127 protein-coding genes, 1 tRNA gene and 1 other annotated feature (1 of these 129 running past the window's edge) are annotated in these 115,343 nt (G+C 39.0%); of the genes, 45 read left to right on the top strand and 83 right to left on the bottom strand.

Annotated features, from left to right (window positions below):
* Nucleotides 1-86 carry the start of a VanW family protein gene (locus HC179_RS08845; protein ID WP_168863996.1) on the bottom strand. Its footprint begins 742 nt before the window's first position, so the window shows 86 of its 828 coding nt (coding positions 1-86); the start codon lies at nt 84-86; its stop codon lies off the left edge, out of view.
* 201 nt (nt 87-287) lie between these two features.
* Between HC179_RS08845 and HC179_RS08840 the strand changes: the two genes are divergently transcribed.
* Complete coding sequence (locus HC179_RS08840; RefSeq protein WP_168863995.1) at nt 288-545, top strand: transcriptional regulator SplA domain-containing protein; 258 nt, start codon at nt 288-290, stop codon at nt 543-545.
* A 14-nt stretch (nt 546-559) separates the two neighbouring features.
* Nucleotides 560-1,585, top strand: coding sequence for a spore photoproduct lyase (gene splB, locus HC179_RS08835; protein WP_060666275.1), 1,026 nt, complete (start codon nt 560-562; stop codon nt 1,583-1,585).
* 52 nt (nt 1,586-1,637) lie between these two features.
* Here the strand turns inward: splB and HC179_RS21275 are convergent, their stop codons facing one another.
* From HC179_RS21275 to HC179_RS08790, 9 genes are all read right to left on the bottom strand, one after another.
* On the bottom strand, nt 1,638-2,546 hold the full coding sequence (locus tag HC179_RS21275) for a type II secretion system F family protein (RefSeq protein ID WP_168863994.1): 909 nt from the start codon (nt 2,544-2,546) through the stop codon (nt 1,638-1,640).
* A 3-nt stretch (nt 2,547-2,549) separates the two neighbouring features.
* Nucleotides 2,550-3,425: a type II secretion system F family protein gene (locus HC179_RS08825; RefSeq protein ID WP_168863993.1), complete on the bottom strand. Its 876-nt coding sequence runs from the start codon at nt 3,423-3,425 to the stop codon at nt 2,550-2,552.
* Nucleotides 3,426-3,524: 99 nt separating this feature from the next.
* Nucleotides 3,525-4,880 carry a TadA family conjugal transfer-associated ATPase gene (locus HC179_RS08820; protein WP_346775133.1) on the bottom strand — a complete coding sequence of 452 codons (1,356 nt, stop codon included), beginning with the start codon at nt 4,878-4,880 and terminating at the stop codon, nt 3,525-3,527.
* Nucleotides 4,880-6,061, bottom strand: coding sequence for a CpaE/TadZ family protein (locus HC179_RS08815; protein WP_168863992.1), 1,182 nt, complete (start codon nt 6,059-6,061; stop codon nt 4,880-4,882). The genes HC179_RS08820 and HC179_RS08815 overlap by 1 nt, the downstream gene beginning before the upstream one ends.
* 3 nt (nt 6,062-6,064) lie before the next feature.
* Nucleotides 6,065-6,625: a Flp pilus assembly protein CpaB gene (gene cpaB / locus HC179_RS08810; RefSeq protein ID WP_168863991.1), complete on the bottom strand. Its 561-nt coding sequence runs from the start codon at nt 6,623-6,625 to the stop codon at nt 6,065-6,067.
* A 15-nt stretch (nt 6,626-6,640) separates the two neighbouring features.
* The gene (locus HC179_RS08805) at nt 6,641-7,564 is read right to left on the bottom strand and encodes a pilus assembly protein TadG-related protein (RefSeq protein WP_168863990.1); all 924 of its coding nucleotides are present in this window, start codon (nt 7,562-7,564) and stop codon (nt 6,641-6,643) included.
* 1 nt (nt 7,565) lies between these two features.
* Nucleotides 7,566-7,937, bottom strand: a complete 372-nt coding sequence (locus tag HC179_RS08800) for a TadE/TadG family type IV pilus assembly protein (protein ID WP_168863989.1) — start codon at nt 7,935-7,937, stop codon at nt 7,566-7,568.
* Nucleotides 7,934-8,434 (bottom strand): A24 family peptidase, encoded by a 501-nt coding sequence (locus tag HC179_RS08795; RefSeq protein WP_168863988.1) that lies wholly within the window; start codon nt 8,432-8,434, stop codon nt 7,934-7,936. The genes HC179_RS08800 and HC179_RS08795 overlap by 4 nt, the downstream gene beginning before the upstream one ends.
* 63 nt (nt 8,435-8,497) lie before the next feature.
* Nucleotides 8,498-8,683: a Flp family type IVb pilin gene (locus tag HC179_RS08790; protein ID WP_168863987.1), complete on the bottom strand. Its 186-nt coding sequence runs from the start codon at nt 8,681-8,683 to the stop codon at nt 8,498-8,500.
* 222 nt (nt 8,684-8,905) lie between these two features.
* On the opposite strand from HC179_RS08790, the gene HC179_RS08785 reads away from it, so the two are divergent.
* Nucleotides 8,906-9,289, top strand: a complete 384-nt coding sequence (locus HC179_RS08785; RefSeq protein WP_168863986.1) for a DUF192 domain-containing protein — start codon at nt 8,906-8,908, stop codon at nt 9,287-9,289.
* A gap of 31 nt (nt 9,290-9,320) precedes the next feature.
* Here the strand turns inward: HC179_RS08785 and HC179_RS08780 are convergent, their stop codons facing one another.
* Nucleotides 9,321-10,376: a M42 family metallopeptidase gene (locus HC179_RS08780; protein ID WP_168863985.1), complete on the bottom strand. Its 1,056-nt coding sequence runs from the start codon at nt 10,374-10,376 to the stop codon at nt 9,321-9,323.
* A gap of 205 nt (nt 10,377-10,581) precedes the next feature.
* Here HC179_RS08780 and HC179_RS08775 point away from each other — a divergent pair, with 205 nt between their 5' ends.
* Both HC179_RS08775 and HC179_RS08770 read left to right on the top strand, forming a co-directional pair.
* Nucleotides 10,582-11,262, top strand: coding sequence for a cobalamin B12-binding domain-containing protein (locus tag HC179_RS08775; protein WP_168863984.1), 681 nt, complete (start codon nt 10,582-10,584; stop codon nt 11,260-11,262).
* The gene (locus HC179_RS08770) at nt 11,262-11,804 is read left to right on the top strand and encodes a hypothetical protein (RefSeq protein ID WP_168863983.1); all 543 of its coding nucleotides are present in this window, start codon (nt 11,262-11,264) and stop codon (nt 11,802-11,804) included. Before HC179_RS08775 ends, HC179_RS08770 begins: the two co-directional genes overlap by 1 nt.
* 47 nt (nt 11,805-11,851) lie before the next feature.
* Here the strand turns inward: HC179_RS08770 and HC179_RS08765 are convergent, their stop codons facing one another.
* Nucleotides 11,852-12,835: a CheR family methyltransferase gene (locus HC179_RS08765; RefSeq protein ID WP_168863982.1), complete on the bottom strand. Its 984-nt coding sequence runs from the start codon at nt 12,833-12,835 to the stop codon at nt 11,852-11,854.
* A 663-nt stretch (nt 12,836-13,498) separates the two neighbouring features.
* On the opposite strand from HC179_RS08765, the gene HC179_RS08760 reads away from it, so the two are divergent.
* Nucleotides 13,499-14,020 carry a GNAT family protein gene (locus tag HC179_RS08760; RefSeq protein ID WP_205825263.1) on the top strand — a complete coding sequence of 174 codons (522 nt, stop codon included), beginning with the start codon at nt 13,499-13,501 and terminating at the stop codon, nt 14,018-14,020.
* A 15-nt stretch (nt 14,021-14,035) separates the two neighbouring features.
* Nucleotides 14,036-14,368: a CHY zinc finger protein gene (locus tag HC179_RS08755; protein ID WP_168863981.1), complete on the top strand. Its 333-nt coding sequence runs from the start codon at nt 14,036-14,038 to the stop codon at nt 14,366-14,368.
* A 42-nt stretch (nt 14,369-14,410) separates the two neighbouring features.
* Here the strand turns inward: HC179_RS08755 and HC179_RS08750 are convergent, their stop codons facing one another.
* Entirely contained in the window at nt 14,411-14,776 is a 366-nt protein-coding gene (locus tag HC179_RS08750) for a rhodanese-like domain-containing protein (protein ID WP_168863980.1), read from the bottom strand.
* Nucleotides 14,777-14,946: 170 nt separating this feature from the next.
* Nucleotides 14,947-15,336, bottom strand: coding sequence for an S-Ena type endospore appendage (locus HC179_RS08745; protein WP_168863979.1), 390 nt, complete (start codon nt 15,334-15,336; stop codon nt 14,947-14,949).
* Nucleotides 15,337-15,581: 245 nt separating this feature from the next.
* Here HC179_RS08745 and HC179_RS08740 point away from each other — a divergent pair, with 245 nt between their 5' ends.
* Nucleotides 15,582-16,550, top strand: coding sequence for a BMQ_0737 family morphogenetic spore coat protein (locus tag HC179_RS08740; RefSeq protein WP_168863978.1), 969 nt, complete (start codon nt 15,582-15,584; stop codon nt 16,548-16,550).
* An 86-nt stretch (nt 16,551-16,636) separates the two neighbouring features.
* Here the strand turns inward: HC179_RS08740 and HC179_RS08735 are convergent.
* Both HC179_RS08735 and HC179_RS08730 read right to left on the bottom strand, forming a co-directional pair.
* Nucleotides 16,637-16,708, bottom strand: a tRNA-Val gene (locus HC179_RS08735).
* A gap of 278 nt (nt 16,709-16,986) precedes the next feature.
* Nucleotides 16,987-17,298 carry a hypothetical protein gene (locus tag HC179_RS08730; RefSeq protein ID WP_168863977.1) on the bottom strand — a complete coding sequence of 104 codons (312 nt, stop codon included), beginning with the start codon at nt 17,296-17,298 and terminating at the stop codon, nt 16,987-16,989.
* 430 nt (nt 17,299-17,728) lie between these two features.
* Here HC179_RS08730 and HC179_RS08725 point away from each other — a divergent pair, with 430 nt between their 5' ends.
* Entirely contained in the window at nt 17,729-18,280 is a 552-nt protein-coding gene (locus HC179_RS08725; RefSeq protein WP_148989539.1) for an HD domain-containing protein, read from the top strand.
* A gap of 129 nt (nt 18,281-18,409) precedes the next feature.
* Here the strand turns inward: HC179_RS08725 and HC179_RS08720 are convergent, their stop codons facing one another.
* The 4 genes from HC179_RS08720 to HC179_RS08705 all read right to left on the bottom strand — a co-directional run bounded on the left by HC179_RS08720 (nt 18,410) and on the right by HC179_RS08705 (nt 21,604).
* Nucleotides 18,410-18,994: an SCO family protein gene (locus HC179_RS08720; RefSeq protein WP_240948494.1), complete on the bottom strand. Its 585-nt coding sequence runs from the start codon at nt 18,992-18,994 to the stop codon at nt 18,410-18,412.
* A 64-nt stretch (nt 18,995-19,058) separates the two neighbouring features.
* On the bottom strand, nt 19,059-20,054 hold the full coding sequence (locus HC179_RS08715; protein WP_168863975.1) for an aliphatic sulfonate ABC transporter substrate-binding protein: 996 nt from the start codon (nt 20,052-20,054) through the stop codon (nt 19,059-19,061).
* A 24-nt stretch (nt 20,055-20,078) separates the two neighbouring features.
* Nucleotides 20,079-20,834 carry an ABC transporter permease gene (locus HC179_RS08710; protein WP_010192933.1) on the bottom strand — a complete coding sequence of 252 codons (756 nt, stop codon included), beginning with the start codon at nt 20,832-20,834 and terminating at the stop codon, nt 20,079-20,081.
* Entirely contained in the window at nt 20,831-21,604 is a 774-nt protein-coding gene (locus tag HC179_RS08705; protein ID WP_168863974.1) for an ABC transporter ATP-binding protein, read from the bottom strand. Before HC179_RS08705 ends, HC179_RS08710 begins: the two co-directional genes overlap by 4 nt.
* A gap of 656 nt (nt 21,605-22,260) precedes the next feature.
* Here HC179_RS08705 and HC179_RS08700 point away from each other — a divergent pair.
* The 4 genes from HC179_RS08700 (at nt 22,261) to HC179_RS08685 (ending at nt 25,246) form a co-directional block, all read left to right on the top strand.
* Entirely contained in the window at nt 22,261-22,986 is a 726-nt protein-coding gene (locus tag HC179_RS08700) for an alpha/beta hydrolase (RefSeq protein ID WP_168863973.1), read from the top strand.
* 492 nt (nt 22,987-23,478) lie between these two features.
* The gene (locus tag HC179_RS08695; RefSeq protein ID WP_168863972.1) at nt 23,479-24,000 is read left to right on the top strand and encodes a YjcG family protein; all 522 of its coding nucleotides are present in this window, start codon (nt 23,479-23,481) and stop codon (nt 23,998-24,000) included.
* A gap of 3 nt (nt 24,001-24,003) precedes the next feature.
* Nucleotides 24,004-24,429 (top strand): GNAT family N-acetyltransferase, encoded by a 426-nt coding sequence (locus HC179_RS08690; protein WP_168863971.1) that lies wholly within the window; start codon nt 24,004-24,006, stop codon nt 24,427-24,429.
* Nucleotides 24,430-24,544: 115 nt separating this feature from the next.
* Nucleotides 24,545-25,246 (top strand): DUF421 domain-containing protein, encoded by a 702-nt coding sequence (locus tag HC179_RS08685; RefSeq protein WP_168864009.1) that lies wholly within the window; start codon nt 24,545-24,547, stop codon nt 25,244-25,246.
* Here HC179_RS08685 and HC179_RS08680 read toward each other — a convergent pair.
* Complete coding sequence (locus tag HC179_RS08680; RefSeq protein WP_168863970.1) at nt 25,216-26,124, bottom strand: MBL fold metallo-hydrolase; 909 nt, start codon at nt 26,122-26,124, stop codon at nt 25,216-25,218. The two genes, HC179_RS08685 and HC179_RS08680, sit on opposite strands and share 31 nt — an antisense overlap.
* 29 nt (nt 26,125-26,153) lie before the next feature.
* Nucleotides 26,154-26,417: a hypothetical protein gene (locus HC179_RS08675; protein ID WP_168863969.1), complete on the bottom strand. Its 264-nt coding sequence runs from the start codon at nt 26,415-26,417 to the stop codon at nt 26,154-26,156.
* 135 nt (nt 26,418-26,552) lie between these two features.
* On the opposite strand from HC179_RS08675, the gene HC179_RS08670 reads away from it, so the two are divergent.
* The 3 genes from HC179_RS08670 (at nt 26,553) to HC179_RS08660 (ending at nt 29,704) form a co-directional block, all read left to right on the top strand.
* The gene (locus HC179_RS08670) at nt 26,553-28,835 is read left to right on the top strand and encodes a UvrD-helicase domain-containing protein (protein ID WP_168863968.1); all 2,283 of its coding nucleotides are present in this window, start codon (nt 26,553-26,555) and stop codon (nt 28,833-28,835) included.
* Nucleotides 28,836-28,998: 163 nt separating this feature from the next.
* A complete protein-coding gene (gene sda / locus HC179_RS08665) occupies nt 28,999-29,160 on the top strand; it encodes a sporulation histidine kinase inhibitor Sda (RefSeq protein ID WP_168863967.1) in 162 nt (53 codons plus the stop codon).
* A gap of 73 nt (nt 29,161-29,233) precedes the next feature.
* Complete coding sequence (locus HC179_RS08660; protein WP_168863966.1) at nt 29,234-29,704, top strand: hypothetical protein; 471 nt, start codon at nt 29,234-29,236, stop codon at nt 29,702-29,704.
* 225 nt (nt 29,705-29,929) lie between these two features.
* On the opposite strand, the gene spoVIF is transcribed toward HC179_RS08660, so the two are convergent.
* The 12 genes from spoVIF to HC179_RS08600 form a co-directional block, all read right to left on the bottom strand.
* Nucleotides 29,930-30,190, bottom strand: coding sequence for a sporulation-specific transcription regulator SpoVIF (gene spoVIF / locus HC179_RS08655; RefSeq protein WP_010192912.1), 261 nt, complete (start codon nt 30,188-30,190; stop codon nt 29,930-29,932).
* Nucleotides 30,191-30,340: 150 nt separating this feature from the next.
* On the bottom strand, nt 30,341-30,481 hold the full coding sequence (locus HC179_RS08650; RefSeq protein ID WP_010192910.1) for a YjcZ family sporulation protein: 141 nt from the start codon (nt 30,479-30,481) through the stop codon (nt 30,341-30,343).
* Nucleotides 30,482-30,830: 349 nt separating this feature from the next.
* Nucleotides 30,831-31,070, bottom strand: a complete 240-nt coding sequence (locus tag HC179_RS08645; RefSeq protein WP_168863965.1) for a hypothetical protein — start codon at nt 31,068-31,070, stop codon at nt 30,831-30,833.
* 47 nt (nt 31,071-31,117) lie between these two features.
* Nucleotides 31,118-31,978 (bottom strand): DUF421 domain-containing protein, encoded by an 861-nt coding sequence (locus HC179_RS08640; protein ID WP_168863964.1) that lies wholly within the window; start codon nt 31,976-31,978, stop codon nt 31,118-31,120.
* Nucleotides 31,979-32,011: 33 nt separating this feature from the next.
* Entirely contained in the window at nt 32,012-32,188 is a 177-nt protein-coding gene (locus HC179_RS08635; RefSeq protein ID WP_168863963.1) for a hypothetical protein, read from the bottom strand.
* A 16-nt stretch (nt 32,189-32,204) separates the two neighbouring features.
* Nucleotides 32,205-32,561 (bottom strand): stage V sporulation protein AE, encoded by a 357-nt coding sequence (gene spoVAE / locus HC179_RS08630; protein ID WP_168863962.1) that lies wholly within the window; start codon nt 32,559-32,561, stop codon nt 32,205-32,207.
* Complete coding sequence (gene spoVAD, locus HC179_RS08625) at nt 32,561-33,580, bottom strand: stage V sporulation protein AD (RefSeq protein ID WP_168863961.1); 1,020 nt, start codon at nt 33,578-33,580, stop codon at nt 32,561-32,563. Before spoVAD ends, spoVAE begins: the two co-directional genes overlap by 1 nt.
* Nucleotides 33,580-34,056, bottom strand: a complete 477-nt coding sequence (gene spoVAC / locus HC179_RS08620; protein ID WP_168863960.1) for a stage V sporulation protein AC — start codon at nt 34,054-34,056, stop codon at nt 33,580-33,582. Before spoVAC ends, spoVAD begins: the two co-directional genes overlap by 1 nt.
* A 13-nt stretch (nt 34,057-34,069) precedes the next feature.
* Entirely contained in the window at nt 34,070-34,546 is a 477-nt protein-coding gene (locus HC179_RS08615) for a YhcN/YlaJ family sporulation lipoprotein (RefSeq protein WP_168863959.1), read from the bottom strand.
* Between the two features lie 86 nt (nt 34,547-34,632).
* A complete protein-coding gene (locus HC179_RS08610) occupies nt 34,633-34,986 on the bottom strand; it encodes a DUF1360 domain-containing protein (protein WP_205825262.1) in 354 nt (117 codons plus the stop codon).
* Between the two features lie 59 nt (nt 34,987-35,045).
* Nucleotides 35,046-35,198 (bottom strand): hypothetical protein, encoded by a 153-nt coding sequence (locus tag HC179_RS08605; protein ID WP_168863957.1) that lies wholly within the window; start codon nt 35,196-35,198, stop codon nt 35,046-35,048.
* A gap of 92 nt (nt 35,199-35,290) precedes the next feature.
* Nucleotides 35,291-35,992: a hypothetical protein gene (locus tag HC179_RS08600; protein ID WP_168863956.1), complete on the bottom strand. Its 702-nt coding sequence runs from the start codon at nt 35,990-35,992 to the stop codon at nt 35,291-35,293.
* A gap of 176 nt (nt 35,993-36,168) precedes the next feature.
* On the opposite strand from HC179_RS08600, the gene HC179_RS08595 reads away from it, so the two are divergent.
* The 3 genes from HC179_RS08595 to HC179_RS08585 all read left to right on the top strand — a co-directional run bounded on the left by HC179_RS08595 (nt 36,169) and on the right by HC179_RS08585 (nt 38,209).
* Nucleotides 36,169-36,891 carry a BMQ_0737 family morphogenetic spore coat protein gene (locus HC179_RS08595; RefSeq protein WP_168863955.1) on the top strand — a complete coding sequence of 241 codons (723 nt, stop codon included), beginning with the start codon at nt 36,169-36,171 and terminating at the stop codon, nt 36,889-36,891.
* Between the two features lie 129 nt (nt 36,892-37,020).
* Complete coding sequence (locus HC179_RS08590; protein WP_168863954.1) at nt 37,021-37,785, top strand: hypothetical protein; 765 nt, start codon at nt 37,021-37,023, stop codon at nt 37,783-37,785.
* 109 nt (nt 37,786-37,894) lie between these two features.
* Nucleotides 37,895-38,209: a hypothetical protein gene (locus tag HC179_RS08585; RefSeq protein WP_168863953.1), complete on the top strand. Its 315-nt coding sequence runs from the start codon at nt 37,895-37,897 to the stop codon at nt 38,207-38,209.
* Nucleotides 38,210-38,244: 35 nt separating this feature from the next.
* Here HC179_RS08585 and HC179_RS08580 read toward each other — a convergent pair whose 3' ends face one another.
* Complete coding sequence (locus HC179_RS08580) at nt 38,245-38,967, bottom strand: glycosyltransferase family 2 protein (protein ID WP_168863952.1); 723 nt, start codon at nt 38,965-38,967, stop codon at nt 38,245-38,247.
* 71 nt (nt 38,968-39,038) lie between these two features.
* On the opposite strand from HC179_RS08580, the gene HC179_RS08575 reads away from it, so the two are divergent.
* Nucleotides 39,039-40,286 (top strand): glycosyltransferase family 2 protein, encoded by a 1,248-nt coding sequence (locus tag HC179_RS08575; protein WP_168863951.1) that lies wholly within the window; start codon nt 39,039-39,041, stop codon nt 40,284-40,286.
* A 64-nt stretch (nt 40,287-40,350) separates the two neighbouring features.
* Here HC179_RS08575 and HC179_RS08570 read toward each other — a convergent pair whose 3' ends face one another.
* From HC179_RS08570 to rfbC, 4 genes are read right to left on the bottom strand one after another with little or no spacing between them, the layout of a single operon-like run.
* Entirely contained in the window at nt 40,351-41,619 is a 1,269-nt protein-coding gene (locus HC179_RS08570) for a nucleotide sugar dehydrogenase (RefSeq protein ID WP_205825261.1), read from the bottom strand.
* Nucleotides 41,616-42,722, bottom strand: a complete 1,107-nt coding sequence (locus HC179_RS08565) for an NAD-dependent epimerase/dehydratase family protein (protein WP_168863950.1) — start codon at nt 42,720-42,722, stop codon at nt 41,616-41,618. The genes HC179_RS08570 and HC179_RS08565 overlap by 4 nt, the downstream gene beginning before the upstream one ends.
* A gap of 3 nt (nt 42,723-42,725) precedes the next feature.
* On the bottom strand, nt 42,726-43,646 hold the full coding sequence (locus HC179_RS08560) for an NAD-dependent epimerase/dehydratase family protein (protein WP_168863949.1): 921 nt from the start codon (nt 43,644-43,646) through the stop codon (nt 42,726-42,728).
* A gap of 52 nt (nt 43,647-43,698) precedes the next feature.
* Complete coding sequence (gene rfbC, locus HC179_RS08555) at nt 43,699-44,259, bottom strand: dTDP-4-dehydrorhamnose 3,5-epimerase (RefSeq protein WP_168863948.1); 561 nt, start codon at nt 44,257-44,259, stop codon at nt 43,699-43,701.
* Between the two features lie 212 nt (nt 44,260-44,471).
* Between rfbC and HC179_RS08550 the strand changes: the two genes are divergently transcribed.
* From HC179_RS08550 to rfbF, 3 genes are all read left to right on the top strand, one after another.
* Nucleotides 44,472-45,779 (top strand): hypothetical protein, encoded by a 1,308-nt coding sequence (locus HC179_RS08550; protein WP_168863947.1) that lies wholly within the window; start codon nt 44,472-44,474, stop codon nt 45,777-45,779.
* A gap of 17 nt (nt 45,780-45,796) precedes the next feature.
* Nucleotides 45,797-46,672 carry a hypothetical protein gene (locus HC179_RS08545; protein ID WP_168863946.1) on the top strand — a complete coding sequence of 292 codons (876 nt, stop codon included), beginning with the start codon at nt 45,797-45,799 and terminating at the stop codon, nt 46,670-46,672.
* 95 nt (nt 46,673-46,767) lie between these two features.
* Entirely contained in the window at nt 46,768-47,538 is a 771-nt protein-coding gene (rfbF, locus tag HC179_RS08540) for a glucose-1-phosphate cytidylyltransferase (protein ID WP_168863945.1), read from the top strand.
* Between the two features lie 41 nt (nt 47,539-47,579).
* Here the strand turns inward: rfbF and HC179_RS08535 are convergent, their stop codons facing one another.
* The 4 genes from HC179_RS08535 to HC179_RS08520 all read right to left on the bottom strand — a co-directional run bounded on the left by HC179_RS08535 (nt 47,580) and on the right by HC179_RS08520 (nt 54,063).
* Complete coding sequence (locus HC179_RS08535) at nt 47,580-48,848, bottom strand: glycosyltransferase family 2 protein (RefSeq protein ID WP_168863944.1); 1,269 nt, start codon at nt 48,846-48,848, stop codon at nt 47,580-47,582.
* A 372-nt stretch (nt 48,849-49,220) separates the two neighbouring features.
* Nucleotides 49,221-50,645 carry an N-acetylmuramoyl-L-alanine amidase gene (locus HC179_RS08530; protein ID WP_168863943.1) on the bottom strand — a complete coding sequence of 475 codons (1,425 nt, stop codon included), beginning with the start codon at nt 50,643-50,645 and terminating at the stop codon, nt 49,221-49,223.
* A gap of 150 nt (nt 50,646-50,795) precedes the next feature.
* Nucleotides 50,796-51,566 carry an enoyl-ACP reductase FabI gene (gene fabI, locus HC179_RS08525; protein ID WP_168863942.1) on the bottom strand — a complete coding sequence of 257 codons (771 nt, stop codon included), beginning with the start codon at nt 51,564-51,566 and terminating at the stop codon, nt 50,796-50,798.
* Nucleotides 51,567-51,999: 433 nt separating this feature from the next.
* Nucleotides 52,000-54,063 (bottom strand): cation:proton antiporter domain-containing protein, encoded by a 2,064-nt coding sequence (locus HC179_RS08520; RefSeq protein ID WP_168863941.1) that lies wholly within the window; start codon nt 54,061-54,063, stop codon nt 52,000-52,002.
* A 212-nt stretch (nt 54,064-54,275) separates the two neighbouring features.
* On the opposite strand from HC179_RS08520, the gene prpE reads away from it, so the two are divergent.
* Complete coding sequence (gene prpE / locus HC179_RS08515) at nt 54,276-55,016, top strand: bis(5'-nucleosyl)-tetraphosphatase PrpE (RefSeq protein ID WP_168863940.1); 741 nt, start codon at nt 54,276-54,278, stop codon at nt 55,014-55,016.
* Between the two features lie 364 nt (nt 55,017-55,380).
* On the opposite strand, the gene HC179_RS08510 is transcribed toward prpE, so the two are convergent.
* Genes HC179_RS08510 through HC179_RS08495 form a run of 4 tightly spaced genes read right to left on the bottom strand, consistent with a single transcriptional unit; the run spans nt 55,381 to nt 58,135 of the window.
* Nucleotides 55,381-56,289, bottom strand: a complete 909-nt coding sequence (locus tag HC179_RS08510) for an RluA family pseudouridine synthase (protein WP_168863939.1) — start codon at nt 56,287-56,289, stop codon at nt 55,381-55,383.
* Nucleotides 56,290-56,304: 15 nt separating this feature from the next.
* Nucleotides 56,305-57,102, bottom strand: coding sequence for an NAD kinase (locus tag HC179_RS08505; RefSeq protein ID WP_060666649.1), 798 nt, complete (start codon nt 57,100-57,102; stop codon nt 56,305-56,307).
* A gap of 16 nt (nt 57,103-57,118) precedes the next feature.
* Nucleotides 57,119-57,751: a GTP diphosphokinase gene (yjbM, locus tag HC179_RS08500; RefSeq protein ID WP_010192858.1), complete on the bottom strand. Its 633-nt coding sequence runs from the start codon at nt 57,749-57,751 to the stop codon at nt 57,119-57,121.
* 15 nt (nt 57,752-57,766) lie between these two features.
* On the bottom strand, nt 57,767-58,135 hold the full coding sequence (locus HC179_RS08495; RefSeq protein WP_168863938.1) for a UPF0738 family protein: 369 nt from the start codon (nt 58,133-58,135) through the stop codon (nt 57,767-57,769).
* Between the two features lie 186 nt (nt 58,136-58,321).
* On the opposite strand from HC179_RS08495, the gene HC179_RS08490 reads away from it, so the two are divergent.
* The 5 genes from HC179_RS08490 to HC179_RS08470 all read left to right on the top strand — a co-directional run bounded on the left by HC179_RS08490 (nt 58,322) and on the right by HC179_RS08470 (nt 62,151).
* Nucleotides 58,322-58,930 (top strand): CYTH domain-containing protein, encoded by a 609-nt coding sequence (locus tag HC179_RS08490; protein ID WP_168863937.1) that lies wholly within the window; start codon nt 58,322-58,324, stop codon nt 58,928-58,930.
* Nucleotides 58,927-59,595: a lytic transglycosylase domain-containing protein gene (locus tag HC179_RS08485; RefSeq protein ID WP_168863936.1), complete on the top strand. Its 669-nt coding sequence runs from the start codon at nt 58,927-58,929 to the stop codon at nt 59,593-59,595. Before HC179_RS08490 ends, HC179_RS08485 begins: the two co-directional genes overlap by 4 nt.
* Nucleotides 59,596-59,936: 341 nt before the next feature.
* Nucleotides 59,937-60,353, top strand: coding sequence for a globin domain-containing protein (locus tag HC179_RS08480; RefSeq protein ID WP_168863935.1), 417 nt, complete (start codon nt 59,937-59,939; stop codon nt 60,351-60,353).
* Nucleotides 60,343-61,215: a DsbA family protein gene (locus tag HC179_RS08475; RefSeq protein WP_168863934.1), complete on the top strand. Its 873-nt coding sequence runs from the start codon at nt 60,343-60,345 to the stop codon at nt 61,213-61,215. Before HC179_RS08480 ends, HC179_RS08475 begins: the two co-directional genes overlap by 11 nt.
* A 759-nt stretch (nt 61,216-61,974) precedes the next feature.
* A complete protein-coding gene (locus HC179_RS08470; protein WP_168863933.1) occupies nt 61,975-62,151 on the top strand; it encodes a hypothetical protein in 177 nt (58 codons plus the stop codon).
* A 57-nt stretch (nt 62,152-62,208) separates the two neighbouring features.
* Here the strand turns inward: HC179_RS08470 and pepF are convergent, their stop codons facing one another.
* The 4 genes from pepF to mecA form a co-directional block, all read right to left on the bottom strand.
* Nucleotides 62,209-64,023 (bottom strand): oligoendopeptidase F, encoded by a 1,815-nt coding sequence (gene pepF, locus HC179_RS08465; RefSeq protein ID WP_168864007.1) that lies wholly within the window; start codon nt 64,021-64,023, stop codon nt 62,209-62,211.
* A gap of 82 nt (nt 64,024-64,105) precedes the next feature.
* Complete coding sequence (locus HC179_RS08460) at nt 64,106-65,284, bottom strand: competence protein CoiA (RefSeq protein WP_168863932.1); 1,179 nt, start codon at nt 65,282-65,284, stop codon at nt 64,106-64,108.
* Nucleotides 65,285-65,808: 524 nt separating this feature from the next.
* Nucleotides 65,809-67,326 (bottom strand): cardiolipin synthase, encoded by a 1,518-nt coding sequence (gene cls / locus HC179_RS08455; protein WP_168863931.1) that lies wholly within the window; start codon nt 67,324-67,326, stop codon nt 65,809-65,811.
* A 107-nt stretch (nt 67,327-67,433) separates the two neighbouring features.
* Nucleotides 67,434-68,126 carry an adaptor protein MecA gene (gene mecA, locus HC179_RS08450; protein ID WP_168863930.1) on the bottom strand — a complete coding sequence of 231 codons (693 nt, stop codon included), beginning with the start codon at nt 68,124-68,126 and terminating at the stop codon, nt 67,434-67,436.
* 544 nt (nt 68,127-68,670) lie between these two features.
* Between mecA and HC179_RS08445 the strand changes: the two genes are divergently transcribed.
* Nucleotides 68,671-69,330 carry a TerC family protein gene (locus HC179_RS08445; protein ID WP_168863929.1) on the top strand — a complete coding sequence of 220 codons (660 nt, stop codon included), beginning with the start codon at nt 68,671-68,673 and terminating at the stop codon, nt 69,328-69,330.
* Between the two features lie 417 nt (nt 69,331-69,747).
* On the opposite strand, the gene spxA is transcribed toward HC179_RS08445, so the two are convergent.
* Complete coding sequence (gene spxA, locus HC179_RS08440; protein ID WP_168863928.1) at nt 69,748-70,146, bottom strand: transcriptional regulator SpxA; 399 nt, start codon at nt 70,144-70,146, stop codon at nt 69,748-69,750.
* 564 nt (nt 70,147-70,710) lie between these two features.
* Between spxA and HC179_RS08435 the strand changes: the two genes are divergently transcribed.
* From HC179_RS08435 to HC179_RS08425, 3 genes are read left to right on the top strand one after another with little or no spacing between them, the layout of a single operon-like run.
* Nucleotides 70,711-71,931 carry an efflux RND transporter periplasmic adaptor subunit gene (locus HC179_RS08435; RefSeq protein ID WP_168863927.1) on the top strand — a complete coding sequence of 407 codons (1,221 nt, stop codon included), beginning with the start codon at nt 70,711-70,713 and terminating at the stop codon, nt 71,929-71,931.
* 9 nt (nt 71,932-71,940) lie between these two features.
* On the top strand, nt 71,941-75,009 hold the full coding sequence (locus HC179_RS08430) for an efflux RND transporter permease subunit (protein WP_168863926.1): 3,069 nt from the start codon (nt 71,941-71,943) through the stop codon (nt 75,007-75,009).
* A gap of 23 nt (nt 75,010-75,032) precedes the next feature.
* Nucleotides 75,033-75,764, top strand: a complete 732-nt coding sequence (locus HC179_RS08425; RefSeq protein WP_168863925.1) for an SGNH/GDSL hydrolase family protein — start codon at nt 75,033-75,035, stop codon at nt 75,762-75,764.
* 61 nt (nt 75,765-75,825) lie between these two features.
* Here the strand turns inward: HC179_RS08425 and HC179_RS08420 are convergent, their stop codons facing one another.
* Nucleotides 75,826-76,401, bottom strand: coding sequence for a GNAT family N-acetyltransferase (locus tag HC179_RS08420; RefSeq protein WP_168863924.1), 576 nt, complete (start codon nt 76,399-76,401; stop codon nt 75,826-75,828).
* Between the two features lie 171 nt (nt 76,402-76,572).
* On the opposite strand from HC179_RS08420, the gene HC179_RS08415 reads away from it, so the two are divergent.
* Entirely contained in the window at nt 76,573-76,758 is a 186-nt protein-coding gene (locus tag HC179_RS08415) for a hypothetical protein (protein ID WP_168863923.1), read from the top strand.
* Between the two features lie 35 nt (nt 76,759-76,793).
* On the opposite strand, the gene HC179_RS08410 is transcribed toward HC179_RS08415, so the two are convergent.
* The 6 genes from HC179_RS08410 to HC179_RS08385 form a co-directional block, all read right to left on the bottom strand.
* Nucleotides 76,794-78,005, bottom strand: coding sequence for a putative glycoside hydrolase (locus HC179_RS08410; protein WP_481747962.1), 1,212 nt, complete (start codon nt 78,003-78,005; stop codon nt 76,794-76,796).
* An 846-nt stretch (nt 78,006-78,851) separates the two neighbouring features.
* Nucleotides 78,852-79,796, bottom strand: a complete 945-nt coding sequence (locus tag HC179_RS08405; RefSeq protein WP_168863921.1) for an ABC transporter ATP-binding protein — start codon at nt 79,794-79,796, stop codon at nt 78,852-78,854.
* A complete protein-coding gene (locus HC179_RS08400; protein ID WP_168863920.1) occupies nt 79,786-80,865 on the bottom strand; it encodes an ABC transporter ATP-binding protein in 1,080 nt (359 codons plus the stop codon). Before HC179_RS08400 ends, HC179_RS08405 begins: the two co-directional genes overlap by 11 nt.
* 22 nt (nt 80,866-80,887) lie before the next feature.
* Nucleotides 80,888-81,898 carry an oligopeptide ABC transporter permease gene (gene opp3C, locus HC179_RS08395; protein WP_168863919.1) on the bottom strand — a complete coding sequence of 337 codons (1,011 nt, stop codon included), beginning with the start codon at nt 81,896-81,898 and terminating at the stop codon, nt 80,888-80,890.
* Nucleotides 81,898-82,827, bottom strand: coding sequence for an oligopeptide ABC transporter permease (opp3b, locus tag HC179_RS08390; RefSeq protein ID WP_168863918.1), 930 nt, complete (start codon nt 82,825-82,827; stop codon nt 81,898-81,900). Before opp3b ends, opp3C begins: the two co-directional genes overlap by 1 nt.
* 149 nt (nt 82,828-82,976) lie before the next feature.
* Nucleotides 82,977-84,665, bottom strand: a complete 1,689-nt coding sequence (locus tag HC179_RS08385; RefSeq protein ID WP_168863917.1) for a peptide ABC transporter substrate-binding protein — start codon at nt 84,663-84,665, stop codon at nt 82,977-82,979.
* A gap of 342 nt (nt 84,666-85,007) precedes the next feature.
* Between HC179_RS08385 and HC179_RS21340 the strand changes: the two genes are divergently transcribed.
* Together HC179_RS21340 and trpS are read left to right on the top strand one after the other, a co-directional pair.
* Complete coding sequence (locus HC179_RS21340) at nt 85,008-85,385, top strand: DUF3899 domain-containing protein (RefSeq protein WP_168863916.1); 378 nt, start codon at nt 85,008-85,010, stop codon at nt 85,383-85,385.
* 42 nt (nt 85,386-85,427) lie between these two features.
* Nucleotides 85,428-85,644: a binding site (T-box leader), on the top strand.
* Nucleotides 85,645-85,870: 226 nt separating this feature from the next.
* The gene (trpS, locus tag HC179_RS08375; protein WP_168863915.1) at nt 85,871-86,860 is read left to right on the top strand and encodes a tryptophan--tRNA ligase; all 990 of its coding nucleotides are present in this window, start codon (nt 85,871-85,873) and stop codon (nt 86,858-86,860) included.
* Between the two features lie 66 nt (nt 86,861-86,926).
* Here the strand turns inward: trpS and HC179_RS08370 are convergent, their stop codons facing one another.
* From HC179_RS08370 to HC179_RS08320, 11 genes are all read right to left on the bottom strand, one after another.
* Nucleotides 86,927-87,676, bottom strand: coding sequence for a YjbA family protein (locus HC179_RS08370; protein ID WP_168863914.1), 750 nt, complete (start codon nt 87,674-87,676; stop codon nt 86,927-86,929).
* A gap of 99 nt (nt 87,677-87,775) precedes the next feature.
* Nucleotides 87,776-88,003 carry a YuzI family membrane protein gene (locus tag HC179_RS08365; RefSeq protein WP_168863913.1) on the bottom strand — a complete coding sequence of 76 codons (228 nt, stop codon included), beginning with the start codon at nt 88,001-88,003 and terminating at the stop codon, nt 87,776-87,778.
* A 156-nt stretch (nt 88,004-88,159) separates the two neighbouring features.
* The gene (opp4C, locus tag HC179_RS08360; RefSeq protein ID WP_168863912.1) at nt 88,160-89,071 is read right to left on the bottom strand and encodes an oligopeptide ABC transporter permease; all 912 of its coding nucleotides are present in this window, start codon (nt 89,069-89,071) and stop codon (nt 88,160-88,162) included.
* A 14-nt stretch (nt 89,072-89,085) separates the two neighbouring features.
* Nucleotides 89,086-90,036: an ABC transporter permease gene (locus HC179_RS08355; RefSeq protein WP_168863911.1), complete on the bottom strand. Its 951-nt coding sequence runs from the start codon at nt 90,034-90,036 to the stop codon at nt 89,086-89,088.
* A 242-nt stretch (nt 90,037-90,278) separates the two neighbouring features.
* Nucleotides 90,279-91,970: an ABC transporter substrate-binding protein gene (locus HC179_RS08350; protein WP_168863910.1), complete on the bottom strand. Its 1,692-nt coding sequence runs from the start codon at nt 91,968-91,970 to the stop codon at nt 90,279-90,281.
* Nucleotides 91,971-92,079: 109 nt separating this feature from the next.
* Nucleotides 92,080-93,102, bottom strand: coding sequence for an ABC transporter ATP-binding protein (locus tag HC179_RS08345; protein ID WP_168863909.1), 1,023 nt, complete (start codon nt 93,100-93,102; stop codon nt 92,080-92,082).
* Nucleotides 93,102-94,082, bottom strand: a complete 981-nt coding sequence (locus HC179_RS08340; RefSeq protein ID WP_148989473.1) for an ABC transporter ATP-binding protein — start codon at nt 94,080-94,082, stop codon at nt 93,102-93,104. Before HC179_RS08340 ends, HC179_RS08345 begins: the two co-directional genes overlap by 1 nt.
* Nucleotides 94,083-94,512: 430 nt before the next feature.
* Nucleotides 94,513-95,295, bottom strand: a complete 783-nt coding sequence (locus HC179_RS08335) for a DUF2268 domain-containing putative Zn-dependent protease (RefSeq protein ID WP_168863908.1) — start codon at nt 95,293-95,295, stop codon at nt 94,513-94,515.
* 102 nt (nt 95,296-95,397) lie between these two features.
* Nucleotides 95,398-95,571 (bottom strand): hypothetical protein, encoded by a 174-nt coding sequence (locus HC179_RS08330; RefSeq protein WP_168863892.1) that lies wholly within the window; start codon nt 95,569-95,571, stop codon nt 95,398-95,400.
* 647 nt (nt 95,572-96,218) lie between these two features.
* Nucleotides 96,219-97,457: a beta-ketoacyl-ACP synthase II gene (fabF, locus tag HC179_RS08325; protein WP_148989565.1), complete on the bottom strand. Its 1,239-nt coding sequence runs from the start codon at nt 97,455-97,457 to the stop codon at nt 96,219-96,221.
* Nucleotides 97,458-97,505: 48 nt separating this feature from the next.
* Nucleotides 97,506-98,438: a beta-ketoacyl-ACP synthase III gene (locus HC179_RS08320; RefSeq protein WP_168864006.1), complete on the bottom strand. Its 933-nt coding sequence runs from the start codon at nt 98,436-98,438 to the stop codon at nt 97,506-97,508.
* A 373-nt stretch (nt 98,439-98,811) separates the two neighbouring features.
* On the opposite strand from HC179_RS08320, the gene HC179_RS08315 reads away from it, so the two are divergent.
* Entirely contained in the window at nt 98,812-99,054 is a 243-nt protein-coding gene (locus tag HC179_RS08315; RefSeq protein ID WP_168863907.1) for a hypothetical protein, read from the top strand.
* A 47-nt stretch (nt 99,055-99,101) separates the two neighbouring features.
* On the opposite strand, the gene HC179_RS08310 is transcribed toward HC179_RS08315, so the two are convergent.
* The 5 genes from HC179_RS08310 to HC179_RS08290 all read right to left on the bottom strand — a co-directional run bounded on the left by HC179_RS08310 (nt 99,102) and on the right by HC179_RS08290 (nt 102,480).
* On the bottom strand, nt 99,102-99,290 hold the full coding sequence (locus HC179_RS08310; RefSeq protein ID WP_060665200.1) for a ComZ family protein: 189 nt from the start codon (nt 99,288-99,290) through the stop codon (nt 99,102-99,104).
* A gap of 15 nt (nt 99,291-99,305) precedes the next feature.
* On the bottom strand, nt 99,306-100,259 hold the full coding sequence (locus tag HC179_RS08305) for a BMP family ABC transporter substrate-binding protein (RefSeq protein WP_168863906.1): 954 nt from the start codon (nt 100,257-100,259) through the stop codon (nt 99,306-99,308).
* Nucleotides 100,260-100,400: 141 nt separating this feature from the next.
* Entirely contained in the window at nt 100,401-101,171 is a 771-nt protein-coding gene (locus HC179_RS08300; RefSeq protein ID WP_168863905.1) for a Rossmann-fold NAD(P)-binding domain-containing protein, read from the bottom strand.
* Between the two features lie 95 nt (nt 101,172-101,266).
* On the bottom strand, nt 101,267-102,007 hold the full coding sequence (locus tag HC179_RS08295; protein ID WP_168863904.1) for an alpha/beta hydrolase: 741 nt from the start codon (nt 102,005-102,007) through the stop codon (nt 101,267-101,269).
* Between the two features lie 335 nt (nt 102,008-102,342).
* The gene (locus tag HC179_RS08290; protein WP_168863903.1) at nt 102,343-102,480 is read right to left on the bottom strand and encodes a hypothetical protein; all 138 of its coding nucleotides are present in this window, start codon (nt 102,478-102,480) and stop codon (nt 102,343-102,345) included.
* A gap of 114 nt (nt 102,481-102,594) precedes the next feature.
* On the opposite strand from HC179_RS08290, the gene HC179_RS08285 reads away from it, so the two are divergent.
* Nucleotides 102,595-102,777, top strand: coding sequence for a YjzD family protein (locus tag HC179_RS08285; RefSeq protein WP_060665204.1), 183 nt, complete (start codon nt 102,595-102,597; stop codon nt 102,775-102,777).
* A 223-nt stretch (nt 102,778-103,000) separates the two neighbouring features.
* Here HC179_RS08285 and clpB read toward each other — a convergent pair whose 3' ends face one another.
* The 5 genes from clpB to HC179_RS08260 form a co-directional block, all read right to left on the bottom strand.
* The gene (gene clpB, locus HC179_RS08280; RefSeq protein ID WP_168863902.1) at nt 103,001-105,595 is read right to left on the bottom strand and encodes an ATP-dependent chaperone ClpB; all 2,595 of its coding nucleotides are present in this window, start codon (nt 105,593-105,595) and stop codon (nt 103,001-103,003) included.
* 235 nt (nt 105,596-105,830) lie between these two features.
* Complete coding sequence (locus HC179_RS08275; protein ID WP_168863901.1) at nt 105,831-106,010, bottom strand: YjzC family protein; 180 nt, start codon at nt 106,008-106,010, stop codon at nt 105,831-105,833.
* Between the two features lie 134 nt (nt 106,011-106,144).
* The gene (locus HC179_RS08270; protein WP_148989464.1) at nt 106,145-106,483 is read right to left on the bottom strand and encodes a DsrE family protein; all 339 of its coding nucleotides are present in this window, start codon (nt 106,481-106,483) and stop codon (nt 106,145-106,147) included.
* A gap of 33 nt (nt 106,484-106,516) precedes the next feature.
* On the bottom strand, nt 106,517-106,831 hold the full coding sequence (locus HC179_RS08265; protein ID WP_346775134.1) for a metal-sulfur cluster assembly factor: 315 nt from the start codon (nt 106,829-106,831) through the stop codon (nt 106,517-106,519).
* Nucleotides 106,806-107,618 carry an alpha/beta fold hydrolase gene (locus tag HC179_RS08260; RefSeq protein ID WP_168863899.1) on the bottom strand — a complete coding sequence of 271 codons (813 nt, stop codon included), beginning with the start codon at nt 107,616-107,618 and terminating at the stop codon, nt 106,806-106,808. The genes HC179_RS08265 and HC179_RS08260 overlap by 26 nt, the downstream gene beginning before the upstream one ends.
* 141 nt (nt 107,619-107,759) lie before the next feature.
* Here HC179_RS08260 and HC179_RS08255 point away from each other — a divergent pair, with 141 nt between their 5' ends.
* The 3 genes from HC179_RS08255 (at nt 107,760) to HC179_RS08245 (ending at nt 109,049) form a co-directional block, all read left to right on the top strand.
* On the top strand, nt 107,760-108,566 hold the full coding sequence (locus tag HC179_RS08255; protein WP_168863898.1) for a Cof-type HAD-IIB family hydrolase: 807 nt from the start codon (nt 107,760-107,762) through the stop codon (nt 108,564-108,566).
* Nucleotides 108,567-108,657: 91 nt separating this feature from the next.
* Entirely contained in the window at nt 108,658-108,810 is a 153-nt protein-coding gene (locus HC179_RS08250; RefSeq protein WP_010192046.1) for a hypothetical protein, read from the top strand.
* 2 nt (nt 108,811-108,812) lie between these two features.
* On the top strand, nt 108,813-109,049 hold the full coding sequence (locus HC179_RS08245; RefSeq protein ID WP_168863897.1) for a DUF3813 domain-containing protein: 237 nt from the start codon (nt 108,813-108,815) through the stop codon (nt 109,047-109,049).
* Nucleotides 109,050-109,243: 194 nt separating this feature from the next.
* On the opposite strand, the gene HC179_RS08240 is transcribed toward HC179_RS08245, so the two are convergent.
* Complete coding sequence (locus HC179_RS08240) at nt 109,244-110,089, bottom strand: YitT family protein (protein WP_168863896.1); 846 nt, start codon at nt 110,087-110,089, stop codon at nt 109,244-109,246.
* Between the two features lie 215 nt (nt 110,090-110,304).
* On the opposite strand from HC179_RS08240, the gene HC179_RS08235 reads away from it, so the two are divergent.
* Together HC179_RS08235 and HC179_RS08230 are read left to right on the top strand one after the other, a co-directional pair.
* A complete protein-coding gene (locus HC179_RS08235; RefSeq protein ID WP_168863895.1) occupies nt 110,305-111,168 on the top strand; it encodes a DegV family protein in 864 nt (287 codons plus the stop codon).
* A 64-nt stretch (nt 111,169-111,232) separates the two neighbouring features.
* Complete coding sequence (locus HC179_RS08230) at nt 111,233-111,364, top strand: DUF3941 domain-containing protein (RefSeq protein WP_082380839.1); 132 nt, start codon at nt 111,233-111,235, stop codon at nt 111,362-111,364.
* A 659-nt stretch (nt 111,365-112,023) separates the two neighbouring features.
* On the opposite strand, the gene HC179_RS08225 is transcribed toward HC179_RS08230, so the two are convergent.
* The gene (locus HC179_RS08225) at nt 112,024-112,875 is read right to left on the bottom strand and encodes a CvfB family protein (protein ID WP_168864005.1); all 852 of its coding nucleotides are present in this window, start codon (nt 112,873-112,875) and stop codon (nt 112,024-112,026) included.
* 206 nt (nt 112,876-113,081) lie between these two features.
* On the opposite strand from HC179_RS08225, the gene HC179_RS08220 reads away from it, so the two are divergent.
* On the top strand, nt 113,082-113,573 hold the full coding sequence (locus HC179_RS08220) for a YajQ family cyclic di-GMP-binding protein (RefSeq protein ID WP_148989455.1): 492 nt from the start codon (nt 113,082-113,084) through the stop codon (nt 113,571-113,573).
* 62 nt (nt 113,574-113,635) lie between these two features.
* Here the strand turns inward: HC179_RS08220 and HC179_RS08215 are convergent, their stop codons facing one another.
* Nucleotides 113,636-114,136 (bottom strand): GNAT family N-acetyltransferase, encoded by a 501-nt coding sequence (locus tag HC179_RS08215; RefSeq protein WP_168863894.1) that lies wholly within the window; start codon nt 114,134-114,136, stop codon nt 113,636-113,638.
* Nucleotides 114,137-114,217: 81 nt separating this feature from the next.
* On the opposite strand from HC179_RS08215, the gene HC179_RS08210 reads away from it, so the two are divergent.
* Entirely contained in the window at nt 114,218-115,081 is an 864-nt protein-coding gene (locus HC179_RS08210; protein WP_168863893.1) for an SDR family oxidoreductase, read from the top strand.
* Nucleotides 115,082-115,343 lie beyond the last annotated feature (262 nt).

Genomic DNA, 115,343 nt, shown 5'->3' with positions numbered 1-115,343 from the left:
ACCCATCTCTTGGCTATGTAGAACTGGGTTCCAAGCCAAATGCGAAGTTTTGACCTTTTTTTTGGTCGTAAATCTACGTGATTCATCGCGAGACCACCTCCCATTTTCCCCTAATAAGTTAGACGGACAACGCATGTAAAAAGTTTCAAAATATTCATAAAAATTACTTTATATAACTAAATATTTTTACAATATTTCTCAAGGATATTATTCCCGATTCATTTAACACTAAAATTAAATTCCTATTGACTTTGATGAGAAGAAACAATTAAAAGCAGGTGACTAACATGGACATATACCAACAAGCTCCGTCTACCTCTCTTCAAGAAGGAGATGTAGTGTACTTATTTTATCGTAATCCGCACACACAGAATGTCGCATCCATCCAACAGGCAAGTATCATGGCAAATCCGTACGAGGAAGGGCAGCTTTCTATCTTTCTCTATGATACGTATTATCCATTATCGGATGAGTTCGTTTTTTTCACTTCATTAGAAGAAGCAGAGGCATTATATAATGAGTATTTTGGACCAACCTACGAATAAAAGGGGGGCAGTACATGAAACCGTTTGTTCCACAGCTTGTATATATTGAACCTAAAGCGCTTGACTATCCACTAGGAGTAGAATTAAAAGAGAAATTTGAATCGATGGGACTTGAAATCCGTGAAACCACCTCTCATAACCAGATAAGAAATTTACCTGGAGATAATGATTTTCAAAAATACAGGACAGCTAAATCCACATTAGTTGTCGGGGTAAGAAAAACACTGAAGTTTGATTCATCCAAACCATCTGCTGAATATGCCATCCCTTTTGCCACTGGTTGTATGGGCCATTGTCATTATTGTTATTTGCAGACAACTATGGGAAGCAAGCCTTATATCAGGACTTATGTGAACCTGGACGAAATCTTTGACGCAGCCGATAAATATATGCAAGAACGGGCTCCCGAAATCACTAGGTTTGAAGCGTCTTGTACATCGGATATTGTGGGTATTGATCATCTTACGCATTCCTTGAAAAAAGCGATTGAGTACTTTGGGAAATCTGAACATGGACTTCTTCGGTTCGTGACAAAATTTCACCATGTCGATCACTTGCTTGATGCAGACCATCGCGGGAAAACAAGGTTTCGTTTCAGTGTAAATGCCGATTATGTCATAAAAAACTTTGAGCCCGGAACATCTTCTCTTGATTTGAGAATTGAAGCAGCTGCAAAAGTTGCAGGTGCAAACTATCCTCTCGGTTTTATCGTAGCACCAATTTACCTACATGAAGGCTGGGAAGAAGGATATAAAACATTATTCCAAAAGCTATATGATAAGCTTCCTGCACATGCTACCGAGGACCTTACATTTGAATTAATTCAACACCGATTTACCAAACCTGCAAAAAGGGTCATTCAACAAAACTATCCGATGACAAAGCTGGAGCTAGACGAAGCTAAGCGTCAGTATAAATGGGGACGCTATGGGATCGGGAAGTATGTATATACAAAGGACGAAGCGACCGAGATAAAAGAGACATTGTCTGAATATATCCATTCTTATTTTCCTCAGGCGCGGATTGAATATTTCACATAATGCTATAAACCTTCAAAAACAGCATCCCCTCCTTAATGGGAATGCTGTTTTTTCATAATCCACTCTGTATTATATAAATCACCATCGGTCCAAGCAATACAATGAAAATGGCTGGAAACACCAGAAACATTAAGGGAAAAACCATTTTGACAGGAGCTTTCATGGCATGCTCCCTCGCAGTGAAAACTCGTTGTTCCCTAATTCTAGTTGTAAGTAGGTTCACAGTTTTAGATAAGCCCATACCCAATTGATCCGCTTGGATTAGGGATGTGATTGCCTGTTGAAAAGAAGCAATCTTCACTCTTTCCCTCAAAAGCATATAAGCTTCTTTGCGTGATTTACCTAGTTTCATATCATCCATCATCTTCATAAATTCATCTGATAGTGGACCTTTAAGCGTTTTAGACACTTTACGAAAGGAAGCATCCAGTCCCATCCCTGCCTCCATGGATAGATTGAGCAGATCAAAGAAGTCTGGCATCATTCTTTCCATAAGCTTTAACCGTTTTTTGATTTTTACACTTAACATGAAATTAGGAATGTACAGGCCAAATAAGCTTATGACGCCTACTAAGAAAAGGAGCGATGAAATGGACTTTGCGCCCGGTAAAAAAAGGACCACTGAACAAAAGAACAAGATCAAAGTCAACGTCGCTTGAATTAATCTGAAGTCAACAGAGGTCCATCCATTTGGTCTTCCTGCTTCATCAAGTCTTTTTTCAAGGTTGATTCTTGATGATTCTTTCATCATATTTTGTATAATTCCCCTTGCTTTTTCCTTTGCTTTCTCACTTATATCTCCTTTCTCCACTTTCCCACCATTAAAGGATCCGGAACTAGGAAAAAAGTTTTCAATTCTCCGTTCTAGTGCTAAAGAGGAGCGAAAGACTGTCATGGTTATTGCTACACAAATCAGCGTCATGGTTGTAAAGGATAATACAATAAAAAGAAAATGGCCCACCTTCTACACCTCAATGCTTACAATTTTATTAATTATAAACCAGCCAAGTAATATACCGGATATTGCCATGAAAATCATGACCCATCCAAGTATGTGCTGAAACATCAGATGAAAATAATCAGGATTGACCACTTGAAGATAAAGAGCAATTCCCACAGGAACAAACATGATTACCCACATCGATAACCTTCCTTGTGCAGTAAGTGTTCTGACTTCATCTTTTACTCTCATCCTACCAATCATTGTCTCTTGAATACTTTCTAAAAGACGAGAAAGGTCGCCACCACTCTCCCTTTGAATGAGAATAGAGGTTAGCACCATTTCTAAATCGGGATTATTAAAGCTAGATTTCAGCTGTTCAAAGGATTCTTCTAAGGATAGTCCAAGATTAACATTCTGAATGACTTTTCCAAACTCTTTGCCTAATGGCTTTGGTGACTCTTCTGAAATTAATTTGATTACTTGCAAGAAGCTATAGCCTGCCCGTAAACTATTTGCCATTATCCCAAGCGCTTGAATGAGCTGTTGGGTTGCTAACTGATTTCGTATTTTAATTGCACGCTTTAATAAAAATGAACGAAGAACAAACCCAAGAAAAAAAGAAAAAACACTTATTAATAGAGAAGACATGATCAAGTATATTATTCCACCTAATATACCTGCTAAAAGAATGGTTCTTACGAGATATTCTCCTGGGCCAATTTCATATCCAGCATAAATTAATTGCTGTCGCAAATTCTTGAATTGGAAGTTCCCTTCTAGTACATTCCCCATTCCTAGAATGGCTTTACTTTTTTTCTTTAACTTTTCCTTTTTATCTTTTTCATTAGCTAATGCTGACGAGTTGGAAAGAAGTAAGTATTTATTAAGCCTCTTCATTTCCTTTGTTTGTCTATTGGTAAGTCTCATAAGTAATAGAAATGGGAGAAGGAAGAACAGCGTTGATATAATTAATGTAATTATTATATTCAGGTTTCATCACTCCTCACTAAACCAGGATGGCTGAATTTTAATACCTTGTACCTCAAACTTTTCAAAGAAACTAGGGCGTATTCCCGTTGATGAGAATCGTCCTTTCACTCTCCCGTTATCACTTTTCCCAAGCTCTTCAAATTTGAAAAGGTCTTGCAGCACAATGGTCTCATTCATTACCCCTAACACCTCGGTTATATGGGTTATTTTTCTACTACCGTCCTTGAGACGTACTTGATGGACTATCAAATCTAACGCTCCCGCAATCTGCTCTCTGATCGCCCGTACTGGAAGATCAAAACCTGCCATCATCACCATCACTTCTAGTCGTGAAATTAGGTCTCTAGGGGAATTCGCATGTCCAGTTCCAAGGCTACCATCATGCCCAGTATTCATTGCCTGTAACATATCCAGAGCTTCAGCACTTCTTACCTCTCCGACGATAATCCTATCAGGTCTCATACGCAAGGCGTTCTTAACCAGGTCCCGGATGGTAACCTCTCCCTTCCCTTCCACATTTGCAAGTCTTGCTTCAAGAGTGATAACATGCTCTTGTGAAAGCCTGAGTTCTGCGGAATCTTCAATAGTAACAATTCGCTCATCCTCTGTTATGAAGGAAGATAAAACATTCAAACAAGTCGTCTTTCCTGAACCAGTTCCTCCACTAATCATCATATTCAATTTTGCTTCTACGCAAGATTTTAGAAAATCCGCCATTTCATAGGAAAGCCCTTCATTTCGGAGGAGGTCATGGATAGTTAATGGATTATCAGGAAATTTTCGTATGGTTAGAGTTGGACCATTCATAGCCAATGGAGGAATTATGGCATGAACACGTGAACCATCAGGTAAACGTGCATCTACCATAGGGACACTTTCATCTATCCGCCTTCCAATTGGGGCTACAATTCGCTCCATTACTTTTAATACATGGGAATTGTCTCTGAATGTAAAAGGAGTCTTAATTATTTTCCCCTGTTTTTCCACGTAAATTTTAGTTGGACCATTTACCATTACCTCCGTAACTGCCGAGTCATTAAGAAGTGGGGTGATTGGCCCGTACCCTGTTAGCTCATAAATGACATTTTGTATGACTGCTTGCTTCTCCTCATAATTAAGAATGTCATCCCGATTGACGAAAAATTCATCACTCAATTCAGCTACTTTCCCTTCCAATTCCCTATCCTCTAAAGACTGCTGTTTCAATTTATCCACTAAGTAGTTATGAAGTTGCATTTCAATCTCTTTAAACTGAGGTAGATAGACCGTTTTCGTGTTGGTAAGCGTATTGGTGGATACTTTTAACCCTTTTGAACCCTCCACTACATCTGTCTCGACACCGAGCCTTCGCAATAGAGACACTATTTTCTCCCCCCCGCACCAATTAGAACGTCATTACTCATGAATGAGAAATGACGCTCAAGACAAGCGTCTGCCATTTTAGTAAATCGTTTAGATAAGCCTTTCTTTGGAGAATCTGCTACAAACGGAACACCTGTTGCCACTGATTTTTTAACTATCTTTTCTTCGGAAGGAAGGACTGTCAAGACTTTTACACCGAGAATCTTTTTCATATTTTCTAATTTCAACGGATCATCCTTTTTTACAGCATTGACTACTAGCTGAGGTTTTGCCTTGAGCTGCAGTGATTGAAGAGTATCCATAAATAGCTTTGTATTTCTAACTGATGGAAGATTACCATTTGTCAGCAAGTATATCTCATCAGATAACTCCAGTGTCTCCAGCAACAGGTCATCTACATGCGAATGTGTATCTACAATGATGATGTCATACCACTTCTTTAATTCGAAAAATAATTCCCTGATATGCTCAGGCTTTATTATTTCGGAGAATTCAGGACGAAGTGGCGCAGCAAGAATTGAGACATTTTCAAGGGATGTTTTGGTTAGATAGGCCTGCACGTTCCTGTTTTTACGATCAAAGTCTTCCTTCACCCATTCATAAATGGTCTTTTTGGGTTTGACATCACAGAACATCGCAACATCTCCAAATTGAAGGTGCAAATCAACTAATATCACTGATTGATTTTTTTTCTGAAGGGAGTACGCCAGATTTACTGCAAATGTCGTTTTCCCTACCCCTCCCTTAGTACTTGAGGAGGTGATGATTCTTCCTTCTTTCTGTGCGAAACTTGGTGCATGAGCTTCCTGCTTCTTCAAATAATCAATATGCCTTTTTGATTCAATCAGCCCATTTTTTATCAATTCGATATCATCCTGCAAGTTGATGCAATCCATCATCCCGGCTCTCATAGCCAAACGGATGTCGGCTTCTTTAAGGTCGTATCCCACCATGATGACAAAATTATTTGGATCTAGCTTCTTCAATTGCATCGTCAAGGAGTAGAAATTAGGAGAAATAGATTTATCGATAAAAATAATTCGTTTTTCTGGAGTATCCAATTCATTTAACAGCTCATCAATGGTCGTTAACCCCTTGTAATTTTCATGTGTACTTAACCAGTGAATCATCTCACTGATTTTCTGTTCATTATCATTTAAAAAACCGTACCATTTTATCATCTATCATTGCCCTCCTTTCTTGATCAACTGCTTTTCATCCATTAGGATATTTTCTTTTAGCGTTGAGTCATCTCCCTCAGGCCTTAACATGAGATAGATGGAATGCTGGGAAGCAAAACCTAAACTTGCACCTTGCTCTGGCGTGGCTTCCACCGTAATCATTTGGTATCTTGCCCCTGTTTCAGGTTCGTCCATGAAATGCCCCACAGCCAATACTTTCACATTTTGCAAAACAAATGTCCCCACTTGTGAGGGGACAACTTCTTCATTGTCCTCTTTTGTGGTTTCAATATTTACAAAAATGTCCACCATTGCCCCTGGCTCTAAATGTCCGGATACACCTTGCACGTCGTTAACTGCAATGGACATAGCTCTTTTTCCAGCTTCAATTTCAAATTCTGTAACTACCACTTCTTCTTCCATTTCCTCTTCTGCCGCTAAAACAACATTATTAGCAGGTTCTTTTTTCTGGTTGGGGCCTCCTGGTAGATAAAAAAGATAAAAACATATTGTACTGACAACTCCGAACATAATTGACAGTAGCCATACTTTCTTTAGTGTCATGCCTCATCCTCCAATCTAATTTACTAGTTTAATCGTGCTTATTCCAAAATTTTCTACGTCTTTGCTAAATTCACCGGAGGAAACAATATCAATGAAGTACCCGCTTACTGATTTATTTCCACCGTTTGGTTCCACCTTCTCAATCCAGAAGGCAGCAAATCCGATAATCTCGACCTTCCCTCTACCATTAACAGAACCAAGGTCATTTACAATCGGTAAAATAGCAACTCTTTCACAAGCGCTTGTTGCAGTGCTAAATTGATTACAGTAGGCTTTTGTTGCGTCTTTACTTATTCTTTCTTGAAAGCCACTGCGAACCTTCCCCCATTGCAAACCAGGTTCAGTCAATACGTAACTACCAGGTGTTATTTCCACTTCGATTCCGTTCGCAATGTTGTCTTCAAGGTTAGCGGCACCTCTTCCGCCAATAGCCAAAAATCCGAAATTCCCTTGTTGTGGACCATTGCTTCCTTCACCTGGTGTAAAATGCAAAGTATGTGTTTGCCCTTTCACCAAGTTATCTTTTGGAATTCCAACTGGTATGACGTTAGAATGCTTTCTTATTCCTCTTGAAGTGTCTACAACTGCCTTTGAAGTTGCAGAAACATCTATAGAACCAAAGCCCAATACTTTGGCAAAAGTCATTTCTACCGGTACCTCATTATGTATCTCTACTGAGTCTGAACCTACAGTGATATTACTGGAATTTAAACTTGTTCCATTGGCTGCGGCTAATTCTATTGCTGCATTAACAGCCTTAATCTGACCGTTCTTAACCTGTTGTACACCAGCTAATGCTGCGGAATCAATCGCTTTTTGCAGTTCACCCTTTTGCAAGTATAAACGTCCACCGTCGACAACCAGTCCTGTTAGCGCAACAAGCAAGGAAAGAATGAATGCCATCATTACCAATGCGTTACCATTATTACTTTTTAGCATTTCACTCCACCCTCATGACAGATTTTGAAGAAATCGTAAAGGAATGTTGGAATGATCTCAACAAAGGGTTTATCATATTTACAGGATAGCTAAGATATATTTCTATGTTTTCACCGGAGTTCCTTGCTTCAGTTGAAATGGATACAGAGACTAGACTCGTATCAAGGCCAGTTGTTGCATTATTTATAGAAGCAATAACTTCTGCATTGGTTTTTCCAACACTTGCCACTCTCGCACCTTCTCTTGCTGCATGCTCCAATGCCACAGCCGAGAATAGAACTCTTCCAATATCAAACATCCCGAATAATAGTAGTAATATTAAAGGCACAATTAGTGCAAATTCAACTAGCGATTGACCTTTTTGTGACTTCATACCAGGCCTCCGAAACAATAAAGACTTACCACTCCAAGAGCAATTGGTACTCCGTATGGAATTGAATATTTGCTTTTCACTTCTAATTCCATATTTAAGGACTGTTTATAAAATACAGAGAACAATGTATCCTTAATAAAGAACGATAGTCTATTATTTTTAAGAAGTATGACTATTGCAAAAATCCCTCCAAGCAATGCCGTGTAAAGGAAAGATTGTAACACTAGCTCTCCGCCTATCATTGCACCTATTGCAGCTAACAATTTTACATCCCCAGCTCCCATTCCTCCAAGCACAAAAGGTATGAACAATAGAAAAAAACCTATCAATAGCCCAATAGAGCTAAAGTACAGCCCCTCTAGACCTGCTTGATACGTATTGTAAATTAAACCGAACAGAATGGCAGGTAAGGTGATAATATTAAATATTTTTCTTTTTCGAAGATCCGTTACTACGGAAATTCCTAGTACGAAAAACAGAACGACGTTGATGATCATCTGGCGTCCTCCTAGTGTTTATTTAAAAATAGCTCTGCTTATAAAGCAGAGCTTGATTATCTATTATTCTGTCGTGTCCGTGCCAACACCTAATTTGCCTGCAATATCTTTAAACACTTCACCAATTGAATCCCCTAATGTTGTAACTGCAGCTACAACACCCAATGCAATCAACCCAACCAACAAACCATATTCCGTTAACCCTTGACCTTCTTCTTCTTTAAACACGCGAATCATCAAATCTTTCATCGATAAATTCCTCCAGTCGCTTGTTCTTTATTTAGAACTTAATTTAATATTATAACGAACTGGAAATATTGAAAACACTAAAAAAAAGCCATTTTTGACCATTTACTTGAGAATTTATACCTATTTAGCTTGTTTACTCCATTTTCCTCAGTATTTCGTTTTTTAAAAAGAATTTAATATTCTATATAATGAACAAAAACTAACTAAAAGAAGGAGCATATTATGGAAGACTATCACTCGCTTCAAATTAAAAGGGCCGACACCTTTGCAAAGCGGTTTATCGGACTTATGTTTAGACGTTCCATACATAATAGCGGCCTACTGCTTTCCCCTTGTAACAGTGTACACATGTTTTTTATGCGGTTTCCTATCGATGTCGTTTTTGTCGATCAAGTAGGTAGAATTATCTTCTGCATAAAAGAGTTAAAGCCATGGAGAGTATCTCCAATTGTAAAAAATAGCTACTATGTATTAGAAATGCCATGCGGATCTATTGAACGATTCAATCTTCATGAAGGCAAAAGAATCGTAATCCCTAAAGATAAAAAAGATTTTTTTGTCACGTTAAAAAGTGAAAATAATGAAAACCACCTACAGGTCCTTTAAAGGTTTGTAGGTGGTTTTATTTGGATATATTTTAGTACTTCAACATACTAGACAACAAGTAATGGTAAATCAACTTCTCCGTATTTTCAATCGAGCTTGCGTGTGTGCGTTCGAAAGCATGGGAAGATTCTATTCCAGGGCCAATCAATCCGTGGATGATATCGTGACCAGAACGGATGGCAGCAGATGCGTCTGAGCCGTAGTATGGATAGATATCCACTTTGTAATCTACATCGTTTTTCTTTGCGAGATCAACAAGATGCTTTCTTAATCCATAATGGTAAGGTCCACTTGAATCTTTTACACAGATAGATACTGTGTATTCATCTGATGATTGTCCATCTCCAAGTGCACCCATATCCACCGCAAGGTATTCCACGGTCTCCGGGGTGATATTGGAGTTCCCTCCATACCCGATTTCTTCATTATTAGAAATCAAGAAGTGTGTAGTATACGGAAGAGTAATTTTCTCCGACTGAATAAATTTTATAAGTTTTAGTAAAATTGCCACACTCGCTTTATCATCAAGGTGCCTAGATTTGATGTAGCCACTTTCTGTGATTTGTACCCTTGGATCGAAAGAAACAAAGTCTCCTACTTCAATTCCTAGAGCTCTTACTTCATCGGCGTTAGTGACTTTTTCATCGATGCGTACCTCGATATTATCATCGTTTCTAGGTGCATCTCCGGCATTTTTATATACGTGCACAGAAGTTTGATGCATGAGAATGGTACCTGTGTAAGTTTTTCCTGAAGATGTTTCAATCTCGCAATATTCCCCTTCAACGGAATTCCAGCGAAACCCTCCGACTGTCGTGAGTTTTAATCTACCATTTGATTTTACTTCTTTTACCATTGCTCCCAATGTGTCGACGTGGGCTGTTAGCATGCGATGCTCTTTATCGTTGGTGCCTTTAATGGAAGCAATTAAGCCTCCCTTTCGGTTTCGTACTGTTTCTATCCCACATTCGCTTAAGTAGTTTTCAACAAAACCTACTACCTTCTCCGTATTTCCTGAAGGGCTTGGAATAGAAACAAGTTCTTTGATTAATGAAAAAGTTTCTTGTACATTTGGTTGATAAGTCATTGAGACACTTCCTTTGCTACTAATAGTTACCTCTATTAAGCATAAGAGAAAATCCTTTACTTGTATAGCCTGGTGTCAAGGTAATTTTAATCCCATAACTGAGCAGCTGACAGACATAAAAGAGCATTTCAAGGAAGAAGCATTTGATTTTATGGAAATTGTAGTATACTGATTATTATTACTAAGTTGGAATAGGAGGGGTCAAATGAATGAAATCTCCAAGAAACTATCACAATTCCTTCTCGAGAAAAATGTGGCCTCCGGTTGGTCTTGTGTAAAAGATACCTTAGATCAGGGCTACAATAGTTCATTTGTTTATGACTTTATCCTTCGTGACGCCATGTACCGTATTGGCGAAATGTGGGAGGAAAATAAAATTTCTGTTGCACATGAGCACTTAGCTACAGGGACATGTGAGATGATTTTGACAAAATATCATTTAGAAAAATTAAATGATAGACTAATAGATGAAAACTCCCCTTCCCCACGCGCCATGTTTTTTTGTGTAGAAGGGGAAGAACATGATTTGGGATTGAAAATGGCCTCTTCCCTCTTTGAAGAATTTGGTTGGGATGTGTATGACCTTGGTTCCAACCTGCCATTGGACTATGCAGAATATAGTTTAAAAAAATGGAAGCCGGATGTTGTTTGTATATCCGTATCCATTAGACATCACCTTCCCAAACTTAAAGAAACAATTGAACGACTGCAAACTATTAACACTGGCACCACTTTCATAGTTGGAAGCCGCTTGCATGCGGAATCTGCCTTTCGGTCATGCTGTTCTGCGGAAACTCTCATTGCTAAGGATACATCCTTCCTTTTCCAATGGTTGGAAAATTATAGAAAGGAAGCCGGAACTATCCATAAAGGAGTGCTTCTTTAATGTACCGGATTCCCGTCCCATATTTAAAATTGACTGAGGACTTTAAAATCATTGATGTATCCCAGTCAGTCACACCCATTTTCTATCCAGTTACTTCATTTCTAGACTTGGTAGATTGGGATAGTAGAACAAAGGTAAAACAAATAAAAACTAATCCTTCACCAGGAGTGATGGAGCTTAACCTAAAAACAACAGATTCGCCCACTACATTGTTCACTGTTTATTATCATTATCAGCAAAAAGAGAAGCTTATTCATTTAGTTTGTATGAATGAAACATCTGCCTATCAGCACGTGCAGTTGGAATTTCAACAATGGCGGAAGCAGCTTGAGAACAATGAATGGAATGAAGTAGTTTCGACAAACGTAGAACCTGATACTTCTTTTGAGTTTCATAAAAAGCAAGCCGAAAGAAAAATTTCCACCATCAATGATTTACTTGGAATTATCCAAGATGACTTATCAGAGGTAGGAAAATTGGAATATATTAAATTAATTCAGTCGGAACTAAAGGATATTAAAGAGCTTCTCCGATCTAATTAAATAAATTTAACCCCCGTCAATGATTTGACGGGGGTTTCTTGTGCCTATTAGTCATCCAATAGAAAGCCTTCAATGGCCGATTCAAGCTTGTTCATCTCTTGAAGCATAGCAGCTGCATATTCTTCTTTGTAGAACTCCTGCTTTTTTATTATTTGGAGAAGCCCTTTTACGAAGAGTATTGGATGATACGAATCAATTTTAAGCGTTTCGTACTTATCTTCATATTTCAAGTGAATATCCTCTAGCTTACCTTGTAAGTTAGCAATGCGCTCTTTTGCTTGGATTAATTCTTCATTTAATAACTGCAACTCTTTCTCTTCTTGACTTTTTTCCTGTATGGCATGAAGACCCGCGTCTTCACTGCGGTTACGATCTTCCACCTCTTGCTTTATATATATCTTCCACTTTTTATTGATCGCTTGAAATAGTTCTTTGCTTTCTCCTATAGAACCCGATTGTCCCAGAAACAAATATCCATTCTCATTTAGAGAATGGTGGAAAGAAGAAATAATCCGCTGTTGCTGTGTCGGCTGAAAATAATGAAGTACATTTCTGCAACTGATAAAGTCCAAATGTTGAAACCCAGGATCTTTTGCAATGTTGTGAGGGGCGAATATGATATTCTCCCTTATCGATTTTTTCACCACATAAAAATCCTGCTTCTTATCAAAATACTTATTTAGAATGTCAGATGGAACATTTTCAAAAGCCGTTTCAGGATAAACTCCCGCACCAGCAATCTTTACAGAATCATAATCCAAGTCCGTAGCGTAAATTTTAAATTCCATTTCCATAACATCATGCATGGATTCTATCGTCTCTTTTAACAAAATTGCTAAAGAGTAGACTTCCTGCCCAGTGGAGCATCCTGCAATCCAAATTCTCATCTCATTTTGAGACAAATCCTGCTTCTTTTCCAGAATGGTTGCAAAAACTTGTTTTCGAATGAGATTGGCCAATTCATTGTTTCTCAGGAATTCTTCTGCACTACTTGTTGATAGCTTTAAATCTTGTAAGTTTTGACTTAACATATCTAGTCTCCCTATTAATTGTTCAACTACTTCTCTATATCTTTTTTCTATTTTACCAAATATCAAAAGAATTCTGTAAAAATTTTTCCTACAAAAATCGAGTTTTATTTTATCTTCTTGACATTTATCACATTTGTTGTATAATAATAGTTTGGGTATACACCCAACACATTAGTAACTTGATATAGAAAGGAAGAACGTTATGACATTCTTAAGCAATACCAACGTGTCACAAGGATGCACTGGCGTTCCATATAGTTTTTTCACAAAGGCTTAATCGATCTGGCACGGCCTAGGAGCCGTAAGGACGTATGAGAGGTAGGGCTTACGTTGTTTAAGTAAGGGAAACTACCATGGAATTATACCGCGGCAAACGAATATAATACTTTTATGTCATTTATAAATCATGTCCATGTAGCAGGACAGCTTATAATGCTTGTGATGAAGCAAGTTACTAATTGCGCTATTCATCAACTAATTAGCGCCTTTATTCGAATAAAAAGATAGAAGCAAGTTATCCTTAGCGATGACTTGCTTTTATTTTTTCTTGTTGTTTGAAAGATATTCAAAACACCTGTATAATTATATGCTGATTGTCAATTTCGCTCGGAAAATAACTATTTTTGTAGATATCTTAAATAAAATTTAATAGGGGGGAATCTGATGTCTTTCACAAGCTTATTCATGGCCGAAGAAGAGACAAGAGATAAAGAAGAAATCAAACAGGAACTAGATGATTTGGAAATTCAAATGTTCCGTATGAAAGAAAACATGAAAGAAATAGCTAAAAAATGGCAAGTGATCGGCATTGATCAAACAAAGGACGATAACTGGGTGGTCGTTTACACAAACAACGACAATAAGTCATGTAAAATTATGCTTAGCGATTGCGAATCTGCTTATCGTGGCCAGTGGGATTTTTCTATTCAAGCAACATACAAAGAGGATGACACTATTTTCATTGGAGATATTAAAGGCCCTGAAAATAAGGGATATGGTTCTATCTGTATGAATTATCTTAAAGAAGTGGCTAAAAACCAGAATATCCATTGCATTACTGGTGATATCGCAAAGCGTGATTGGGATCATGTTGATCGTCTAGTTCACTTCTATGAAAAACATGATTTTCAAGTGGAAATAGATGAAGAAAATAGATCTGGGGAAATTGTTTGGCAACCATACTAGTTTAAAAGGAAAGGGATGAATGGAATGACCGTTCAAGTACTTGGAAAGACTGTGGATGATCATACACGTTGTGTCCACTACCATTCTGACAAGGACATTATCGCCATTAAATTTCATTGCTGCGGGGAATATTACCCTTGCTATCAATGTCACGAAGAGCACGCAGATCATCCTATTAGCATCTGGCCAAAAGAGAAGTTCCACACCAAAGCTGTTGTCTGTGGAGATTGCAAATTCGAGATGACGATTCACGAGTACTTAAACAGCCATTCTATATGTCCAAAATGCAGTTCCCTATTCAATTCAGGATGCGAAAACCATCACCATCTATACTTTGAGAAAAAGTGATGGGTAAGTGAAAAACCACAGTGCTAAACTGTGGTTTTTCACTTATACCGTTTTTAATTTATGACACTTACATGGCGTCCCAATGATTTCATATCCCACTACCTTGATTCCTTTATTCATCAAAAATCGGACACTTATGTTCTTTTCCAGATGACTGGATGCAACAATTATCACACTTTCCCCTCTTAATTCCTTATAATTTCTCTGTAAATAGGCAACAGGAATATTAACAGCATTTGGGAATGTGGTATGGACATAATTAAAGTCCCTAACATCAATGATTTTAAATGTATCATTTTGCATAATTTCTATAGCCTTCAAGCATTTCACACCAAACACAGGGACATATCTTTTATATAAATAAATGAAAATAGCAGTGAGTACCAAGCCGAAAGAGAGTATCAACATCTATTCCTCCAAAGTTATAGGTTGTTTGATAATTATATACTCCCATGGGTATATAGTCAACTTCAAGGCATTACAAAAGGTGAATCAATGCGTCCCGATTTACCCAGTTTCATTGGCTCACCTTTTGATATTATCATGGTTGTAAAATAAATCTAAATCCCTTTACCAAGTTATACTTTATAACGTGGTGTGATACAAATTTCACCACTTATAGGCAAAGTTGTTGTTCCTCCAGTAGCCCGAATAGTATCAAAGCGTCCAAGTGTGAATGTAATACACCCTCCAGCTGGGATAATTAATTGACGAACCAAAACTCCACCAGCACCCTGAGTATCAGCACCTCTGACAAACTCAATAGTTAATGGACTATTACCACAATTTCTGATAGTTCCTGAAGCTAACAAAAACTCACAATTATTAGCATTGGTAGAATAAACTACCGCTGGAGAACCAGCTACTGTAAACTCGCAGCAAAGCTTATCCTGCACTAAACATTTTTCGTGACAACAGCTAAAACAACAGGAGTCTTTATGACCCGACTTACATGAACATGAACTCATCCAATAACCTCCAATATAATAATTACCTGAAATTAAGGCTTTTAAGACAAAGGTCTTTCCACCTCTTCTTTAGTAAATGCGACAATATTATTGGATGTGTATCAGACTCCGTATTTTTTCCGGCCTATTTTTATTCCAATATTTATTAAATATTTTTATAAAAACCATGCACTTCTTAAGTACATATAGGCGCATTGGTGCATACGATATCATAAATTTTGAATCCTGAGGGGGAAATGAACAATATGAAGTGCAAAGAAATATCAAGCCCTTATTGTATTAAGGTCCCTAAAATATATGATTGGATTAATAAAACAGCCTTCATTAATCTTAAAGAAGAAATTTCGCTTGATGACAAAATAGAGTCTGATTTTTTGTGTTGCGACTTTCATGTTCCTTGCTCCTCAGAAAAGAAAACCACATTATGGACATCATCTGGTATTCGACGTATTGGAGGTTCCATTTGTATTTCATTTTGCGGATGCGGTCCGCTTGAGGTATTTATTAATGATAAGAAAGTCAGCAGCGTACTAGACGGAAACTCGTATATCGCTACCTTCTCCGATATCCGTTCTGTTGAAGTACTGTGTAAAGGGTCCAAGAACAACGAAACATACTGTTCAGGGGAGTTTAAGATCACTTTGCACTATGATTCAGAAATAGAATGCCATTTATCCTCTTACAAAGATGTAGCATATGTTGATTGCTTTTTATCAGACTGCGATGGTAAGCCAATAATGATTGATGACAGATGCAATTTAGATTGTCATGTATTAACGCTACATGATCAACGGTCAGATATTCATTTGGAAACTAAAAAGGGTGATATCACCCTACAAAAAGTTGATTTACTCAAACGAGGCTTTGTCACTGTTCAAGTTTTTAATAAAAAGAAACAATTATGCCTGCAATGTATATACCCTTTTTCAAAGGTAGAAACTGTTTTTCTTTGCGCCCCGCCTGGTACTGAAATAGAATGCGAAGTAACTTCAGTTGATTGCAAAGCTTACCTTGTTCCCTCTACTCACAAAAAAAAATGTGTTGATGTAATTATCTCACTATTATTATGTCAAAGCATTATTTCGGTTGCAGATGTTAAGATAGAGGTTCTCGCCAATACTTGTAAACCCCGGGAAGAATTAATGGATAAATGCTCTGCCCCTCTTCCTCCAAAGGACTGCTCATTTTTTCCTACCCAACACCTTCACTCATAATGACTGAAGGTGTTTCTCTTTTGGGAATCCCTACCTTGAACACAAAATAAAAAAGCACACTCGTAATCCGAATGTACTTATTGCAATGATCTGAGAGGGATTCGAACCCCCGACCCCTACCCTGTCAAGGTAGTGTTCTCCCACTGAACTATCAGATCAAGTATGCGACTGTAAATATTATTATAGTTAGTCAGCCCATGTTTGTAAAGAAAATTTTACAAAATATCTTTTCATAAGTTACTCTAAAATCAGGTGTGAATTATAGCTGTAGATTGGAGCAAAAGGCAAAGACTCCTGAGGGAGATAGCGCTAGGTGGAGACCCCGCAGGCGTAGCCGAAGGAGGCTCACGTCAGCCCCTAGGAAAGCGAAGCCTTTTGCTGAGATCAACAGCGGATGTCAACCAATAAACTAAAAACCGCCCCAAACTTGGAACGGTCATACTTGCACACCTTTTTCTTTCCTTCCCGAAGCAAAAGCATCAATCATAAGAATTATTGCCGTTAAAGTATGCAGGACCCAACCAAGCAAAAAGACCCACCCTAAGCAAGAAGTAACAATTCCCCAGATGCTGCCGTGAAACTTCTGCCCTTCTTTTGCACTAAACACCAACGTAATTATATGTAAAATCAACATAAGGCCTAATGGAGAATAACCAAAACCCATCACAGTTAGACCTCCAAGGAAAGGGATTGCCAAAAACGCCTCCATTCCTCCAGTTACCCATTTCAATGTGGTAGATGGTTTCACATAATCACCTTCCTTTCTTATTTCAAGTATATTCCTAATTGCCCAAAAAACAACCAGAATGCATGTTCGTATTTTTGTTGAACATAAAACGTATGTTCGTATATAATAAATGTAAGGAGATGATATGATGAAACGATTACTCGATACCTTTAGAGTTTCCAGAACTCCCATAGAAATGATCTATATGGCAAAGGACGGATCCATCACCCAAAGGAATATTATGGTTTTGGAGGTCAATGAAAAAACTGTTACCGCTTTTTGTTATTTACGCCAAACAAAAAGGACTTTTCTGTTACAGAGTATACTGTCATTTCGCCCTATGAGAAAAAAATATGAAAATGAAGTCATTTAACCCCGCTTATTTATTGCACACTCCTCTCAAAATATGATATTCTATAAAGAAACACATTTTTATCGGAGGGAGCTATTAATGAGAGAAGTAACACTTACCGATATTTTTACTCACCCTATTACACAAAAGTATTTAAAGCGCTCCGGCGTTGCACACGCCCTAGAAGTGGCCAACCATGCCTTTCATTTGGCATTTAAATATAATGTTAGTGTAGATTTGGCTACGAAAGCAGCTCTTCTGCATGATATTGGACATTATGAATGGTACCGACAAGGTAAATGGGACTATGAGCTATACAGAGAAAATGATATCCATGCAATCAAAGGTGCAGAGCGCGCCCACAAACTATTGATTCGCTTAGGAGAAAATCCACAAAACGCTAAAAAGATATCTGTAGCTATCCTTTTGCATACAGATTCCTATCTGCCTGAAATTGACGTTAAAAGAAGTCCATTACAAAAAGTAGTGAAGCTAGCGGATGAAATGGACGAGGAAAAAGGCGGAAATCACCACTATAAACAAATTGACAAGAACCTTGCGCTTGAAAAAATTAACTACCTTGATCAACTCGTCGAACATTACCTTCCAAAACAACAGCTTTCATCACCTTCACATGAACAATCAATGTAACGAACAAGAGGTAGCCGTTGCTGCCACCTCTTCACTTGCTATGCTTTGAAAACCCTTACTTAACAAAAACGAAAAACACCCATACGACAATCATATGACTGTTCAAGGAAAACGTAATTATTCTCTTGATTAATCTGTTATTTTTTCGAGGTCTTCCATAATTTCTTCTAAAGGAACATCCAACCCACTGTATGATTCCCGTACAAACCCTTCTTTATCCACCAAGAATATACTAGTGCTATGCATATACTGATCCGAACCTTCTTCTTTGGAAGCTGGTACCATAAACGATACATTTGCAAATCGCTCTATCGTTTCCTGGTCATATCCAGTGACAAAATCCCATGCCTGATAATCTGCTTGATATAAATCACCATATTCCTTTAACGCTTCCGGGGTATCATTCTCAGGATCGATGCTAAAGGATACAATCGGAACTTCAACACCTGTTTCCTTCATTTCTCTCTGCACCCTTGCCATATTGGCTGTCATCGGGGGACAAACTGTATCACAATTGGTGAAGATAAAATTAGCCAGCCAGAATTCTCCTTCATGCTCCGAACTCGAAAAGGCTTGTTCTTCCTGGTTTACACCTTCTAATTCTTCAACTTCAAGCTTCATGGAAAATTCCTCATCTAAATTAACTTCACTGCTTCCACACCCAGCCAAAGCTAGCAAGATTACTAGTGATAATAATGGCCAAATTCTATTCAAGTTTATTCCTCCAAACTCATAAAAAAGTGTCGTGACCATTATAGCCCGACACTCTTATGAAATGCTAGTTAACAAATTGTGAATCAATGAAATCTTTGAAATCAGGCTTTTCCTTTAAGAATTTAAGTTCAAAGGAGGAGTTTGCGAATTCCTGCACCACTTCCGCATCTACTTCATGAGTAAAGCGAATTCTTTCCCAAGCAGAATCAATTACTTCTTTTGAAAGTTCTTGGTTTGTCAATTCCTTAATAGAAGTAATCGCAATGTCTTTTGCCTCATCCGGATTTTCTGAAATAAAGTCTATTGATTCTTGGTGTGCATCCACTAACTTTTGTACCAAATCTTTATTTTCGTCAATCAGCTTGCCACTTGTAACAAAGATTGTATTAGGTAGAGTAGTACCAAACGAAATCTCTTTACTGTCAACAAGAATATTCGCACCGTGCTCGATAGATAACAAGGAAGCCCATGGCTCCGGAACTGCAGCAGCATCTACACTTTCTGCTTCAAACATCCCCGCGTATTGTGCAGGGTTTCCTGTTACATGCTTCATACTTCCCCCAATACGAGCAGAGGATAAACCATAATCTTGTAAAAATGTTTCCATTTGAACGTCATGCGTACAACCAACACCTGGTGTGATGAATGTAGCACCATCAAGCCCTTCTATAGATGTAATGCCACTCTCCTTACTTGCAATAATTACCGTTCCACCAGAAGAAGCTCCCGCCACCACTTTCACATCAGCTCCGCTTACATAATTGTTCATTGCCGGACCTGGTCCAACTAAGCCACCGTGAATATCTCCTGTTTTCAATGCCGTCATAAATGCCCCACCATCAGGGAAGGTTTTGTATTCCACTTCATATTGATCACCAAGAGCTTCTTCATATAAAGCCTTCTCACGCGCCACCATTGCTGGAACATGATCGATATTAGGAAAATATCCAATTACAACTTTCTCTTTGCCATTAGATCCGCTTGTGTCAGAACCGCAACCAGTAAGGACCCCCATTGCTATTAAGAATAATGCACTAACAATCAACCAACCTTTTTTCATCTCTTTTCCTCCCATACTCTCTATTTATGAATCCAAGCCCCAGCGTTTGATGACATTTTTCTCAAAGCGCTGGAAGATAACTAGATCAACCACTGAACCAATTACACAAATTATTATGATGACTCCAAATACTAAACTCATCTGGCCGAAATCAGCTGCATATTTCAACGTATAGCCTAAACCAGGTCCCATACTCAATAATTCAGCTGCCATCAGTGCTCTCCATGCAAACGCCCATGCAAGCCTTGCACCTGTCACTGCGTAAGGAACGGATGCAGGTAAAATAATCTTCCAAAACATCTCCACACCACTTGCTCCCATTGTGGAAGCAGCTTTTATATATAAGGGAGGGACACTTTTTATTCCCATCCTCATGTTTATTGTCATAACTAGCGTCCCACCAAGCGTTACAATAAAGATGATAGCCGTTTCGTTAAAACCGAACCATATGATTGCTAAAGGCAACCACACAATACTAGGTACACTTTGCAGAGCCAGGACAAGCGTTCCTACTGTTTCATCTGCCGTTTTCGACTTCGCAAGCCAAATCCCGAGCAGGGTTCCGATTATGAGCGCCAAAAACAGTCCCACTCCAAGGCGCTTAAAACTCGCCCCTAAATCATAGAGTAATGTTTTATCCATAAACCCTTGGTATAGTGCCACAGCCACATTCGATGGTTTTGGCATCACAGCCGGTGACCAACCGATTATGAGCACCACTACTTCCCAAATAATAAATAAGGATGCAAAGAAAATGAGTCGTTTAACTCCAGCTTTCATCGTCTCAACTCCTCTTCTACAACCTTATCAATCTCTTTTTCTAACATTAGACTGATTTGTGCTTCTAGCAGTGCTACCTCTTCATTTGTCCGTAAACGAGGACGAACGGCATCTACTTTTATGTCTGCGATAATTGTTCCAGGTCGAGTTCCCATTACAAGGATCCGGTCAGACAGTTTAATTGATTCATGAATGCTATGTGTGACAAACAATACGGTTTTCTTCGTCTGCAACCAAATCGTTTCTAGTTCCTGTTGAAGTCGCAAGCGCGTTTGTTCATCTAAGGCACCAAACGGTTCATCCATTAAAAGAACAGTCGGATCCATAGCAAGTGCTCGAGCTATAGATACCCTTTGCTGCATTCCACCCGATAATTCATGTGGATATTGTTTAAGGTTACTGCCAAGCTGCACCATTTTTAAGTAATGAAGGGCTCTCTTTTCTCTTTCTTCCTTGTCTTTTAGATCACGTATTGCAAAAAGCACATTTTCTTCCACCGTCATCCAAGGAAATAAAGCCGCCTGCTGAAACACCATCCCTCTGTCTTTCCCTGGCTTTGTAATTACCGATCCCTTCAGTCGGATTACTCCTTCTGTAGGTTTAAGTAATCCTGCAACCATGGAAAGCAAGGTGGATTTCCCACAGCCAGATGGCCCAAGAATGGATACAAACTCCCCTTCTTTTATGTCAACATTTATGGATGAAAGCACTTTATTTTCAACATTTTGTTGGGTATAGACTTTTGATATATCAGAGATCTGTAAAAACAACCCATGCACCTACTTTACACTTTTCTTATAATCCATATTAGATTAATCGGTTTAATTGGATAAAATATATTATATAACGTATGTGCAAAAGGTCAATATATTGACAGAAAATAATTGAAATAATTTATAATGAGGTTTTTACTGTTAAATTACAACACCCTTTTGACTGGAGTGGAAGGTAGCGGTAGCTTGAGACCCCGCAACGAGTGAGGCCATTGAAAAACTGATAACGTAAAGTTTTTAATGATTACTAGCTGGTAATTGGAGCAAAAGGCGAAGACTCCTCGAAAATGCTACGCATTTTCTTCGTGCGATGAATCGCTGCCGAAGCCTTCCTTGTCCTGAGGGAGATAGCGCTAGGTGGAGACCCCGCAGGCGTAGCCGTGGAGGCTCACGTCAGCCCCTAGGAAAGCGAAGCCATTTACGGAAATCACCAGCGGTGTTTATCAAAGACTTTTTCCAGTGGCCTCCAACGCAGGAAGGAGGCTCAAGCACACGCCCCGCGGAAAGCGAACACCTGAAACGAAAGGCAATAGGGAGTTTGAAAAACTCTCGACAACAAAGCTTACCATTCAACAAATAGATTAAAGATATGGTATTATAGTGGGTAAAGCGCTTACCACAATAGATAAAGGCATCACAGGAGGTAATGAACAATGAGCAAAAACGTTGGGCGTATTGAGGAGTTCACACTCTACAGCAACGAACTTAATGAAGAAATGACCCTAATGGTATACACACCAGCTAACTATTCACCACTCTATAAATACAACATACTTATCGCACAGGATGGAAAAGACTACTTCACACTAGGTCGTATTGGAAGCATAACGGACAAACTGCTAGCCGCTAACGAAATGCAAAATACCATTATCGTAGGAATTCCTTACAAAAACGTAAAAGATCGATGGGAAAAGTATCATCCAGACGGAAGCAAAAACAGTGCGTACATTCGCTTCCTTGCACATGAACTGACACCATATATCGATGAAAAGTATCCATCGTATCAAATGGGTATGGGACGAGCTCTTATTGGAGATTCTTTAGCTGCCACTGTTTCCTTGATGACCGCTCTTTCTTATCCACACACATTTGGAAAAGTGATCATGCAATCTCCATATGTGGATGAAAAGGTTATGTCTAAAGTGGAAGATTTCGGCCAACCTTCCTTCCTCTCTCTTTATCATGTAATTGGTACAATGGAAACCGAAGTGCCTACCACAAATGGAGAAAAGAAAAATTTCATCGAACCAAACCGAGCACTGCACTCACTAATGAAAGAAAAAGGATTCTCTGTATACTACGAAGAATTTGAAGGCACACATACCTGGACCTACTGGCAACCAGACCTAAAACAAGCCCTACCAAAAATGCTCTCGTAATCTAAGTGAGATTGCCCTGTAGTTTAAAGTGTATGATATGGTACTTCGGCGGAAGGTAGCGATAGACTTTAGACCTAACAATAGACGAAGTGAGGCCTCTGAAAAACTGAAATTTTATAGTAGTTAGTAATTTCGAGCTGTGGATTGGAGCATATGGCGAAGACTCCTGAGGGAAATAGCGGTAGCTTGAGACCCCGCAGCATAGCGAGGAGGCTCAAGCACCGTCCCTAGGAAAGCGAAGCCATTTGCGGAAATCCACAGCGATTTCTAAACAATATCTAAATTCAAAGACTTTTTCAGCGGACTTAGCTAAGACGAGAAGAACACCCGCCCCCGTCAAAACGAATATCCGGAACGAAAAACTACAGGTGTTATCCAACACCAATAGTTATTTAAGCATGAACGGGAAACTTTTCTATTCTTTTGAAAAAAATTAAGATAAAATAAAAATAGAAGTTACTAAATTGCAAACGCTAATAGGAGGGATATTGGATGAAATATGGAATAGCTATTTTTCCGACCAAAAAATTACAAGATCTCGCAAATTCATTTCGAAAACGTTATGACACACACTACGCATTAATTCCGCCGCATGTGACGTTGAAAACAGCTTTCGAAATAGATGAAAGTGATATGAAATCAGTAACCGATGAGCTTGCAGCTATCGCGAAAGATACTACACCAATCCCTTTGAACATTTACAAAGTGAGCTCTTTTGCTCCAGTAAACAATGTCATTTACCTTAAAGTAGATCCAACAGACGAACTTTTATCACTCCATGAAAAGCTTCATTCCGGCATAGGATATTTCCAAGATAATCGGGAATTTTCCTATGTGCCACATATAACGATCGGGCAAAATTTATCTGATGATGAACACTCGGACGTTCTGGGTCAATTAAAAATGACCAATATTGAACACGAAGAAATGGTTGACCGCTTCCACCTTTTATATCAATTAGAAGATGGCATGTGGACGGTCTATGAAACATTCCGATTTGGAAAGGATTGCTGACCCTTGCATGTACAAGTTGTAGATACAGACAAAGAACTGCAGGATGCTTATTCTGTGAGGAAAACGGTATTTGTGGAAGAGCAGCATGTTCCTCTAGAAGAAGAGATTGATCAATACGAAGAAGACTCCACCCATTTTGTATTATATGATGAAGATCAAGCAGTCGGAGCTGGTCGCTTTCGTATTGTGGAAGGCATCGGAAAGGTAGAGCGAATATGCGTCCTCCCTTCATATCGTACATCCAAAGGCGCCGGCCGACTTATCATGAACACCATAGAAGAGTATGCAAAGACAAAGGAAATGCATGTATTAAAGCTAAATGCTCAAACACATGCGGAAGCCTTTTATGCAAAGCTTGGTTATGAAACGATTTCTGACATTTTTATGGATGCAGGAATTCCCCATGTCACCATGACTAAAAATATCTAAAAAGATATCTCTCCAAGGGAAACCTGACGAGAGATATCTTTTTTGTTTTCATACTTTAACCGCTCGTAACTAATACTACTGTCAAGGACCTAACATAAAGGATGACACAACAATGATGATGGACTACGGTCGAATTGCAGTGGAATTGGTAATTGGCTTCTTTGCATTATTTTTCATCACCCAGTTACTAGGAAAAACACAGATTACCCAAATAACTCCCTTTGACTTTATTTCCGCTCTCGTTTTAGGGGAACTTGTAGGAAATGCGTTATATGATAACGATATTGGAGTGGTAAAAATCATCTTCGCATTGGGAATGTGGGGGTTATTGGTCTTTTTGCTTGAAACGATCACACAGAAAGTGCGCAAAACTAGAGGGATACTAGAAGGCAGACCGTCTATCGTTATACATAAAGGAATGATAAACAAAAAGGAGTTGAAGAAATCTAAACTAGATATTGATCAACTACGACATCTGCTTCGATCAAAAGGTGCTTTCTCCATTCAAGAAGTGTATTATGCGATACTTGAAACAGATGGAACTGTCAGTGTTTTAAAGAAACACACATATGCTCAACCTATTAATGAAGATCTAAATATCCCTATAAAAAGTGTCACACTACCGATTCCTGTTATTTCTGACGGAGAAATTTTAAAGGACAATTTAGATGAATTCAACCTCTCAGAGCAATGGCTATTAAACGAAATAAAAAAAATTGGCTACCATACCCCACAAGACATTGTATTTGCCGAATGGGAAGAAGGAAAGCCAATATTTGTTATGCCTTATACAGAAGAAGATTCTACGACCAATTGATTGTCTCGAACGATTAGCTTCACGCGTTCTTCTTGTATTAATTTGGTCAAATAAGCTGTCACCGCTGTTCTGAATAACATAAATGACGGCACATTGCGAATGATAATTCCTTTTTCGTCGCAAGCTTTTGTAACTAGCTGTTCAATAGTTAGGCCTTCTTTAACTGTATTAACTAGCGAAAATAGTAAGATCTCGATCTGGCGGTGAACCTGTATATTTTCTTCAATGGTAGAAAGGAAGTTCTTTTCATACCTCCCATGTCCAGGTACAGCACCTACACATGGGAGGCTCTTTATTTTATCAAGGCTTTCCAAAGTCTGTTTTGCATCGACAATATAAGGTATGCCATGTTTATGTAAGACCTCCACACCGAAATAGGCGTCTGCGGCAAACAGGATTTCCTCGACCATCACTCCAAACTGATGGTAACTGTGTCCGGGTAAATCAACGGTCCTGAAATGAACATCCCCTACTGTTACCTCACGTGCTTCTTCAAGAATTAGATCCACTTTTACCGGCTTTCCCTCTAAAAACTTATTCCGCCAGTCTTGGATTGGATTCACTCCATGAAACAAGTACAAAGGCTCTAGCATCGGTTCTTGAAGGATTGCAACTTCGAATTTAGGAGCGATTGTATAAACCTTTTGTTGCTCTTGCAAAAAGGCCGCTCCTCCGTAATGGTCTGCATGCGCATGGGTAATGAATAAATGAGTTAATGGTAGTTCCTTTTTTTTAAGCGTTTTTAACACTTTTTTCATTGACTGTTCTTCAAGCCCTGCATCAATGAGCATTCCTTCTCTGGTCGAAAAACGCACATAACCTAAGTTAACGGCCCCTTGAAAATAAAAAACGTTCTCTGTTATTGGATGAAACTCCACGTAATACACACTCCTATTTCTTTAAACTACTATATGATTTCGTGAAAGAAGCGCCCTTTTCCTGTTATGTCGGCCAATAATTTATCGGAAATGCCAGAAGCCTGCTTATCTCTTTTTCGATTAAACTGGCTGTGGTGTGTATTTTTATGAATTTCTTCCCATGATAGCTGCGGGTCCACTCTATAAAAGGTCGGCCTTATTACAGGATCAAGCTTAAGCCTTTGTTTCTCGGAAATAGTACGGTTTGCATATTGTGTATAGGCATCCATTTGTACTGGTAAAACATATCCCATCACATTTCTCCCCTTCCTATCCTACCTATATTTTTCCCTGTTTTTGCATAACACAAACTTCCTTTGATTCGTGTTCTCCCAATATAATATGTGGTACTATGGATAAGATTGACGGTTATAAAGGAGTCTACACATATGAAGTATGCTGTATGGAAAGAACGAACATTACATATAAAATCAATGACCAGAGAATTGTATCAAGAGGTGTACGAAGCCGGAGTAAAGGGCGACCTCACATGCAAAATCTGTGGTGAGAGTGTCAAGCTTTATTTAGGATTAAGGAAAGAACCTCATTTTTTCCACATAGATGCTTCTATAACTCATAAAGAAGAAATACCGAAGACAGAGACAGTGGTAACCAAAGAACAGGAATATGTGGAGCGAAATGGATTTCGCTATCCTAAATCGAGAACAATTATTGCCGAAAAAGAAAAGCCAGTGGAGACCTGGAAAGCTCCGAAGCCCCTAACACATCTTCCTATCTTTATTAAAGAACATACGGAAAGCCATTTAAATATAAGAGGGTTTTTTCATGGATTACAAGAAAAAAATATATATCTAGATACGGCCCAGCAAGAAGCCGTTTCGACAGTAGATGGGCCATTACTGGTTCTAGCAGGTGCCGGTAGCGGGAAAACACGGGTTTTAATCACTCGGGTTGCTTATATGGTCCAAGAGGAACAAGTCGATCCAAAATCCATTATGCTTATAACCTTTACAGCAAAGGCAGCCAATGAAATGAAAGAACGACTGCGCCTTTATGAGACCTCTGGTTCAAGACTATTCACTAATCTACTATCCGGTACGTTTCACAGCATTTTCTACAGAATGCTTCAACACCATCACCCCCAGAGATGGAACGGGGAGAACTTGTTGAAATGGGATTGGCAAAAGGAGCAGTTTCTAAAACAGGCTGGCCGCAAGCTTGGTTTGGATGAAAAGGACTTCCCATTCGATCAGGCCATTCAGCAAATCGGCTATTGGAAAAACAATATGCAGAGACCAAAGGAGATTAAACCGACCAGCAAGCTAGAAGAGCAGTTTCAAAGTCTATATCAAGACTATGAGGACTGGAAGCGCGAGAAGAATGTATTTGACTTTGATGATATGTTGCTTGGCTGCTATGAACTTTTGTTGGAAAATCCAACTCTGCTCACGAAATACCAGAAAAGGTTTCAATATTTCCTAATTGATGAGTTTCAAGATATAAATAAAGTTCAATATGAAACAATGAAACTACTCGCCACAATTGGAAATATCTGCGCGGTTGGGGATGATGATCAGTCAATTTATGCGTTTCGAGGCAGCAGTCCCGATTATATATTAAACTTCCACAAGGACTTTCCTTCTACCAAAGTCATCACTCTTTCTGAAAACTACCGATCAACTCACACAATAGTTGCGGTAGCCAATCAGGTAATTGAAAAAAACAGGAACAGAAGAGTAAAAAAGATGATCGCTCAACGTGACAACAAGCAATACCCTGTACTTTTTTACCCTTATGATGAGGAAGAGGAAGCTACCATTATCGTACAAGATATAAAGGAAAAAATTGAACAAGGCGCCACCCCTAGTGATTTTGCGGTTCTATACCGGACCCATAGTGCCGCACGCGCGATTTTTGAGAGGCTCTCACAATCCGGCCTTCCATTCAAGCTTGATCAAGATTACGAAAGCTTTTATAAAAGAAGGATTGTGAAAGGCATCCTCGGTTTCCTTCGATTAAGTCGGGACTCCAATGATGTACATGCCTTATCAGACATACTGCCGGCTCTGTTCCTCAAGCAATCAAACCTCCAAGATGCAAAAGCCATTAGTATTTTGGAAGATTGCAGTTTAGTAAAATCATTGAGTAAATTGACCAATGTACAGCCATTTCAAGTAAAAAAAATCAAACGGATCATTCCATTATTCAAAACACTTGCCAACGTCTCCCCTTCCGTTGCACTGGAGATGATTGAAAAAGACATGGGGTTTGATGAATATATTAAGAAACGTGGCAATGAGGGGAATGCACTCGAAAAGGGATCCGATGATATTCGCGACTTAAAGGTGGTTGCCCGGAAGTTCAAGAACATCGGTGAATTTCTAGAACATGTAGAAGATATGATTGCCAAAACGGATGAAATGAAAAGGCTTAGTAAGCAATATACAAATGCCATCCACCTCTCCACCATCCATCGCTCTAAGGGACTTGAGTATAATAATGTTTATGTCCTTAGCGCCGTCGATGGCAGTCTACCACATGATTTTGCACTAGAAGCCTATCGAAATGGCGAACTCGGGGCACTAGAAGAAGAACGCAGGCTTTTGTATGTGGCCATCACGAGAGCCAAGGAAACATTGCAGCTCTCCATCCCCATGAATCGTCGCGGAAAAAAGGCATACATGACTAGATTTATAAAAGATATTCTCTAACGTAAAGCGCAAATCCTTCCTCGTCCTTAGGATTGCGCTTTTTCGTTTTGTCAACAAAAATCAATTGAAAAAACTTTATTTTTAGAATAGTTGAAAAGTACGTTTCAACTGCTCCTATCTGGGTATGTACCCTTTATAGATGAGTTGAAAGGGGTATAATCTTTTGAAAACATTGGATCCTCACGATAACTGTTCCATCACAAAACTTTCCGATGAATCTCTTCAGTTTGCATATGAAAATGCCAAAGCAGAGAATCTTGATCACTATTTTATACAGCTACTGGAGGCAGAACTACTAAAACGAAAAGAAGGTTGTGTGTATTAATTTGCTCCATTTTCTTTCTGAAAAATGATATTATTTGGAGTATATAGATATTTTTTGGAAGAGGGGATGCCCAATGACCAACGGCACACAGGAAGAGCAAGATTTACAATATACCTTTCATAGAAAAACAGCGATTAACTTATTCAATGAAGTATGGGATTTGATGGAGAAACCGGAACGGACTCCAGTAGAAGATTTCCAAATGATACATAAAGCACATGCTTCCCGCTTCCACTGGGGCGAAATTGGTGAACCGGTTAACTTCTCTCGAGGCGAATGGCAAATATCAAGGGTTTATGCCGTTTTACGACGCCCAGAACCGTGCCTTGCGCATGCAAAAAGAAACCTTGAAATCGTTTTAGAGCATGAGATTAAGGACTTTGACCTCGCATTCGCGTACGAAGCTCTAGCCCGAGCTTACAGCCTAATCGGAGATAGAGTGGCAAAGGAAAAATACCTTAACCTGACAAAAGAAGCATCCACACTAATCGCAAAAGAGGCCGACCGAAATATCGTGTTGCAGGATTTGGAGACGATTGAATAGGAGTTTCAAGTTCAGCTCCCTTCTATAGATAACATAGCTGTGAATTGGAGTAAAAGGCGAAGACTCCTAAGGGAGATAGCGGTAGCTTGAGATCCCCACAGGCGAAGCCGAGGAGGCTCAAGCACCTCCCCTAGGAAAGCGAAGCCATTTGCGGAAATCCACAGCGGCGTTTTACGCAACAAAAAACATCTGCCCCACTCACAAACGTGGAAGGCAGATGTTTTTTTACTTCTTCTTCTCATTCAACATCTTCGAAATAGTCCCCATATCAACCGGCTTATTGCCATTAATCAATGTATTAACAATCTTATCTTCCAATTCCTTAGGTACCTTCTTATTCGCCAACGTCGCTACACGAGACACTAGATTTCGCACCGTCTGCTCGTCTTTGAAATTCGCGTTCTGCATCGAATTAGCAAGCTCAAATACGTCCTTCATACTTACGCCCGTTTTCTTCTCAATGCCTTTAAAAATATTATTATCCACCAAACATCCTCCTCTCGGATATATCACATTGTATGTGAGAGAGCCTATCGGTGTGCCACTAATAATTCATCACTCACTACTGTGGTGGTGGACGAAACAGAAAAGCACGGGGACACTTCCCGTACTTTCCATATTCCCACTAATTAATTATTAATAGAATTTAGATGCACCAACGATGATTAAAAGAATGAATAGAACAACGATTAGCACGAATGTGCCGCCTTGGTTGCCACAACCGTAACCGTAGCCAGCGCCACCTACACCATAAGGATAGCCTCCATAGTAACCCATAATCTCGCACCTCCTTAATGAAGATTCCCTATTACTATATGTACTTTTCAAAAAACGGTATGGGCGCTTTTACGGGCAATGTGCAGTTTTGCGGATTTTTTTTTAGTGAGTGTGGATCGGGAGGATCTGGCGGAGTATATTAAGTTTAGTTTTAACATGATGTATATGTGCTTCTACATTTCCCAAGTTACCTACTACATTTCCCGGCGTCAGTTCTACCGTTTACCCTGTAGCTTCTATCTTCCTCAAATCACCTTTTACCGTTTAAAGAAACCCTTCTACCACTTTCAAAAAAACAAAAAACGAAGGGATCTCCCTCCGCAAATACAAAAATACAAAAATAAAAAACTCACTCTTCGTCATCCTCTAAATCAGGCCCAACAGTACTAGCTTTCCCTTCCATCCACCGCTCCAAATTTCCAATGTATTTATTCATTCTGGCTTCTAGCTGCTGCAGATACATGAATCCTTCGTCTGCAGTACTAATATTTATTTTTGCCTGTTTACCTGCCTCAGAGATCCCTTCATCAACCTTCCACCGTTCAAAAAGAAACTTTAAATGTTCTTCCCCAAAATCAAATTCGCTCATCTCATTTCACCTCAAGCTATTATATGAATGAAAAAAAAACAGGAAGCTTAACCCTTCAATAATGGGCGCAGCTTCCTGCTAAGCTCTTCCAGACTAGTCATAGCACTCTGATAAGATGAGCGGTTTTCGGCCGAACTAGCTGTAACGCTTAGAAACGAAAAATCAGAAATACATTTTTCAAGCGTCACAAGTGTCAATATCTTTTCTTTAAACGGCGCGGCTTTTAAATGATCATTATATAAATCTACGCTCATTTCTCCCCAAGCATTCACTTGAGCGAGGAACACATTATCTAAAAGGACATTCCGTTTCTCAAGTTCCGCATCTAGCCAAGCCCGGTTTAAACCTATTTGAGAGAGGGGCTCGTCTAAGATTTCCCCGTCCATAATCACCGTTTGTGGCTCTATCTGATCTGGAATGTCAGGATGCAAATCACCGTATGTAGCAGGTTGCTTTTCTTTTTTCAATAGCACACTTAAATCACCATTTGACTCAAGTGTCGCAAACTCGATGTCATCCACGGAAAAAATATCTTTCTTACGCAACTGCTCAAGAAACTCATCTATAGTGTACTTTTCTTTCTTCAGATTATGTTCCATAATTTTTCCATCCCGAACAAACACCGTTGCATTTCCTTCCACAAAATCTCGGAACTTTTTATTTCGAAGGGAGATTTGTGAGGTCACAAGCGGAAAAAGAGACCAAACCAATATACTTGTCACACCGTTCGTTAAATTCAGATCCCTATCCATCGACAATGTCCCTGCAATATCTCCCACCGTAATGCCAACAATATACTCAAAAAAAGACAGCTTTGACAGCTGCTTTTTCCCCAAAAGCTTCGTAATCAAAAACAGCCCAATAATGATTGCAAAAGACCTTACAACAATCTCTATCCACTGCGGCAACAAACACACCTCTTCACTCACAACTCTGAATTATTAAATTTCCTTAAGTTTCAAATCAATGTTAGCAAGGAGGTCGTCGATTTTCATCATCGATTCGTGATAGGTGTTTTGAGCGACCGAGTCACTTGCTTCCACTGCATAGACTTGAAGATTGTTTCGTATCATCTTCAAACTTGCCCGGTTATAAGTAAGCATCATTTTTTCATCCACTACAAACAATTCCTCCTTACCCTTTCGGTTTAAATAACAGTGCACCGATAAAACCGAACACAATTGCGGCAGAAATACCAGAACTTGTAACTTCAAACATCCCTGTAAGAACACCAACAAGCCCGTGCTTTTGCGCCTCTTCCAATGCACCATGTACCAACGCATTCCCAAAGCTCGTAATGGGAACCGTCGCACCTGCTCCTGCAAAGGCTATCAAAGGCTCATATAGCCCCATTCCATCTAGTACAGCACCCGCAACAACCAATGCACTCAACGTATGGGCAGGAGTTAATTTAAATACATCGAACATAATTTGACCAATGACACAGATAAGCCCTCCCACAACAAACGCCCAAAAAAACGACAATAACATCAGCTGACACCCCCCATCCCCAACTCAATGGACACTGCATGAGCAATACATGGGATCGATTCCTTTTGTTGAAAAGAAATCGGAGAAAGTAATGCGCCTGTAGCTACAAGCAAGATCCGCTTGTAAGTTCCTTTTTTCATCTCATTCAACAGGTGTCCATATAAAACCACCGCTGAACAACCCGCACCACTTCCTCCGGCAAGTACCGGCTGGCCCTTATCATAAATCATCAAACCACAATCCTGATATTGCTCGTCACTTATCTGCAACCCTTTTTCCTTCAGTAACTCCAGCGAAACCTCACGACCAATTTGTCCAAGATCCCCTGTTGCAATCAGATCATAGTAAGATGGATCCCTACCTGTATCTTTAAAATGCGCCTCAATTGTATCTACTGCAGCAGGAGCCATTGCTCCTCCCATGTTAAATGGATCCGTAAGCCCCATATTAATTACTTTTCCGATCGTAGCGGAAGTAACCTGCGGCCCTACTCCGACATTGCTCACAAGTCCTACCCCAGCACCTGTTACGGTCCACTGTGCTGTCGGAGGTTTTTGACCACCATATTCCGTTGGATAACGAAATTGCTTCTCTACAGCCGAATTATGGCTCGAAGCACCCGTTAAACAGTACTTTGCTCCACCATAGTTCACCAGGAAGCTAGCTAGCGCCAACCCTTCCATTGATGTAGAGCACGCCCCGAACACCCCAATGTACGGCACTTCCAACGCCTCAGCCGCAAAATTGGAGGGGGTCATCTGATTGATTAAATCTCCTGCAAGCAAAAATTGAACATCCGACAGTTCCAAACCTGCCTTCTTAATTGCAGTCTCACATGCTTCCTCCAGCAAAACCCGGTGTGCCTTTTCATAGCTATCCTGTTCCAGCCATAAGTCTTTATGTAACTTATCAAAATCATTAGCAAGCAAACCATTCGCTTCAAAAGGGCCGCCAATTGCAGCACTTGACGTAATTACTGGTTTATTGGCAAAAATCCATGATTGTTTTCCCTGTAGCATCAGAACCCTCCTAACGAGACCACAATTGTCTTTACCAGTGCGACCACAAAGGCCGAAAATACGCCAAACAAAATAACTGATCCCGCAAGCTTAAACATATTGGATCCTACTCCAAGTACGTAACCCTCCGTCTTATGTTCAATGCATGCGGAAATGACGGCATTTCCGAATCCTGTGACAGGAACCGCACTCCCCGCTCCTGCAAACTGCGCAATCCGGTCATATACTCCAAATCCTGTAAGCAACATCGCAATAAAGATCATCGTAGCAACAGTAGGGTTCCCTGCCGTTACTTCAGTAAAATTAAAAAAGTATATGTACATCAATTGAATTGCCTGTCCCACTATACAAAAGAGGCCACCCACCAGAAAAGCTATGATGCAGTTTTTCCATACCGGACGCTTTAACTCCAGGGTTTGTTCAAACTCCTGATAGGTTTTCTGTTCTGGTGTGAGTTGTTTATCTTTATTACTCATCTATCGACACCTCCTATGCTTTTTCTTCTCGTAAAGTCTTCATTTTCTTAATGCGCTTTTCCAGTTCCTTTTCTGAAATCTGCTTCTGCTCGACATCTCTTCTAAGCCTTTCAATCTCAAGGCGGATCTTTAAATCATGAGACACGACCACATTTTCGTCTGGAAATTCTTTTTCCAATGCCTTTTTCACTTTCTTCTCAATCTTTTCCGTGAAAAATTTCTGATACTGTGTCACATGAAAAGCAACCACCAACTCATCTTCCGTGTCGTAAGCCACAGCACCTTTGACCTCTTTAAAATCCTTCGCAATCTCTTCTGCCCGTTGTTCTTTGTCTGATTTCTCCTTTTGTTCGTTAGAAGTCCTCATAACAGTGTCCTCGACTCTTTCTTTAACCTCACCTTGCCCGCAGGCACCCAACAGGCAAACTGACACACTCACTAGGATTACAAACGCCACCGTTTTCATTTCATCACCTCTTTTTACTTCCACACTCTATCTCTTAATATTTATATCTGTTCTTAAAATTATGTATAGAAAACTCCACTTTAAAAGGCCCTCCATAAGGAGAGCCACATTTAATCAATGATTTTTGCCAGAATGCCTTCTAGTATTCCCGCTACACCAGCAGCACCAAAAATAATCAGTACTGGTTTCCCTAATAAGGGGTTAAAAGTGACCAAAAAAAACAAGCCTGTTGTAACCCAAACCCCTGTACACCAGTAACAGCTGAGTAGTTCCCCAATCCAGCGTCTGAGCCCTTTTCCTTTAATGATGATATATTCCTCAATTTCTCCTTTATCATTCTTTTCCTCTATTTCTTCCATAAAAGGCTTCCGGATAAAACCTGCAATCTTATCCAATACGATGAGCCTTGTTAAACGGAAACTGGCAAGTCCAAGCAAAAGAAACCAAAACCAGTTTTCAAGCAAAAAAATTCCCCCTTTCATAATGATGATATGTATGAAAGAGGGAAATAGTAGTAATTAAATTAATCTTCCTGAATAACTTTTACTTTTTTACCGCAGCCACAACCGGAGGATTTCTTTTTCTTGTTTGATGAAGCGGAATTATTACTTGAAGAAATCACTTTCATCTGACCAGATGTAGGTTTGGGTTGGCCTGAATAATGATAGTAGTTCATATGCGACCTCCAATTTGTTCGTAGTATAAGATACTTTATCTTATGCACTCTCGACAAAAAGGTTTTCCGCATCTATCATCACTCATATAGGCTTATGTGTCTTTTTTCACATTATTATAGAACCAAGATTGAATTCGCGGATCTTCCTCTGGAATTTGAGTAGAAGGTTTCTTTTCTTCTAAATTAGTCGTAGATTGAGTGTTGATCTCCTCTTCTAATTCTGCAATTATCTTCCTCAAGTTCTGATTCTCCAGTTCCAACTCATTATTAACTTCTGCTATTTTGTGGTATCCTTCCTGAGCCTGATTAGAGCTTTCAATTTTGACCAACAAACCCTTGACTGTTTCTTTCACCATTTCGTACTCTTTCTCAAGGTCCATATTAATCGTGCTCTGTTTATCCAGTTCCTTCTTTAATGTTGCTAGCTCAGAATGAAGTATCTTATTTTCCTTCATCGCTTGATCATATTCTTGCTTTAAGTGATGTACCTCTTTGCTGATTGTTACTAACTTCCCTTGATGCTCTTCTTTTTGTTTTGCAAGCTCCCCCTTATATTGTGCAATCTCTCCTTGAAGCTTGGAGACCTTTTCATTTCCCTCTTCCTGCAATTTCTCAAGTTGATCCTTAAGAAAATGAATTTTAATTTCATATTCATCTTTTTGCTTTTCAATATTTTTCAAGAGAGACTTGCTATTAAGCCGTTTTACATCTGCTGTTAGGCGCTTTACTTCTGCACCTAAATGAATAATCTTTTGCTGTAAGATAATTTTTTCGTCGTTTTTAATGCTCTTCATGCTTTTCCCCCCTAAAACTCTCCCTTATAAAAGTAATTCCATAAGTTCGGGAAATATGACAATCTAATTCAAAAATAAAATTTGGGTTATTGTCTCGGCACACTTACCCACCAAATTCATACTATACAGTAGTCCCGTAACCCAAATGGGTAATAAATGTATAGGAGGAGTTTTAAGTGAGTCATAACGAAACTGAAAGAGTCTGTATTAAGACTCGTAAAGTTTACGACTGGGTTACTCGTCAAATAGATGTAGCACTAAAACCTATCTGTAAAACAGAACTTGATGACCTTTTTAAATGTGTAGATGATGCTGACATTGCAGACATTTTATGTGATAAAAAAATCGGTCCATTGTCTGTAGTATGCTTCTTATCTGATGAGCATGGTCACAAAATCGATACAAAGGCACACTTCAAGCATCGTCATCACAAGAATTTTGTTTGTAAGGAAGTCGATCAGGCAGGCGGCCGTACAGAAGTAGAGGTTGAGCTACCAGATGGTACAGAAGTTACTCTTCAACGTGTCAAAGTCCTTATCAAGGGCTATGTAACAGTGCATATTGTAGATGACAGCGGTACAGTTTTATGCTGCTCTGAGCCAATCCCATTCGCAAACATCCAAACATTCTTACTATGTGCACCAGAAGGAACAGAGTTGGATTGCCACGTAACATTCTTTGATTGCGATTCTAATCTAATTGTTACCTCTGACCTTTCACAGTTAGATATCAACTTATTATTATGCTTAGACGTACAAATGGAAGCTGATGTCAAATTAGAAATCGAAGCAAAAATCTGCAGACCACGTGAAGAAATCATTGAAGGCGTACTATGCCCTCCAAAAGAATTTCCGCCACAATGTCCAGAAGTATTTCCAGCACATAGAAGAAAAAGATAATATCTGCCTCAATTCCAATAAATAATGACGAACAGCCAAAATTTCAGTTAACTGAATTTCTGGCTGTTTTTACATATCACATTGGACACCCTTTTCACTGCATAGAATATTTCAAAGGAGGTTCCATATATGAATGACAATGTATTAAGAATGCAACAACAGGTTATCCACTACAAATCAGAGGTAGAAAAATATAAGAATAAATTAGAAGAAATGGAATTGTTTTTAGAAAAGGAAAAAATTCGTAATAATTTCTTGCAATCAAAACTAATGGATATGAGAAAAGAAGTAAAAAACTCTTACATCCATCAATTGAAGGTTCTTAATAATAAAATATTGGAATTAGAGGTACAACTGGAAGAAGAAAAAGCACTTAATCAAGATGTAGAACCAACAGACACGCATCACATAGTCAACACTTCTCCAATTGAAACTTTATCTTACTTTGCTTATTTCAATCATTCCATACTTTTTCCAATGGAGGGCGAAGCAGAAATAACGGTAATAAGCGACTTGAACCTTGTTAATAACGGGGATATAGATGTTGAAGACCTACTATTATGCATTAGAGTAAAACCCCTTAAACAAGTGAACCTATCAGCAAAAATAGCCAACCCAAAACTAATACAAGATAGTGAGAAACTAAAACCTGCTGCTGAATGGATCTACGCCATTGAAGACTGGAGAAACAAAATACTAAACGATGGAGAGTACTGGATTCGCCCTTCTCAACATGCAAATCTACCAAGACAAACCACCATGAGTTTGAAGGGCATAGAATTGATGGTCAACAAAAATGACTTTAAAGGAAGAGTTACAGTAGAAGCCTTTATCTACGGAAGCAATGTAAAAGAAAATACAGCCGCACTCAACAAGATTATCGTTCAAGTGTAACGAGTAAGATTTCTAAAAATAAAAAGGCTTATTCATTAAGTGATTAGCCCGTACAATAAAGCTTCCTATGAATACATTATTATTAATCAAGAAAAAGGAGGTTTAAAATATGGGTAGTGTATTTGTAGAAAGAAGTAAAGATTGTGGCTTCTGTAATAAACACAGCAGAACTAACAAATGTATCTGTAAAAAGATTGCTGAGTTAGTAGGAGAAACTGTAACCATCAGAACAAAATCTGGATATGAATTTACTGAGGTTGAAATTAAAGCATTCGATCCTAAAACTTGTTGTGTAACATTATTAGAGGACGGAATGGTTACTCCAATGAGAATGCCTGCGGAAGTAACGTATATTTGTTGTGAAGACATTGAATCCGTTACAAGAGAGCTGTTAAAAAGAAATACAAGAAATGCAAAATTATAGATTCTAATCCTTAAATGATTTAAAAGAAATCTAGTTTAATCGCTAGATTTCTTTTTATAAGTGTAACTTTCAGGTGTATTTGTTATACCAACTATTTTACTCTTTCTTATTAACCATTGATTAGACACAACAGAGGTGTGAAAATATTTATTTGCTTTTCTTACACAGTAGTAATTATACCTATCAGAGGAAAATAACACATACCCCTTTTTTAGACATTCTAGTTGAAACGACGAGTCTTCTCCAAGATTTAAATGGGGGAATGGAACATCTTCTATAACTTTTTTCTTAAAAACCAACGTTGCTCCGCTTAATAACCTTTCAGTAAGTTTTTGGTCAGTAGTTGATAACAAATTTTCGTAACCAGGATTTAAAATAGTTAACAGTTTCTTCTCTTCGTAATATACAAATATAGAGGATTTACCAACGATATCAACCATTTTCTTTTCAAGGATATTCAAGGCTTCTACAGCATAATTAGGAGCATAATAATCATCATCATCAAATTTAGCAATAACCCCAAATGCAGCTATTTTTGCACCTTCATTCAAACATTCTCCTAATGATATATTCTCTGATAATTGAACAATAGTTACATTTTTGTGTTTTTTTGCATATTTTAACCATGCACTGATATCCATCTCATTTTTATTTAATATTACTATTAGCTCTTTATCTAGAACATTTTGTCTTGTGTAGTTTAGAAATACGTTCTCCATATTCTCCTGTCTTATAGTAGGTGTAATAATTGATATCATTTAAACACCATCCTAATTTCAAGTTTTGACTTACCAGCTTTTGATTTTCAAAAAAAACGCGAGGTGAAAAAATGAACATAGAAGTTAGTATAATTGTTATATCATATAATATTTATCACCAAGCTTTGTTTACATTAAATAGCATTTCTAAACAATCTTTTGACCTTTCAAAAGTCGAAGTTATATTTGTTGACAATGCATCTTCAGATGAATCTTCTAATATTCGAGATTTCAAACCACTTCCAAATTTTAAATATATTAGATGTAAAAAAAACATGGATAGAGCAGGAGCAAAAAACATAGGTTTAGAGGAAGCAAAAGGATCGATCTTAATATTCTTAAATGGTGAAATGATTATAGAGCCTGACTTTATAGAGAAACATGTCAATTATCATAAGGAAAAAAGAAATGTAGTAGTATGCACCAATACTTCCCAAAAGGAAATTTTTACAGTTCTAGAGCCAAACTTCAATGAAGAACAACTAACAAAATTGGATTTTTCAATTAAAAAGTTAGGGAATGAGATAAGGACACGAATTCCTTATAAGGAATTAATGGAAATTGAACATTCTGACCTGTCATCTCCTACTCCTTTGTTTTATTTTGAAGACTTAACCCCTGATTTCTTGCGATATTATGCCTACAGCGCTCCTTACTTTACTGATGTTGTTTCGAAACATGGTTTACAATTAGAGGATTTTCACCTGCCTTGGATTATTTGTGTAACACGATGCATCTCTATTAAAAGAGAATCAATTGATTTAGTTGGATTATTTAATGAGAATTTTAGTGGCTGGGGAAGTGAAGATAGTGAGTTTGCATACAGATTATACAAGAGTTCTGTTACGTTTATTGAAGCGCCAGAAATATCGGTCTATCATCAAGAGCATTCATTTTCCCCAGAAAACAGAGAAAATGAACGAATGGAGAATCTTATTAAGTTTCAAAATCTCCATCCTGATCCAGATGTAGCTATTTTATCCTTACCTTTATTACAAAATGCAAACTTATTATTATTAAATGCAACACTAAAAGAGTATAAGAATCTATGTCTTATTCATCCTGAACACTTCAACCATTTAAAAAGATATTACTTATCGGCTTTACAAAAAGCTCCAGAACTATATTTACTGATGAAAAAAAACTCTCTTCCTGTTAAAAATAAAAATTTAATAAACTATTTAAAGAAAGACTTATGGAAAAGTGATGATAGTAATAAATCAATCTATAAACAATTAGTGAAGGAATATAAGTTATTCACTAAGCTTCCAAATTTTCCATTATTAAAAAAATCAATGAAGGATATATTAATATTCTAATAATGAAATTTAAAGCCCAACGCAAAAGGTGAAATTTTTGAGTTGGGCCTTTGCTACTGAATTGCTAATTTAAATAGTATCTAAAATCATACAATTTTTTTTGTTTAAGAATATCTTTATTTTTTATAAATTCCTTCCAAGCTGTCAAAATAATGATAGTATCTGTATTTTCAAGCAGCTTATCTAAAGATGTACTATAAGTAACATCTAAACGATAAGTATCTTTAAAAACCTTTGTTGCTAAAGGGTCATAAACTTTGATTTTATTATAGCCTTTATCCTTTAATAGGTTAATGAAATCCTTAGCTACCGATTCCCTTACATCATCTGACTCTGGCTTAAAAGCTAAACCAAGGATCCCTATCGTTTCATTTGTAGAAACCTCTGCGTTAAATCTTTCAAAAAGAAATTCTTTTATTTTGGTGTTTGTTTCCAGAACGCTATTTAATATTTGAGGTTGAATGCTTTTCTTCAAAAAAAGTGAGGCTAATGCCTTAGTATCTTTAGGCAAACAGTAACCTCCAAATCCACAGCCTGGATAAACATATTTAGACATATCTGCAGGCTTATTTGAGCTGCCATACCAACGTTTATCTAAGTGAAGAATTTTAAAAGCACTTGCTATATCAATGTTACCTAATTTGTGAGCCAGCATAGATTGTTCATTTGAAAAACTTATCATTGTAGAGAGTAATGTATTAGATAAATATTTTATATACTCTGCAGTATTTGTAGATTGAAAAAATATCGGACTATCGAATTTCTCATAGTACTTTTTTAAAATTTCTTTACCCTTTTTATCATCTATATCTATACCTATTACAATGCGGTCTGGTTGGGTAAAATCTTCCCAAGCATAACCTTCCCTTAAAAATTCCGGGTTATTTGCCAAACCTATATCCTTACCAATCTTGAAATCTTTGGATTCAATGAAGGGCATGATTTTTTCTTTAGTTGTAGAAGGTGGAATTGTAGACTTAATGACCAAAACCCTATATTTCGCTTCTGTCACATAAATTAACGTTTCTGCTATCGATTGGTAAAGATACTTTAGGTCAACGTTGCCATCTACATCATTAGGAGTTCCTACGCAAAAAATAATTAGCTCACTTTCTTTTACTGCTTGTTGTAAGTTTTGTGTGACTATAAAACCTTTATTTAAGAATTGCCTTAATTTCACCTCTAGATACGGTTCAAAAAAAGGTACATCCCCATCATTTAATTGCTTTCTTTTATCGTCATTTATTTCTACTCCATAAACCTTATAACCTTTTTCGCAAAAGCCAAGAGCAGTTGTTAGTCCTACAAAACCTAATCCGATAACAGTTATCATAATTTATTAACACCACCGTATTTAAGAAACTTCAAAAACTTACCAACTCCTTCTTCCACATGAATGGAAGGGGTGTAGTTCAGAATTTTCCTTGATTTATCTATATCCGGACACCTTCTATTTGGGTTATGTGTTAAATAATTTTCCTCTTGAGATTTTTCTAAAACTATTTTCCCTGTATAATTATAAATTAATTTTCCTTGTCTTAAATAAATCTCTGCCAGTTCTCTAATCGATATTTCTGGTTTATCTATTCCTATATTGAAATACTCATACTTTCCTAATAGTAAACTTTTTAAATAACCACCAATAGCATCTGCTACATAACAAAAAGTTCGAGTTGGTTTTCCATCTGAATATAATACTATATCTTTGTTAGATATGATTGAATTTGCAAAATCCGCCGGGGCCCTTTTATCGTTTAGCTTCATCCCGGGACCATAGTTATTAAAAGGTCTAACAATAGTTATTGGTAATTTATACTCTTTTGAAAAAACATAGCAAAGTGTTTCACCAAACCTTTTTGATTCGTCATAACAAGCCCTAGGTCCATTCATGGATACATTTCCTCGATATTCTTCAGTCGTGGGTATACAATCAGGTGCAGGATCTCCATAGATTTCACTGCTTGAAAAGAATAAAAATCCCTTCAACTTGTTCGCTTTATAATATTCTAATAAATTTCTTAACCCCCATATATTCGCATCTATTGTTTGCAGAGGATATTTCCTATAAAAAACTGGAGAAGCAATTGAAGCCATATGAATAATATAATCAGCTTCAGCACTATTATTAATCGAACTTATTTTATCCTTTGAAATATCAAATTGATAAAGATCAATATATTCCTTATTACTATCCTCCAATTTTTTTAACCACGAAGGTTTTCCAAGAATAAAATTATCCAAGCATATAATCTTTTTAAAACCTAGAAGTTCTTTAAATGCTAAGAAATAATTTAAAAAATAATATCCTAAAAATCCTGCGCAGCCAGTTATAAGGATGGTTGAGTCCTTAAATTTTTGCTCCGGCTTTACTTGATTGTGGATATATACAAGGTCTTCTTTAAGGATGGAATTAGTAAGCTTAGCTTCTATCTTCATGTTCTACATTCCTCCATTGACTTGTTCTTTCCACCATCTTATGGTGTGGTCTAAACCTTCATCTAATGTTGTGGTCGGATGCCAACCTGTACTTTCTTGAATTTTATAAATATCTGCGACTATTATATTTTCATGTGGTTTATCAGGGAATTTATTACTTAATTTAATCAAATGTGGCTTATTTAGTTGATATCCTATTTGATAAATTAAATCTTTCAATAAAATTGGCTTGCCGGATCCAATATTCACTTCACCAGTAATGTTATTTTCTAAAAGTGCAATGAATGCCTCAGCTACATCCTTAACGTATAAGTAATCTAAGACTTGCAGTCCATGTGTGCAGTTAGCTATCTTATTATTTAATAGTGAACTAGTTACATAAGGAACTAATCGATTGATATTCTCTTCTGGTCCATATACATAGAAAACCCTGCCCCAAACTAAGGATATATTTTCTTTTTTGCAGTATTCTTCAGCAATTGTTCGTAAAGCACATTTACTTTTTGCATATAGTGTCGAGGGTTTAAGAGGTGTTGAGTTTTCTATACATACAAATGTAGATGTATCATATTCTGCACATGTGCCGCTAATAACAACTTTCTTACCACCATATTTATTAAATAACCTTAAGAGCTTCATACTTGCCAGGATCCACTCAATGTTCATTATTGATTCTTTATAGTTTTCTGGAGTAACAATCCAAGCTAAATGGAGCAAAATTGACGGTTTGATATTTTTCATTATCTCTTCCATTTTATTTGAATTTAACAAATCTACATTGTGCCATATCACCTTATCCCCTGTAGGTATTGCAGATATGTCTCTGCTTGTGATTGCATGAACCTCATAATCTTTATTTCTGAGCTTTTCTAAGATATGTTTACCAATAAATCCATTTGCTCCAGTAATAAGAAGCTTTTTCACTATTTCAACCCCTTTTCAAATCGAACACAAAGGCCATTAAACTCTAAAAAAATTAAATATCTAAATACTTTTTATCACTTAAAAAAAATTTAAATGTATTTAATTTATGGTCCTTTTCTGAGAGAAGAGGATTTTTAATTGGCCAGTTAATATTAAGTGTAGGATCATTCCAAATAATCCCTCCCTCAGAACTAGGGTTATATGGGGAATCAACTTTATAAGTGACCTCGGTGTTCGGTTCTAACGTACAATATGCATGGGCAAAACCTTTTGGAATTAACAGCATTTTTTTATTCTCACATGATAAATATGTGCCACTCCATTTACCGAAAGTTTTAGAACCTTTTCTAATATCCACAAATACATCGTAGATTGAGCCACTAATTACCCGTATCAACTTGGATTCGGAATATGGCGGATATTGAAAATGAAATCCTCTTATTACTCCTTTTTCTTTCGTGAGTACATGATTCTCTTGAACCCAATTATTATTAATGCCATTTTTAAAAAAAGTTTCCTCATCATAAATCCTAAGAAAGTAGCCTCTAAAGTCTACTTTTGGTTCAGGAGTAATTTCCAGTACTCCCATCAACTCATTTTCAATTATCTTCATTTCCCCCACCCTTTATATTTGTTTGTCTTCCAACTAATATCGTAGGTCCTGATCAATCATGAATTAAAACAAAGTAGCCCTTCAAATTTAACGTCAACTTTTTTATAGTATGAATTTCTAACTTTAAGGAGACCAATTCTTTTACTTTTCGGTCCACAACCTCCTTTATATGCATAATAGTATTAATGAAGGAAAATGAAGGAGTGAAGTATATGGTTATCTGTACAGTAACCTGTGCTGATTATTTATATAAAGCATTAGTAATGGCTAAAACTGCTAAAACACATATGCCAGATGTGAAAGTGTATCTTTGTCTTGTTGAAAAAGAGATCCCTTCATTGCTAAATGAAAATAATCTGTTTGATGACATAGTACTCGCTAAGGATATAGGAATTCCTAACTTTGAGCATTTTTTGTTTAAACACACTATTTATGAAGCATGCATTGCTGTCAAAGGTCGTTATTTTAAATATTTATTGGATAATTTAATCCAAGAAGATAATTTTATTTTTTTAGATCCTGACATAATGATTTTAGATACATTTACTGAAATTACAGAGATTTTTCAATCAAACTCCATTATTTTGACACCACAAATTAATCAGCCTATGGAAACAGATGAACAGGTCGACGATATCGAATTACCACATTTATTATATGGTGTTTTCAATTTAGGTTTCTTAGGCTTCAAAAGACATCCAGAAGCACTTAAATTTATTGATTGGTATACTGAGAGACTTGAATATGCTTGTTATATAGACTTAAGTTCAGGACTATTTGTAGACCAAAAATGGGTTAATTTAGCACCTTCATTTTTTGAGGTATATATATTAAAACACCCCGGCTACAACGTATCCTCATGGAACTTACCAGAAAGAAAGATAGGAAAATTTAATGGGAAGTATACTTCTAACGGGAGAAATATAAAATTTTACCATTTCTCAGGATTAGGCTCCTTTGCGGAAAAAAGAGAAAAATTTTACATTTCTGATAGATATAATCCATTTTATGAATTTAAAAAACAATATATTAATTTACTTAATGAAATGGGAAAAAATGAGTATGAGCAACTCCCATGGAGTTATGAGTATTATGAGGATGGAGAACAAATTACCTTTAGTGACAGAATACCTTTTAGAACGAATACGACAAATGCTGATTTAATACCAAACCCATACAAAAGGAATAATGTAAAATCCAATGCTATTGATATATCAAAAGAAAACTTGATTAACCTAATCAATGATCAACCCTTCACTAATAAATTGGTGATTATGGCAGATAAAAATACAATAAAGGTCCTAAAAAAAAGTTTATTAACGAAAAAGCAATTAAAAAACTTAACTTTACTCCCTTATAATTGGAACAACCTTACCTCATCCTTAAAGAACTTTGATAAACATCAAATTGATACCTTTATAATTTTAAGTAACCAAGATACTAAAGAAGTTCAACATTTTATTAAAGATAATTATAGAAACCTATTAGAGAAAATATCATTTATTAATATTATTGATTAATGAAGGAGTGATTAATTGTGATATTTGGTACTGTTTCATGCACAGACCATTTACATTTAGCAATAAATTTAGCTAAATCTGTTAAACAATTTCATCCCGAATCGATATTTATCATTTGCTTAGTAGAAAATTATGTACATGAGTTAGCCTACCAATGCGAATCTTTTGATCAAATAATTTTGGCTAATCAATTAGGAAATCCTGATGTAGATCACAATATTAAAAAGTATAAACGTTATGAAGGTGCAATATCTGTAAGAGGCCACTTTTTCAACTATTTGCTTAATTCATTTCCCAGCCACTCCAAATTCATATACTTAGATCCCGATATGAAAATATTTAGTCCATTAGATGAAGTTAAAGAGCTATTAGATAAACATCATATGATATTGACACCTCATCTGCTAACCCCATGCCCTTTGGATTTGATTGACCAATTTGAAATTCATCACCTAACCTATGGTACGTATAATCTTGGTTTTTTTGCATTTACCCGTTCAGATGAAAGCAAGAGATATATAAACTGGATTACAAAAAGACTTGATAAATATTGTTTCGAAGATTTAGAAAGAGGATTATTTGTAGATCAAAAGTGGGTAGACGCTGCACCGTGTTTCTTCGATATATTTATATTAAAACATCCTGGTTATAACGTTGCTTTTTGGAATTTATATGAAAGGAAACTTGAAAAAAGTGGAGGAGAGCTAATCGTAAATAAATTCCCTTTAAGGTGTTTCCATTTTTCAGGGATAAAAAATAAAAGGCTAGCCTCTACAATTAATTTACTTGGGAATAATAGAATAATTCTTTCAAGGATTTTTAATGAGTATTTAAATGAGTTGGTTGAAAATGGCCAATATGTGTGTGAGAAAATACCGTGGAGTTATGATTAATAGATATGTTCCCAAAGCAAGGTAACATATAAAATTTTTACAAATATTATGTTTGTAGAATATAGTTTAAATCTTTGAAAGGTGATGGTATTACATTGAAAGTAGTTATATTTGCTGGAGGTTATGGAACAAGACTTAGCGAAGAAACAGAAAATAAACCTAAGCCTTTGGTTGAAATAGGCGGGAGACCAATTTTATGGCATATAATGAAACTTTACTCTTATTATGGATATAACGAATTTATTATCTGTTTAGGTTATAAAGGGAATATGATTTCAGATTATTTCGTCAATTACTTTATAAGGGAATCTAATTTACAAGTTGATCTTAACTGTAATGAGGTGACAATCTTAAGTCAGCCAGAGGAAAAATGGAAAGTAAAATTAATACACACAGGGCAAGATACGCTAACTGGGGGAAGATTGAAAAGAATACAACCATACATCAACGAAGAAACATTTATGTTAACTTATGGAGACGGATTGAGTAACGTGAATATAAATGAACTTGTTGATTTTCATAAGAAGCATAAAAAGATCGGCACATTAACAGCAGTCCAACCAGAAGGCAGATTCGGTACTCTGTTGCTTGATTCCACCAGTTCTATTAAAAGTTTTATAGAAAAGCCTAAAGGAGCTAATGGGTGGATAAACGGAGGTTATTTTGTATTTAGCTCAAAGATTTTTAATTACCTAAAAGACGACAATACAGTTCTGGAAAAGGAACCATTAGAACAATTAACTAAAGAGGCAGAACTGATGGCATTTAAACATACTGGGTTTTGGCATCCAATGGACACCCTAAAAGATAAGAAAACACTGAATAAAATGTGGGATACCGGAAAAGCCGATTGGAAATTATGGTAATATTTCATTAATATACTAGGACTAATTACCCGTTCCGGTAATTAGTCCAGAATAATTCGCTCTATTAAATTTATTAATGTATCATATTGTTCCGCTTCTTTAAGTTCTTTCAATTCAACAATTTCCACTTCCTTAAAACTAATTCCTAACTTATCTTTAAAGCGCTTTGTATCTTGTGTTGGTTCCATTTCGAATTGTCGAACTAACTCTAATAACACCTCTCGAAACAAATGTTTTATATAATTATATTTATTTACAGGGAGTCTTTTAAAATCTTTTAAACACTTGCTAATCTCTACGAACGTTGCAAAACCCGTTAATTGGAGTATTAATATCAATAAATCAAATTCATAATTGTATTTCTTTAAAAATATTCGGAAATTAATAGCTGCCTCATTCGTTTTATTCAGAGAAACTGGGTGCTCTTGGTGATAACCCATTAACAATTTACTACTTTTAAATTTTGCCCCATATTTACTTAACCTATATCCAAGTTCCCAGTCCTCATATCCCCAAAATTTAAAATTCTCATCAAATAAACCTACATTCAGAAGTAATTCCTTCTTTAGAGAAAGGTTACCTGTCAAAAATAACATCCATGGAAACATAAAACCTCTTAAATCATCTCCAAAATTTTCTATGAGATCCGTACCAAAAGAGTGCATCGTAAATGTTAAACCTTTGTATTTTTGTCTCATGATATCTTTTTTGCTAAGAAGTACTATATAATCCGTAATATCTTGATCATTAATGAATTGATAAAGTATACTTTTTGTTCTTCTATCTAGCTCATTTTTTTTATTTATTTTCTTTGATATTTGACTTTTTTGGTCAACTGTAAAGGATGGATAGAGACAAGAATATATTCCTTCAAAGAATAAAGCACCCGTTATTACTTGAAGGGTACAACTATTTAATTGTTGCAGATAATGTTGTTTCACAAAATCGGGCCGTACAAGCATTTCTGCATCCAAAAATATGAGTATATTTCCTTTTGCTTCATTTATACCAAGATTTCTTGCTTTTGATCTTCCTACATTTTTTTTACATCTTAAATAACGAAATAGAAAATCCGGATTAAAACTATCCAATATCGACTGGGTCTCGTCGGTAGAGCAATCATCTATAAACAATACTTCCATCTTATTAGAATCAAAATTTTGAATTTCTAATGAATATAAGGTTAATAAATTTTGTGGAAATTTGTTATAAGATGGAATAATAATACTGACTTCTATTTTCAATTCGTGTTCTTTTTTTAAAGACTTATATTCTTTAAATTCTTCATGTTCTATTATCGTGTAATTCATTTTAATCATTCACCTTCTTTTTTTCATTTTTCGAAAACAAGATGAATAGCCTGTTCCAGTATATGATAGACTTTAAACTAATTGTATTGAGGGTAATATTGTTTTAGTGCCATGAAGCTATGGTAAAGGAAAACATAATAACGACTCATCCATGCTCTCCGCACGTTATTTTATTCTTTTTAACTCCTCAACCTTATCGTTTTTAATATATATGCAGTATGCTTGTTTCTTTTTCTAAATGGGGGAAAAGACGATGAAATAAGGAAAGATAAATTAAGCAGCAACAATTTTGACCGCTGTCATGTTAAATGGCAGCGGTCTTAGTAGCTTAGGAATTTTTTATGAGGGAAAATCTTAACTAGTAGTAGTGATTTATTGCTTGTTTCTAACCTCTACCAGCACATCCCTCATCTTCTCCAACTCAACCTGTTTTACCGTAATCGTTTCTTCAAGCATTTTTTCATATATTTTCAAAATTAGCTGTCCGTACTGTGTTCCTGGTACTGCCCAGCGTCCATTTAAATTTATCCATCCAGGGGCAATCCCTCTTGTAACAAGGTCAAATCGGGGATCTACTTTTGGGTAAGTTGTTGGTAGCGGTTTACTATTGGCATATGCGTAAAGGTGCTGAATATGAGCAAGAACACCTTCTTCGGATGTTGCAAAAGTGGCGCCTCTCACCTCTCCACCTGTCGCACCGATGCCTGCATAGTTATTTTGATCTGGCTTTACCGTTCCTGTAAAACGAAAATAGTTTGTTTCGTGGATGGCCTGTGCAAATGCGACATCCCCTCTGATATTATAAGCTTCTCCAAGCTCTATATAATATTCACCAAGCAAAGGTGCATTCGGATTAATCGTTTTGACGAAAGTATCAAGCTCTTCAGCTTTTAATACGGAAGTGCCTTCAATGGATAGTCCTGTCGGCATTGGGGTGTTTTGTGGAGCAGACGGTGTTGGTGGTGTTGGATCTGTTGGAGGTGTGGGTTGTGGAGTCATAGTAGTTTCAACTAGTATGAATGCTTCAATTCCTAAGATCTTCATTTGGCCCACTATCTCTTCCGCGTTTTCCCTGTCATTAAATGCACCTACTTGTACACGGTAATAAGGTGCACCATTTAAGGTCGTAGTTGCAATGAATGCTGTGATGCCCTTTTCCTGAAGGAATTTTAGTCTGGTGTCCGCATTTTTCCTTCCCAAAAATGAACCCGCAATTACTTTATACAAATTCGTAGTCACCTTCCTTGGCAGGGCCAAAGCTTTGGCAAGACCTTCCCCAATCGCAGTCGAAACATCTTCTTTAAAAGATTCATTCTGGATAAGCATTCGATCTTCGGTGTCATCAAGAAACAGGATTTCCAACAGAACAGATGGCATCGACGTTTCTCTTAATACATGAAAGTTCGCCGCTTTGATTCCTCTATCTCTTCTATTGTATTTACCTGTGACTACATTAATGACTTCTCTATGAACGATTTCTTGAAGAGTCATTGCTTGACTAGAAAAGTCATTACTTCCATTAAAACGAAAGCTTTCAAAGCCTGTCCCCCCACCAGCATTATGGTGAATAGAACAGAAATAATCCGCCTTAACAGAGTTTGCGAGATTTGACCTAGCCTCAAGACTAACCGTGGTGTCTCCCTCTCTTGTCATCATCACCTTCACATCATATTCTTTTTCCAAATAGGTTCTCACACGTTTTGCAATATCTAAATTCTCTACTTTTTCTTGAAGGCTTTGAAACACAGCCCCCGGGTCCTGTCCACCATGACCAGGGTCTAATACAATCAATTTCATCTGATGATCCCCTCCTTATACTATAAAATATGCTAGAGTAGTAAAGGTGGTATAGGTGCATGAGGAGGGGCGAGAGCCAATTTTAAAAGACAGATAGGAAAAAACCATCCCAGGCTTTTAATAGTCCAGAATGGTTTAAGTTAGTTTTTATTATAAGATGTGATACCCTGAATCCACGTGAATATTTTCCCCTGTAATTCCGCGGGACAAGTTACTGAATAAGAACAACGCAGTGTCCCCGACTTCTTCTTGAGTTGTCACTCTGCGAAGTGGAGCAGTTTCTTCAATTTCTTTTAGAATCGAGTTAAAATCACTTACACCTTTTGCTGAAAGTGTACGGATTGGACCTGCGGAAATAGAGTTCACGCGGATGCCGACTTTACCAAGGTCATTAGCTAAATATTTTACGCTTGCATCTAGGCTCGCTTTAGCTACACCCATGACATTGTAGTTAGGAACTACTTTTTCACCACCAAGGTAAGTCAGTGTTACAATGCTTCCGCCTTCAGTCATGATTTCTTTTGCTTCTTTAGCTACAGCTGTTAAAGAGTAGGAACTGATATTGTGTGCAAGCAGAAATCCGTCTCTGGTTGTGTTCATATAATCACCTTGAAGCTCTTCTTTGTTAGCAAACGCGATACAGTGTGCCACACCGTGAATGGTGCCAACCTCTTCTTTAATTTGCTGGAAGCAAGTGTGAACTTCTTCGTCTTTAGTTACATCACACGGAAGAACGATGGAGTCATTTCTTTCTAATGAATCTGCAAGCTCTCTTACACTCTTTTCTAAGCGCTCACCAGCGTAAGTGAATACCAATCGCGCTCCTGCGTCATGTAAGGATCTTGCGATACCCCATGCGATACTTCTTTTATTTGCTACTCCCATTACTACATATGTACGACCATCTAAGGATAAATTCATTGTTTTATATCCTCCTATTTATATAAGTTATTAGTACCTAGTCATAATTATAGCATATAGTTGTCGAAATGCGAACTTATTCTTTTGGGAAGTTGGGGATTAGGTATTTTTGGGCGTTCTATTACCGTTTTTGCTTTTGCAGCCGGGTTTCGGGCTTTGAGAACGCTCCTCTCTTACCATTTTCAACTTTGCAGCTGGGTTTCGGGCTTTGAGAACGCTTCTCTTTTACCATTTTCAACTTTTCAACCGGGTTTCGGGCTTTGAGAACGCTCCTCTCTTACCGTTTTCAACTTTTCAACCGGGTTTCGGGCTTTGAGAACGCTTCTCTCTTACCGTTTCCCCGTTCCAGACTGAGTTTCGGGCGCAGATACAGTAAAAAAAAACAGTGCAGGAATCCTTCCCCCTGCACTGCTTCTTATCAAAATAATACAAATCAATCATAATCCCTGCCAAGCAGTACTTCTTTTGGTATTTCCGTTCCGCGCGTTCCACGCGTATCTTCTTTTTCCTCACGTGGATAGAAGATGATAAAGCTTTCAGGGTTAATTTTTGCAAGTTTACCAGGAATCTTTTCCAATTGCGGATGCCAGCCGGTGGTCCCTCTTCTAGCGCTCAAAACAACTACCAGGTCATCTGGCTGCAGAGTCGGCAGCTTGTTTTCATAAAGTGCCGTCCAACCCTCCACCCATTCCACAATCGTCGGAGGATTTGGTTTGATTTCGCGCATATGCGCTTTATAAACATCTGGAAATCCTTTAATCACATAGCATTGAATGGTTGCACCAAGATTGCTGGCAATTAATTTTATTGTGGCTAGTGCATCCCAATACCCCGGTTTATGGTCAATCCCTTTTGGAAGAATCAGCACTATCCGTTTAGTTGTATTTAATGGATGGCCTAGCTTAGAGATCAACACCGACACGTTCGTCTGGTCTAGCACCTGATCAATGACACCGCCGAAAATTTTCTGAGGTGCTGTACGTTCTCCGTTCCAGCCTGCAACAAGGGTGGTAATACGTTCTTCTGCGATGGCTCTGTTAATTCCAATCGCGATATTGCGGTCCACCCTTGTTGTCACACGGATTGGAACATCCGCTCCACTGGAATAGGAAACCGCTTGGCCAAGCATTTTCTCTGCTTTTGCCACATCCCCATCTGCTCCCCACATGTCCCGCTGCACCACACTTAGAGCATACAATGGATGCTCGACAGAATTGGATTGTCTTATGACAAATGCAAGGTCCATCAAGGACTCCATCGTATTTGGATTGGCGATTGGAATCAAGATTCGCTCTGGTGCCTCTCCTTTTTGTACTGGCATCATTTCTTCTTCAAGTGCGAGTTTACGACCATATTTTTCAACTAGATATGGGCCAACAATACACGTAATTAAAATCATGATGATAACTCCGTTAACCGTTGCCTGATCCAACAGCCCGACATTAAATCCAACAAGAGTAGCAGCAAGCGTTGCGGCAGCCTGTGGAGTGGTAAGACCGAAAATCACCATTTTTTCATCTTTAGAGTAGTTATAAAACTTACTTGTTAGCACCGCGGCGATATACTTGCTCACCAAAAGCCCTAGCACAATGGCAATGGTTAAAACCCATGCCTTCGCATTGCCGACAAGTACACTTAAATCCATCAGCATCCCGACAGATAACAGGAAAAAGGGAATGAAAATGCTGTTGGCAGTAAATCGTATTCTATTCATCAATGGGCCTTGGTCGAAAATAAAACGGTTTAGCGCCAGACCCACTAAAAATGCCCCGATAATCGGCTGCAGACCTGCAATAAGAGCCAATGATCCTGCTGTGAAAAGCATGACCATGACATAGATAAACTCTCCGGTTCCCTCCGTCGCAATGTTTCTGAAGAACCACCTAGAAAGATAAGGGGTTCCCAAAAAGATAATTGCGACAAAGACGATTAAGGAGAATGTTAATTTTATTCCAAAATAAATATCCAGTTCTCCTGATGCTGCCCCTGTAATTACTGCAAGCACCAATAGGGCAAATGTATCCGTTAAAATACTACCACCAACAGCTGTGGTTATTGCTTTACTTTTCCCAATCCCTAGACGGCTGGCAATCGGGTAGCCTAAAAGAGTATGCGAGCCAAGTATCGAGCCAATTAAGATAGCGGCTGCCATACTATATCCGAGCAGCAGACTAATCACTGTACCAACAGCTAATGGGATCCAAAACGAAAGCATACCGTATACAATGCTTCGGTTTCGGTATTTTTTAAAGCCATCCAAGTCCATCTCAAGTCCTGCAATGAACATGATGAAAAGCAAACCGACCGTACCAAGCAACTCAATCGTAGAGCTTCTCTCTAACACTGCCAATCCGTTGGGTCCAATGATGACACCCGCCAAAATTGGTCCAATTAACCCCGGTATCCGCAACAATTTCATGAAATAGGGAAAAATGAAAAAGATGATCATGGCAATTGTAAAAACTAATACCGGTTCTTTTATTGGTAATTCAAACATGCTATCTTCCCCGATCATTTTGTATGTAATAAGCAAAAATTATATCATGTTTTTATTACGCTAAAACAGTAATCTGATAAATATTTCATGAAAAATTTACATTGATGGTAGAATGAAGATATTAACAGTAGTATGAACTTTTTCCTTTTTTCTCACTCATTTGTATGGGGAAACTGGAAAAGATATGTCCATAAAAGGAGAGTTCTGACTTTATGAAAATTGATGTTATTGGTGATATCCATGGGTGTATAAAGGAATTTAAGGGCTTGCTTAAAGAATTGGGCTATTTTGAGATTGATGGCTTATATAAACACCCTGAAGATAGAAAACTTGCATTTGTGGGAGATCTTACTGACAGAGGTTCTGACTCAATCGGCGTGGTGAAAATTGTTTATGACTTGGTTGAAGAGGGACTTGGTTATTATGTTCCCGGAAATCATTGCAATAAACTGTACCGTTTTCTTTTAGGAAACAAAGTTCAGCATACTCATGGATTGGAGACGACCGTGGCGGAATTTGAGGCGCTTTCTGGCGCAGAACAGGACCGCTTTCGGAAGATGTTTATCAAACTGTATGAGGAATCACCTCTCTATCAAGTGTTGGATGATGGTAAACTTATCGTCGCTCATGCAGGCATTAAAAAGGACTACATAGGCAAGGAGGGGAAAAAAGTAAAAACCTTTGTACTTTACGGCGATATTACCGGAGAATTTCACGAGAACGGCATGCCAGTACGCCGCGACTGGGCACAAGAGTATGACGGAGATGCCTGGATCATCTATGGACACACTCCTGTTCGCGAAGTGAGAATCGTCAATAACACAGCCAATATTGACACAGGTGCGGTTTTTGGTGGGAAGCTCTCTGCCTTGCGATACCCTGAGATGGAGACGGTTTCTGTGGATTCGGGGATGCCGTTTGTGAAGGAAAAATTCCGGGAGTTGTGGGACTGACTTAGAGGAAAGCGCATATCATATGGGATGCCAGTTGAGTTTGTTGGAAAGGGTCTGGCTGGGACAGCGACGGTTTGGCGGCGTAAATGTGACTGCAACAACGGGAATCCGCCTCAATGGTTCGGCGCTAAAAGTTGCGTTTTCCTCAATCGGGCGATAATTAGAATTTATGGGCGATTACTAATAGTAATCGGGCGACTTTTTGGAAATACGGGCGATAATTTCGATTTACGGGCGATTTTTCAAGTTTACGGGCGAAAATTAGTAATTACGGGAGTTTCCTATTAATTTCCAGACCAAACCCACTCGCGTCGTCAGCTAACCAGCCCCACAATAAAAAGAAAGCTGACATCCACATGGTTCGTCAGCTCCCCCCCAGCACTCTTTTCATATCCTCCGGCAACTCGCATCGAAACGTCATCTTCCGCTCTTCCACGGGATGAAAGAAGCTCAACTCACAGCTGTGCAACGCCTGACGTGACATTCCAGCTACCACAAAACCTCCGTATAAACTGTCACCAAGTAACGGATGTCCGATATGCGCCATATGCACTCGGATCTGATGAGTTCGCCCCGTCTCCAAGTGCAACGTCACATAGCTCCAATACGCTCCAATACGAAGCACCTCATAATGAGTAACCGCACGCTGTCCGTCATCCCGGACCTCGCGCTCAATGATACTGGTAGCCTTGCGACCGATTGGCGCATCTACCGTCCCACTGGAGCTTACTTCTTCAGCATTCATTCCCCCATGAACCAACGCTTCATACCGACGCTTGACTCCAAAATCCCGCTGTTGCAAGGAAAATAGATGATGTGCATGGCGGTGCTTGGCAATAAGCATCACTCCTGATGTATCAAGGTCCAGCCTAGTAACAATATGAATGGTTGCGTTTATACCCTTTGACCTATAGTAACCCAGCACACCATTGGCAAGTGTACCAAAACGATGCTCCCTTGACGGTATGGATGCCATACCAGCAGGCTTGTTCACAACGAGCACATACTCATCTTCATAAATGATATCCAAAGGAATGTCCTCGGCCACCAGATCATCACTTGGCTCTTCTTTTGGAAAAAACACTTCAACCATATCGCCTTCGTGCAGAACATATCGCACAGTAACGGCGCTGCCATTGACATCCAGCGCCCCACCGTTAAATTTTATATCGATCAATGCTCCTTTGGAAATCTGTTTTTCTTTCAAAAAATCCCTTAGAAGCTTGCCTTCATCTTGCTGACCAACTTGAAAGCTGAGACGAAATTGTTCCATACAAAACCAATCCTCTTATTTATCCGTAATAAATGAATCGCTAACTCGTTTCCAGAAAGGGAAAGGACGGAAGCGTGCAAAGCGAATTTTTTCTTTTGCTACACGGCTTTGAATTGATTTTACATCCTTATGTAGCAGCGTCAAATGGTCAATGGTGATTTGATAGTCCACATCATTGACTGGCTTTAAAAGACAGGTATGGTGCTGGGGCAATACAAGTGGTGATCCGATGGTACGGAATACCCTGTTATTAATGGAAGCCATCTCTGCCAGCTGGATTGCAGGTAGAGATGGATGCAAGATTGCCCCGCCTAACGCTTTATTATAGGCGGTACTGCCTGACGGAGTGGAAATACATAGTCCATCACCACGGAACGTTTCGAATAACTGTCCCTTAATCTCCACATCCATAACCAAGGTCCCTTCCACACTTTTAACCGTGCATTCGTTTAATGCCAAGTAACGTGCTTCTCTTCCCCCATCATTGTAACGGATTATCACTTCTAATAGAGGATACTCCACAATTTGATAAGGAGTCTTGGCTATTGCAATGACCAGTTTTTCAATCTCTTCAGGCACCCAATCAGCATAAAAGCCTAGGTGACCTGTATGGACCCCGATGAAAGCAGTCTTATCCAGGCGGCTGCGGTAGCGATGAAACGCGTATAGAAGTGTCCCGTCACCACCGACAGAAACAACCAAATCAGGCTGATCTTCATCGTAAATCAAATCAAAATCCTGCAAGTAGGTCCTCATTTTGTGCATCAAAGTATTTGACACCGAGTCACCTTTGGAGGTTATGGCAAATTTCATACTCCCACCCCTTTTGTTAGTTCGAATCTAGCTCTTTTTTACGAGAAAAGATCGCTTGTGCTTCTTGGATTTCTCCTCGGATCTGCGACATTTCCGCATCTAGTAAATACGCCGCTTCCGCTGCACGAACAAGTCTTTCCTTTATATCTTGAGGAAATTGGCCGCTATATTTGTAGTTCAGAGAGTGCTCAATCGTTGCCCAGAAGTTCATGGCAAGTGTCCTGATTTGAATCTCAACAAGGATTTTCTTTTCCCCTTCAATTGTTTGTACAGGATAACGCACAACGACATGATAGGAGCGATAGCCGCTATTTTTTCGAGAGGAAATGTAATCTCGTTCTTCTACGATTTCAAAATCATTACGAATCCGGAGAATTTCCACCACTCTATGTATATCATCAACAAACTGACACATCATGCGGACACCAGCAATGTCCTGCATTTCATCTTCCAGCTTTTCAAGCGATATGCCCTTTCGTGTCGCTTTATCCAAGATACTTGCGATCGGCTTGACCCTTCCTGTGACAAATTCAATTGGTGAATGCTCTGATTGCATTTTAAATTGCCCTCGCATCCCCTTTAGTTTCACTTTCATTTCATCTATTGCCTGTTTATAAGGCGCTAAAAACAAATCCCAGTGTTGTATCATAATTGGCCAAACCCCTTAAAAAATCTCGTTTACTCTTCTCTCCATCTCTTCCCCATAATTGGCGTTGTCTTTTATATTTTCTATTAAGTACCCTAGTTCTTCTTCTATGTTTGTCAGCAGTAATGCCGTCTTACCCACTACAAGAACTATCGCCTTCTTTTCTTGCAATGCCTTTTTCACATCATTCCAAAAATCATCCTTGATGCTTACATAGATAAATTCCGTCGCTGTCTCCAGCTTATAAATAAATGCGAGATTGTCTGAATCCACCAGCATTTGATTGCTCGCAGACACTTGATCTAGCGGAAAAGATACAGAATCCGCCTCTAGCAAAAGTTGTTGTTCACTCCATGATGTTTTCTTAATTTCAATTCTTTTTTGCATAATAATCTCCTTCCAACCTAAATCCTACTCATATATTATCATAATTCCCTTCCTTCAACGAAATGGAAACCTAACTTTTTACCAAATTATTGTGTTTCATGATTCCTATAAGAATGTCACTTAAACATTGCCTTCCCTCAAAAAGCAAGTAATAATAGAAGTATATCAATTATGAGAGGTAAAACTATGACTAACCAAGAAATCGAAATTGAATTTAAAAACTTATTGACCTTTGATGAATTTACATCTCTCTGTTCGGCATTCAAAGTGAAATCGGATGACTTTTTCACGCAGGAAAACCATTATTTTGACACACCTGCGTTTGCCCTGAAGGACAAAGGCTGTGCCCTTCGCATTCGAAAAAAAGGAGACACATTCACGCTTACCTTAAAACAACCCGCTAAAGAAGGACTTTTAGAAACACATCAGATTGTGTCAGAAAATGAATTTCAAACGATGAAAAGCGAAAAAGGCTTGGTCAACGGAATTATCTCCACTATTTTAAAAGAGGATCTAAATATCTCCCCATCTGAAGTAATCTATTTTGGCTCATTGAAAACAAACCGCGCCGAACTTCCTTACAAAGATGGATTATTAGTATTAGATGAAAGCAATTATATGGATACTAGCGACTTTGAGCTGGAATATGAAGTAAAAGATTACGCAGAAGGCGAAAAATTATTCCACGAACTTCTTGATGCGTATGGAATCCCTCTACGTGAAACGAAAAATAAAATTGTAAGATTTTACGAGGCGAAAGCTTGTGCACTTACAGGGGAAGAGGATCAAATATGAACGTTGAACAACTCAAATCCATGATGCAACTTCAAGCTCTGCAAGGATTAGAAAATAAGCAATCCGCCCGATCTGGTTCCTCACTTCCATTTTCTACTGTGTTGTCGGGTATGATGGCTACTCATACAGGGAATTCCCCTATGCAAGGACAGAACTCTTCTTTTTCCCATCCATTAAATACAGCATTGCTTTCCATGAATGCAAGCTTTTTGGAAGCGGAGATTGGTAAAAGTAATGCGCCAATCCATGCTAGTGGAACTTTAGGAAAATATAAAAGTGTAGCAGAACGTACAGATTTTGAAGAAATTATTGAGGATGCTTCTGTAAAATATGGAGTCGACCCAAAACTAATTAAAGCGATCATCCAACAAGAATCAAATTTTAATTCAACTGCAATAAGCCATGCAGGAGCAACCGGTTTAATGCAGCTCATGCCTCAAACAGCAAAAGGACTTGGTGTTACTAATGCACTCGACCCTCGCCAAAATATAATGGGCGGCACTAAATACATCCGTCAGATGCTCGATAAGTACGACGGCAACCTAACCCTCGCACTGGCTGCTTACAATGCAGGCCCAGGCAACGTAGACAAATACAACGGAGTACCCCCTTTCAAAGAAACCATGAACTACGTCAGAAAGGTTACTGGGAATTATCAGGCTTAAATTTTATAAGAAACACCACGCATGCAAAAGAAAATTTCGTGCGCGGTGTTTTTTATTTTGCCTATGAAGATGAAGTGTAGTCTATTGCTGTTGATTGGAGCAAAAGGCGAAGACTCCTGCGGGGAAGTAACGGTAGATTGAGACCCCTGAAGCGTTGTGAGGAGGCTCAAGCACCGTCCCGCGGAAAGCGAAGCCGTTTGCGGAAATCAACAGCGGTGTTTAACCAATCAACTCCCTTTTTTCCCTATTTTTTGCAAGGGTGGAATCGAATTGTTTGAGATATAATAACCACATTGCTAAAATATACATACAATCGTTACTTTAGATATAAGGAGTTAAAAATGATGGATAACATACAATCACCTTTTGAAGCTGTTGGCGGAGAGCAAGTTATTGATGAACTTGTAGACGCATTTTACGATCGTGTAGGTCGCCATCCCAGTTTAGCTCCTATTTTCCCGAATGATTTGACGGAAACAGCAAGGAAGCAAAAGCAATTTCTTACCCAGTACTTAGGAGGACCACCTCTTTATACGAGTGAGCACGGGCACCCAATGCTTCGTGCACGTCATATGCCTTTTGAAATTACACCAAAGCGTGCGAAAGCATGGCTTGCATGCATGGAAGAGGCAATGGATGAAGTGGAACTTGAGGGTTCATATCGAAAAGAATTTTTTCAGCGTTTAGTACTAACTGCTCAACATATGATCAATACCCCAGACAAACCTGAAGAAAAGGAAGATTCATGTGACCTGTAATGATAAGAAATTATTTTATTTACAAAACATTCAACACACTACCAATAAACCGATAGAGATTTACTTCTTCATCGATCCGCTCTGCCCGGAGTGTTGGGCATTGGAACCGATGCTTAAAAAGTTATATGTGCAGTACGGACAGTATTTCACGATCAAGCATATTGTAACGGGACAATTGACATCCCTCAACCTAGCTAAAAAACATTATGCTGCGTCCATGGCCCAAGTCTGGGAACGCACTGCAACCCGCTCCGGGATGTCCTGTGATGGGTCCTTGTGGCTTGAGAATCCAATTGAATCGCCTTATGTTGCATCTATTGCAATAAAGGCTGCCGAGCTTCAAGGACGTAAGGCAGGAATTAAATACTTGCGTAAGTTACAAGAGGTATTGTTCCTTGAGAAACAGAATATCTCTGAACTACCAGTTTTAATGGAATGTGCGGAGTCTGTAGGACTCGACATGGAAGAGTTTGAAAAGGATATGAACGGGGATTGTGCATCAAAGGCCTTGAATTGTGACTTTAAAATCACTAATGAGATGGACGTTTCCGAGATCCCTACTCTTGTGTTCTTTAACGAAAATATTGAAGAGGAAGGTATTAAGGTTTCAGGCTATCATTCCTATGAAGTGTATGTCCACATTCTGCAAGACATGCTAGGGGAACAGCCATTTCCGAAGATGCTGCCACCACTAGAGGATTTCTTATCACAGTTTTCGTTTGTTGCAACAAAGGAAATATCGGTAGTCTATAACCTGCCGATTGTAGAAGTAGAGCATGAGTTAAAGAAGCTGCAACTAGCACAACGCGTGGAAAAAGTTCCAGTCAAGTATGGGACGTTTTGGAGATATCTTGCGAATTGATTTCAATATACAAGAACGAGATCGTGTAAACGGAGAGGTAAACTAATGATGTTTGCCTTCTGATTTGCCGGAAATAGAGGTTGAGAACAACTTCTTTGGCTACTAAGGTCGAAGGAGTTGTTTTTTGATTTTAGAGATATTAATTTGCATGAAGAGGGGGCGGGTATCCGCGCTGGAGTTATCATGTCTTCCGTTACGTTTATTGCAATGAGTTAGATTTAGCGAATCGCCCGTATTTTTTTATTTTCGCCCGAAAGCCTCTTAAAATCACCCGTAAACTGAAATTATCGCCCGAAAGCGGTACATTTTCACCCGTAAATTCAAAAAATCTCCCGTATTTTCTGAAAATTCCCCGATTCCATTTTTCCGCTGCGCAGCCGTTGCAAATCCCAGTCAGCATGGGGACTGCTGAGCGCTCTAATGTCTTTAGCACCTCTATGAAAACAGCCAAGGCCTCTTATCAATTCATTCTGAGTCTAAAAATAGGAAAAGCCCTGGTCAACGGGACCAGGGCTAATCTATTGTCATTAAAGACAACAAAGGGGATGGGAGAAATTTTTCACGGTCAAACAAAGGGGTATATGTTTGTTTGTGAATCGTTTCACAGTTATAAATATATCAGATGCCATTGACTTTTGACAAGAGGTTAGACTTCTATTTCACAACTTTGTCACAAACGAATTTTTCTGTAATGAATCTCCAACTTTTACGTACATATAACTAGTAGAGGTACAAGTCTAGTTGGAAGGAGCAGCATTTATGTCAAAAATACCGTTCATCTTTTCCATCGTATTTATTCTGTTCAGCCTTTTCATTAATATTCTTGGACTTATGAAGCTTTACCCAATTTATTTTACCTCGCCTTTATTATTCTTTTCCTTATTCCTATTAATTGCGCTATTAAACAATCAGCGCAGGTTTAAAGGATTCAAATAACAGTTCCTCCCCATAAAGAAAAACCACCTCATGACAAGGTGGTCTTCATTTGCATTCTTACGAAAGCAATTCTTCCATCTCTTTTAACTTCTCTTCAAATACCTTACATGCTTCTTCAATTGGATTGGATTGAGTCATATCCACTCCAGCCTTTTTCAACACTTCGATTGGATAATCCGAGCTTCCCGCTTTCAAGAATTCAAGGTAACGGTCCACAGCAGGCTGTCCTTCTTCTAGGATCTGCTTGCTTAGTGCTGTTGCTGCACTATAACCTGTTGCATATTGGTATACATAATAGTTGTAATAGAAGTGAGGGATTCTCGCCCACTCTAAGCCAATTTCTTCATCAATTGTAATGTTCTCGCCAAAGTATTTCTTGTTCAATTCATAGTACGTTTCTGTTAAAAGGTCTGCCGTTAATGCTTCCCCATTTTGTGCCAGCTCATGAATCTTGTGCTCAAATTCAGCAAACATCGTTTGACGGAACACTGTACCACGGAAACCTTCTAAATAGTGGTTCAACAAGTATAGGCGTTTTTTGTCATCATCTACTGTTTTTAACAGATAGTCATTTAAAAGTGCTTCGTTGCATGTAGATGCTACTTCTGCCACGAAAATAGAGTAATTACCGTACGGATATGGCTGGGTTTTTCTTGTATAGTAACTGTGTACAGAATGACCGAACTCATGTGCAAGCGTGAACAGGTTATTCACATTGTCCTGCCAGTTCATTAAAATGTAAGGGTTAGTGCCATATGTCCCGGAAGAATAGGCACCAGAACGCTTGCCTTTGTTCTCTTGAACGTCCACCCATCTGTTGTCGAAACCTTCTTTTACAATATCCAGATACTCTTGACCTAGTGGCGCAAGCCCTTTAAGTAAATAGTCCTTCGCTTCTTCGTATGAAACCTTCATGTTAGCCTCTTTGATTAGCGGAGTGTAAAGATCATACATGTGCAACTCTTCTACACCAAGAACTTTTTTACGAAGATCTACATAACGGTGTAATAGGTGCAAGTTTTTATTGATTGTGTTGACCAGATTATCATACACTGTCTCTGGGATATTGTTATTGCTTAATGCAGATTGCCGTGCAGAATCATAGTTGCGGACCTTCGCTTGGAAGTTGTCCTTTTTCACCGCTCCACCTAATGTGCTTGAGAATGTGTTGCGATATTTTCCGTATGTTTCATATACTGCTTTAAATGCATTTTTTCTCACTTCTTGGTCTTCGCTTTCTAGGAAGCGAATGTAGCGGCCGTGCGTAATTTCTATTTCTTCCCCGTTTTCATCCTTTACAGATGGGAAAGTAATATCGGCATTGTTCAACATTCCAAATGTGTTTGAGGAAGCGGATAACACTTCAGAAGCTTCTGCCAGCAACGCTTCCTCTTTCGCGGACAACACATGCGGACGTTGGCGATTGATTTCGTCTAAAGAGTGTTCATATAATGCAAGTTCTTTATTCTCTTTGAGAAACTTGGCAATGTCTTCTTCTTTCATCGTCAAGATTTCTGGCACCACAAAGGAAAGCGCGCTCGCCACTTGTGTGTAAAGATTTGTTGCACGGTCATTCAACCCTTGGTAGAAGGAGTTGGTTGTATCTTGATCGTAACGCATATGTGCATATGTATAGAGCTTACCTAAACGACTGGAGATAGAATCTTGGTACTGTAACGCTTCAAACAATGCATCAGCAGACTGGGAAAGTTTCCCCTCATAATCCTTAATTTTTCCAATCATTCCCTTTACTTCTTGAAACTCTTTTTCCCATGCTTCATCACTTGGGAAAATATCCTCCAATCTCCATGTATCCTCCACAGAGATGTCTTTGCGTTCTTGTAATTTCTTAACAGCAGTTTGTTCCGCCATCATTAAACCCCCTTAAAAATAAAAAATGCATCCTATAACCTATTCGACACGTCCTTATTATTCCCTTTTTTGTTTTATTAATCTAAGATTGTTTTAGATGCAACAGGTATTCCAATACAATCCGATCTTGCTTGTAAACGTCTTGCATGGACGTTAACGAAAGCTCCTTTTTGATTTTCCGATATATAACAGGGGTTTCCCGTTTTAAAGCCCCAATGGAGACGAGAGTGTCCAAGTATTCCAGAATCGCATCCTCATAGGACCCGACCTTTACTAGAGGCAACTCTCTTATCGTAATCTGCGAACCCTTAATACGGCGTTTAAAGTTTTGTAATAGGGTAGGGACATGAATAATCGAATGTAATGGTGTATGGAAAATAGAATCAAAGTAAAGCCATGCCTGCCATTCAATAACAGGAGTATGCAATCTGTAAAACGAAGGAACAGGGAGACCGATTTCAGCCGGAAACAACGAAAGAGGGATGTTCATTTTAGCATAGCAATATTTTCTTAAGTGATTATAGGGTTTATATAGGGAGTAGACATACCTCCATTTTTTCTTATAGTCGAGAAAATGTTCTTTCCAAGATGGGCCTTGAATATTCTGCATAATTGGATGCTCGAGCCAACTCTTGCTTGTCACAGACGAAATATAGGTGGTAGAAGTGTTAAAGGAAAATGAAGGGTAGAGATAATAATAGAGTGTCGAATTGGGGCAAAATGCTAGGATATACGGAGTACTGTGCGCGTTATGCCGTTGAAGAAATTGCCATTGAAAGGGTGAAAACTTCATTTGTGGTTGTATGTTTCCTATTTTTTCTTTTCCGAGTATCCATATCGGCTTGATGTGTGAGCTTTCATAAAGCTTTGTCCTCAGATTGAACTCTGATTTAGAAATGGTAGAGCATTGAAATTCGAATGCATACTTTCGATTTTCTGTTTCCAAGTAAACATCTGCTCTTTGATTTGTGTTCGGGATATAATGTTCAAGTATTGTTGTATTCTGTGAGTGGAGAAGGCTTTCGTATAGCTTGGCTTTACCTTCAAGATGGTAAGGAGTTTCTGATTCTGAGGAGGCATTGCACGAGTCGTTCATATGGGCAAAATGTACTTTTCTTACCTGTCCATGTTTTAATCGGAGAGTTCGATGACAAGCTGGACAGAAAAACATCTCCCCTTTTGTAAGGCGTACAACATCTTCCCGGTTCTTCCAATCTAATAAAGAAAAGAAAGATCCGTCCTTTCTTTTTGCAACAAACATTTCAACACACCTTTCGGTAGATATTTTTACACCACTATACCATTCGCCGTCCTTAGACAAATTCCTTCAAAAATTTTGAAATGAATTTTACTATCCTTACTTTTTCAACTCAATAACTTTAGTTTATTGGTTAACCTCCGCTATTGATTTCCGCAAATGGCTTCGCTTTCCTAGGGGCTGACGTGAGCCTCCTCGGCTATGCCCTGCGGGTCTCCACCTAGCGCAATCTCCCTCAGGAGTCTTCGCCTTTTGCTCCAATCTACAGCTATAAATTACAGAACAACAAAAAGTTTATTCTTTTTTAGTTAACTCACTTAGATCCCTTTTAATAATCCTTAAGTGATTGAAGTCACCTTGTTGATTGGAGTGGAAGGCGCGCAGACGCCCGCGGGAGGAAGGGACAGGTGAGGCCCCTCACGCGGAGTGAGGAGGCTCACGGACCGCCCGCAGGCAAGCGAAACGCCTGGAACGGAAATCAACTGTATTATAATTCATACAAAAAAACCGGAAAATTTTTCCCGGTTTTATAAAAGTGGAGAGGCCAGTCTTGCCAACGATTCAAACACCTTCTGATAAAAAGGACGGTTTGCAAAAACCTCTTTTGCTATCGGTTTCGCATCATGTAAATCTTGCTCATAATCTTCAACAAGTGTCTTCACACTATCGGTATTGTATAAAAAAGCATTCACTTCAAAATTCAGATGGAAGCTTCGCATGTCCATATTCGCTGTCCCAATGGATGCGACCTGTTCATCGACAACCACCACCTTACTATGCAGAAAGCCTTTTTCATATTGAAAAATCTTCACCCCTGCTTCCATCATTTCTGGAAAATAGGATCTTGAAGCATAGTAAACAATTCGCTTATCTGGCCGTTTTGGCACCAATAATCGCACGTCCAAACCGCTTAGTGCCGCCACCTTCAGCGCAGTGAAGATATCATCATCAGGGACAAAGTACGGAGAGGCAATCCATATGGACCTGCGAGCGGAAGTGATCATGGAGAAATATAAACTTTTGATCACTTCCCACTCCTGATCTGGGCCTCCTGCAATCATTTGAACTCCACCATATTTCTTCCCTTCTCCGTTTGCCAAGGCCGGAGTCAGATAGCTCGGGGTAAGCAGAGATTCGTCTGTTGCGTAATACCAGTCCTGGAGAAATATTAACTGAAGCGTCCTAACAGCTTCTCCTCTTACATATAAATGTGTATCCCTCCAGAAACCAAAATATTCATCACGACCCAGATACTCATCCCCGATATTCAGGCCCCCAACAAAACCTACATCCCCATCCACGACAATGATTTTCCGATGGTTGCGAAAGTTTATTTTATTATTAAATACAGGCACCCTTACAGGTGAGAACGATACAATTTCTACTCCTGCGGCACGGAGCTCCTTTATGTATTTACCGCCCAATTGAAAGCTACCCACTGCATCAAACAGAAAACGTACCTGTACCCCGTTCTTAGCCTTTTCAATTAATAAATTTTTTATTTGCGTACCAATTTCATCATCTCTAACAATGTAATATTCAAAATGGATATGATGTTTAGCTTTGCTGATTTCTTCCAAAATCCTGGTGAAAGTCTGATTTCCGTTAGTCAGAACTACTGTTTCGGTATCGAAGGAGATGGGACTCCTTCCAATATTTTGTGAAAGTTGAAAAATACCTTTCTTACTCTCATCCAGGAGACGCATATCCTGTTCAGTGTATTCTCTCGTTCCTTCGACTTCCTCCAGTACCTCCTTGTCCAAAAGGGCTTTCCTTTGAAAAAGCCTCCTCTTCCTGACATTTCGTCCAAATATCAAATAAAAGAAAAATCCGAGTACAGGAAAACTCCCCAAGACAACCAGCCAAGTGAGTGTTCTGGTCGGATGTCTATTCTCGAGGGAAATTAAAAAAGCGATAAAAACGACAGAAATTGTAAAAAATATAGAAATGGATCCAAGTAACCAGCCTTCCCAAAGACCTTGGGTTGCAAATAAAACGGCACCAATTACTAAAATAAATACGATAACACGAATGGTATTTTTCAACTGACTCACTTCTCCTCTATCCTAGAGCGCACACGCCAAATCTTTCTGTTACTAATCGTCATTTAAATCTGAAAAAACCGATTTCAACTTGTGAAATCGGCCTTCCATTATTTTAGAGGAAAATGTTTTGCTATTTCCTTCATTGCATCGTCCTTGGCAACTTCAGAACCATATTCTTGAAGACGATGAATGGAGATGGCTGACTCTTCCCCATACTCTAGTAACACACTTAGTACATTGTCAATTTCTTCGTCTGTATAATGCTCACTCGAGAAATCAACATATAAATAATAGCTTTTCTCGAAGAAGTACAGATTGTTGTTTAAGTTTTCTAAGTGCTGCAATCGGTGGCTGGCAGAAATAATATACTCTAGATCTCTGAACCTGACCATGAATTGCAGAAGATCTTTTTCCTCTTCCAGCTTGTCGTCTTTTGCTTCCTCTGTTTTCGCTGAAGAATTAAAGTGCTGGTCAAGCAACGCTTCTATGCGTTCATCAACTGGGATGTCAATTCGCTTGTCCTCTGACACAGGAACTTCGAAGTTCTTTCCATCTTTAGATAACTGAGCTCGGGTCACGATGACTTCCAATCCCTTATCAAGGGCCTGAACTTGTATCCACAGCGGTCCTTCCACCATGAAGTCTTCTTCATCATGCGCTTCATCCATCATTTCCCAGAATAATTCTTCACTACGCTCGCGGTTATACCAGATTTCTTCGCGGTCAAATCCACGTTCCTCTATATCACCATATGAAATGTAAAACTTTACGGTATGATCATTAATACGTTCGATTTCCATTCTTAACAACTCCCTTCTGATTCGGTAAATGATAAGCGTGCTCTCTTTCAAACAATTCTCTTGTGAGAAATGCCAGTATCTTATTGTCCGCTTCTCATTTTCCTCCGTCTTTCCTTGGAAGGGACCCTCCACAAATTTCTTATACCTTATTGTTACAATTTATCCATTTAGCATAGCGAGTAAACCTAAAATCTATGCAAAGATTAGCAAATGCGGCTGGTTCCGGTCCATTAAGCAAAACATAGATTGTTATACATCCCAGTTAAGAGATAAGTAGTGACCTCAAGTACCTAGCCTTCAAAGCTAGACCATGACCGCAGCATATAAAAGAACATTGTACTATCAAGAGTGATACTTGTACTTTTATTTTATGATAAAAAAAGGAAGAATGGAAACAAAAATGCTCACATTTTCAAAAATCGTTAAAATGCCTACCTAACAATTTGGAAACCCCCATGGCCAGGATTGCGCCCAACTTTTATGGCATAATCTCTCTTCTTGACCACTATATTTATATAGGACTGGGACAAGAAGGGGCGATAAAGTGGAGCTGGAACTGATAACTTCCATACTAATCATCATTGGCATTGATATTGTGCTCGGCGGAGATAATGCTATTGTAATAGCGCTGGCATGCCGCAATCTTCCAGAGAATCACCGCAACAAAGCAATCATCATTGGTACACTTCTAGCCATTGTTTGTAGAATATTGCTTACCATATGTGCGGTCTACCTCTTAGCTATTCCATTCCTTCAATTTGTAGGTGGAGTGTTACTGGTTTATATAGCAGCACAATTAATCCTTGATCAAGGAAACGAAACAATTGTTGAAGGAAGGTACTCCCTTGGAGCTGCTATTAAAACTATCGTGATTGCCGATATTGTTATGGGAATAGATAATGTTATGGCTGTTGCAGGTGCTGCACATGGTAATTTTTATTTGGTGATCATTGGCCTGGTGTTTTCTATACCAATAATTATATGGGGGAGTAAGATTATATTAGTGGCAATGGAGAAATATCCTATAATTATCTATTTTGGAGCAAGCATATTGTGTTATACGGCCGGAAAGATGATTATTTTTGAACCTAGGGTTGCTAGTATGCTGCCTGAGGGTGAGTGGCAGACGTTTTTTCCATATGTGCTAATTCTAGGTATGTTAGTTTTTACAGGGCTGTATAAAAGACAGTTACAAAAGACCTAATGAGAGTATTGCTGCTTTCACGCTTATTGATTTTCGTTCCAGGTGTTCGCTTATCGAGAGGACGTTGCTTGAGCCTCCTCGGCTTAGCACAGGCCACTGATATAGTCTTTGAATTTAGATAGATATTATTTAGACACCGCTGTGGATTTCCGCAAATGGCTTCGCTTTCCTAGGGGCTGACGAGAGCCTCCTCGGCTTCGCCTGTGGGGTCTCCACCTAGCGCTATCTCCCTCAGGAGTCTTCGCCTTTTGCTCCAATCCACAGCTCGAAAATTACATAGTACTATATCATATCAGTTTTTCATTGGCCTCGCTTCGCCTACAGAGTCTCAAACCTTGCACTCCAATCAATAAGGAAATTATAGGAAATAAAAAAACTTCTACATGACATGATGCATGTAGAAGTTTTTTGTTATTATTAGCCGTTAACTAATCTTTGTGCTTCTCTTAATTGGAAGGTTCTTACTTTTCTTGGTAAGAAGCGGCGAATCTCATCTTCGTTGTACCCTACTTGTAGTCGTTTTTCGTCTATTATGATAGGTCTTCTTAACAGACCAGGGTGTTCTTTAATAACGGAATATAATTCTTGAAGAGGCATTGCTTCTACATTTATATTCAGTTTTTGGAAGATTTTTGATCTGGTTGAGATGATTTCATCTGTTCCGTCTTCCGTCATTCGTAAAATTTCTTTGATCTCATCAATAGATAAAGATTCAGAGAAAATATTTCTTTCTGTATATGGAATGTTATGTTCTTCTAACCAACTTTTTGCTTTACGACAAGAAGTACAACTTGGAGATGTATATAGGGTTACCATGAACTTTCCTCTCCTTTTTATCTAGTATTATTCGAAAGAACATGCTGAACGTTTCTAATTGTGAATCGCTCTCAATTTGAAATTACTCTAAAGAAGTAATCTCTATTGATTATTATACACGATTTCCGACTAAAAAGGTATAGTATTTTTAAAGTCGGACAAGTTGTCACAGCATGTTCAAATTTTTCCCTCTAACTTCCTGTAGATTTACGTTCCAGGTGTTCGCTTTCCGCGGGGCGTGTCCTTGAGCCTCCTCACTGCGTTACGGGGTCTCAAGCTACCCCTTCCCCCCGCTGGAGTCTCACACCTTGCACTACAATCTACAGGAGAAATCTTATAGTCCATTTATATAATTTCACTTATTGCTGCTTTGCTTACATCTATTCAGACGTTTTGGTGTCCAAGAAAGTTTCATATTAGTGAAATTAGATCTCATTATTTTTTAATGTGTTCACAAAGTAGTAACAATTTTTTTGTTTAAATAGTCCTTCGATAGTTAGGATTTGTAAGGGTTTGTAATACATGTTAGTTTTATATTTAGACAAGATAAGTATGAGGTGATATATGTTGAAAAAATATTGGCTGCTTCCTGCCATGTTCGTGCTCTTAATTTCAACCGCTTGCAGTCAAAAAGAGATTACAAGTCAGAATACAGAGTCCAATAAGATCCCAGTTACCGTCGCTGAAGTTACAGAGAAAAATATCAGCAATACGATTGAATTGGTCGGCCTGGCTGTACCGGAAACACAAGTACCACTCCTAACTACTTCCCCCCTAACCGTTGAATCTGTTCATGTTAAAATTGGTGATATAGTAAAAAAGGGCGATTTAATCGTTTCGTTAGATTCTGAAGCTGCAACCGAGCAGGTAGTTCAAGCTCAGAGTGCAGTGAACGAGCTGGAAAATGCCCTTTCAAAAATGAAAGAAATGCAAGAGGCAGCTGAAAGTCAGGCCTCTCTTTCTGATATACCCAAGTTACAAGAAGAATTAAACCAAAGTTTAGAAAAATCTCAAGCTCTTTTGGATGGGGTTGACACTGGGGCTGTTACTTCGCTTGATTTAGTGCAAAGCACGGTAGATGTCATGGTTAAACAGGCCCAGCTTGCTACAGCTGCCAGCCAAGTCCAACAGATGCCGACCTTCAACACCATGGAAATGGAAGCTCAATTAAATCAGGCTAGACAGGGGCTGAAACAAGCACAAGAAATGGCTGATGCAACTTCGATTACTAGCCCGATTGATGGAATTGTTTCTGAATTGAATGTTGTAAATGATGGAATTGCGACACCAAATGTACCAATCGGAACGATCATTCAGTTAGATAATATAGCAGCAACTTTCCAAGTGAACAGTTATCAAGTAAGTAAACTAAAAGCTGGGCAAGATGCTACGGTTTCTTTTGAAGGATTAACAAATTCATTTGAATCAAAAATAGAAACCGTCTCCCCTACAGTCAACCAGCAAACGAATATGTTTTCTGTCACCATTCCAGTTAGCAATTCAGGGTTGGTTATTAAAGGCGGTATGAGAGCAACTGCATATGTCGCTGTTGATAACCTGGAAGCTCAAACTGTTGTACCTATGGACGCTATATTATATGAAGAAGAAAATCCTTATGTTTATATCATTGAAGAGAATAAAGCGGTGAGACAGGATGTTGAAACCGGGTTCCGTGACAATGAATTTATCCAGATTCTTAAAGGCATTACCAAAGGCCAGAAAGTAGCCGTAAACGGAAAAGAAAGATTAAAAGACGGTGCAGAAATAACAGAACAAAGTGAGTGAACCTATTAGATGAAAATTGCAAAGCTTTCTGTATTACGTCCCATTGCAATGTCAATGGTGATCATACTTATGTTAATACTAGGTGCCGTCAGTATGCGCGGAATGCCGGTGGACTTGTTTCCTGAATTAACTTTTCCAATCGTAGCGGTAACCACCACCTATGAGGGCGCAGGCCCTGAAGAGATAGAGAACTTGATATCTTCTCCGCTTGAGGATGCAATGAGCACCCTGCCGAATGTGGAATCTGTGACCTCCATTTCACGAACAGGAGGCTCACTGGTTCTCGTGTCTTTCACCTGGGGAACGAATATGGATTTTGCCTCCTTGGATATGAGGGAGCGTATTGATTCGGTACGAGACTTTCTTCCTTCTGGTGCTAATCTGCCGAGGGTCCTCCGCTTTAACCCAAGTGATCTTCCCATCGTTCAATTAGCCATTACAGACCCTTCTGGAGAAATGACCAAGGCAAAGCAGTTGGCTGAACAAGATATTGAACCTCAATTAAGTAGTGTCGATGGAATCGCGTCCATTTCAGTGGAAGGCGGAGCTGAAAACGAAGTAAGAATAACGTTGGATCCTAATGCGCTTTCTTCCTTTGATGTATCTATTGATCAATTACAGCAGATTATTGCAGCCGAAAACTTAAACCTTCCTGGCGGCTCTCTGAGAGATCAAAATCAAAACCTGCCAATAAGAATAACGGGTGAATACAGCTCCATTTATGACATACAGACGCTGCCTATCCCTACTTCAAAAGGAGTCATTCAGTTAGATCAGCTCGGTGAAGTCAAAGAAACCCTTCAACCGACAACCCAACTCAGCTACTTGAATGGAGAACCTGCAGTAGGAATGTCCATATTGAAGCAGTCTGGTAGCAATACAGTGACCGTTGCGAATAATATTGAAAAAAAGCTAGAGGATATTAGAAGCAACTTGCCTGAAGGCGTAGAAATAAAACCGATATTCGATCAAAGTCAATTTATCGAACAATCTATTCGAGCCGTTGCAACCAACATGATTGCAGGTAGTTTGCTAGCTGCGCTTGTACTGTTCTTCTTTTTACGAAATATACGCAGTACGTTAATCATTTTATTTTCCATTCCCGTTTCCATCGTGGCAACCTTTATCTTTATGTACTTTAGCGGCCAAACGTTGAACCTACTGACATTAGGGGGCCTTGCGCTAGGGATTGGGATGATGGTCGATAACGCCATTGTCATTTTGGAAAATATTTATCGTTTAAGACAAAAAGGATATTCCATGAAAGATGCGGCCATAGAAGGCACTAGCGAGGTCGGCCCTGCCATCATCGCATCCACCTTGACCACCGTCATTGTTTTCTTACCTATCGTATTTGTGGACGGTTTGGCAGCACAATTATTTAAGCCTTTAGCACTTGTCGTATCGTTCTCATTACTTGCCTCTTTGTTTACGGCATTAATTATTGTTCCGTTATTCTCGTCTCTTCTATTAAAAGTAAATACAAACACGTCTCGCTTTGAAGAGAGATTTATGGGATTTACTAATGGGTACCGTTCTATTCTGGAAAAAGTATTAAGAAATCCGAAAAAGACGGTAACCTCTATAGTCATTCTTTTTTTGATTTCTTTAATCGGAATCCCTTTTATTGGGAAAGAATTCTTGCCTCAGCAAGATCAAAGTTTCATTTCCATGACCGTACGCTTACCTGACGGGAGCTCGCTTGATGCTACTTATGATGTGATGGAAGATATCGATGCACGTTTGGCAGATGTTAATGAAATTGACTTGGCGTTTGTTACAGTCGGAGGAACAGACAACTTCTCCGTCTCAGCTGGTACCCAGACAAACCGGGCAAACTACAGCATACTTTTAACACCTGTAACAGATCGTAGCCGTTCCGACAAACTCGTTGGAGATGAAATCAGGCAAAAACTTGAGAATATTCCTGGAGCGGAAATCTCCCTATCCTCGGGAGACTCCGGTTTTTCTCAAAATCCTGTCTCCTTAAGCATAACAGGGCCTGACTTGACCACGCTGAAATCAATGGCGGATGAGACAGTAGAACTTCTTTCAGAGATTGATGGAATCAGGGAACCTTCCTCAAACTATACGGAAGGAAATCCGGAAATCGTTGTAGATATAGATAGAGTCAAGGCAAGCCAGTTTGGGATTGGCAGTGCACAGATTGCTTCTGCCGTTTCTAATGCGACAAAAGGACTTGTTGCATCCAGAATGGCTCGTGACGGTGCTGAACTTGATATACGTTTAACCATTGAGGATACGTATACCGCTTCTATTCAAGACTTAGAGAAATTGCTGATCAATACACCTACAGGAGAAAATATTCCGCTTCAAGCGGTAGCAACCGTTGAGAGAGGGCAAGGCCCAAGCCAGATTACCCGTACAGACAGAAATCGTGAAATTACAGTTAAAGCTGACATTGTGAACCGCGATCTTGGAAGCGTCATTGATGATGTGGAACAAACACTAAAAGAAAACATCTACATTCCTAATAATCAATATAAGATAACGATTGGTGGACAGGATGAACAGATGAATGACGCATTTTTCAAGCTCGGTGGAGCCCTGGCACTTGCTATTGTACTTGTCTACATGGTAATGGCTGGACAGTTTGAGTCTTATTTCTACCCATTTATCATCATGTTTAGTGTACCGTTAACAATCATTGGAATCATTTTCGGCCTATTGGTTACCGGGCAACCACTCGGTGTTGGTTCCCTTGTAGGAATGTTGATTCTGACAGGGATAGTCGTCAATAACGCAATTGTTTTTGTCGACTATGTCAACAAGATGAAACGCGAAGGCAAAACAACCTGGGAAGCTATTCTAATAGCAGGACCAACTCGTTTGCGTCCTATTTTCATGACTGCTCTTACAACCATTCTTGGCTTGATTCCATTGACTTTGGGCTTTGGAGAAGGGATGGAAATCCAGCAGCCGATGGCAATTGTAATCGTGTTCGGACTAAGTTTTGCAACCATCATAACACTGATTTTAATACCGGTTGTTTACTATTTGTTTGATGAATTTAAGGAAAAAAGAAAGCTGAAAAAGTTAGAGAAACTGGATGTTTAAAATTTTTCGGGAGGATGATTAACTTGCTGAAAAAATGGGTTTTGGTTGTAATACTGGTTGTTTCAAATTTTATTATCTATCCTCCCGCAACTGCAGAATCTCCAGGTGACATTACCTATATCGCCATTGGAGATTCACTAACTGCAGGCCTTGGATCATCAGAAGAAAACTATTTACGCATTCACGGTTTTGTACCTCAATTTACAAAGTATTTACGTCAAGAAAACAATGTTACTGTAGAGAATTATGGTATACCAGGCCTTTCCTCTACTGGTTTGTTGGCATTGCTGACTGCAGATGAAGCTTTGAAAAATCGCCTAAAGATAGCTGGAGTTATTTCTGTGTCCATCGGAGGCAATGACTTCTTGCAAACCATTCGCTCGGTACCAGAGGATGAAAATGAGTCAGCACTTAATGTTCGTATGGAGATTCTGAAGAGGACGTATCAAGAGACCTATAAATTGTTGCGTGAGCTGAATCCTGATGCTACTATCATTCTTTTAGGACTCTATAATCCCTATCCTGAAAGTCATGAATGGTCGGAACTTGGAGCGAAGTATGCCCCATTGTTTAATGGCTTTATCGAGGAGTATGTAGATGAGCCCAAAACAGTGGTAATTGACCCATATGAAGCGTTTGAGGGAAAAGCATTGGAATGGACGCACATTGCAGAGGAAGATATACATCCTAATGATAAGGGATATTCCGAGATTGTCAGCTTGATGAAGAGTGCATATGAGAAAAGTATAAATTGATATAGAAATCCCCCGGAATTTAAGCATACAGCTTGTTATTTCCGGGGGATTACCTTATTCATTATAATTTTGACAAGATATCCTCATTATCATCGTCTTCATCATAGGTAAGTACATTATCAACTTTATCATAAGATTGACCGTACAGTTCTTTATCTTTATACGTATGAATTTGCTCGTATGTAGCTTTCATACCCTCATAGATGACTTCTTCGCTTGCATCCGTCGGTGACCAATAAAGGATTTCCATCGCATTAACTTCATTTGTTGCAAGAGAACGACGTCTATAGCCAATAGATGAAGCATGTTCAAAGCCTTCTCTTTTATAGAAACGAAGTCTTTTCTCTGTATCTGTATCTTCGTAATCAACAGGCTCCACTTCTAAAATTATGGGCTTCCCTTTTTCCTTCATTTTATCTAAAAGCTTATGTCCAAGACCCATACCTCTAGCATCCTTTGATACAAACAAGTAGTCAATGAAGAGGAAGTTATCAAGCTCCACATACATCAGTACATGGTGTTCTCCTTCATCTTTATGATAAATGTCCCCTCTCTCTTTTAAAAGAAGCTCCATATGCTCCCTCGATTTCATTTCTTCTACTGGGAAATACTGATTTAATTTCTCATACCAATTCATTCTGTAAAAAGACTCCCCTTTCGTTTTTTCTCTATGTACACTTTAAGTATAACAAACTTGAACAGACTTCAGTGTTAATATACCCTCTTCCTTTTCTCTTAAACATACCATACAATAAGAGTATGGTTGTTTTTTGTAAATGATTACATAAGACAAAGGGGATGTATGGTGATGATTGAATATTTCACAGATTTTACCATCGTGGCTATTTTGGTGATAGGTATTACCGCTGTTATGGGCGTGTTAACAAATGGTATCGGGGAAAAGCTTTTTGGCGGAAAGAAGGGCTCTGAAAGCTTCGATAAGTCTGCTAGCATGCAGGCTGGTTGGAAAAGTGTTGGAGGGAAAAAGAAATAACACAAAAAGCTGCCAGATGAATGGCAGCTTTTTTCTTAGTCATTTAACGGGGTAAAATCAAGTCCTTCTGTATAGCTGTTACCTGCATTCCAAATCAAATACTCATCAATTCCATTCTCGTTTAAAGCCCGGATTTGATCTTCAACTTCTTTTGGACCATATGGAATATAATTTCCTGCCCCAAGCCAAGTTGCTGTGAAGTCCTGAATCCATGGCCTTGATACCGGTCTATTTTCCAGTTGATCCAGCTTGGCATTTTCAAGCTTAGAATACTCAGTAATCAGCTTATAAGGTTCCGTATCTGGTTTTGCAATTCCAAAATAAGCTGTCCAGTGACTAGGATAAATCATGGATGAGATCACATCCACATGCTCTGAAATTCGACTGAAATTCTGACCGATTCCAGGTGCTTCCGGCAACGTTGCCGTATAACCAAAGATATCCACTGACACTTGTACATTGTAAGGTTCTAATCTCTCACGTGCATACGCTACGAAATCTGTCACCGCTTCAACCCGCTTTTGTACATTGTCCAAATCTAAGTCCTTGTACTCTCCATAGGTATATTCAAGAGTTGTATCTCTCTTTTCAAAGCCTTCCGGGAACCTGACATAGTCAAACTGAATTTCCTGAAATCCCATTTTTGCAGCTTCAATCGCTATATCAATATTGTAATCCCACACTTCTTTTAGGAATGGACTTACAAACGCCTCTTCACGGCCGTTCACCCATACTTTGCCGTTTTCCTGAAAAGATAAATCCGGACGTTTCTTGGCTAAGACTGTATCCTTAAAAACTACGATTCTACCAATTGGATATACTTCATTTTCCTCCAAGGTTTTCATCATTTTCTTAGGATCCTTAATATAAGGCTGTGCAATATCCATGAATGGGGAATCTTCTTCCTCCGGTATGTAAGTCAGGTACCCATGATCATCTTTTATATCAATAACCATTGCGTTTAAATCTGTCTTGTTTAAAAGGTCGAGTAAACGTGGAAATCTTTCTCCACCTGCAGAGTGACCTGTTACATAGATACCTCTAACTGCATCTGGATAAGTGAATGTATAACCAGAGTCAAAAGCAAATCTAGCAATTGAAATAGGTAGCTCGCGAGTCTGCATTTCAACCTTTTTTGATGCATGTTGCGCAGCTTGTAGTACCTCTTCTCCTTCTGCTTGTACCAGTGTTCCACCTAACACGAAAATTCCGACTGCAGCCACCAGACCACCAATCATTTTTTTCATCATTTCATTTCAAAATCCCTTCTCTTATATGCTATCTCTATTATACTGGAAAATCGTTGTTTTTTTACCTTTTTCAACAATTTCCTTCAAAATAATTCGAGAGAACTAGTGTGGTGGGGGGTATTGGGATAACTGTGCACTCTCATGCAGACTTCTCAGTTACCGCTTTGGGTTTTATGGTGGGGATTCGGGCGTTGAGACGGACTCTCTGTTACCGTTTGGACTTTGGCAGCGTGTGTTCGGGCGTTGAGATGGGCTCTCTGTTACTGTTTGGACTTTAGATAAGCGCGTTCAGGCCTTGAGAGGGGCTCTCTGTTACCGTTTGGACTTTGGCAGCATGCGTTCGGGCGTTGAGATGGCCTCTCTGTTACCGTTTGGAACTTGGCAGAGTGTGTTCAGGCCTTGAGAGGGGCTCTCTGTTACCGTTTGGATTTTGGCAGCGTGTGTTCGGGCGTTGAGACGGACTCTCTGTTACCGTTTGGTACTTGGCAGCGTGCGTTCAGGCGTTGAGACGGACTCTCTGTTACCGTTTGGACTTTAGGTAAGCGCGTTCAGGCCTTGAGAGGGGCTCTCTGTTACCGTTTGGACTTTGGCAGCGTGTGTTCGGGCGTTGAGACGGGCTCTCTGTTACCGTTTGGACTTTAGGTAAGCGCGTTCGGGCGTTGAGACGGACTCTCTGTTACCGTTTGGACTTTAGCAGCATGTGTTCGGGCGTTGAGAATTGTTCTATTAGACAATCCCTCCTCCTCTATAGGTGCTTCGGACAATTAGCACCCCCGCGCCAAAGCCAACACAAAAAAACCGACCCTCACAATCGAGGATCGGTCCTAACAAACTCGCCAGATCTTATTTACCTGCAAATTCAGCTTGATATTTCTTAAACTCAGCTTCTGAACACAAGACAAAGTGCCCTGGTCTAACTTCGCGCAACTCAAGCTCCTCATCCTTGGCATAGCCATGGGAAGCTGGGTCGTAAGCGAAACGTTTACGGCTGCGTTCAGAATCCGGATCTGGTTGAGGGATCGCGGATAGCAAGGATTTCGTGTATGGGTGGATTGGATTGTTATACAGCTCGTCACTATCTGCAAGCTCCACAATTTTTCCGAAATACATTACTCCGATACGGTCGGAGATATATTTTACCATCGAAAGGTCATGGGCGATGAATAGATACGTTAGCCCTTTTTCCTTTTGTAGCTTTTTCATTAAGTTGACAACCTGAGCCTGTATGGACACATCCAACGCAGAAATTGGCTCATCGGCAATAATGAAATCTGGTTCTACCGCTAGAGCGCGAGCAATACCGATACGTTGACGCTGTCCACCACTGAATTCATGTGGATAGCGGTTGGCGTGTTCTTTATTCAAACCAACAGTCTCAAGAAGTTCATGAACGCGAGCTAGTCGCTCTTTTTTTGACTTAGCCAATCCATGAATATCAATGCCTTCAGCGATACAATCAGCAACCGTCATACGAGGATTTAAAGAAGCAGAAGGATCTTGGAAGATCATTTGCATCTTGCGGTTGAACTTCAACAAGTCTTTCTTAGACTTTTTACCGTGTACGTTTTCGCCCTCGAAGAGTACTTCTCCGTCTGTTGCATCATATAGGCGGATGATGGTACGACCTGTTGTAGATTTTCCACAACCAGATTCTCCAACTAGCCCAAGCGTTTCTCCGCGGTAAATATCGAAATTCAAACCGTCTACAGCTTTAACCATATTCGGCTTTCCTTCGTTAAAGTATTGCTTCAGATTACGAATTTCCACTAATTTTTCATTAGTTGCCATTGTTTCCACCGTCCTTTACCAAAACAGGCTTTTCGAAGTTTTGTGGCATTTGACGACGACGCTTCTGAACAGCCAATGGTGGTTCCACTGCTGGAGCATCCTCATGTAATAGCCACGTTTTCGCAAAGTGCGTTTTGGAAATTTGGAACATTGGCGGCTCCATTTCCAAATCAATTTGCATCGCATATTCATTACGTGGAGCAAATGCATCTCCCTTAGGAGGATCCGATAAATCCGGTGGAGAACCAGGAATAGCGTAAAGCTCATCCTCATCACCAAGATCAAGATCAGGCATGGAGCTTAATAATCCCCAAGTATAAGGGTGGCGTGGATCGTAGAAAATCTCATCCACTGTACCTGTTTCAATGATCTGTCCACCATACATAACTGCTACTCGATCGGCGACATTTGCCACCACACCAAGGTCATGTGTAATAAAGATGATGGAAGTATCAATTTTTTTCTGAAGGTCTTTCATCAAATCTAGAATCTGTGCTTGAATGGTAACGTCCAATGCAGTGGTAGGTTCATCTGCAATTAAGACTTTAGGGTTACATGCAAGAGAAATCGCAATAACAACCCTTTGTCTCATCCCTCCAGAGAATTGGTGAGGGTACTGCTTAAAGCGTTCTTCTGGCATTGGAATGCCAACAAGACGAAGCAAGTCGATTGCTTTTTCCGCAGCTGCGCTTTTGCTCAATTTCTGGTGTTTGATGATTCCTTCCATAATTTGTTTTCCGACAGTCATTGTTGGATTAAGGGAAGTCATCGGATCCTGGAAAATCATTGCGATGTCTTTTCCACGGATGTCTTGCATTTCTTTTTCAGAGAGTTTCGCCAAGTCTTTTCCGTCAAATAAGATTTCGCCATTTTTGATGTTGGAATTATTCTTAGGCAATAAACGCATCACGGTTTTTGTGGTTACGGATTTACCTGATCCTGATTCTCCTACGATCGCCAATGTTTCACCTTTTTTTAGGTCGAAGTCCACACCGCGGATAGCCTTTACTTCTCCTCCGAATGTATCAAAAGAAACATGTAAGTTTTTCACTTCAAGTATTTTTTCCATTGTCATTCACCTGCCTTTATAACTAATCTTTCATTTTTGGATCTAATGCATCACGGAAACCATCCGCAACAAGGTTAAATGCGATCATCAACAAACTGATGATAATTGCAGGGAACACCATGATGTGCGGGAAGATTTGCAAGGATTTAAATCCATCGTCTATTAGCGTACCAAGGGATGCCATAGGAGGCTTCAGACCTAATCCGATGAAGCTTAGGAACGCCTCGAAGAATATAGCACTTGGAATTGTGAACATCGTATTAATGATGACTACTCCTACCACGTTTGGCAGTAAGTGTTTCGTAATGATTCGGTTGTTTGTTGAACCAAGCGTCTTGGATGCAAGGACATATTCTTGACTCTTAAGCTTAAGAACCTGCCCCCGGACGACCCTGGCCATTCCGACCCAACCGGTTATGGTCAAGGCAATGGTAATCGCTATGATACCCGGTTCAAGTACAAGAATCATTAAAATAACGATTACAAGGTTTGGAATACCAACTAAAACTTCAATGATACGTTGCATGATGTTATCTGTACGTCCACCGTAAAAGCCTGAAATTCCACCATAAGCAACACCAATTACCATATCTATGAATGCTGCTAATAAGGCAATGTATAAGGAAATACGTGTACCTGTCCAAACACGTGTCCATAAGTCACGTCCAAGGCTGTCTGTACCAAACCAATAATAATCAGTGATACCACGTTGCTCGTAGACATCTACTCCATTTCTTGTTCCATCAAGAATTCCCAGATTTTCAATTCCAGGTACTTTTGGAGGCAGATTTCCTTGAGTAACATTTTGTGTGTTAAAACCATGGTCATTCATAAATGGTCCAAAGATTGCAAGGAATGCAATAACAATCAACACAATGGAACCTGCTATAGCAGCTTTATTTTTCTTAATACGCAACCAAGCTGTTTGCCAATAGGTCAAGCTTGGCTTTGCAATTTTTTCACTTTTACTAGGGTCTTGAACTGCCGGTTGGAATAGTTCCTTTGGCAATTTATCATAATTGTTGTTATTCATTATTTCTTACCTCCTGCCAAGCGAATACGCGGGTCGATAATTCCATAAAGAATATCAACTACAAGAACGATGACAATGAATAAAGCCGCAAAGAACAATGTCGTTCCCATGATTACTGGATAGTCGTTTGTTGTAATGGAACGCACAAACTGTTCTCCAAGGCCTGGGATCGAGAAGATTTTCTCGATTACAAGTGTTCCTGTCATCAAACTTACAGCTAACGGACCAAGAACCGTTACTACTGGAATTAGGGCATTTCTTAATGCGTGTTTTACTGCAATATCAAAGTTTGAAGCACCTTTCGCACGTGCCAAAGTAATATAGTCTGAGCCTAATACCTCAATCATCTCTGTACGCATGAAACGTGCAGCAATAGCGATTGGGAACATTGCTAGTGCAATTGTTGGTAATACTGTAAACTCCCACCCTGACCAGAAGGCAACTGGGAACCATCCAAGTTTTACACCAATCCAATATTGTAATAATCCTGCGAATACAAAGGAAGGAATGGACTTACCAAGTACAGCAAGTATCGTGGAACCATAGTCCACCCATGAATTTTGTCTTAAAGCGGCAATGACACCTAAGAAGATCCCAATAATTGTCCCGAAGAACATAGCTTGGAAACCTAATTGTGCAGATGGACCAATACGTTGCATAATTAAACTGGTAACACTTCTGTTATCGTACTGGAAAGATATACCAAGGTCACCTTGTGCAAGGCTTAATATATATTTCCCGTATTGCACTGGAACAGGATCGTTAAGTCCATACTTTTCATTTAAAATTAACTTTTGTGCTTCTGACAGTTTATCTTGCATCGTAAATGGGGAACCTGGCATCATCTTCATCAGGAAGAATGTAAATGAGGCAATTAAGAATAAGGTGATAAACATGTATATGATACGTTGCAACAAATACTTTGTCATCTTTGCACCTCCTAAAAAATAATGCGTCGAATTGTTTATAATTTTCCTTAAAATTCGACAATTTCTTTACAGGGAAAAAGAGAGTATATGTTTCAAATATACTCTCTTTCTCTCTATTTTAAAAGAATTATTTTTATATCAGTATAATATTATTTACCACTGATGTAAGCCCATTTGTAACTAAAGTCAGGACCAAAGTTGTGACGGTACACGTTTTGTACGTAAGGTTTCCAAAGTCTTGTTGTACCACGTTGGTAGATTGGAGCAATCGCAGCATCTTCTTCAAGAAGAATTCTTTCTGCTTCTTGCATCGCTTCAAAACGTTTTGCAGGATCATTTGCATACGTAGTCATAACGTCGTTCAACAACTTATCATACTCTGCGTTAGAGTAACCCATCTTGTTGTTTCCACCATCTGTAATCCAAAGGTTAGCGAAGGAAATTGCATCAAGATAATCAGGACCCCATCCAGCAAGCTGCATGTCATAATCCATTGCAGCGTCTAAATCAAGACGTTGAGCAAATGGTACTTCTTTCAACTTGATTGTTAAACCAGGAAGATTTTCTTGCAACTGGTTTTGAAGGTATTCTTGCATAGTTTTAGCTGTCTCAGTGTCTCCACCAAGAATTTCAACTGTAATAGCGTCTGTTCCTAATTCTTCTAAACCTTTTTCCCAATGCTCTTTTGCTTTTTCTGCATCAAATGCATTCATGTCGCCATTCTTTTCACGGAAGTCTTCTCCCGTTTCAGGATGTTGAACGAATTCAACCGGTACAGAATAGTTTGCAGGAATAGAACCGTTGTTTAATACATAATCAGCCATGTCTTGCTTATTGAAGCCCATAGAAATTGCTTTACGGATGTTAACATTCGCTAAAGCTTCGTTCTTTGTTTGGTTAAATTTAAACCAGAAAAGAGTTGGTTCTAGGTAAGAAATCAAGTCTGGATCTTCTTTATATTGTGTTACAAAGTCAGAAGTTAAACCAGGAGAGATATCGATTTGTTGTGCAGTGTATAAGTTTACACCAGTTGAAACCTCTTTAACAACTTTTACATTGATTTCATCAAGTTTAACTGTTTCTGCATCCCAATAGTCAGCATTTTTCTTCATTGTCCAGCCAACTTCATGCTCCCAGCTGTCTAAAGTAAATGGACCGTTGTAGATTAGAGTATCAGCTTCTAATGCATATTTGTCACCTTGTTCTTCCAAAAACTTCTGGTTTTGTGGGAAGAACGTAGGGAATGTCATTAAAGATTCGAAATAAGCAACTGGTTGCTCAAGTGTTACCTCAAGAGTGTACTCATCAATTGCTTTTACACCAAGCTCTTCAAGTGGTAATTCCCCAGAAGAAACTTGTGTAGCATTTTTAATTTTTCCGTTCATCATATATGGACCATACTCAGATCCAGTGTTTGGATCTACTGCACGCTGCCAAGCAAAAACGAAATCGTTTGCTGTTACAGGCTCGCCATTGGACCACACGGAATCTTCACGTAATGTGAAAGTGTAAGTAAGACCGTCTTCGGATACTTCATGGCTTTTCGCAACACCTTCTACTACTTCATCATTTTCACCAAGTCTGTAAAGACCTTCAAAAACGTTGTTCATTACGTTAAATGCTACAGCGTCAGTACCTTGTACCGAATCCATTGTTGGAATTTCTGCAGAATCAACGACGTTAAGTACTTGTGGACCTGTTGGTTCTCCTTCACCAGTCGGTGGAGTGTCTCCTTGTCCTCCATTGTTTTGCGCTGAGTTTCCGCCGCCACATGCAGCTAAGAAAGCACTAAGTACAAGTGTAAGCGCTAAAAGAAGTAAATATTTTGACTTTTTCATTTACTTAACCCCCTAAGAAAATTATGTCGAAATTTGCTGTGTTTCGAGGTAACGATTCCTATTATACAAGTTTTCTAAACATTGTGCATTCATAAATTTAACGCCAACTTTACAAAATACTGATATTTCAAGCATGTTCATTACAAAAATAGTACTAAAGTCCCATTAACAACCCACCAAAAACGTTCCATATATTACAATTCATTTACAAATATTACACATGTTTTTCCATTGATCATTACAAGTAATTACTTTTATAGTTTCTTTAAATTTGTCTTATTCTATTCATTTCATTACAATACAAATTAGAAAACTAACTTTAAACTTCTTATAGGAGGAAGCATGAATATTTCCATTAGATCTTCACTAATTTTTTTTTTCATTTTGCTTTTAGCCACATTGGGAACAAGTTGGCTTTATTATGGAGAGATTAACCTGCTCTCGTTTATCAATACATCTTTTATCATATCTAGTGTATTTATTTTTATTTCATTATTCACATTAGTGGTCCAGAAAGGTTTTTTTGATGGAATTACCTATAGTTTCAGGAGAATCTTTGCATCTTCACAACCAGATAAAGAGCTGGAACAAGATATTAGAAATGAAATGAGACCACCATCTGAATTATTACAACCTGTATCGACCCAGCAAATATTATTAGCTTCTTTATTGTTGTTAATTTGTATGTTGATTTCACTATTTATGTATTACAACAGTTGATAATTACCATTTAAATAGATATAATAAGAGGACATTTAATTTATATAAGCAATGAGGAAGAGTAGTACTAAACAGCTTAGTTTTTAGAGAGTTTGTGGTTGGTGGAAACAAACAACTAACGTTTAGGAATGGACTTCTGAGCTTCATGGCTGAACCAATTAGTAGGCTATGACGTATCCTTACGTTACAAGGCAAGTGATTTCTGCAACTTTTTTGTGTGAAATAATAAGGGTGGTACCACGGTCCATTCGTCCCTTCTTCTAGGGATGAATGGGCCTTTTTGTATGTTTTTTTGTTTAACAGTTGATTTTCGTTCCAGTCGCTTGCTTTCCGCGGGCGGTCCGGGAGCCTCCTCGGCTTCGCCTGTGGGGTCTCCCCTGTCCCTTCCTCCCGCAGGAGTCAAGCGACTTGCACTCCAATCAACTAAAATTTTATAAAACCTGAATATCTAACTATCCATTTTTTAAAGAAAGAGGAGACAAAAGATGAAAACAATTTTCTCAGGAATTCAACCAAGCGGAAATGTGACTCTTGGTAACTACATTGGAGCAATGAAACAATTTGTGGAGTTGCAAAACGACTACAACAGCTACTTCTGTATCGTCGACCAACACGCAATCACCGTTCAACAAGATCCACAGGAGCTTCGCAAAAATATCCGAAAGCTTGCAGCATTATACCTCGCTATCGGTCTAGATCCAGAAAAGGCAACGCTTTTCATCCAATCAGAAGTACCAGCACACGCTCAACTCGGATGGATGATGCAATGCGTGGCTTATATCGGAGAATTGGAAAGAATGACTCAATTCAAAGATAAGTCAACAGGAAAGGAAGCCGTAACGGCAGGCTTACTTACTTATCCTCCATTAATGGCGGCTGATATCCTTCTTTATAATACAGATGTGGTTCCTGTTGGGGAAGATCAAAAGCAACATCTAGAATTGACAAGAGATCTTGCAGAACGTTTTAATAAAAAATACCGTGATATTTTGACTGTTCCAGAAGTCAAAATTGCTAAAGTCGGCGCCAGAATCATGTCTCTGACAGAGCCAACAAAGAAAATGAGCAAATCAGACCCAAATTTAAAGTCCTTTATTTCCTTATTGGATACACCAAAGCAACTAGAAAAGAAAATAAAAAGTGCAGTAACAGACTCTGAAGGAATAGTTCGTTACGATAAAGAAAATAAACCTGGAGTTTCCAATCTTCTTTCTATTTACTCCATCTTGGCCAACAAAACGATTGAAGAATTGGAAGTTCAATATGAAGGAAAAGGGTATGGCGACTTCAAAGGAGATCTTGCTCAAGTAGTTGTTGAAGCAATTGAACCTATTCAAACCAAGTACAATGAACTTATTGATTCAGAAAAACTCGATGCCATTCTTGATGAAGGCGCTGAGCGAGCAAACCGTGTTGCAATGAAAACACTAAAAAAAATCGAAAACGCAATGGGCTTAGGACGCAAACGCCGTTAATTAAAAAAAGCTGTCAGAGCAAAATGTCTCTGACAGCTTTTTTCTTTCCTCGGAAATATTCGACACTTAATTAACTTTAGGATGCTGTTCCAACTCCCACAACTTTTCAAAAAACGGCTGACCTTTTACCAAGTGCTCACAAAAAGTCTGATGTTTTTCAGACCAACCCTCTCTTGTTTCCTCCAGTAACTGTGACCACACTTCCTCAAAACTCATGGATTGGATTTCTCTGTAATGAATTGGATTCCATTCTGTATACCAATATCTAATTTCAGCAACATTGCAAGTTGACCTTAATTGATCCAGTGCCATGAAAAGAAGTTGTTTTAATTGTCTTTCTTTTCTAGTCAAACCGTTCATGATTTCTGGTGATGGGGATAATATATGATAATCCTTTGGCGACTTGCTAGATGGTGAAAAAGTATATTTTTCATAATCATGGTTTTCCACCATATCGTATACTAATTGCTCTTGTCTTGGAATCAACCTACTTTTACGGATTGGAATATTATAACCTATCGTGTCTACAGCTAATATCCCTTGCCCATCTGTAACAACAAAACAGTAGTCCAATTGAATTCTTTCATGGTTTTTGCGAATATAGCTTTTTTGGAAAATATCTTCTAGCAAAGATGAAGGCAGCTCTTGGAGGTCGTTTTCAATATAATGGAACAAAACAGAATCTACTTTCAATAGAGGAACTTGATCCAATAATTCTACACTATCGTCCTTCCTCCACTCATGAAAATGACAAACATTATAACCGTTTTCTTCTCCTTCAAACCAATTTACCCATACGTCATGAAGATACAACATATCATACCCCTCACTTCACATCTAACTCTTTTATTTATCCAACAGTATGAACAGTGAAGTGCATAATTATTCCAAAATACCCAATTAATTTTCATAAGTCTATTCTTTGTCTCGAAAAGACGGATTAGAGTTGCCAGATAAATAAATACTTATTGCAATCAGAATAATGCCTATAGGTAGCAGGTAAAATTCCGGTCTAGTAAAAAGAAACAATAAAAACTCCACTAAACTTAATCCTGTTGCAAAAAGATTCAAATAGGCAATTGTGCTAATCCCGCCAGCAACAGAGATGCCAAACCCTGTCAAAAAAAGAATTCCCCTTATCATTAGCCATCTCTCACAAAATATTTCCTATTTATGAGCATAACAATGTCTCCTTGTCCAATCTATCTAGTATTATCATTTTATGACATGCCAACAAAATAATGACAAGTTCTATGAAAAATAGGCAAAAAGAAAAGCCGAGATCGGCTCTCAGCTTTTCTAGTCAAGTGTTTTTGGATCAAGTGCATCACGTAATCCATCTCCAACAAAGTTGAAACTTAACACTGTTATTAATATCATTATTCCAGGAAATAGCGGATACCACCAATGTTTTAACATGATAGTAAAGTTCTGCGCATCCTGCAGCATGTTCCCCCAACTTGGTGTAGGTGGTTGAATACCTAAACCTAGATAACTTAATGCTGATTCTGCCAAGATAACTCCCCCTACACCTAATGTTGCAGATACGATGATTGGACCCATCGCATTTGGAAGGATGTGAGAGAAAATGATCGTGTGGCTTCTTGTTCCAATAGTTTTAGAAGCTAGTACGAATTCACGTGTACGAAGTGATAAGAACTCTCCACGCACAAGACGTGCTGTAAATGTCCAACCTGTTAAAGCGAAAATCAAGATTAGCTTGTCCACACCTGGTTGGAAGATTGTAACCAATGTGATTAGCAAGAAAATAGTTGGAATGGAAATGATAACGTCTACTATACGCATTAGAACCGCATCAATTTTCCCTCCAAAATAACCTGCAACCGCACCAATAACTGTTCCAATTGTGATTGAACCTGCTACAGAAGCAAATCCAACTAGTAGGGATACCCTCGCTCCAAACAGAATACGTGCAAATACATCTCGTCCATATCGGTCAGTACCTAACCAATGTTCTCCGCCTGGAGATTGTAGCTTATTCAACAGGCTTTGCTTTTGTGGTTCAAATTGAGCAATAAGTGGTGCAAGTATCGCTAAAGAAATTATGATGAAAAGTAAAACCGCTCCAATGACAGCTAGCTTATTTTTCATAAATTTATTGATCGTGATTTTCGTTAATGTGTCTGGCTTTTTCTTGATATTGGGGTTTAACGATTGATTAGTAGGTTGAGTTGATGGTTGAGTTTGCATCGATGTTCCCCCTTTTAGTACTCAATTCTCGGGTCAAAAATTGCATATAGAATATCGGCAACTAAGTTTCCGATAACTACGAAGACCGCTGAGATAACTGTTAGTGCCATGATTACTGGATAGTCCCGCTGGAAAGCGGAGTCAAAGAATAACAATCCAATACCTGGCCAAGCAAAAATCTTTTCAACAATAACCGATCCCCCAATGAAACCGGGTAGCATTAAACCAAAAATTGTAATTACAGGAATTAATCCGTTACGTAAACCATGTTTATATGTTACTTTGTTTTCTCTTAATCCTTTAGCTCTTGCTGTACGCATATAATCTTGCTTTAACACTTCAAGCATACTAGAACGTGTATATCTAGTAAGACCTGCCATATCAGCTGTTGCAAGTACAAATGCCGGCAAGATTAAATGATGAATTCGATCAAGGATACTAAAATCAGCATTCAATGTTGCTACACCACCCGTAGGCAGCCATTGCAGTTGAACCGCAAATACCATGATAAGTACTAAGCCTATCCAAAAGTTTGGTGTGGCCAATCCAAGGAATGATGTAACTGTTACCGTATAATCTGTTAAGCTGTATTGCTTTCTAGCAGAGATGACTCCAAAAGGAATTGCTACTATTACTGCCAAAACAGTTGAAACAATCATGAGTAATAATGTATTCGGGAGTCGGTTCATAATCATTTCACTAACTGGAACTCCACGACGGATTAATGACTCGCCAAAGTCTCCCTGAGCCATGTTTGTTACCCATGTGAAATATTGCTCGTGAATAGGATCATTTAATCCATATCGCTCTTCAAACTTTTTCATATCTTCTTTACTAATATTCGGATCCATCATTAAAGAGGTAGGACCACCTGGTGCCATTTGGATAATGGCAAAGGATAATACTGTAATACCGAATAATAGGGGAATCGCCATTAAAGAACGGCGGATGATATATGAGATCATAGCTGATTCTCCTTTTCTGTCTTTACTTTAGGAAGGTAGAAGTAAACGTGAGTTTTATTTTAATACTGTACATTTTGCGACGTTGCACAGTAAAGTGTTCAAGTCCAATGAAAGACGAATTGTCCATGACAAATGCGACCTTTCTAATCATATAGCTCCAAGTGTCTTTAGGAACCCATTACAGTAAAAAAGAAGGGAAGGGAATTTCCCCTCCCCTCTTCCTTACTTTAAACGGGGGTTAATTAGTTGGTCTCTGCTAACCACCATTTGTTGATATTGTAGAATTCCGATCTTGCATGGAACTCAAAGCCTTCTAGGTTAGTAGGCATTGCACGGTGTGCATTTGGATAGTACAAGAAAGTATATGGTTGCTCTTCAGCAATGATTCTGTTGATTTCTTGGATCTTAGCTGCACGCTCGTCACGATCCATTGTTAGGTTAGCTTCGTCCATTAGCTTATCAGCTTCTGCGTTAGACCAACCAACGAAGTTCAAACCTTCTTCGATTTCTTTAGAGTGGAAGATTCCACTTGGATCTGGATCTGTAGATAGAGCCCATCCTAGGATGATAGCATCGAAGTTCCATTTTGGAGGATCGATGTCAGCTAAGAATGCAGACCATTCCATGATATCTGGAGTAACTTTGATTCCAAGCTCAGCGAACTGTTCTTGAACTACTACAGCGATATCTTCACGAACTTTGTTACCTTGGTTCGTTTTCAAAGTGAATTCAAATTTCTGACCGTCTTTTTCAAGAGTTCCGTCAGCACCTGCAGTCCATCCAGCTTCTGCAAGCATAGCTTTTGCTTTTTCTACATCGTACTCAAAACGAGGTACATCTTCGTCATAAGCCCAGCTAAGTGGAGACTCAGGAACATCTGCAACTTCACCGTCACCGTTCATTACGGACTCAACGATTAGTTCACGGTCAAGAGCATGAGTTAACGCTTGACGTACTTTTTTGTCTTCGAATAATGGGTTACGTAGGTTGTATCCTAAGTAAGTGTAAGATAATGCTAAACCAGATTCCACTTTTAATTGACCATTAGCTTCCCACTCTTTAACAGTTGCAATGTCAGTTGCAGGAACAGTGTAATAATGGATATCACCAGCAGCTAATGCAGTCATTAATGCATCTGCATCAGGAATAATACGGTAAGTTAAAGAATCTAAGTATGGACGACCATCCCAATAATCATCATTTGCTACAACTTTAACAAATTGTCCATCTTCCCAAGTTTCGAATTTGAATGGACCTGCTCCAATTGGGTTTTTCGTGTTGAACTCTGTGTACTCACCAAGTTCAGCGATTGGAACCTCACCTAAGATGTGCTCAGGAAGGATTGGGTAACCTAAAGCGATGTGGATTGTTGGATCTACAGCGTTAAGAGTTACTTGTACTGTTAAATCATCGATTTTTTCAACTTTTTCGATTTTCTCGAAGTAACCAGCACGAGGACCATCATAGTCTTCGCTCATAGGAATGCTAAGAGTGAATACAACGTCATCAGCATTTAAAGTTTCACCATCGTGGAACTTGATGCCGTCTTTAATTTTTAGCGTGTGAACTAGGTCATCTTCAGAGATATCCCAGCTTTCAGCCATGTTTAATTGTGTTTCGAAAGCAGTATCACTTGTTAATAATCCGTCAAAAATGAAACCTTCGATTGCAGAACTTGCAGTATCTGCAGAGTAAAGCGGGTTGAACATTGTTGGGCTACCAGTAGAACCGATGATTAGGTCTCCACCTTGTACAGGTTCGTTTGTAGCTTCTTCTTCTTCTTCCTCTGTTTCTTCGTTGTTGCCAGTTGTTTCGTTGTTCGTAGTGTTTGTGTTGTTAGTATTTGTACCTGCATTGTTCGATCCGCTACAAGCAGCAAGGAACAAGGACAGAACTAACGTTAAAACGATAAGTAGTAATGATTTTTGTTTCACGTTTACTCCCCCTAAAAATTTTTTAATGTTCTGAAAATGAAAGGTAAAGAAAGTTAACTGTTTGATTATCTCCCCCTTTCAAAGGGTATATATTTTATTTACTTGCCACCTATTCGTATAGGTGACAAGCAACAAAATGATCTGGTTTAACCTCTTTGAATTGAGGAACAATTTGCTTACAAACATCCATTGCAGCTGGACATCTTGTATGGAACACACATCCCGTTGGTGGATTAGCCGGGCTTGGCAATTCACCTTTCAGAACGATACGTTCTCTCTTCACTTGGCCTTTACGGCGAGTAGAAGGTACAGCTGATAGTAATGCTTGCGTATAAGGATGAAGAGGTTCGCTATATAAATCTTGTTTGGTAGCTAGTTCCATCATCCGCCCTAAATACATTACGCCTACCCTGTCACTAATATGACGAACTACACTTAAATCATGGGAGATAAAGATATAGGACAGTCCCATTTCTTTCTGAAGGTCTTGCATAAGGTTAATGATTTGAGCCTGTATGGATACATCCAGTGCAGAAACTGCTTCATCAGCAATGATCAATTCCGGGTTTAGTGCAAGTGCTCTAGCAATCCCGATACGTTGACGTTGTCCTCCAGAGAACTCATGTGGATAACGATTGATAAAACTTGGATCTAACCCTACTTTAGCTAGTAACTCTTGCACTTTCTCTTCACGCTCTTTTTTAGTGAACAAGTTGTGCGTGTTGTATGGCTCCTTCAGGATGGATCTTAAGGTTTTTCTTGGATTAAGCGTCGCAAATGGATCTTGGAAGACCATTTGTATGTCTTTACGAACCGTCTTTCTAAGTTCGCTTTCACTCATGGTTGCAATATCTCTTCCCTTAAATATGATATTTCCTTCTGTAGGCTCATATAGACGGATGATAGTTCGTCCAGTTGTGGATTTCCCACAGCCAGATTCTCCAACGAGTCCTAATGTCTCACCCTTTTTAATATAAAAGTTTAAGTCATCTACCGCTTTGACATCGCCTACATGCTTTTGTAATAGTCCCGCTTTGATTGGAAAGTATTTCTTCAATCCTCTAACTTCAAGGATATTATCAGAACTTGTTTCCGTTAAAATCTTTTCTGATTTAATCTCGGTTGCAGTCATTATTTAGCCTCCTCGCCTTCGTATAAGAAGCATCGAACAGAGCGATTTCCACTTTTCTTAAGCAATTCCGGAACTTCGCTATGACAACGATCAAATGCTTTTGGACAGCGTGGGGCAAAACGACAGCCCTGAGGTAAATTGGTTGGAGGTGGCACATTACCTTCAATAGATTGGAGGCGAGATATATCTCCCTCAATATCAGGTATGGACCCCATCAAGCCATTTGTATAAGGATGCAGAGGCTCTTCGAACAAATCATCCACAGACGCCTCTTCTACGACTTGACCACAATACATTACCACTACTCTATCAGCGACTTCTGATACAACCCCTAAGTCATGTGTAATTAACAAAATGGAAGTGTCAAATTTATGGCTAAGGTCTTTCATTAAATCTAGTATTTGAGCTTGAATGGTAACGTCTAGCGCTGTTGTCGGCTCATCCGCAATTAATAATTTTGGATTACAGCTCATCGCCATCGCGATCATTACCCTTTGTCTCATACCGCCTGATAGACGGTGAGGATAATCATTGACAATTTCAGCAGCTCTTGAAAATCCTACAACTTCTAACATTTCAATTGCCTTTTTCATTGCCGCTGTTTTGGTCATTTTTTGATGAAGTATTAGTACTTCGGTAATTTGCTCACCAATTGTTAAAACCGGATTCAAAGATGTCATCGGTTCCTGGAAGATCATAGAAATATCATTTCCGCGTACTTTACATAACTGGTTTTCTGTTAGTTTCACAAGATCCTGTCCGTCAAATAGAATTTCTCCATCTACGATTTTCCCACCTGGGCTAGGAACAAGACCCATAATAGATAGGGAAGTAATAGATTTACCAGATCCCGATTCTCCAACAAGTGCTACAGTTTCTCCTTTTTTAATGGAGATATCTACACCATCTACAGCTGGAATAGCTTGCTTTTTTCTAAAAAAGTGAGTTTTTAGGTTTCTCACTTCCAATAAAGCTGACATTTAGCCTTCACCATCCTTTTTTCTTTCGATGCATGGTCTGTATGATGTCTAAATATGTAATGTAAAGACTTTAGTAAAATTTAACTAATTCTTAATCTTTATATTACAAATTTACGAAACTACTAGCTATTAATCTATTCAAAGATTGCTTTTATAGATTTTCCATGCTGTTTATTACAAAATCTTCAGTCTTTTTACTCCGAATTTACTGTAAAAACTAAATTATCGGAAAATAATTATCGTCTGTTTGTATATTATTACAATTCCGTTACAAGTTCAAGCTTATTTTGAAAATAAACTAAAAATTTTTTTAATTAAAACTTGTAGCAATCTTCTACAAAAACTGATTATATACAAAAAAAAACAAAAAAACTAGCCTTTTTTGCTAGAATTTTTGTTTTTTGTTATTTTTCTCCTATTCCTCAAAGAATTATCCAATTGATAGCTTTGTTATCTCAGAAAGGCTCTTTGTCATCAAAGCTCGGTAGTTAATTTTCTCCTCCTTCAATATTTTCTGAATGAGATAATAACCAACACAATAACCAAGCATTTTTGGATAAAACCCTTTGCCATAAAGCAGTTTCATATGATCTTTATCACTCTTTTTTACATCTTTATTTGGAATGATAATTTTATTTAAGAAGTTTTCCAGTTCCTTATCCGTGTAGTAAGATGTCCAGCTAGAGGTATATTCTTTTCCAACTAGACTTTTTACAGCACTTTCCGCTAGTCCTTCGATTAGTACAGAATCTAGAAGGCTATATTGGTCATCTTTTCTATTATTTTTAGAGAGTACACAAATATGGTTATATTCGTGAGTCAACAATGCCTTCATTTCATTAATTTCAATATCCTCCGGCAGAAATAAAAACAATTTGTCTTTGAAAGCCACACCTGCTTTCCCTTTGAAATCCCTCTTGATTTGATTGTTGTATTTATCTGAAGGAAATATAAAAATTGGGATATCTGGGCCGTTCCAAAGTTTCTTTAGATGTTTCCATTCTGCCAAGACAACATTCCAGCAATCCAATGTCTTTAATTTTTCAACAGTACCTTTCCCGTCCCTAACAGGTCGGTACATCCCATGCATAATCAGATAATCGTAAAGTTCCGCTGCAGTTACGTCCTCAAAGTACTTCAGCAATTTCTTGGAAATGTTCAATGGCTGGTCATAGTCCTCCTCCAACCATCTATCCGTATGAATAATACTCATGTTCTACAGCCCTTTTCTTTGCTTTTTGATGTCATTGTATGATGGGGAGGGTGGATTGGTGAGGTAACAAAAAAGCATATACTTCTCAGGTAACTACCAAAATTAAATTATGGTCCCAGATGCTTTGAAATATTGGCAGGACCTTGCCTTTGCAAGTTGTTCTCTAACAAATGAAAGCTTCTTTTGTTTTCTTTCCTCGTCACTGAAGTCTTCATAGCGACCATGAAGACCTCTTTCCCCCTTTTTCCTCGTAACTGAGGTCTTCATACCGGTCATGAGGTCTTCTCTCCTTCTTTTTCTTCGTCACTCAGGTCTTCATCACGACCATGAAGACTTCTTTCCCCCTTTCCCCTTGTCACTCAGGTCTTCATACCGGTCATGAGGACTTCTCTCCTTCTTTTTCCTCGTCACTCAGGTCTTCATCACGACCATGAAGACTTCTTTCCCCCTTTTCCCTTGTCACTCAGGTCTTCATTCCGGTCATGAGGTCTTCTCTACTTCTTTTTCTTCGTCACTCAGGTCTTCATCACGACCATGAGGACCTCTTTCCCCCTTTTCCCTCGTCACTCAGGTCTTCATTCCGGTCATGAGGACTTCTCTCCTTCTTTTTCCTCGTCACTCAGGTCTTCATCACGGACTTGAGGACCTCTTTCCCCCTTTTCCCTTGTCACTCAGGTCTTCATCACGACCATGAGGACTTCTTTCCTCCTTTTTCCTCGTCACTGAGTTCTTCATCACGACCATGAAGACTTCTCTCCTCCTTTTTCCTCGTCACTCAGGTCTTCAAAGCGGCCATAAGAATATCTCCCGATGAAGAATTATCATGAAGACTTTTCCATCATTCGATTTTTTTATAATTTCATAAACAACAAAAAAGCAGCAGAAAGTTTAAATAACTTTCTACTGCCTTTAACTAAATTCGCTTATTCATATTTCTTAAAAACAATCGTTGCGTTGTGTCCGCCAAAACCAAGTGAGTTGCTCATTGCAGCTTTGACTTCCTTATGTCTTGCTTCGTTTGGTACATAATCTAGGTCACATTCTGGATCTGGTGTTTCTAAGTTAATAGTAGGTGGAATAATGGCGTTTTCGATAGCCTTTATAGTAAAAATAGCTTCTACCCCACCTGCTGCTCCAAGCAAGTGACCTGTCATAGACTTTGTAGAACTGATTGCTACATCTTTTGCATGTCCACCAAGTACTTCTTTAATAGCCAGTGTTTCAAACTTGTCGTTATATTCTGTGCTTGTTCCGTGAGCATTAATATAATCAATATCTCCTGGTTGCAAGCCGGCATCTTCAATTGCCATTTTCATCGCACGGACACCGCCTTCTCCGCCTGGAGCAGGTGCTGTAATATGATGGGCATCGCCAGTCGCGCCATATCCAACAATTTCGGCATAAATGCGCGCACCGCGGGCCAATGCATGTTCAAGCTCTTCTAACACGACAATACCAGCGCCTTCACCCATGACAAAGCCGTCGCGATTTGCATCAAATGGTCGACTTGCCGTCTTAGGATCTGGATTCATTGATAAAGCTTTCGCTGAACTGAAGCCTGCAAAGGACATCTCCGTCAATGGAGCTTCCGTTCCCCCGGAAATCATGACATCTGCATCACCGCGTTGGATGACTTTAAATGCATCTCCAATGGAGTTTGTACCTGTTGCACACGCAGTTACCGTACAAGAGTTTACACCTTTTGCTCCAAGTGCGATACTGATTTGACCTGTAGCCATATCAGGAATCATCATTGGTACGAAAAACGGGCTTACACGACGCGCTCCTTTTTCTAGGAAAGTTTTATATTGTTGTTCAAAAGTTTCCATTCCGCCAATTCCGGAACCTACCCAAACACCTACTCTTGGAGCTATTTCATCTGTAATATCTAGGTTAGCATCTTTTACAGCCATAAATGAAGCTGCGATCGCGTATTGAGTGAATCGGTCCATTCTTCTTGCTTCTTTTTTATCCATAAAATCTTCAGCATTGAAATTGGTGATTTCTGCGGCGACTTTTGCCGGGAATTTTTCACTGTCCACTCTAGTTAACGGGCCTACACCAGATACTCCATTAATAGCATTTTCCCACGCCTCATTTACATTTAAACCAATCGGAGTCACCGCTCCTAGACCGGTTACTACTACTCTTTTTTTAGGCATTTGCATGATTTCCTTGCTCCTTCCACCGTTATATCCAATTAATATTTATTATCTTCCCCACCTTATGGCGATTGCTCCCCATGTTAAACCTCCACCAAATCCTACCATAACCACTAAATCATCGTCATGAATATTTCCGTTTTCTATTTCCTCAACTATGGAGATTGGAATTGATGCAGCTGATGTGTTCCCGTATTTCTGAACGGTCATCGACATCTTTTCTAGAGGAAGGCCCAGCCTTTCCCTTGCCGCTTCCATAATTCGAATGTTGGCCTGATGAGGAATAAGGAAATCTACATCCTCTTTTGATAAGCCGGCTTTTTCTAATACATTCACAGCTGATTCACCCATTTGGCGAACCGCAAATTTAAATACTTCGCGGCCATTCATAACAATGGTTTCATCCTGATATAAATGTTTCGCTCCTGTGCCGTCTGCTCCAAGTTCGAAAGATAAGATTCCTCTACCTTCTGAAACAGGACCAATAATAGTAGCACCTGCTCCGTCACCAAATAGAACTGCTGTGTTGCGGTCTTCCCAGTCCACAATCTTAGACAGTTTCTCTACACCTACCACTAGAACATGCTTATATGTTCCTGCTTCAACAAATTGTTTTGCTGTGATAATCCCATACATAAATCCAGCGCATGCTGCACTCATATCGAAAGCGCATGCCTTTTTGGCACCAAGACGCTCTTGAATCATGCAAGCAACACTTGGAAATGGGTTATCAGGCGTTACTGTAGCAACAATGATCATATCGAGCTCTTCTGCCGTAATTCCTGCATCCTTCAATGCTTTTTCTGCTGCAAAATATGCCATATGTGATGTATCTACGTCGTCCGATGCAATTCTTCGTTCTTCTATGCCGGTTCTTGTTTTTATCCATTCATCTGTTGTGTCTACCATTTGCTCCAATTCTGCATTGGTTAATATTTTTTCAGGTACATATCTTCCGATTCCTAGTATCCCTGCATTCACCGATATAACACCTAACTCTCTTATTAGACTTTTAAAAATAAGGTTCTTTAAATACCGCTGTTGCTTTCCGCAAAAGACTTCGCTTTCCTTTAGGCGACCTTGAGCCTCCTCGGAAAGCCTGCGGGGTCTCAACATTGCCGCTACTCTCCCGCATGAGTCTACGTCTTTTACTCCAACCAACAGCTAGAAACTTTTTTAATATCAATTATTATGACTTGGTACTAATTTTAACGCATTCTATCGTGATTGACAATACATAAATACCTATTTTCATCATGGTTAAAGCACTTGGACCAATGCCTATCCCAATTAAATCAGACGGCATACTATAGTCTTAGAGGGGGATAAATGCTGATTAGGTGAGGTGAAAATCATGAGTGATGAACAGAAAAAGGCGGAAACCGAAATGGATGTAGATCCGTTTACGAGAATGATGTTTGGTGGTCCTCCTAGAAGACAAAACACGGAAGAAAATACAGTTGGTACTTCTGATAAAAAGGTAGGGGAAGATTATTACGCACTTATGGAGCAGGTAGACTCCATTATGGAATCCGTCAATAAACTGAAGCCGATGATAAAGGAGTTTTCTCCTATTTTAGAATACTTCAAGAAATAAAGAGCTAAAAAGGACTATCCAGCAATAACTCTGGATAGTCCTTTTTCTTACTCTATATCTAACGCATTTTGTTTTCCTAGCTCATATGCTTCATCCATCACTTTTGTCAGTAAAGACACAAGAGGTTGGATATGTTGAGGCTCTAATTCTAATCCTGTTTCGTCAAGCATCTGTTTCGCTTCTGGTAAATATTTCATGGCAATAGCCATATATTGCATCGTTCTATCTTGTTCCATTGTTGTACCTACTTTCTATTTTTCGTTTGGCAATAAGCCGGATGTTTTATAATCCTCTATTTGTTGATTAATGCTAGCCTGATATTCCTTGCTAACTAGCGGACTGAATGTCCCGAGGGAAATAACATCATCTTTAAAATCAAAGGATAGGTTTCCAGATTCTAATTCACCGGCAAAGAAACGACTTGCCACCAATTCATACAAGGCAGGGACATGCTGAATGGTACTGGTCAAAACGGTATTCTCCCCTAAGTCTGATTGATCTGATACGAAACCTACAGCATATAGCCCCTGTTCCTTAAGACTATTGATGACAGGGACGTTAAATCCATCACCCGCGGGATACACAACATCCACCTTTTGCTCGATCATGTTATCAAGCATTTCCAATGCCTTACCCGGATCATTCCAGTCTTGCGTGTACTTTATCAAAACCCTAGCATCAGGATTTTCATGTAAAACACCTTCAAAGAAGCCATCCACTTCAGGTTGCCATTCAAATGCTGCAATAATTCCAATCGTATTGGTTTCCGTCATATGACCGGCTACCATTCCACCAAAAAAGCCCATTGCATTTGCTTCAAAATTTAAGCTAGTAACATTGTCACCTTGGACTTGGGAATTGAAACATACAAAATGTATTTCTGGATAATCGGAAGAAATAGCATCGAATGTTTGTGCATATTCACTGCCATGCCCAAATACCAAGGTAACACCATCTTTATGAAACTCTTTCACCGCTTCTTTAATAGCTATATCAGTATGTATGCCCTCTTTATAATAAACATCTAGGTCATGTTCCGATTGGATCCGCAAAAGCCCTTTATAGCCTTTTGTTCCCCATACTTGATCACTTATTGTATCAGGGACCAACAAGCCAACCTTCTGATCTCCACTTTCAGGAGTAGTTTGTCCACATGCAGTTAATAAAAGAATGAATAGTATGACTACCATTAATGATTTTTTCATGTAAGTACCACCCCCTAGTGCCTTAAAGGATTGCCCCTCTGCTTCTGTTTCTTAATCTTCCTTTTATATTGTACATGCTTTGTCGATAAAGGAAAAGTTAATATTCTGTTAAAATGCTTGGAATAGAGGGGCAGCTCTCTTCTAATCTATCTTTAATTTATAATACATCTGATCTTTTTGTGCTTGAATACCTTCTTTTATTGTACGGCTCTGAGGCACTTTGTACTTTTTTACCTTTTTTGATTCCTCCGGTTCAACGGAGGTTAGGAGGGTTAAGTTTAACTCTTTTATTAATTCCTCTATTGCTTTAGGATTATCATTCTGGAAAAGAACCTCGGTCACTTTTTCATCCCGGATTAGGAGATTATAGATAGCTTCTGCGACATCTTCCACAAACAAAACATCATTCTCTTTGATTGTTATCGGTTCGGATTCTTTTTGTTCTATTTCCTCTAATAACCTTTTATGGACCGGTTCCTCTTCTTGCTGCCATGGACCATACACCATTGGCAAATATATCATGTAGCAAGATTGATTTGAGCTGGCTGATAACTTTTTCATTATTTGTTGTCTATATTCACCATTCCATGACATCTTGCGATAAGAAGAGATAAATACTAGTTTATTCGCATTTTCTGCTAAATTACCATAGAGAATTTGTTCTTTATTTTCCACTTTTTCTACTTCGTCTAAACAATAAAATACAACATCTATGCTTTCGGTAAAAGAACGTTCTAATTGAAAGCGAAAGAAAGCGTTACGCCCAATTTCCATTAGCATCTCTTCTGATTTCTCATCTAGTTTCTCTGACCATGCCAGCCCCGTCACTTCTACTTCTTTATTAATCAAATATTGGCAAATTGCGAAACCAACTTGTGTGGTGGCTCCAATGACCACTGCATTTTTCATCATTTTTTATATACCACCCATCTTTATTGATATTATTGTATCCATATGCATGAAAACAAAATTATAGTCCCAATTCCAAGAGTGCAGAATGGGACTGTTTATAATTCTTGTTCATATTTTTTAAAGAACTGGCATATGGATGGACCGTATGAATACCGTTTTTCCACCAGGTGATAGGTAACTGTGACCGGTGAGTGATTCTTAGACCGCAACTCCTCATATCTCTTGCAATGAAGGTTAGGATCAAACGTAAAATTTGTAGTAGTCTGCCAAATTTTCACTGGTAATGAACAATGTTGAAACTGACAAAGCTCCGGAAGGTCCTGATATTCTTCTAATTCCTTAACCGGCACATTATACGCTTTAGCGATTTCATTTTTCACTTTTTTATAGAAGAACTTTCGGTCCTTTTCTTGTTCAAGTTGTGCTTTTATGTCCATGCAAGGATTAATGAATGCAACAGCACGAATCTTTTCTTTTAACTCTTCCATTAATTGCATGGCTGTCAACGCACCCATACCTTCTGCTATGATATGAATTTTGTCATTCAAGATTTCCTGTTTCATGATGATATGATAAAGTTGTTTGGCCATTAGAACTGATTGACCGCTGCCCCAGTGAGCCCCATACAGGTTAGAGTAAAACAACGTATATCCACATTTCAATATTTCTTCAACAATTTTATTTCGCCCGATATGCTGTAACCACAAGCTATTATGTTCATCGACGAAATGGTTGGTATCTCCAATGATTAGACAGCCGAAACCATTCGGTTTTTCAGGCACGTGTACAGCATTCCATTGACCGCCCATTTGAAAAAAGCGTTGATTTAAGCTCATCTGACCCATCTCCCCCCATTTCACAAACTCATATATCGTATGCTATGTAGAAAAGTTCTGTAATGACAGAGTCAAAAGGCCACTTTTCCATATAATTCACCACAAAAACACTTATATAAAAGGCTCTTTTCTCAAAGATTATTGCTATTCACTTGTAAAAAGTCGGAAATTGAACTTTTTACTGCTAACATTCTCTAGAAATGGCAAGTAGTTTACTTAGTACAACAGGGAAAAGAGCACGACAGTAAGTAATATAAAGGTTGAATTAAATATTCGAAACAGCATCAAAGTTTACGAAAACAGCCTTATAATAAGAAAAAGGAAGGTGTTAAAACCTACTCCCTTCCCACTTCATCATATTGAAGCTCTTTGATCAAACTCTCCAAAGTACGTTGACCAAGCTCTGTCAGATTACTTCCCTCTTGTTCTAATAACAATTTCAATTCAAGTAGTTTTTCATGACTATTCACCATATAACAACCCCTTTTTCGACTAAGTTAAACATATTTACATTTATTATATGACGTGTTTGTGGTAAAATATCCTCTGAATGAGCTTTTGAAATAATGAATGGAGGGGGAGTCACAATGCGCGCATTTTGGACTATTTTCTGGTCACTTCTTCTTATAAACATGGTTTCTTATGTTGTTGCTAACATGCAGGGTGATACATATAACTACGTATTAGCTTCAATCATTGCAATTGTTTTCTCTGTATTAGTTATGCTAATCGGGGAAGCGTTACCAAACGAACCAGCAGAAAAGCACTAATTTTTGTAAAAAAAGAACTTGCTCCCAGAGACAAGTTCTTTTTTTGTTGGTTAAATGACCGCAGTTTATTTCCGCAAACGGCTTCGCTTTCCTAGGGGCGATCTTGAGCCTCCTCGGCTACGCCTGCGGGGTATCCACCTAGCGCTAGCTCCCTCAGGAGTCTTCGCTTTTTGCTACAATAAACTGCTAGAAAACCTCATATTACTAAACTTATCTAATAATATTATTTGTCACGGATGATGAGTTTTCCTTCTTCTGCATCAATAATTATTTCTTGAAAATCTTGGATACTCCCTTTAATTATTTCTTTTGCAATAAGGGTTTCGATGTGTTTTTGAATAAACCTTTTTAACGGTCGTGCACCAAAAACGGGATCATAGGCACTGTCGGCAATAAAACGTTTTGCCTCATCTGAGAGGTTTAATGTCAAATGTTTATCCTCCAGACGCTTTTGTAAATCCTTTATTAACTTTTCTACAATCAATCCAATTTCATTTTTGGACAATGGAGAAAAGATGACGTTATCATCTATTCGATTTAACAATTCCGGTCTAAAGTGACTTCGTAATTGCGCAATAACTTTTTCCTTCGTATCCTCTGTTAGCTCTTCCCCTGCATGTTCCAACAAAATAGGAGAGCCGATATTGGAGGTCATAATAATAACCGTATTCTTAAAATCGACGGTTTTACCTTGTGAGTCTGTAATCCTTCCGTCATCGAGCATTTGCAATAAGATATTGAAAACTTCTGGGTGAGCTTTCTCTACTTCATCCAAGAGTATGACAGAATAAGGTTTCCTTCTGACTGCTTCGGTCAATTGCCCTCCTTCTTCATAGCCAACATATCCTGGAGGAGCGCCTATCAACCTTGATACCGCATGTTTTTCCATATACTCTGACATATCAATGCGAATAATCTGTTCCTCACTATCAAAAAGCGATTGTGCAAGCGCTCTGGCAAGCTCCGTCTTCCCAACCCCTGTAGGACCAAGAAAAATGAATGAGCCGATTGGACGATTTGGATCCTTGATTCCTGCTCTTGCACGAATCACTGCCTCAGACACAAGTTGGACCGCTTCTTCCTGACCGACAACCCGTTCATGTAGGATTTCCTCCAATTTTAATAGCTTCTCTCTTTCCCCTTCCACAAGCTTCGTAACAGGAATGCCAGTCCATTTTGCCACAATGCCAGCTATCTCTTCTTCAGTTACTTCTTCTCTTAAAAGTTGGTTTGAATCTTTCTTCTGTCTGGCTTTCTCTTCAAGCTGCATAAGTTCTTTTTCTAAGCTAGGTATCTTACCGTGTCTAAGTTCTGCAGCCTTGTTCAAATCATAATTATTTTCAGCCGTTTCCAGATCACGTTTTAACTTTTCCAATTCTTCCCGCTTTACTCTTACTAATTGGATATCATCCTTTTCCAGTTGCCATTGCGCTTTCATAGCAGAAGCCCTCTCTTTTAAGTTGGCTAGTTCCTGCTGAAGTTGGGTGAGCCTCTCTATGCTTGCCTGATCCTTTTCTTTCTTTAGTGCCGCCTCTTCAATTTCAAGTTGCATGACCCTTCTCGTCACTTCATCAAGTTCAGACGGCATCGAATCTATTTCTGTTCGGATCATGGCACATGCTTCATCCACGAGGTCAATTGCCTTGTCTGGTAAAAAACGTTCAGATATATATCGATTGGATAGAACTGCCGCAGAAACAATAGCCCGGTCGTGAATGTTTACACCATGATGTATTTCAAAACGTTCCTTAAGTCCACGTAAAATGGAAATAGTATCCTCAACTGTTGGCTCTTGGACAAGCACCTGTTGAAAGCGACGTTCTAAAGCGGGGTCTTTTTCAATATATTGTCTATGTTCATTTAACGTGGTTGCACCAATACAGTGCAATTCACCGCGTGCGAGCATCGGTTTGAGCATATTTCCCGCATCCATGGAGCCCTCTGTCTTGCCTGCACCGACTATCGTATGCAGTTCATCAATGAAAAGTAGAATCTGTCCGTCACTCTTTTTAATTTCCTGAAGAACAGCTTTCAGTCTCTCTTCAAATTCGCCCCTGTATTTAGCACCTGCTACGAGCGAGCCAAGGTCCAAGGAGAATATGGTTTTATCCTTCAGGCCATCTGGAACGTCCTTTCTTACAATACGCTGTGCCAGACCTTCGACTATTGCGGTTTTTCCTACCCCAGGTTCTCCGATGAGGACCGGATTATTTTTTGTTTTTCTTGAGAGGATTCTGATAACCCTCCGAATTTCCTGATCACGGCCAATTACAGGGTCTAGCTTTCCGCTTTTTACCTCTTCTATTAAATCTCTTCCGTATTTTCTCAACGCTTCGTATGTAGATTCTGGCTCTTTTGATGTCACTCGTTGGTTCCCCCTTATTTCTTGGATGGCTTGTTTTAAGCGTGCTTCGTCGAGATTGTGGGTATTGCTTAACTTTTTCAATTGATGGGTTGAACTGTTCTGATGAAATAGAGCAAGAAGAATATGTTCAATGGAGAGATAATCATCTTCCCATTCTGTTTTCCATTCATTTCCTTTTTTGAATGTTTGTTTCAGTTGATTGCTTATGTAGGCGTCGCTGGTTGCACCGCTTACTTCAGGTTTTGATTTAAGCAAGTTATTAAGATCTGTTTGGAACGATTGAGTGTCTACTTTCAGCTTTTGCAGGACTCTTTCTGTAAGCCCCTCATATTGTTGAAGCAATGCAAGAAGAAGGTGCTCATGTTCAATCTGCTGATGATTCATCTTTTCTGCAAGACTCTTGGCCATCACAATGGCCTCCTGGAGCTTGGTGGTCATTTGATTAAGGTCCATTTTTGAGATCAATCCTTTTTATTAACGTTTTTTTTTGAAAAAGTTACAATAAAGACGAAAATAGTTATAATAGTCTCTTTAAAAGTCACAATCCCAATAAAAATAGTTACAATAACCTCTTTAAAAGTTACAATCCAGCTTTAATTACGTATTTTCCTCGTAAAAGTTTCCAGTTGAGTGAAAAGAATATATCCAAAAAAGCCACCCTCTCAATAATAAGAGGATGACTTAATAGTTACGGACGGCGCTTTTTCGCCCAAAGGCGATTATGATTGGAAGTTTCGGGAAAAGTGTCCCCGGCTTTTAAGTTTATCTTTTGAGGATTTTTAACTCCGCTTCCAGTCTCCCCAATTTCAAGATAAATCCCGTTATTCGGCGCTTTTTGACCCGGTCTGAATTGTTGATTCTGTCCCATACGATTACCTCCTATAGTCAGATCATGAAAATTCTAAGACTGTCCCTAAAAATGAGATGATACTATCTCCCTTTTATCGTACCCAAGTTGTCCTGTTTCATGACTCAAACCATCGAAGGGTATGGCATCCATTTTTAAGCAATTGTTAAAACTTCATGCTTGGAAGCAAGGTCGATAAAATGGGACATTCCACTAATCTCTCCGCTGATGAGCTTCTGTTCCACCTCATAATGGTCGACACAAGTTTTACAAGCATAGACCGGAACTCCAGCTTCATGTATTTCTTTTAAGTGAACAGAAACCAATGAATCCTCCGTTAACGTATAAACCCCTGTATTCATCAAGAAGATTGCCTCTGGCTTATCTTCACGTTGCTTTAGAATCGTAAAAAATGTTTCTAAAACACCTTCTCCTAAAGCTTCATCGCCTTTTCCCAACTGATTAGAACTGACAAGTATCACTTTGTTTTTCATACTCTGTTCTCCCCTTCCATTGTAATTTATGTTCTAGTCTGTAACGTTCAAAGCTATCTTGGCCAGACGGGACATTCGATCTTTGCTCCATGGCGGATTGAATGTAATATTTACATCTACATCATTAATCTCCTCGACTGGTGACAGCTTCTTTTTCACATCCTCCACGATCTCCCCTGCAAGCGGGCAGCCGATCGATGTCAATGTCATCGTTATATCCACATTATTGGATGCATCTATGTCCACATCATAAACCAGCCCAAGGTTAACAATGTCAACACCCAGTTCTGGGTCTTCCACTTCCTCCAATATTTCCATCACTTTATCTTTTAATGCTTCCTGCATGATATCGCTCCTTTACATTTTGAGTTAGATGCTCAGCAAACCAATCCACTGTTGCCAACACACCTTCTCTGCTCACTTTATGATCTGCATATTCATCCACAATGACCTTCATATTGTTTGGCTTATTTTTATAATAACCTTTATTATTTTTTACAAACGTTAATAACGGGTCAATCGGCACCTCTGCGTCTCGTTTTCCATGCCAACATAACAAAGGCCGCTCGTTAAGGGATGATGGATCGGTTGAGAGGTCATATGGTTTTAATTTTGCATAATAGGATTCCAATTGCTCTTCTGTAAATGGTAAAGCAAAACCTGCTTCAAGGAATTTGTCCACTTTGTAGCGTGCAAAATCTTGATAACTAGGGCAGCCCATTAAACTGACTGCTGCTTTAATCCAAGGATATTTTTTTAATGCACCGAATGTTACGATTCCACCCATCGATGTGCCGGCAACTCCAATTTCAGCTTCATCAGATAATCCTGATTCTGTGAGGTGTTTTTTAAGAATATCTATTTCATGAACTGTCTGGATGACAATTTCCCAGAATGACTGCATCATTTCTTGACTCTTTAAACCGCTGTCTCTGTCTCCATGATGGATGCAATCAGGAAGTATTACCCGAAATCCTTTTTCTGCTAAAAGGTAGGCATAATGCAAGTTATTTTCCTTTACACTTTGAAACCCATGTACAAAGATAACAGTAGGCTTCGAATTTGAAAAGGAATCTGCTTCACACACATGAAGAAACGAAACAGCACCTGTCTTCTGCTTGACGACATTGATCATCTTACATCCCCCAGTCTTTTTTACCGCATTTTTCCTATTATATATACTCTTGTCTAGTTTAACATGTAGACAATCAAATTTGAAAAAGGTTACACTTGAATCAGAAATATTTTTTTATGTACAAAAAAGGAGTTTGATACGGTGGAAAAACATCTTATAGCAGTTGACCTAGACGGAACATTATTGACAGATGACAAAAAAATTTCCAAACGAAATAAAATCGCCCTTCAAAAAGCTATGGAGCAAGGACACGAAGTAGTAATCGCAACGGGACGTCCATACAGAGCAAGCATCATGTATTATGAGGAAATGAATCTTACCACTCCTATAGTAAACTTTAACGGAGCTTTTGTGCACTACCCTGGGAACGACGAATGGGGAGTTTATCATGAGCCACTTTCCATTGATACAGTAAAAGAAATAGTCGAAGTAAGCGAGAAGTATAACATACATAATATTTTGGCAGAAGTAATGGATGATGTTTATTTTCACTTTCATGATGAAAAGCTCTTAGATATTTTCGGGTTTGGCAATCCAAAAATAGAAACGGGTGACCTGAGAAAAGTACTGAAAAAGGATCCTACTTGTATTCTCATTCATGCAAGTGAAGATGAAGTGCCTAAAATTAGAAAATATTTATCGGAAGTTCATGCAGAGGTCATTGATCACAGACGATGGGCTGCACCATGGCACGTTATAGAGCTTGTTCGTACTGGGATGAACAAAGCAGTGGGATTACAAAGAGTTGCTGCTCATTACAATATACCTAAAGAAAATATTATTGCATTTGGCGACGAAGATAACGATTATGAAATGATTGAATATGCAGGTACTGGCGTCGCAATGGGCAATGCAATTGAGGGACTGAAAGCAAAAGCTAACGAAGTCACATTAAGCAATGAAGAAGATGGGATTGCTGTCTTCTTAGAGAAAAAACTACAACTTTAAGACCAATATTTGCCCTCATAGAAAACACCACTTTTACCTAGACTAGATAGTGGACAAGTAATTGTCCTATTTGAAAAGGGGGGCTTTCATAATGGGTAGAAGCAGCAAATCAAAACGTTTTGTTCAGCAGGGTAAAAATTCTGTACAGCTTCATGACCAGCAAATCCCTTATCACCTTACGATGGAACAAGCAGAAGAGCGTAAAGCACATCAAGCCGAACGCAATTCTCTTGGAGGGATATAATCATGGGAAACCAATTGTTCCAATCCGCTCGTGAAGCCGTGATGAATGTAGTAAAGGGAAAGCATGATTCTGCATCTGAGCAAAACCATAAACATGATTATTCATCTGAAATCGATTCGAATTCGATGAGTGTTGCCAAAAACGCATTATCCTCCGCTTATGCAAATTCAAATGAAGCCGAAAAAGCACAGCTTCGCGAATTGCAGGAAGAACTTTTCAACAGCCAACAAAACAAGTAACACAAAACAGCGCACAAGCCATATTAGAGCTTGTGCGCTGTATTTTGATTTGTAGCTGGTGATTGGAGCAAAAGGCGAAGACTCCTGAGGGAGATAGGGGTAGCTTGAGACCCCACAGCGCAGCGAGGAGGCTCAAGCACCGCCCCTAGGAAAGCGAAGCCTTTTGAGGAAATTACCAGCAGTATTTACGAAGCTTAATCTTTTCTGAAGAACCCGAAGATCCCAGCGGTCTGTACGATATTGGTAAACGCATTCGGGTCCGCTTCTTTTAGGATTTGCTCCAAATCATACATCTCATAACGAGTTATTACAATCATCAGCATTTCCTTATCCTCTCCAGTAAATGCCCCACGTGCAGGAATAGACGTAATTCCGCGCACCATTTTCGCATGTATGGCTTCTTTTACAGCCTGACCCTTTTTCGTTACAATCATGGCAGTCAATTTCTCATGTCTTGTATGTATTGCGTCAATCACACGAGTAGAAGCATATAGTGTCACTAGAGTGTATAAGGCTTTTTCCCACCCAAATACAAGACCGGCCGTAACAATAATCACTGCATTCAGTGCAAAAAAATAAGTTCCGACAGGCTTGTCCTTCATTCGGGATAAAATCATAGCGATGATATCAAGACCACCTGTGGAAGCCCCCCACTTAAGTGTCAAACCGACACCTACCGCAGCGATGACACCGCCAAAAACAGCATTAAGCAAAATGTCGTCATTAAAACTGTAAATCGGTACAACCTCTAGAAAAAATGACATGAGAAAAACACTAAGAAAACTATAAATAGTAAAAGAGCGTCCTACCTTCTTCCACGCTAAAATCGTAACCGGTATATTGAGGAGCAATAACGTAATACCCGTAGAAATCGTGAAAGGAAGAAAATCTTCTGAGATACGGAATATCAGCTGTGATACACCCGTAAATCCGCTTGCATAAACATCCGCGGGAATGAGGAAGAAGTTCATTGCAATTGCATTAAGAAAAGCTCCTATAAGTACAATTAGCACCTTTTTTACATGTTGCTGGACAATCATATGGTCCAAAACCTCCTAACAGCGTACTGCCTTATTTTATGTATTTTTCCTCTTTTTACCCTTCCAAAACGAAAATCTCCATTTTCTTTTCTTGAAGAGTCATTCATTAATGGGTAAACTTGAAAAAAGGAGTATTATTCCTCTTATGGAAGTGACAGATATTTTTCTCATACAGCTTAACCCATGCTTGTAAGTATAGTAAAGAAGGTGACCTTATGACAATAAGAATTATTGCAGATAGTGCCAGCGACTTACCAAAAGATTTTTTTTCAAATGAATTTATAGACCTTATTCCGTTAAAAGTACTGTTTGGAGAGACTGAATATGAGGACATGGTCACTATTGATTCTTCACAAGTGTATGATGCCATGCGCGATGGAGAAGTGGTAAAAACCTCACAAGCATCCCCAGTCTTTATGAAAGATTTATTTACTGAGGTAGCAAAGAACGGTGAAACAGCTATTTATGTAGCATTCTCTTCTGAATTATCAGGTACATATCAAACAGCAGTACTGATGCAAAAAGAAGTATTGGAAGAGTATCCTGAACTTGATTTGACTATTATCGATTCAAAGTGTGCTTCTTTAGGATACGGACTTGCTGTAAAGAGAGCTGCTGAAATGGCTAGTGCCAGGGCTTCCAAAGAAGAACTATTGTCAGCGATAAATGATGATATTCACCATATGGAACATGTTTTCACCGTGGACAATTTGGATTATTTGGCACGCGGCGGCCGCGTAAGTAAAGCTTCAGCATTTGTTGGAGGTCTGTTGAATATCAAGCCTTTACTTCACATGGAAGACGGTAAGTTGATACCCTTGGAAAAGATTCGGGGCCGTAAGAAAGTTTTGCGTCGAATGGTGGAAGTAATGCGGGAACGGAACGGTTTCGACACGTCTGGCCAACGAATCGGAATCAGCCACGGAGATGATCTTGCTACTGCCGAAGCTTTAAAAGAGATGATTAAAGAATCTTGTGATTGTGATGACTTCACGATTACTTCTATCGGCTCAGCAGTAGGCGCCCATGCCGGTCCAGGAACCATCGCCTTATTCTTCCTTAATGGGAAAAAAGCGTAACACATATCTTTATGCAGGCAGGACAACCTATTCCTATCTTTTTGAGAAAGGGGTAGGTTTTCTAATGCCACATACAAGCGATAACGATAAAAAAGCCAAAGACAATAACGCCAAGCTCCACGAAAAGAATATGCAACGTGAGAAGAATGCACAAAAAGGTGAGCGTCAGTATTCTAAGAAGACGGATCATTTGTAGGAAGTATTGAAGAGTCGCTTCTTTTATTGGGGCGGCTTTTTTGTTCTATTAGGCTTTTTACTTGGTACATTGGAATGTTGGAATGTTAGGGCTTATAGAGGCGTTCTATACGACATTTCGTTTGGGATTGTCGCCGTTTTGGACATTAACTCGCTTTCTCTGTAACCGTTTTCCAACTTTAACCCTGGCGACGCCCCTTCTGTTACCGTTTTCCAACTTCAACCCTCGCTTCGGGCTTTGAGACGCCTTCTCTGTTACCGTTTTCCAACTTCAACTCCCGCTTCGGGCTTTGAGAAGTCCTCTCTGTTACCGTTTTCCAACTTCAACTCCCGCTTCGGGCTTTGAGACGCCCTCTCTGTTACCGTTTTCCAACTTCAACCCTCGCTTCGGGCTTTGAGACGCTTTCTCTGTTACCGTTTTCCAACTTCAACTCCCGCTTCGGACTTTGAGACGCCTTCTCTGTTACCGTTTTCCAACTTTAACCCTTGCTTCGGACTTTGAGAAGCCCTTTCTGTTACCGTTTTCCAACTTCAATCCTCTCTTCGGGGTTTGAGACGCCAACGATTCCCTACTCTATAGGCTACTACACCCCAAATGAAAACAAAAACAGCCCACTAGTCCCCTAATGAGCTGCACTTCCTGCGAAGCCGAACAAACTTTTATTCTTCTTCCTTCTTATACGTCCAACCTTCAGACTGACGGATCAAGCCTTGTTTCATGAGCTTACCCATTGCACGCTTAAACGCAGCTTTGCTGATATTGAACTGTTCCTTAATATCATCAGGAGCACTTTTATCACTATACGGCATCGCTCCGCCCCTTAGTTCCAAATAGTCCATAATAACCTGAGCATCTTCATCCATTGCTTCTTGTTTACGAGGTAAAAGAGAAACGTTAATAGTTCCATCGTCCTTTACATCAATAACTCTTCCTTCTACCACTTGTCCTAATCTTGGCTCTTCCTTGCGTTCTGAATTATGGATGAATCCAATATAACCTTCGTTGGAAATGATATAGCTTCCCACTTTTAAAAGTCGATAGATGGTCCCTTGAATATTTTGATTAAGGATATTAGATGGGGCTTTAATAGATCTATCTAACATCACGTCTTGTGTGGCAAGTTTTCCGATCAGTTTTCCACGGCGGTCCGTTTTTACACGACAAAGCAAATGGGCACCAACTTGCGGCCATATTTCTTCATATACAGGTAAGTCATCCGCTGGAATAAGGGCATCTTTTGCAATTCCGATGTTAATGAAGGCGCCAAGACCTGGGAGCACCTCCACTACTTCCATCCATTCATGCCCATTAAGGCCTTTTGGAATGGTCATGGTAGCTGTAATTCGGCTTTTCTGGTCTGAGTATAGGAAAACCTCTACCGTCTCGTCTTCCCCTAATTCTCTAGTTGCTTCATTTTTATGAAGAAGGATTGTCTCTTCTCCATCTGTAAGCATGTAACCAAGCGGCGTTTCCCGGTCAACCGTTAATTCTAATACCGTTCCTGTTTGCATCATTTCTTAATACCTTCCTTTTTGCCCATTATTATCATCAACATTCGCCTACAAACGAAAGTTGGATTCTGTTATGTAAAAGTGTACATGACTTTGATTAAGTTGTCCAAATCGCTTTATTCTACTATAATTAGGAACAGAAAGCGATATTTTTCTTACAATTACCTTTTGGTAAAATTTTTAAAACCTATGATGGAGGGATTTCCATGGCAAAAGAGAGCTCTTTTGATATTGTTTCAAAAGTAGATTTAGCTGAAGTGACAAACGCCATAAATATTGCGTTAAAAGAAATTCAAAATCGATTTGACTTTAAAGGCTCTGTCAGTGACATCAAGCTAGAAAAAGAAGAAATCGTTCTTCTTTCAGACAGTGAATTTAAACTGGATCAACTAAAAGATGTAATGGTCAGCAAAATGATCAAGCGAAATGTCCCAACGAAAAATATTCAATATGGTAAGATTGAAGATGCATCGAAGGGTGCAGTTCGTCAGCGTGGTAAGCTTGTTCAAGGCATTGATAAGGACAATACGAAAAAAATTAACACTATCATCAAGAACTCAGGTTTGAAAGTGAAAACTCAAATCCAGGATGACCAAGTACGCGTTACTGGAAAGAATCGTGATGATCTCCAACAGGTGATTGCTGCTCTTCGTGAAGCTGACTTGGATATTGACCTGCAATTTGTAAACTACCGTTAAGCTACGACCATACATATATTCCCCCCGTTCAGGTCAAAAATGACGGGGGGAATTTTATTTCCTTAAATAAATTGTCCCATAATCAGTTCGTCCGAATACGTTCCGTCCTCAAATTTCACATGTCTCTCTTTTCTTCCTTCCACTTTAAAGCCAAGCTTTTCGTAAACATGTATCGCACGCTCGTTGTGGGCAAATACTTCTAGGCACACTTTCTCTATATCCTTATCTTCTTTTGCCCAATCAAGCAGTCTATTTATCATCTTGCTTCCTAATCCATTGTCGCAGTATTCTTCTTGAATACTGATGCCAAACATACAGATATGCTTTACTCTTTTTCTAGATCCTTTCGTAGCATTTAGCATGCCTACGATTGTGGAATTTTGTTCTGCCACCAGGGTAAAGTGTCCTTTTTGCCTATTATCTTTTAACCACTGTACTTCCTCCTCTAGGGTGACTTTGAATTCCTCTGGTGCTGTTAAAAGATTACGCCCTTCTCTATACACTTTTTTAGCGTGCTTTAAGAGTCCCTGTGCATCTTCTATTCTTGCTTCTCTAATAATCACCTTTTCTCTCCCCTTTTTATCTCATTGGATAAATTATAGGCGCTTTTCTCATAATAGGAAAGATTATTGGAGGTGCTAATTATGACAAATCAGCAGAAACAAACGCTTCCCCCACAGCATCAAAACAAACAACCAGGCATAGAGTCGGAGATGACACCGAAGCCTAAGTCAGAGGACTCCACATATAAAGGCAGTGGTAAGTTAAAGGATAAGGTGGCAATCATCACCGGTGGGGACAGCGGGATCGGCAGAGCTATCGCTATTTATTATGCAAAAGAAGGGGCCGACGTTGTAGTCGTCTATTTAAATGAGCATGAGGATGCCAAAGAAACGCAAAGGCAAGTGGAGGCAGAAGGTCGGAAGTGTCACCTCATTGCAGGAGATATTGGTGAAGAGACATTTTGCAAGCAAATCGTGGATGAGACTATTTCCAACTATAATAAAATTGACATACTTGTCAACAATGCAGGAGAACAGCATCCACAGGAAAGTATTGAAGATATTACAGCTGAACAACTCGAGAAAACATTCCGGACAAACATTTTCTCCTTTTTCTATTTGACTAAGGCTGCGTTACCTTTTTTGGCAAGCGGAAGTTGCATTATCAATACAGCATCTGTCACAGCTTACGCGGGGAATGAACTGCTGGTCGATTATTCGTCTACCAAAGGTGCCATTGTGGCATTTACTCGCTCTTTGGCTCTGCAATTGGTTGGAAAAGGGATACGAGTAAATGGAGTAGCTCCAGGACCGATTTGGACACCACTGATTCCATCCACGTTTTCTAGCGGAAAAGTTGCGAGCTTTGGAGCCAATACACCAATGAAACGTCCCGGACAGCCAGAAGAGGTCGCCCCAAGCTATGTGTTTTTGGCAAGTGATGATGCTTCGTATATGACTGGACAGATGCTGCATGTGAATGGCGGGAAGATTGTGAACGGGTAATGGGAAAAGTTAGATGGTATTTGGCGCTCTTTGAATCATAAAAGAGCGCTTTTTGAGGTGTTTTTCTCAAGGAAGTGGATGCATAGTGAATAAATGTCCGAAGTTTTTCAAAAGTTGGCCGAAGATTTTGCATTTTTGACCGAAGATGGAGTTCTGTCAATAAAATAGACATTAATCTGTACTGGATTGGCGTATTTTTTCTTCCGCGCTACGTGTTCCACTTCGCTTGCACGCCTCTACTTAAAGGATCAATTAAAAATCA

Source organism: Bacillus sp. RO1, assembly GCF_012524115.1.
Lineage (GTDB): Bacteria > Bacillota > Bacilli > Bacillales > Bacillaceae_I > Sutcliffiella_A.
Note: the sequence above shows the minus strand (reverse complement) of the source record. Positions and strands in the feature narration are given on the sequence as shown.

Excerpts from the sequence above, each read along its gene's own strand:
- HC179_RS08840 (WP_168863995.1), top strand. The coding sequence starts at position 288 with ATGGACATATACCAACAAGCTCCGTCTACCTCTCTTCAAGAAGGAGAT.
- splB (WP_060666275.1), top strand. The coding sequence starts at position 560 with ATGAAACCGTTTGTTCCACAGCTTGTATATATTGAACCTAAAGCGCTT.
- HC179_RS08825 (WP_168863993.1), bottom strand. The coding sequence starts at position 3,425 with ATGAAGAGGCTTAATAAATACTTACTTCTTTCCAACTCGTCAGCATTA.
- HC179_RS08815 (WP_168863992.1), bottom strand. The coding sequence starts at position 6,061 with ATGATAAAATGGTACGGTTTTTTAAATGATAATGAACAGAAAATCAGT.
- cpaB (WP_168863991.1), bottom strand. The coding sequence starts at position 6,625 with ATGACACTAAAGAAAGTATGGCTACTGTCAATTATGTTCGGAGTTGTC.
- HC179_RS08805 (WP_168863990.1), bottom strand. The coding sequence starts at position 7,564 with ATGCTAAAAAGTAATAATGGTAACGCATTGGTAATGATGGCATTCATT.
- HC179_RS08800 (WP_168863989.1), bottom strand. The coding sequence starts at position 7,937 with ATGAAGTCACAAAAAGGTCAATCGCTAGTTGAATTTGCACTAATTGTG.
- HC179_RS08795 (WP_168863988.1), bottom strand. The coding sequence starts at position 8,434 with ATGATCATCAACGTCGTTCTGTTTTTCGTACTAGGAATTTCCGTAGTA.
- HC179_RS08790 (WP_168863987.1), bottom strand. The coding sequence starts at position 8,683 with ATGAAAGATTTGATGATTCGCGTGTTTAAAGAAGAAGAAGGTCAAGGG.
- HC179_RS08785 (WP_168863986.1), top strand. The coding sequence starts at position 8,906 with ATGGAAGACTATCACTCGCTTCAAATTAAAAGGGCCGACACCTTTGCA.
- HC179_RS08780 (WP_168863985.1), bottom strand. The coding sequence starts at position 10,376 with ATGACTTATCAACCAAATGTACAAGAAACTTTTTCATTAATCAAAGAA.
- HC179_RS08775 (WP_168863984.1), top strand. The coding sequence starts at position 10,582 with ATGAATGAAATCTCCAAGAAACTATCACAATTCCTTCTCGAGAAAAAT.
- HC179_RS08770 (WP_168863983.1), top strand. The coding sequence starts at position 11,262 with ATGTACCGGATTCCCGTCCCATATTTAAAATTGACTGAGGACTTTAAA.
- HC179_RS08765 (WP_168863982.1), bottom strand. The coding sequence starts at position 12,835 with ATGTTAAGTCAAAACTTACAAGATTTAAAGCTATCAACAAGTAGTGCA.
- HC179_RS08760 (WP_205825263.1), top strand. The coding sequence starts at position 13,499 with ATGTCTTTCACAAGCTTATTCATGGCCGAAGAAGAGACAAGAGATAAA.
- HC179_RS08755 (WP_168863981.1), top strand. The coding sequence starts at position 14,036 with ATGAATGGAATGACCGTTCAAGTACTTGGAAAGACTGTGGATGATCAT.
- HC179_RS08750 (WP_168863980.1), bottom strand. The coding sequence starts at position 14,776 with ATGTTGATACTCTCTTTCGGCTTGGTACTCACTGCTATTTTCATTTAT.
- HC179_RS08745 (WP_168863979.1), bottom strand. The coding sequence starts at position 15,336 with ATGAGTTCATGTTCATGTAAGTCGGGTCATAAAGACTCCTGTTGTTTT.
- HC179_RS08740 (WP_168863978.1), top strand. The coding sequence starts at position 15,582 with ATGAAGTGCAAAGAAATATCAAGCCCTTATTGTATTAAGGTCCCTAAA.
- HC179_RS08725 (WP_148989539.1), top strand. The coding sequence starts at position 17,729 with ATGAGAGAAGTAACACTTACCGATATTTTTACTCACCCTATTACACAA.
- HC179_RS08715 (WP_168863975.1), bottom strand. The coding sequence starts at position 20,054 with ATGAAAAAAGGTTGGTTGATTGTTAGTGCATTATTCTTAATAGCAATG.
- HC179_RS08710 (WP_010192933.1), bottom strand. The coding sequence starts at position 20,834 with ATGAAAGCTGGAGTTAAACGACTCATTTTCTTTGCATCCTTATTTATT.
- HC179_RS08700 (WP_168863973.1), top strand. The coding sequence starts at position 22,261 with ATGAGCAAAAACGTTGGGCGTATTGAGGAGTTCACACTCTACAGCAAC.
- HC179_RS08695 (WP_168863972.1), top strand. The coding sequence starts at position 23,479 with ATGAAATATGGAATAGCTATTTTTCCGACCAAAAAATTACAAGATCTC.
- HC179_RS08685 (WP_168864009.1), top strand. The coding sequence starts at position 24,545 with ATGATGGACTACGGTCGAATTGCAGTGGAATTGGTAATTGGCTTCTTT.
- HC179_RS08675 (WP_168863969.1), bottom strand. The coding sequence starts at position 26,417 with ATGGGATATGTTTTACCAGTACAAATGGATGCCTATACACAATATGCA.
- HC179_RS08670 (WP_168863968.1), top strand. The coding sequence starts at position 26,553 with ATGAAGTATGCTGTATGGAAAGAACGAACATTACATATAAAATCAATG.
- HC179_RS08660 (WP_168863966.1), top strand. The coding sequence starts at position 29,234 with ATGACCAACGGCACACAGGAAGAGCAAGATTTACAATATACCTTTCAT.
- HC179_RS08650 (WP_010192910.1), bottom strand. The coding sequence starts at position 30,481 with ATGGGTTACTATGGAGGCTATCCTTATGGTGTAGGTGGCGCTGGCTAC.
- HC179_RS08645 (WP_168863965.1), bottom strand. The coding sequence starts at position 31,070 with ATGAGCGAATTTGATTTTGGGGAAGAACATTTAAAGTTTCTTTTTGAA.
- spoVAE (WP_168863962.1), bottom strand. The coding sequence starts at position 32,561 with ATGTTATTGTCGTTTTTTTGGGCGTTTGTTGTGGGAGGGCTTATCTGT.
- spoVAD (WP_168863961.1), bottom strand. The coding sequence starts at position 33,580 with ATGCTACAGGGAAAACAATCATGGATTTTTGCCAATAAACCAGTAATT.
- spoVAC (WP_168863960.1), bottom strand. The coding sequence starts at position 34,056 with ATGAGTAATAAAGATAAACAACTCACACCAGAACAGAAAACCTATCAG.
- HC179_RS08605 (WP_168863957.1), bottom strand. The coding sequence starts at position 35,198 with ATGAACTACTATCATTATTCAGGCCAACCCAAACCTACATCTGGTCAG.
- HC179_RS08600 (WP_168863956.1), bottom strand. The coding sequence starts at position 35,992 with ATGAAGAGCATTAAAAACGACGAAAAAATTATCTTACAGCAAAAGATT.
- HC179_RS08590 (WP_168863954.1), top strand. The coding sequence starts at position 37,021 with ATGAATGACAATGTATTAAGAATGCAACAACAGGTTATCCACTACAAA.
- HC179_RS08585 (WP_168863953.1), top strand. The coding sequence starts at position 37,895 with ATGGGTAGTGTATTTGTAGAAAGAAGTAAAGATTGTGGCTTCTGTAAT.
- HC179_RS08580 (WP_168863952.1), bottom strand. The coding sequence starts at position 38,967 with ATGATATCAATTATTACACCTACTATAAGACAGGAGAATATGGAGAAC.
- HC179_RS08575 (WP_168863951.1), top strand. The coding sequence starts at position 39,039 with ATGAACATAGAAGTTAGTATAATTGTTATATCATATAATATTTATCAC.
- HC179_RS08570 (WP_205825261.1), bottom strand. The coding sequence starts at position 41,619 with ATGATAACTGTTATCGGATTAGGTTTTGTAGGACTAACAACTGCTCTT.
- HC179_RS08565 (WP_168863950.1), bottom strand. The coding sequence starts at position 42,722 with ATGAAGATAGAAGCTAAGCTTACTAATTCCATCCTTAAAGAAGACCTT.
- rfbC (WP_168863948.1), bottom strand. The coding sequence starts at position 44,259 with ATGAAGATAATTGAAAATGAGTTGATGGGAGTACTGGAAATTACTCCT.
- HC179_RS08550 (WP_168863947.1), top strand. The coding sequence starts at position 44,472 with ATGGTTATCTGTACAGTAACCTGTGCTGATTATTTATATAAAGCATTA.
- HC179_RS08535 (WP_168863944.1), bottom strand. The coding sequence starts at position 48,848 with ATGAATTACACGATAATAGAACATGAAGAATTTAAAGAATATAAGTCT.
- HC179_RS08530 (WP_168863943.1), bottom strand. The coding sequence starts at position 50,645 with ATGAAATTGATTGTATTAGACCCTGGTCATGGTGGACAGGACCCGGGG.
- fabI (WP_168863942.1), bottom strand. The coding sequence starts at position 51,566 with ATGAATTTATCCTTAGATGGTCGTACATATGTAGTAATGGGAGTAGCA.
- HC179_RS08520 (WP_168863941.1), bottom strand. The coding sequence starts at position 54,063 with ATGTTTGAATTACCAATAAAAGAACCGGTATTAGTTTTTACAATTGCC.
- prpE (WP_168863940.1), top strand. The coding sequence starts at position 54,276 with ATGAAAATTGATGTTATTGGTGATATCCATGGGTGTATAAAGGAATTT.
- HC179_RS08510 (WP_168863939.1), bottom strand. The coding sequence starts at position 56,289 with ATGGAACAATTTCGTCTCAGCTTTCAAGTTGGTCAGCAAGATGAAGGC.
- HC179_RS08505 (WP_060666649.1), bottom strand. The coding sequence starts at position 57,102 with ATGAAATTTGCCATAACCTCCAAAGGTGACTCGGTGTCAAATACTTTG.
- yjbM (WP_010192858.1), bottom strand. The coding sequence starts at position 57,751 with ATGATACAACACTGGGATTTGTTTTTAGCGCCTTATAAACAGGCAATA.
- HC179_RS08495 (WP_168863938.1), bottom strand. The coding sequence starts at position 58,135 with ATGCAAAAAAGAATTGAAATTAAGAAAACATCATGGAGTGAACAACAA.
- HC179_RS08490 (WP_168863937.1), top strand. The coding sequence starts at position 58,322 with ATGACTAACCAAGAAATCGAAATTGAATTTAAAAACTTATTGACCTTT.
- HC179_RS08485 (WP_168863936.1), top strand. The coding sequence starts at position 58,927 with ATGAACGTTGAACAACTCAAATCCATGATGCAACTTCAAGCTCTGCAA.
- HC179_RS08480 (WP_168863935.1), top strand. The coding sequence starts at position 59,937 with ATGATGGATAACATACAATCACCTTTTGAAGCTGTTGGCGGAGAGCAA.
- HC179_RS08470 (WP_168863933.1), top strand. The coding sequence starts at position 61,975 with ATGTCAAAAATACCGTTCATCTTTTCCATCGTATTTATTCTGTTCAGC.
- pepF (WP_168864007.1), bottom strand. The coding sequence starts at position 64,023 with ATGGCGGAACAAACTGCTGTTAAGAAATTACAAGAACGCAAAGACATC.
- HC179_RS08460 (WP_168863932.1), bottom strand. The coding sequence starts at position 65,284 with ATGTTTGTTGCAAAAAGAAAGGACGGATCTTTCTTTTCTTTATTAGAT.
- mecA (WP_168863930.1), bottom strand. The coding sequence starts at position 68,126 with ATGGAAATCGAACGTATTAATGATCATACCGTAAAGTTTTACATTTCA.
- spxA (WP_168863928.1), bottom strand. The coding sequence starts at position 70,146 with ATGGTAACCCTATATACATCTCCAAGTTGTACTTCTTGTCGTAAAGCA.
- HC179_RS08435 (WP_168863927.1), top strand. The coding sequence starts at position 70,711 with ATGTTGAAAAAATATTGGCTGCTTCCTGCCATGTTCGTGCTCTTAATT.
- HC179_RS08430 (WP_168863926.1), top strand. The coding sequence starts at position 71,941 with ATGAAAATTGCAAAGCTTTCTGTATTACGTCCCATTGCAATGTCAATG.
- HC179_RS08420 (WP_168863924.1), bottom strand. The coding sequence starts at position 76,401 with ATGAATTGGTATGAGAAATTAAATCAGTATTTCCCAGTAGAAGAAATG.
- HC179_RS08415 (WP_168863923.1), top strand. The coding sequence starts at position 76,573 with ATGATTGAATATTTCACAGATTTTACCATCGTGGCTATTTTGGTGATA.
- HC179_RS08410 (WP_481747962.1), bottom strand. The coding sequence starts at position 78,005 with ATGAAAAAAATGATTGGTGGTCTGGTGGCTGCAGTCGGAATTTTCGTG.
- HC179_RS08405 (WP_168863921.1), bottom strand. The coding sequence starts at position 79,796 with ATGGCAACTAATGAAAAATTAGTGGAAATTCGTAATCTGAAGCAATAC.
- HC179_RS08400 (WP_168863920.1), bottom strand. The coding sequence starts at position 80,865 with ATGGAAAAAATACTTGAAGTGAAAAACTTACATGTTTCTTTTGATACA.
- opp3C (WP_168863919.1), bottom strand. The coding sequence starts at position 81,898 with ATGAATAACAACAATTATGATAAATTGCCAAAGGAACTATTCCAACCG.
- opp3b (WP_168863918.1), bottom strand. The coding sequence starts at position 82,827 with ATGACAAAGTATTTGTTGCAACGTATCATATACATGTTTATCACCTTA.
- HC179_RS08385 (WP_168863917.1), bottom strand. The coding sequence starts at position 84,665 with ATGAAAAAGTCAAAATATTTACTTCTTTTAGCGCTTACACTTGTACTT.
- HC179_RS21340 (WP_168863916.1), top strand. The coding sequence starts at position 85,008 with ATGAATATTTCCATTAGATCTTCACTAATTTTTTTTTTCATTTTGCTT.
- trpS (WP_168863915.1), top strand. The coding sequence starts at position 85,871 with ATGAAAACAATTTTCTCAGGAATTCAACCAAGCGGAAATGTGACTCTT.
- HC179_RS08370 (WP_168863914.1), bottom strand. The coding sequence starts at position 87,676 with ATGTTGTATCTTCATGACGTATGGGTAAATTGGTTTGAAGGAGAAGAA.
- HC179_RS08365 (WP_168863913.1), bottom strand. The coding sequence starts at position 88,003 with ATGATAAGGGGAATTCTTTTTTTGACAGGGTTTGGCATCTCTGTTGCT.
- opp4C (WP_168863912.1), bottom strand. The coding sequence starts at position 89,071 with ATGCAAACTCAACCATCAACTCAACCTACTAATCAATCGTTAAACCCC.
- HC179_RS08355 (WP_168863911.1), bottom strand. The coding sequence starts at position 90,036 with ATGATCTCATATATCATCCGCCGTTCTTTAATGGCGATTCCCCTATTA.
- HC179_RS08345 (WP_168863909.1), bottom strand. The coding sequence starts at position 93,102 with ATGACTGCAACCGAGATTAAATCAGAAAAGATTTTAACGGAAACAAGT.
- HC179_RS08340 (WP_148989473.1), bottom strand. The coding sequence starts at position 94,082 with ATGTCAGCTTTATTGGAAGTGAGAAACCTAAAAACTCACTTTTTTAGA.
- HC179_RS08335 (WP_168863908.1), bottom strand. The coding sequence starts at position 95,295 with ATGAGTATTATTCATACGGATAGATGGTTGGAGGAGGACTATGACCAG.
- HC179_RS08330 (WP_168863892.1), bottom strand. The coding sequence starts at position 95,571 with ATGACCGGTATGAAGACCTCAGTTACGAGGAAAAAGGGGGAAAGAGGT.
- fabF (WP_148989565.1), bottom strand. The coding sequence starts at position 97,457 with ATGCCTAAAAAAAGAGTAGTAGTAACCGGTCTAGGAGCGGTGACTCCG.
- HC179_RS08315 (WP_168863907.1), top strand. The coding sequence starts at position 98,812 with ATGAGTGATGAACAGAAAAAGGCGGAAACCGAAATGGATGTAGATCCG.
- HC179_RS08310 (WP_060665200.1), bottom strand. The coding sequence starts at position 99,290 with ATGGAACAAGATAGAACGATGCAATATATGGCTATTGCCATGAAATAT.
- HC179_RS08305 (WP_168863906.1), bottom strand. The coding sequence starts at position 100,259 with ATGAAAAAATCATTAATGGTAGTCATACTATTCATTCTTTTATTAACT.
- HC179_RS08300 (WP_168863905.1), bottom strand. The coding sequence starts at position 101,171 with ATGATGAAAAATGCAGTGGTCATTGGAGCCACCACACAAGTTGGTTTC.
- HC179_RS08295 (WP_168863904.1), bottom strand. The coding sequence starts at position 102,007 with ATGAGCTTAAATCAACGCTTTTTTCAAATGGGCGGTCAATGGAATGCT.
- HC179_RS08290 (WP_168863903.1), bottom strand. The coding sequence starts at position 102,480 with ATGGTGAATAGTCATGAAAAACTACTTGAATTGAAATTGTTATTAGAA.
- HC179_RS08285 (WP_060665204.1), top strand. The coding sequence starts at position 102,595 with ATGCGCGCATTTTGGACTATTTTCTGGTCACTTCTTCTTATAAACATG.
- clpB (WP_168863902.1), bottom strand. The coding sequence starts at position 105,595 with ATGGACCTTAATCAAATGACCACCAAGCTCCAGGAGGCCATTGTGATG.
- HC179_RS08275 (WP_168863901.1), bottom strand. The coding sequence starts at position 106,010 with ATGGGACAGAATCAACAATTCAGACCGGGTCAAAAAGCGCCGAATAAC.
- HC179_RS08270 (WP_148989464.1), bottom strand. The coding sequence starts at position 106,483 with ATGAAAAACAAAGTGATACTTGTCAGTTCTAATCAGTTGGGAAAAGGC.
- HC179_RS08260 (WP_168863899.1), bottom strand. The coding sequence starts at position 107,618 with ATGATCAATGTCGTCAAGCAGAAGACAGGTGCTGTTTCGTTTCTTCAT.
- HC179_RS08250 (WP_010192046.1), top strand. The coding sequence starts at position 108,658 with ATGGGTAGAAGCAGCAAATCAAAACGTTTTGTTCAGCAGGGTAAAAAT.
- HC179_RS08245 (WP_168863897.1), top strand. The coding sequence starts at position 108,813 with ATGGGAAACCAATTGTTCCAATCCGCTCGTGAAGCCGTGATGAATGTA.
- HC179_RS08240 (WP_168863896.1), bottom strand. The coding sequence starts at position 110,089 with ATGATTGTCCAGCAACATGTAAAAAAGGTGCTAATTGTACTTATAGGA.
- HC179_RS08235 (WP_168863895.1), top strand. The coding sequence starts at position 110,305 with ATGACAATAAGAATTATTGCAGATAGTGCCAGCGACTTACCAAAAGAT.
- HC179_RS08230 (WP_082380839.1), top strand. The coding sequence starts at position 111,233 with ATGCCACATACAAGCGATAACGATAAAAAAGCCAAAGACAATAACGCC.
- HC179_RS08225 (WP_168864005.1), bottom strand. The coding sequence starts at position 112,875 with ATGCAAACAGGAACGGTATTAGAATTAACGGTTGACCGGGAAACGCCG.
- HC179_RS08220 (WP_148989455.1), top strand. The coding sequence starts at position 113,082 with ATGGCAAAAGAGAGCTCTTTTGATATTGTTTCAAAAGTAGATTTAGCT.
- HC179_RS08210 (WP_168863893.1), top strand. The coding sequence starts at position 114,218 with ATGACAAATCAGCAGAAACAAACGCTTCCCCCACAGCATCAAAACAAA.